We start from the raw sequence: 103,028 nt of genomic DNA, 5'->3' as shown, positions 1-103,028 counted from the left end.
CTGTTTTGCTGTGAGTTTTCCCATGTTTACTCCATAGTTGCTGAAATAATGGAGGGGGCAATAATGGCTGCCCACCACCGATTTGCTTATTGAATCAGCAGCTAACCTGTTGTGGTGGCGAGTTAAATGCGAAAATTGGGTAACTTACTGCCCACCAATTTGCTCACCGCAAAACGCTTATTGAGCCAAAATGAGGGGGCTGCCCACCATTCTGCCCACCACTAAACAGGCAGTTGGTAACGGATATCTGCAAACCGATTTGGACGGGAAAAATAAAAAAGCCCTGTATTTACAAGCAAATAACAGGGCTTCTAAGACATTCTTGGACGGGTAAAAAAACTATTCGATATTTTGGATCTGCTCGCGCATTTGTTCAATCAGCACTTTAAGCTCTACCGCAGATTGGGTAATCTCGGTGTTAATGGATTTTGAGCCCAGCGTGTTCGATTCGCGGTTAAATTCCTGCATCATAAAGTCCAGGCGACGACCGCAGGCACCGCCTTTGTTCAGGATCTTGCGGGTTTCACCTACGTGAGAATTGAGGCGATCGAGCTCTTCAGCCACATCCACTTTTTGCGCTAACAGGATCATCTCCTGTTCAATACGGGAGGCGTCCAAGTCCAGCTTGGCTTCTTCAAAGCGGGTCAGAATCCGTTCCCGTTGCCAGGTAAGGATCTCCGGCATGCGCCCGGCCACTTTCTGCGCTTCTATCTCAATGGCATCAAGGCGCTGCTCAATCAGCGACTTGAGATTTTCGCCCTCATCGCCCCGGGCAGTAATAAAGTCATCCATGGCTTTTTCGAGGCCGGTCAGTAAGTCGGCCTGAATAGTATCTGTATCGGCCTCTTCGGCAGCAATGACACCCGGCCAGCGCAGTACATCGAGTGGGTTGACGCCGGTAGACTGACCGTGCGACTGTACCCAGTCCGCAGCATGTAATACCTGCTTGGCCAGCTCTTCGTTAAGGGTTAACTTAGTGACGGCTGCGTCATTGGCGGTAAAGCGTAAGGCGCACTCTACTTTGCCGCGTTGTAAACGCTTTCTGAAGCGGTCGCGCAGCAGCGGTTCTAAGCTACGAAACTGTTCCGGTAAACGAAAATAGGTTTCCAGGTAGCGTTGGTTAACTGAGCGAATTTCCCATACTGCGGTTCCCCAGTCTTTTTTTACTTCGCTGCGCGCGAAAGCCGTCATGCTGTAAATCATTGTATTGTCCGTCGGCATATTGCTTGTGTTGTAACCTATTGTACTACAGTCCGCACCTTAACCCTATGCCTTTGCTTCGATGCCACAGAGCTGCGTTTCACATGGAACATCGCTCAGCCTGGAATGATTCAACGTTCAACTTATGCCATTAATTACGGTATACTAGCGCCGTTAAATTAGCCGAGCACCCAATTTCAGGAGATTACCATGCGCCCAAGTGGCCGAACTGCCAGCCAAATCCGCCCCGTCACCATTACCCGTAACTTTACCTGCCATGCAGAAGGTTCTGTGCTGGTGGAATTTGGTAACACTAAAGTCTTGTGTAATGCCACGGTTGAAGAGGGCGTACCACGTTTTATGAAAGGTCAGGGAAAAGGCTGGATCACCGCTGAGTACAGCATGCTGCCCCGTTCTACGCATACCCGCTCGCAACGCGAAGCGGCGCGCGGCAAGCAAGGTGGTCGTACTTTAGAAATCCAGCGTTTGATTGCCCGCTCTTTACGTGCTGCGGTGGATCTTAAATTACTCGGTGAAAATACCATTACTTTTGATTGCGATGTAATCCAGGCCGATGGCGGCACCCGCACAGCCTCTATTACCGGTGCCTGTGTGGCGTTAATCGACGCCCTTACTTACATGCGTAATAAAGGCATTATTAAAGCCAACCCGCTTAAGCACATGATTGCTGCGCTGTCGGTAGGCATTTACGAAGGTACACCTATCGCCGATCTGGAGTACATCGAAGATTCTGCTGCTGAAACCGATATGAACGTGGTAATGACCGAAACCGGTAAATTAATTGAAGTGCAGGGCACGGCTGAAGGCGAACCCTTCTCCTTTGAAGAAATGCACGAACTGCTGGAAATCGCCAAGCATGGTTTACGTGAATTGTTTGATATTCAGAAAGCTGCATTAAATTAAGGTTCGGAGATCCCATGAAAGCATTCCAACAGGCGTTTATTGAGTTCGCGATTGCCCGTGGCGTTCTGAAATTTGGTGAGTTTACCTTAAAGTCTGGCCGCAAAAGTCCGTATTTCTTTAACGCGGGCTTGTTTAATCGCGGTGGCGATTTAGCCAAACTTGGTCGTTACTATGCAGATGCATTAACCGATGCGGGCATCGACTTTGATGTATTGTTTGGTCCTGCCTACAAAGGGATCCCAATTGCTACCACTACCGCGGTGGCACTGGCCGACCATCACGATATGGATGTGCCGTATTGCTTTAACCGTAAAGAAGCCAAAGCCCATGGCGAAGGCGGTAACCTGGTGGGCAGCCCGCTGGAAGGTAAAGTGATGCTGGTGGATGACGTGATTACTGCGGGCACCGCGATCCGTGAATCCATGACCCTGATTGAAGCCAATAATGCTTCGCTTGCCGGTGTGCTGATTGCTCTGGACCGCCAGGAGCGTGGTACCGGTGAGCTTTCGGCAATCCAGGAAGTCGAGCGCGACTACAACACCAAAGTGGTGTCTATTGTTTCACTGAATGATGTGGTTACCTACCTCAGGTCTGCCGGTGGATACGATGAGGCGATCCGCGCTATCGAAACCTATCGGGAAAACTATGGCATCTGAGCCTGCGGTTAACTGGCAGGACGCCGATCACCAACTGGATGCGCTGGGCCTTAGGTGCCCGGAGCCGGTAATGATGGTACGTTTGCAAATGCGTAAGCTCGAAGATGGCCAGACGCTGTGCATTACCGCCGACGATCCGGCGACGGTCAGAGACATCCCCAGTTTTTGCCGCTTTATGCAGCACACCCTGGTGGCAGCTGATACCGAACAACTTCCCTATCGCTACTTATTGAAAAAAGGCCTTTAGCCTTCTGATGCTGCCTGTAACACCAGCTGTTGCAGGCAGTGCTTATGTTCCAGCGACGTGCTGTGAATGTCACTTAAATGAATCTTCTGGCCCTGCAGTAACTGCTTTAGCACCGATACCCTCAACTGCACATTAACGAACTCCGGTTGTGGCTGAAATGATTTCATTGGATCCTCCTTCCTGATCAATGCAGATGGGTTGAAAACTGCATCACATCATCGTGACGTAACCATTCTTTTAACTGATGAATAGTGGACAGTAGTTGTGGCTCCGATGCATACAGCGGCATCAGCGCTGAGAGCTGTTGCTGAGTGTCATTGAGCACATCCTGGCTGAATTCAGACTGCGCTTTACTGCAATGATTTACCGCCATGGCGGCCGCCACGAAGCTCACCAGATCCTGATGGTAAATTTGCGATGTGCTGTCAGGCCGGCGCAGTGCAAATAATATGGACTGCGCAATTTCCCATACCTGAGTGTAGAGCTTTCTGGCTCGTGATAGCTCGCCATCGCGCCTGAGTTGCAATGCCTCAAGTTTAAGCTTTTGTCGTTCGAACCGGGCCTGCTCCGGATGCAGTTGTAACCATTTCCGGTAGACCGGGCAAAGTAATGAGCTGCGCATAACCACTATCTCCTTTAATCCAGCAATGCATAAGATTCATTACTAAGTTAATCTAAATGAGAATTATTATCAATAGTGGTTTTTGAGCTGGTTTCTAGCTAAGTATCAGCCACAGTCCGGCGGCAACAATTGTAATGCCGATCATGGCTTTGGTTTTGTAGCGACGAATAAAGCGTTCAGCTTTGTTACCGAATACTTTAACTATCAGTGCCAGGCTAAAGTACCGTAGCGAACGGGCGATAACAGTCGCCAGCAGAAACAGCCAGATAGAGTATTTGGTGGCGCCAGCGGCGAGCATTGCTATCTGAAAGGGGACCGGCACAATGCCCAGCGTTAGCACAAACCAGAAGCCCTGAGCCTCCATTTTTTGCGTAACGCGCTCAAACTGTTGTTCGGAGCCAAACCAGCTAATCAGGTCCTGGCCCACGGCATCAAAAAGAAAATAGCCAATGGCATAGCCAAACAGCGCGCCGATAATACAGCCAACCGTAGCCATTAAGGCAATGAGCCAGAGTTTTTCCCGTTTGGCCTGCATTAACGGAATAAGTACCGCTTCCAGTGGGATGGGTACAATGGTGGATTCCAGAAAGGAGGCAATCGTGATCCCGCGCAGCATGTGCTGGGAGTCCACGAGTGCCTTGGTCTTACGTTTTAGTTTCTCTTTCACCAAGGGAAAACGCCCCTATTGTTTGTAAATTTTTCCGCCTTTCATTACAAACTGCACGTTTTCCAGTGTCGTAATATCTTGTAGCGGATTGCCCTTAACCGCGACGATATCAGCGAATTTACCGGCCTCCAGGGTACCCAGCTTATCTTCAATGCCGAGCATGGTGGCTGCGTTTATCGTAGCGGCTTGTATTGCTTTTGCAGGGGGCATGCCAGCTTCCACCATCAAACCAAATTCCTGACCATTATCACCATGGGCTGAAACGCCACTGTCGGTACCAAAGGCGATATTTACGCCGTTCTTATAAGCCTTGCCAAATGTGGCCTGGATCAGGGGGCCGATCGCCGCAGCTTTAGGGCGAACGATGTCTGGAAAGTAGCCGTCAATTTTCGCTTTTTCGGCAACAAACTCACCGGCCAGAATGGTTGGCACATAATAGGTGCCGTACTCTTTCATCAGCGCCATCACCTCTTCGTCCATGTAGGTGCCATGTTCAATGGAGGTGACGCCGGCTTTGATAGCGCGGATCATGCCTTCCTTACCGTGGGCGTGCACCGCAACCGTCATACCGTAGTCTTTTGCGGTAGCGACCACCGCATCGAGTTCATCGTTCATAAACTGGGGGTTCTGACCGCTTTTGGCCACGCTTAATACACCGCCTGTAGCAGTAATTTTAATCACGTCGGCACCATCCTGATAGCGCTGCCGAACGGCCTGGCGCGCTTCGGCCACACCATTAACAACACCCGCTGCCGGGCCGGTATCCGGACGAATTCGCTTCGCCATGCCGTTGCTGGGATCGGCGTGGCCGCCGGTGGTGGCCAGCGATTTGGCTGCAGTGTAAATACGCGGGCCGGTTGCCATGCCCTGATTAATCGCGTTACGCAGTGATACCGTCTCGTTATAGCTGTCGCCTAAATTGCGCACGGTGGTAAAGCCTGCCATCAGGGTTTTATTGGCGTAATGGGCCGCCGCCAGAGCGTAATCGGCTTCGTTAAGGGTAAAGCGCTTCAGGTACGACGAGGTGCCGCTTTGCTGGGAGCTTAGATGAACATGCATGTCCATTAAGCCTGGCAGAACTACCGACTCAGAAAGATCGATAAGCGTGTCGCCTTTGGCCACCTTAATATGGCCTTTGCGGATCTCGCTGATGGTGTCGTTCTCTATAATCAGTGATACCGGGCCGGTTAGCTTGTCATCGGTGCCGGTAAAGGCGTTGCCCGCATGGATCACCGTGGCGGCCTGTACATAACTCACAGGGAGCAGGATTGCCGCCAGCAGGATGGATTTGATCGTATTCTTCATTACTCTTTGCTCTTGTTGTTGTGAAGTCACTTCACTTTATGTCATGACTGGCGCTTTTACAAAATACCCTGCACACTAACAGCAACTTACAATGCTCCCTGAAGAGCAACAGGAAAATACCAATAAAAAAGGAACTCCCGCTATGCAACAAAGATTAAAGAAAATATCGGCGCATTCACTGGCTATCCACGTGGCACTGGTGTTTGCCATTCTGTCGCTGATTTTTATGCTGCCGTTTACGTTTTTGATGACCTCAATGGTACCGAATATGCCTGAGCAAAATGGAATGCCGTTTATGTTCACTGGCGCTATGACCTTCGTAATGCCGTTTTTCTATTTTGTTCTCACTTATATCTTCACGCTGATTATGGCGTTTATCTATAACCTGCTGGCTAAACTGACCGGCGGCGTAAAGGTTACGCTGGAAGCAAATGACTAAGGGTTAACAAGCAAGCGTCAATAAAAAAGCCACCGTCAGGTGGCTTTTTCAATAACGTTTTTCGTTGCTGGCTTACTGGGCCATCAGGCTGTCTTTCAGCTCGCGTAGTTTCGCTTTAATGCGGCGCATATTATCCGGGCCGGTGCGCAGTAGTTGTTTCTGCGGGTCAGATAAACTTTCCAGGCGCTCGTCGGCGTACTTGTACATAACGGAATCCGTATAAACTTCTACCGGCATTTTAACTTCTGGTGTATCCAGCAGCGTATCAATGGCTTCTATCAGTACCTCGGTGAAAGGCTGGTCCGGGTCACCAATTTCGGCATACTTGGTCTGAATCTCGTCCTGATAAGTTTCATACAGGGCAATCAAATCTTCGTTGCTCATTGACTCAAGTACATCCACATACGGGGTGTAACGCTTGTAACTGGCGGAGTCTATCCACTCGCGGTCTGCCTGGGTATACACCCTGAAGTCCTGGTCCGGTGGCGTTAGTAAGCGGTGATTTGGCGCCATTTCGTCATCGGCCAGATTGGTTGCGGCAACAACAAAGCGTTGTAACAGACCATCGTTAACCAGCAGGCGGCTCAGTGCTGGTGAGGTGGCAATAGTTTCCAGCGCAGCTTTAATTGCCGTATCGCTTACGTCCAGCGGCTCTGGCTCGGGAGCCGGCTCTGGCATGGGCTCTACTTTCTGATCCGGATCGATTTCTACCGGCTCTGGCGGTGGCGTAGCTTCAAAAGTATCGGCTGGCTCAGGCTCAATTGGTTCAGGTTGGGCAACTGCTGGCGTTTCTGGCTCAACAACTGGTTGCGGCTCTGGTTCGCTCGATGGCCACATCAGCACCACCAGCAACACAACAACGATTACGCCAATTACTATGGCATAAGGTAACCAGGATCGTTGCTCAGTATTTTCGCTCATATTTGTCTACCTTGATCATTGGCTGCGGAATTCCATACTATCAGAGTTAATGACAATCCGCTGAAAATCAATGCACTTTTGCAAATCTTTTCGATTATGAAAACTCACTTGCTGCGCTCATATTTATTGAATACAGGACTTGGCAGCAAGAGTAAACCGTTAACAGGTACGATTTTATAGATGCTTTGGGGGGAATTTGGTTCACTTCATCCTTTCTTTACTTTCGTGCGTACTAAAAGACGAATTACTGATTTCGGAGTGTTTATGCACAAGTTTATGAGCAGCGATATTGAGAAAGGCCCGCTGGAAATCGAGAACCTGGAAGTTCAGTCGTACGAAATGAATGTTTATCTGGTCCAGCTAACCATTGATGGCAATACCGGCCTGGTGTTTAGCGATAAAGACCAACCCATGCGGTTTTACAGTGCCGGCCATATTCGTGAATTTTTCGCCCATTGTGAGGTGGCTAATTCATTTATGACCCACGATACCCCTTACGATGAAATGATTGGTAATCCGCCTAAGGCGAAACACTCCATGGCGTTGCCTTTTAGCATGGATTTACCTTATTAAAGCCACTTCGCGGCGGCCTCGCGCAAATCCACCTGCGTATTCAGGCGTTTAGCCAGTAAATACAGGCCGCCAAGTTTGCGATGGATAAATACCGCGTCTATGGGCGGTACATGCCAGAAATCCTGCTCGAAGCTAAGCGCCATGCCCGCCGATTGTAAACGCCCTAGCAGGTCGCTGTTGCCAAAGTCATAGGCCCCGTCACAGTACAATGCCTCACAAGCCAGACGGCCCATGGCCAGCACGCTGGCCTGTTGCTCTTCAGTGTGAGACGCTTGCATTAAGCCAATATCCAAAGCGGCTTCGGCCACACCAGGCATATCCTCTTCGGCCATACTGCGCAGTAGCTGTAAATAGCCGTTAGATATAGCCGCTGGTATTTCCCGGCAGGCGCCAAAATCTAACAAGGCAATTTGCTGCGAGTCTGGCATGTAGCGATAGTTTGCCATGTTCGGATCGCTCTGAATGAGTTGGAAGGCAAATACTTCATCAAAGAACAGCCTGAACAGCTCCGTCATCAGGTGATTACGCACTGTTTGTGGTTGTTCACTGAGTGCTTCAATGGGGCTACTGATAATATGTGTCATCGCCAGTACATTGGGCGTACTGAGTGCGGCATAAACCTCGGGTACTACAAAACTCTCAAAGTCTGCTGCTGCCTGTTGGTAGCGGGTCATCATGTCGGCTTCGCGAACATAATTTGCTTCGTCATGCAGTTGCAGTTTGGCTTCGGCCAGCAGCGGTTTTATATCAAAGGAGCCGGGCAGCAGGCCGGAAAGCCGGATTATACTGGCGACATTGTCTACGTCACTGTCGATGCTGTTACCAATGCCCGGATACTGCACTTTGACCGCCAGCGTTTCACCTTGCAGGGTAATCACTTTGTGCACCTGGCCAATCGACGCCGCGGCAATGGGCGCATAGGAAAAATACAGTAGCGTGTCGAACCAGCCTGTGCCCCAGGCTTCGTCGAGCACTTGTTGTAATTGCTCTTTAGGCATCGGGTCGGCGTCTTCCCGCAGGCGGGCTAAAATGGCGCTGAGCTCCGGTGGTAGCAACTCGCCGCTGTCCATAGAAATGAGCTGGCCCAATTTCATCGCGGCACCCCGCAAAGATGCCAGCTGGTCGGTAATGCGCTGAATATTTTTAGGAGTGAGTACCAGGTCTGATAAGACCGGCCGTTGGCCTGAAAGCAGCTTAGTGGTGCCGTTAGAAATAACGCTACCGGCAATTTTGGTGGCCAGCGAACCGATCCGCGAGAGCCTGGCTATGCGTGAGCTGGGAACGGGTTTATTTTTCGGGGGCTGGCTCATACACCTTTAAACGAATTGCGAGATAAACTGGATCAGCATGCCGGCGGCGCTGCCAAAGCCAAAACCGAACCAGCCGTTTTTGCCCAGATAACGGGCTAGTGAGGCGCCGAAGATACCACACCATAACATGCTGCCGTAAATAGCCATTAAGCCTGTGCCCATACCGCTGTCAGGTAAGAACATCATTACAATAATAGTGAGTGCCATGGCACCAGACAGGAAAACAAAAATTATGTTTTTCTTTTTTGCCTGGGGAGTATGGGTTTGGTTGGTGTCGGTCATTCAGATTGCCCTGTCATTGTTTTGAGCATCATGACCATTTACGCAGGTCAGGTCAAATGCGACCTTGGTCTGAATAAACAGTACCGCAAGCGCTATTGCGGTACCTGGAGTTATTAAAAGTGGACTTCCAGTAATTCAACACTGTCAGTAAAGGTCAGTGTTTTTAAATCGCCATTGCCTTCCACATTGATAGTATTTACTTGCTCCGGCCATAAATCCCGCAAAGCATCGTGGCGAATTTGCAGGCCTTCCAGTGCAGGTGGTTGGGCAGTTTCCTGATATACCCAGAAATGCTTGCCTTCTACCTCAAAACCGACCAGGTTAAGCGGCAGTGAGTCATTCTGAGCATTAAACAGCACAAAGCGATTCGAGACATAACGGGCAAACTGGGTTTGCGTTTCCTTGTCATCCAGAATATCGGCCGTTTTCTTGAACAGCGCTTTAACGGCGTGCTCTGCATCATGCAGGTTAAACCGGTGCATGATTTCGATGTTCTCAGTACGCGGATTAAATAACACCGTCGTGATGGCGGTTTTTTGCTGATGTGCCACAGCCTGACCACAGGCCATAAAGATAAGCAGGGCATAAAGCCCTGCTTGCATGACACTTTTTACTCTATTGAGTTTAGTTGTCATCACCTTCTTTCTTCTCACCGTCTTCGTCGGTTTTCAGCTCAGTTTTGATATCCTGCATGATATCGCGACGAGCACCCGTTGTCGTACGCTTAGACTTGTACGCTTCGATTCGTGAAGGAATGATTTGACGCGGATAGTGATTGTTTTCCACATCCACATCAGCTGTTTCCCAGCGCGGGTCAACAGTTACGCTTACCAGCTCTTTATCTTTGTCGGTCACCACCAGCTTGCTAACAGCCTTGGGGGTACGACGCCAGATTTCAGCCGGAATACGCATCATTTCCTTGGTACCGTCGGCAAAGGTCATTTCCAGAATAATTGGCATAACCAGGCCGCCCACGTTAGAGAACTCCATCACGTAGTAGTTTTTGTCTTCTTCAATGGCACGTTCAAAGGCTTTACGTTCCCAAGGCTCAAGCTTTTTCAGCCAGCTCTGGTGCTTGTTACGCTCTTTGTTAGTTACCGTGTACTGATCGTTTTCGTCGTAGAAGTCGGTGATATCAGGGAAGCGTTCTACCCACAGTTTACGACCTTCTTCTTTATTACGTTCAACGGTCAGCGACATTGGCTTGTCTTTTTCGAACTGACGCTCACGGGCATAATCGATATCCGGATCTTCAGTATCCAGACGCAGCTTGTACACTTTGTCCAGTGAGATATCCACGTGATCAGTAGTGTAGAACCAGCCACGCCAGAACCAGTCCAGATCAACGCCTGACGCTTCTTCCATGGTGCGGAAGAAATCAGATGGCGTAGGACGCTTAAACATCCAGCGCTGGGCGTATTCTTTAAAGGCAAAGTCAAACAGCTCACGACCCAGGATAGTTTCGCGCAGAATGTTCAGGGCAACCGCTGGCTTGGTGTAAGCATTCGGACCTAAACGCAGTACCGAATCAGACTGAGTCATGATGGGTACCTGAGTTTGTGACTTCATATAACCTGTCACGTCGCGCGGCTCAACACCCCATGGAATGTCCGGATCCCATTCGCGACCGGCAACGCCGTCGAGGAAGCTGTTTAAGCCTTCGTCCATCCAGGTCCACTGACGTTCGTCAGAGTTTACGATCATTGGGAAGTAAGTGTGACCCACTTCGTGAATAACCACGCCGATCAGGAAGCGCTTCTCAGCCAGTGAGTAAGTGCGCGAGCCATCGTCCTGTAATTCAGTACGCGGGCCGTTAAAAGTGATCATGGGGTATTCCATGCCGCCCACCGGACCATTGACCGACTGTGCTGTTGGGTACGGGTAGTTAAAGGTAAAGCGGTTGTACACTTCCAGCGTATGCACGATGGACTCAGTAGAATATTTCTTCCACAGATCGCCACCTTCTTTCGGCCAGAACGACATCGCCATTACGTGCTTCTGCGGACCGCCCTGCTTAACGCCTTTGGCATCCCACATAAACTTACGTGAAGAGGCCCAGGCAAAGTCACGTACGTTGTCGGCCTTGAAGTGCCAGGTTTTGGTATCGCTGGTGCCTTCTTTTTCGTTTTCCAGCGCTTCTTCCGGCGTAACGATAAAGACAGGACGATCAGCATCTTCGGCTTCTTCCAGACGATCGCGCTGTTCACTGGTCAGCACATCTCTGGGGTTTTGCAGCACACCGGTAGAAGAGACGATGTGGTCAGCCGGTACGGTCATGGATACTTCGTAATCACCGAATTCCAGGGTAAATTCACCGCGACCGATAAATTCTTTGTTAGTCCAGGCTTCGTAATCGGTGTAAGCCGCCAGACGCGGAAACCATTGAGCCAGCAGGAAAATATCGTTGCCACCTTCACGTTCGTCATCCGGGAAGTGCTCGTAACCAGAACGCGCTGATACCGCATCTTCTTCAACAATGTTGTAGCCAAAGTCGATGTTCAGTTCGGTTTTCTTGCCCGGCTTTAATGGTTCAGCCAGATCAACACGCATCAGGGTGCCAACAATCACGTAGTGCAGAGGCTTACCACGGCCATCGGTGACTTTTTTGATTTGGTAACCCAGTTCGTTGTCGTCAACAAACTGCTGGCGACGAATAGCGCCCATGGATAATTTGGCTGGTGAGCTGCCAGACGCGGCAGAAGTTGCCGGCCCACGGTTACCAATACCACCAAAGGTAGTGGTCAGTGCCGACATAGAGTCGTCACGGAATTTGTTCTGGTCCAGTTGGATCCACAGGTATTTCAGCGTATCCGGCGCATTGTTGTGATAAACAATTTCTTCGCTGGCATCAATGCGACGCTTTTCTTCGTCCAGCGTTACATCAATATCGTAGTCAACTTGCTGTTGCCAGTACTGGTGGCCTGGTTCACCCGCCGCGTTACGATAAACGTTTGGCGTGGGTAACACTTCTTCCAGCTGGCGGAACTTATCCTCAAAATCACCTTTGGTTTGCTTGATTGCACCATCAGCAAAAGCTGGCGTGGCTGACATAATCGACAGCACTGGCATCAACCAAACTAACTTCGGCATACGCTTACTCATAGGTATTCCTTCGTCGTTAAGTGGAAAATGGCTCAGATTGACGAGAAGGAATTCCTTAACGCATCGTCACCTATATTTATTAGAAGACACATAGTTTAATTCTAATACGGTGAAATTTGCCAGCGATTGACCGTAAATAGCCAAAAACTGAACGCAAACAGAGCTTCACAGGGCAAGATATTCATGGTTTTTTGTTTGTTTTGTGGGCGCGTTGTAATATTCTTAACACCCCGTTTATCTATCGATTTCTCCAGATGAGTACATTTTCCTGGCAACGCGCTGTTATCAAGATAGGAAGCGCTCTGATTGCGCCAGACGGACAGCGATGCAGTGGCCGGTACTTACTTCCCATAGCGCGATTTATCAATGCCAGCCGTGAGGCGGGTAAAGAAGTGATTTTGGTGTCTTCAGGCAGTGTTGCCGCCGGAAGAGCCAAAATTCCGGTCAACCACGTGGCATCCATCGCTGAAAAACAGGCCATGGCGGCCATTGGCCAGATTGATATGATGGCTAACTGGCAGCGTTTTTTTGATTTTCCCTGTGCTCAGGTACTGCTGACCTATGACGATCTGCACGACCGTACGCGCTATGTAAACATCAAAAATACCATTCGTGAATTACTCAATCATCAGGCGCTGCCTATCGTTAATGAAAACGACACAGTGGCAGTTAATGAACTGAAAGTGGGTGATAACGACAATCTGGCGGCCTACACCGCACTGGTGGCCGGCGCAGATACGCTGATCATTTGCTCCGACATTGATGGCCTGTACAGCGCAGACCCGCGTAAAAACCCCGACGCGACGCTCATTCCGGAAGTGGAAAACATTACCCCGGATATTTATGCCATTGCCGGCGGCGCCGGTACGTCGGTGGGAACCGGCGGTATGCGCACCAAAATCGAAGCCGCCGATAAATGCACCCGCAGTGGTATTCAGACACTGATCGTTAACGGCCGCAATGGAACGGTTTTTGATGCCTTGCACGAAGGGCAACTACCGGGCACGCTGTTTAAAGCACAGCAGTCGCAGAAAACCGCTCGTCGTTTATGGCTCGAACACACGTTAAAAACCCGTGGACGCATAGAGGTAGATGAAGGCGCCAAGAAAGCCCTGGTTAATAAAGGTGCATCATTACTGCCGTCAGGCGTGATAGAAGTAAGTGGTCACTTTAGTCCTGGCGACGCTATCGAAATTCACTGTGGAAAACAGGTGCTTGCTAAAGGTATTGCGCTGTATGGCGCACAGGAATTGCGACAAATCAAAGGCGCGAAGAGCGCACAGATCAATACTATCCTTGGGTATGACAGTGGCGAAGTGATTGTCCATCGGGATGATCTGGTGCTATTTAAGCCCTGAGACAATGTGCGGCGTACCTGCAATGACTGCGCCGCAGCACTGCTACAATTAACTGATCCGTTAATCAATGGGAGTCGGTATGAGTTTTTCAATTCGCAAAGCCGCCAGTGAGGCGAAAGTGGCCGCCAGACAGGTTGCCCGATTAAGTGGTGAGCAAAAACGCGCGGTTTTAATGGCCATCAGCAAGCACCTGGTGAGCCAGGTGAGTAATATCTTAAGCGCTAACCAACTCGACCTGGAACATGCTAAAACGGTTGGGCTGGATGCTGCCATGGTTGACCGCCTGACCCTTACCGAAGAGCGGGTTATGGGCATTGCCAATGCGGTAGCCTCGATTGCGAATCAAACCGATCCGGTGGGCGAAATCAAAGCACTTAAAACCATGGCCAGTGGTATTCAGGTTGGCAAAATGCGCATTCCGCTGGGCGTAATTGCGATGATTTATGAGTCGCGCCCCAATGTCACCATCGATGCTGCGGCGTTATGCTTCAAAGCGGGCAATGCCGTGATCCTGCGTGGTGGTAAAGAAGCGCTACACTCTAATCTGGCGCTGGCTGCCTGTATTCACCATGTGCTGCGCGAATTTGATATCGATACCGCGGCGGTCACGGTGATCCCCGACCCGAATCGCGAGATCATGAATAAACTCATGACCTTAAAAGAGTATGTCGACCTGATCATTCCCCGTGGTGGTGAAGGCTTAATTGAATATGTTAGCGAGCGCAGCCAGATCCCGGTGATACAGCACTACAAAGGGGTTTGCCATTTGTACGTCGATAAAGACGCCGACCTTGACCAGGCTCTGGGGCTGCTGGAAAACGGTAAAACCCAGCGTACCGGCGTGTGTAACGCGCTGGAAACCTGCTTAGTGCATCGTGCGGTGGCCGATACGTTTTTGCCCCGGGCGGCTGCCATGCTCAAGCAACATAACACCATGATCCACGCCTGCGACTCGTCGATTGGCCATTTTGCCGAGGCGATTTCGGCTACCCACGCCGACTGGCAGGCCGAATACCTGGCCATGGAAATTGCCGTGCGGGTGGTGGATAGTTACGATGATGCCGTTGCCCATATTACCGAGTACGGCTCCGGTCATACCGAAGTGATTGCTACGCAAAACTACACCACGGCCAATGCGTTTATCCGGGATATTAATTCTGCCGTGGTGATGGTTAACGCGTCCTCACGTTTTTCTGATGGCGGTGAACTGGGGCTGGGTGCTGAAATTGGTATCTCGACCAGTAAATTACATGCTTATGGCCCTATGGGGGCTGAATCCCTGACCACCGAAAAGTTTGTGGTACTCGGACAAGGGCAAACCCGCGCGTGAACGTGGTTTAATCTCAAACATAAATGGCGTAGTGTTATATTTTTCGCGGCAGACGTTGTGTCTTCGTTGCCAGTCAGTCAATAAAGGATGAAAGAGTATTATGACGGATATTACCCCGTCCCTCAGCGATTACCCTTACCAGGTTACATTGCCAACCCGTTGGCAGGATAATGATATCTACGGCAATGTGAATAACGTGGTGTTTTACAGCTTTTTTGATACCGCGGTAAACCGCTTTTTATGTGATGAGGCGGGTATGGATTTTCGTACCAGTCCGGTAGTGGCTCACGTGGTGAGTTCACAGTGTCAGTTTATCTCCCATGTTGCCTACCCTGAAGACGTGGATGTGGGCGTTCGGGTCGCTAAAATTGGTCGTAGTTCAGTAACCTACGGTGTGTCTATTTACGCCGGTACCAATGAGCGCCGGGTTGCCCATGGCCAGTTTGTACATGTTTTTGTCGACCGCTCTACCGGTCGTGTAGTGCCTGTTCCGGCCCGCACCAGAACGGCCCTTGAACGTATTATCGAGTCGTTATAATGCGGGCGGTTGTGCTCGATAGCGATTCGCTGGGAACCGATCTTACCCTCAGCGAATTTGAATCATTACCTGTAACAGTTACCCGTTACCCGACCACCACGCCCGAGCAGGTCAACGAACGTATTCGCGATGCCGAAATTGTGCTGGTGAATAAAGTGGTACTCAATGCCGACGCTTTAGGTCAGGCCGAAAAACTGCGTTACGTGGGCGTCCTGGCGACAGGTACCAATAATGTGGATACCGACTACTGCCAGCAACACGGTATTACGGTTAACAATGTTGACGGCTATGGCACCGATTCTGTTGCGCAGCACGCCATGATGCTGCTGTTAAATCTGGCCACTTCGTTTGCGCCTACTACCCAACAGGTAAAACAAGGCGACTGGTCACGCTCTCCGTATTTTTGTTTGCTGGATAACCCGGTAATGGAGCTGGCTGGTAAACATCTGATCATCGTGGGTTACGGCACGCTGGGGCAACGCTTTGCAGAGCTGGCGCGGGCGTTTGGGATGAAAGTCTCGGTAGCAGCCCGGCCAGGAACGACCTCTGCTGAACGCAGAGCGCTGGATGATTTACTCCCTGAAGCGGACGTAGTGAGTTTGCACTGCCAGTTGAGCCCGCAAACCGACAAGCTGATCAACGCCGAACGACTGGCGTTAATGAAGTCCTCTGCTTTGCTTATCAATACGGCCCGTGGCGGTCTTATTGATGAAGCGGCACTGGTAACGGCGCTTAATGAAGGGCAAATTGCTGGCGCCGCACTTGATACCTTATCAGTTGAGCCTCCTCCAGCGGATCACCCCCTGTTACAGCTTGATTTACCCAACCTGCTGATCACGCCACATTCTGCCTGGTCTGCCAAAGAGGCACGCCAGCGTTTGGTACAAATTGCTGCTGAACGCCTACAAGGGTTTATCGAGGGTTGCTAAGCTCCGTTATCCAGGAAGTTTCGAGAAACTATCCGGGATCTCCTAAAAAAGTTTTACTCATTCAATAAGATTGTTTCAGGTAGCCGGGCTGCTAAGGAGATCCCGGCTCGGAGGCCGGGATGACTAAATTAGAGTCGGCCGGGATGACAAGAGAAGAAGGGCCGGTTGATTGAAGTAGAGTCGGACGTGATGACAAATGAAAGCTATTTTTTTCTACCGGCACAACTTACTTAATTCCTGATTAAGCTCATAGGCCGGTTCAGTAACGATTTTCTCCAGCACGGCGATACGCTCTTTTAAGGCCGCAATTTCACCGTCTTTTTGGGCGGTGGTTTGCGCGTTTGCCTGCTGTGCTTTTTTAAACGGATTTACCGGCTTGCCGTAAAACCAGGCGCTTAGCTGCCATTGATATTTGGCATCCAGGTAATGACAAAATAAGCCCAGGCCAAGCATGGCTGTTACTAATAAAATTATCTCTGTATGTGTCATGGTGATTTCCTCTGTAGGGACTAACCAAATGGTGTTGTTACCGGTATAGTCATCAGCCTTTAAAAAAAATTACATATAAGTGTTATTTTTTTTGCTGAAGGCAGACTAAAGGAAGTAAGAAAAGTCATTTAACCTTTCATACCAGGATTTTTGTGCACAAGGACTTTAAGCAAATACTCGCCGAACATCAGGCCCTGTTGAGTCGCGTAGCGTCGAGCTACGAGGCCAATGAATCGGTGCGTCAGGAGCTGTTGCAGGAAATAGCGCTGGCGGTATGGCAAGGGTTAGAGCGCTTTAACGGCGACGCCAGTCTTAAAACCTACATCCTGAAAATTGCCCATAACCGGGCGGTGACTCACGTTAGTAAAGAGGTAAAGAATCGCGATGTGAGTCAGCCGGATGATGACGATATCGTTGGCACGGCAGGGGCAATTGATGATGAACCTGAATATGTGGCGGCCCGCAGCCGGCAGGTGACTTCCCTGCTGGAAGCGATTCGTACCCTGCCGGTTACCATGCGTCAGGTCATGACACTCACCCTGGAAGGACTCAGCTATCAGGAAATTGCCGAAGTGTGTGGCTTAACCAAGAATCACGTTGGTGTATTACTGCAGCGGGCTAAAACCACGCTGCAGCAGAGGATGAACCATGAATAATGAAAAACCAGAGCAGGACTTAACCGCACTCTGGCAACAGCAGCCGGTGAGCGAAATCGATCTGAGCGATGTAACCCGGCGTCTTAAGCATCAGCAACGCCTGCAGCGCTGGTACATTGTTTCTGATTTCACAGGCTTTCTGATTGGCCTGGGGATGCTCATTTACAGCTGGGAAAAACTGCCTTTATATCTGGCCCTGGTGTTGTGCGGTGTGATGGTTTGTGGCGGCGTATTTACTGGTTTTGTTATCTGGTTGCGCCGGCATGCGGTGCTGGCCTCGTTTGAAGATACCAGCCATTACCGCGAAACGTTAAAAAAGCAGTATCTCAGCAATCAGAGAATTGCGCGGATCACCATGCATTCTGCCTGGAGTAGTGAGTTAATCTTGCTGGTTATCTGGGGAATAGCTGCCGTTGTTGGCGATCTCAGCTGGGAATCCTTTGTGGATAAAGGCGGTGTGACCACCTTTATTATCATCAGTGTGCTGATGGCAGGATTTGGCTACTGGGCGTATAAGCGTGAGCAGAAATTCAAACAGGAATATGCGCGGCTGGTCAGTCAGGAGCAAAACGACCTGTTCTCTTAGGCTCAGGAGCAGAACTGTAGGCGCTTAAGAATCGGTTAAATTCACGTTACTCTTGTTTGCTGTCATCTTCACTGGCATTTGCGGGCTTGTTATCCCCCAGCGTGAACTGGTAGTAAAGATCAACGGTGGTATACAGGCTGCGCACTATCTCCAGGTACAGGTTAGACAGGATTTGATAGCGCAAGGCGACTTCCTGGCCACCACTGTCTTCGTCAGAAAACATCCCCACGCCGTAGCGAACGGTAAGGTTTGAGGCAATTTTGCCTGAAATGGCCACTTTAGTATCACTGCCCTGGCCGGTGGTACTGAGCGATAAATCCTCAATGCCCAGCGCGTTCCCCACGTTACTGGTCAGTGACTCAGAGCTGGATAAACCAAAACCAATCAGCATAGCGGCATAGGAGTTTTCATCCATCTGCCCGCCGCCGAGCCCGCCGCTGCCGTTTAACAGGTAGGCGAGGTTTCGGGCCTGATCCATGCCCGGCTCAGAAAATAATGAAACACTAGGTTGATTCGCCGGACCTTCAACCCGCACACCTGCGATCACATCATCTTCAGTCAGATCGGGATCGCGAATGGCTTCTACCAGCAGAATGGGCTGGTCTAACGGGCCATTAAACTGCACCTCGCCGGTACGAATTATCAGATTTTGACCATAGGCCTCGTAGCGCCCGTTAATAATACGCAGATCGCCGTAACCGGTAAGCGCTGGCTGGGTTTGTACATTCACGCCGCCGGTCAGTGTAGCCTTTAAGCCAAAGGCATCGAGGCGCACTTCCTCGCGCTCGTCCTCATCGATGGTCACCATAATGTTGGCATTAATATTATCTACCAGCGCTTCGCTTGGCGGCTCACCCCGCAGGTGAACATCCCGCGACGGAGATACTGCACTGGGGGGGAGCTCGTTAATTTTCACCCGGGCATAGGGAATATCAATGTCACCTGAAATATCTACGCTTTGTGGACTCAGGTTAATCGACAGGTCTGGCGAGACTTTTACCCGGCTGTCATCGTAATTCACGGTAAAGGCATCGCCTTTTACTGCCAGATCGACCAGCAGGCTGTCCTGCCAGTCTACCGAACCGTTCAGGGTACCCGGGCCGTCACCAAGCAGAAACTCCCCTTCAAAATCGGCGCTGGCACCGTTGAGGTTAACGGTTTGCTGCCACTGACTCACCGCTACCGGCAGGTCTTCACTGTTTATCTCACCCTGTTGAAGAGTTAACTTACCATTCACCTGGGGCAGGCTTAAGGGCCCGTCCAGCTTAAGCTCACCGTTAACATTGCCGTTTAGTTCATTCATGCGTGCAATCAGTGGCTTAAATGGCGCGAGCTGCCAGTCAGCAATGTTAATCCGGGCTTCTATGGAAGGTTGGTCGGTGAACGGAAAAACCGTGGCCTGCGATGTAATGGTGCCAATTTGCGGGCTGGTAATCTTGCCGCTCAGGGCTACCTGCTGCTCGTCGAACTGGCCGTCAAAACTCATCTCATCAAGATCAATAGTGACCGGCTCATTGCCGGCCAGCTGCCATTTGTCCGGGCTTACAGATACCTGTAACTGGCCGGCGACTTTTTCACTGGCCGGGTCGAAGTTACCCTGGGTTGTGATGTTAAGCGTTGCATTGTTGCGCTCTACCAGCAATTCAGGCATCAGCTCGTCAATCCACAGCCCGATAGGCAATGCACTGGCCTGAACATCCCAGTTGACCTGCGCCGGGGTATAATCCACCGCATTAATACACAGGTTGCCTTTCTCTCTGGCTTCCCAGCAATGCTGACTCACCGTGAAATGCTGTGGGCTGGCTTCATAACGTAACGTCACATCCGACTGTAATTCCCACACCGTATTAAGCAACGCCAGTTGGGTGTCTGATAACTGCCCCTGCCATTGCTGATTTTGCCACTGGCCGTCGAGATTCAGGGTGGTGGTGTGTTCAGGCAACTGCAGATTGGCATTAAGGGCATGCTCGGCCAGTGAGCCGGTAATGGTGATTTCGCCATTCAGCGGGCCCTGATTGGCGGCGGCCTGACTCAGGCGGGGACTGGCAAGGATATCGGTTAGTAATAGCTTTGAGTCGATCACGGGTGCGTCCCAGGGCCCTTTTATAGCCACCGAGCCAGCCAGCTGGCCCGATACTTCGGGGTACAGAGCCGCCAGTCGCTGCAGGTCTATGGCTACCAGTGCATCCAGGTATTGTTGATTAAATACCTGCCCGACGGCTGAAAAATGGTTCTCAGCCAGATCGCCGTTGAGGTTGGCCACCATAATGTCACTGTTCGCCGAGTACACGGCATCGCCGGTAAGGGTAAACATCTCCTGCAGGTGTTCACCGCTTAAGCGAATATCCGATACCAGTACGTTAGGGCCTTTATCACTCAGGCTCACCTGCGCTTTTACCACCCCGTTAACGTTGGTCGGGGCGAATTCAGATAAGCCTTGCAAATCAACCCGGGTTAAGCGCGATATGCCTTCCCAGCTCAGTGAGTCGCTAAAATAAAGCACGCCGCTGTTGGTCACCTCGCCTTCAAGTAACTCGCTGTTAAGGGCTGAAACAGCCAGCGAACGTTCGCTTAACAGGGCTGCCAGGCTTACTTTTACCGGTGAAACATCGGGGATGGTGGCACCGCCGTCCAGTTGTATGGCGTATTCCCCCATCTTACCCTGTACCGACAAAACGCCACTATCGAGTTCAATATCAGCCAGCGGGTTAAGCGCCTGAGCCGGCCATCGGCTATGTAATGATATCGGCAGGCTGTCGCTAAGCAGATTGGCTTTGCCGGTGACTTCTGCACTAACCAGTCCGCTGCTATTGATATTGAGCGCAAGGTCGCTCAGATCGCCTTCGGCTGAGAGTTCTGCGTGCTGGGCAGTCTGCTCAACAGGAAGATCTGCAATGAGAGTTAAGTTGAGGGGGTACTGACCGCTCAGGGTCACTTCACCGTCGAGACTCGCATTAACCTGCTCCATGTTCACACTGAATGCCTGTAAGGCTATCCGGCTATCCTGTATTTGGGTTTGTTGCAGGGCAACATCCAATGCTGCAACTTCCTGTTTACCCTGCACCACCCGGATGTTTGAAATCTGTACGTCATTGGCCTGCAGCGTGAGCGGAATATGCACTTCCGGCAAGGCCGGCGCCTGATAAGTAATTGCCACTGGCGACGGCGGCTGTGGTTCGCTCTCAGGCAACATCAGGGTGAGGCCGTTGAGTGTCAGGTGATTGATTTGCAGCGAGTCTATCCACTGAGCGGAGCTGGTTAACTGGTCGGCCTGCACCGTAATTGCCGGGCTCTCAAAGCGTGCGTCACTGATTTTTAGCTCATCCAGCGCTATTGCCAGCGGCAGAGTAATTTCGCCGCCTGGTTCAGAGGGCTCTTCATCGGTGTTTTCTGCACTAGCCAGTTGTTGTACATGCGGTGAGCTAACCTGTAGCGAAGTAATACAGGCTTTGCTGTTTAGCAGGCAGGTCCACTCGTGGGCCAGAGTGACTTTGCTTACGTTCACCTGCCACTGTTCGTTCTGCCAGTTAACTTTTTCCAGTGTCAGCTCACTTAACGGGCTTCCCGATACCGAATCTACCGCCAGACCGGGCACATATTTATTAGCCGCGTAATTAATCAGCGGTGCGCCCAGCGGCGACAGTACAACCGCTACAAGAAGCAGCAGAGTGAGCAGCAGTATTAAGAAGCCTTTTGCCAGACGATTAATACTCATAGCTCAGGCCCCAGCGAGAAGTGGAAGCGCCATTGTGTCTCGAAGTCATTTTTGCCCTGGGCAATGTAAAACCGCACCGGGCCAATCAGCGTTAACCAGTGGGCGCCAATACCCAGGCCCCGGGATAAGCCATCAGAGAAGTCATTGGTGGCGGTACCCACATCGGCAAACACGGCTGCCCGCCAGTTGTCGGCTACCGGATAAGCATACTCAACGCTGGCAGTTGCCAGATAGCGTCCGCCGGTAAGTACCGAATTGCCCTCTTCATCGAGAACCTGCGGCGATATTTCCTGATAGCGGAAACCCCGAATACTCTGATCGCCACCGGTAAAGAAACGCAGTGACGAAGGCACCCGGTCAAAGTCATCGGTACGAATGGCTCCGGCGTCGGCGCGCAGATAAATTCGGTGGGTATCGTTAATGGTGGTAATTACCTTGGCGTTGGCAGTAATTTTGAACAGTGAGATATCACTACCAGCGCTTTCATGGCCGCCCTGCACTGCCACAATATATTGCTGCCCCTGGCTAATGGTCAGTTCCTGATCGGATTTGGTGTAACCCACGGAATAACCCGGCATCAGCAGATTAATGGTTTGCGGATCGCTTATCCCCTGAGTAAACATCTCCCGTTCAAAGGTTAACGATACGCTGCGTTGCCAGGGCGAATCCGCTTCTTTCCAGAAACGATGACCAGAGATACTCAGGGTTTCACTCTTAGTATCACTTATCGAGTTGTCTTCAAATTCATAGCTGGTTTGAATACTGGCGTAGTCATTATTAACGTCTTCCAACGGAATGCGGTAGTCGAGGCTCGCCGCCTGTTCCAGCTTGGAGAAAAACACCTGGCCGGTTACCGAATGTCCGCGGGTATTCACCCACGGCCGCTCCCAACGGGCGCGCACCCGGGGGCCTTTATCAGAGTTGGCGCCACCGCCCACATTAAAAATATCCCGCGGCAGGTGAGTCAGTGTCACTTCGATGGGAACCCGGGCTCCCTCGGCCCGACTTACAATGGGGCGGGCAATCGCGCGGGCAAAATAGCCGGTTTCATTTAGGCGGCGGTTAAATTCGGTCAGCTTGGCGGAGCTGTATTTCTCTCCGGCAGTGAAATTCCGTAGCCGGCCAATAATGGCTTCAGCCCGGTCGTCACCCACCAGTTCCACTTCGCCAAATTCGTACTGACGGCCACTTTGTGCAATAAGCAGAATATTGGCTTCGTTCTCTTCGCGTACCAGGTCAAGCCGGGTGGCCTGCCAGTAAAAGTCAAAATAGCCGTTTGATAGTGCATAGTTAAACATCTCTGACTTAAACTTTTCGTAGGTGGGTTGATGTAACACGTCGCCCTGTTTGAGCGGGAAGGCATTATACCGTTGCCGAAAAGCATCATCATTGCGCCCGTCACCAATGATTTCGCGGGTAACGTTACTTACCTTAAGCGGTGTACCAGGAGTAACGTCGATAACAAGCTCTTCGTCCTCAAAATAGAGAGTGACTTCAGCATTGTAAAAACCGAAAGGCTGCAGGGCAGTTTTTACAGAGCGGATAATGCGTTCTTCGGTGGGTTCATCAAGCGTGTTGTTGGCCAGTTTCACCTGCGCCAGGTGCAGTTCTATGTTGTCTTCCAGTTCACTGCGCTCCACGCCTTTTAGTTCATAGTCCAGAGCCCACGTAGGATAGCAGGTTAAGAGCAACAGGGAGGTCAGCGCCAGCAAAGCGCGACGAAAAGAGAAAAACATACCAGCAGACATTAACGGACTGTGTGCTCCTTGCACTGCATACAAACAAAAGGGTCAATTCTTAAAGCAGAATCTACGCCAAAAGTGTAACGCCTTAAGCGGTTTCGCTACAGCGTTTTTAGCTAATTTCCCGTTTGTTGCGACAGGTATCCCGATTCGTTTATATTAAGCACAAAATTTTATTATAAATAAACAAGGAACGTTGTATGTCTTGCCTGATAAAACCACTGGCAGTGCTGCTGTTCAGTTGGGTTGTACTGCTGCCTGCTGCTCAGGCCGCAGAACCGCAACCTGTCGAAGTTTTTAGCCGTCTGCCGCAGTTTTATGGCGTATCGATGTCACCAGACGGACAGCGTTTCGCTATGGAGCGAAATTCTGCCGACGGCGATCTGGCTGTATTGATGACGCTGGACCTTTCAACCGGAGATGCGTTCTACCTGCTTAAAGCTGATAACAAGAAAGTTAAAATTAACTGGTATCGCTGGGCAAATAATGAAGATCTGTTAGTCAGCGCACGTTACGAAGTAAGCCGGGCAGGCAAAAAGTTTTTCCGCACCCGTTTGTATCTGATGAAATATAATCAGCAAGGGGGCGACCCTGAAATGGTTATCGACTGGCGGCATATTCAACGTTATCAGAACGATGTAGGTTATGTGCCGCAGTTTCAGGATGATGTAATTGATTACCTGCCGGACGACCCGGATCATATTCTGATGGCAATTGATATTTCCCGGCCTTTTGAAAAATCGGTTTTTAAGGTCAATCTAAAGAACCGTTCGATCAATCGGTTAATTAAAGGCAAAAAACGTATTCGCGACTGGGTAACCGATCGTCAGGGGAATGTGCGAATTGGTATTTCACTGAATTATGAAACCGGCGACCGCGAGATTTTCCTTCGTGACGAGGATGATAACTACGAAGAGCTGTATGCCTACAACGTATCAAATGATAAACCGGTTTACATTTCGGGCTTTGCCGCCGATCCGAATATTCTGTATGTCAAAAAATACCTGGGTGAATACAAGGCGTTATATAAACTTGATTTAACCACTCGCGAAGAAACGCTGGTATTCTCTGATGAAAACTATGATGTGGATGGCGGCCTCATCTACTCCCCGGCTACGAATGATGCCATTGGTGTTTATCACCCACAGGCGCCAGGCGGCCGCTTTTATTGGAACGATCGTTATGCGCCGCTGCAGAAAGGACTCGATAAATTATTCAAGGATAGTCACAACTCGTTAAGGGCGTTTAGCCAGGACGAACAAATCTACCTGCTTTATTCCGAGAGCGATACGCAACCTGGCCGCTACTACATTGGTAATCGCAAAGAGGTGACGATTGACCTTCTATTTGCTCAATACCCGGATATCAATACCGAAGCGCTGAGTGAACACGAGCGGATTACGTTCACGGCCCGTGATAAAACAGAGATTGAAGGCTACCTAACGTTACCAAAAATCGGCGAAGCGCCCTATCCAACGGTAATCTTTCCTCATGGTGGGCCGGGTGTTCGTGAATACAGCGGTTTTGATTACTGGACAGCTTACTTTACCACTCGTGGTTATGCGGTGTTGCGACCTAACTTCCGCGGTTCTTCCGGCTATGGTTACTCGTTTGGTGAATCACAAATGCAAAACTGGGGCATGGCCATGCAGGATGATGTGGTGGACGGCACCCAATGGATGATTGATCAGGGTTATGCCGATAAAAACAAAATTTGTATTGTAGGCGCGAGTTACGGCGGGTTTGCCGCGTTAGCTGCAACCGTAAAAAGCCCTGAAGTGTATAAGTGTGCGGTGAGCTTTGCCGGGGTGAGTGATTTGGATCGCATCGTTCGGCGCGCACGAGGCTTTTTAGGTTCTAAGTTAGTTAAAAAGCAGATCGGTGAAGACGGTGATGATCGTGACAGACGCTCACCCATTAACTATGTGGAAAATATCAAAACACCTATTTTGCTGGTCCACGGTGAAGAAGACCGGGTGGTCCACGTGGAGCAGAGTCGCCTGATGGCCGATGAGCTTGATGATGAAGACAAGGAATACCGCTATGTTGAGCTGCCTCTGGGTAACCATCACCTGGAGATCCAGTCGAACAGGATTAAGCTCTTCAAAGAAATGGATAAATTCCTCGCCGAATACCTGTAACTAACAGACGGTAATACTATGTCCGGGTGAGCTGCGTTATGAGCGCCCGGACTGGTGCTGAATTCACCGGTTGATCCAGATCAGCCGAGCTTGGATTAAGCGGGGATTAGCCCCCTTGTTGTGGCTAATCGGCGTACAATAACTCCGTAACGAAGGAGAATTGAACGTGACCGATAGCCAAAAACTTACCGCTGTACCTACCCCAGAAGACGCCCACGAGCATCCGCATTCACTGGCAGAAATGCGCCACGACGAGCAGTATATTGCTGAGTCTTTCCGTTCCGGCGAATACCCTTACAAGCGCAAAGTAACGCGTCAGTTTTACGAACAGCATAAGCATCAGCTGCAAGTGGAGCTGCTCAAGGTCCAGAAATGGGTTAAAGAGAGTGGCGAGCGGGTGGTCATGTTGTTTGAAGGACGCGATGCGGCAGGTAAAGGCGGCACCATCAAGCGCTTTATGGAACATCTGAATCCTCGTGGTGCCAGAGTAGTGGCACTGGAAAAACCGTCGGAAGAAGAAAAAGGTCAATGGTATTTTCAGCGCTACATTAAGCACCTGCCCACCGCAGGCGAAATAGTCTTGTTCGACCGCTCCTGGTACAACCGCGCCGGCGTAGAACGGGTGATGGGTTTTTGTGAGCCCAATGAATACCTGGAGTTTATGCGCCAGACCCCGGAGCTGGAGCGCATGCTGGTAAACAGTGGAATTCGCGTTTTCAAATTCTGGTTTTCGGTTACTCAGGAAGAGCAAACCCGCCGTTTCCAGAAACGGGAAACCGATCCGCTCAAGCAATGGAAGTTAAGCCCCATTGATAAGCTGGCGCAGGAAAAGTGGGATGACTACACCGAGGCAAAAGAAGCGATGTTCTTCTACACCGACACCAACGACGCGCCCTGGATGGTGATTAAGTCAGACGATAAAAAGCGCGCCAGACTTAATTGTATGCAGTATTTTCTGCATGCCATGCCTTACCCGAACAAAGACCGCCGTATTGCCAAAGCGCCGGATCCACTGATAGTGGGCAGGGCCTCAACCGTTATCGACAGGGATAACCATATTCTGGGTAAATCTCTGCACCCCGACCAACAAAAGGCCTGATTCTTCAGGCTCTGAAAACTGTGTAAAGGTGTCTGTTTGAGCAGACACTTTTACCAGGCCATCCCTCTCTGCTCTTATCCCTAAAATGCTAACTTATTGTTAAATATAGCCATTTAAAAACTGGCAAGGTATTCGCTATACCATGTTGTTAAGCCGCTGAAGCGGTGCAGTATTTAAAAAGGAATGGCTAATGATTATTGTCATCTTACTGGGACTCACCCTACTGGCAACGGTTATCAAATTTCAGGGCGCATCGCGCCTGATGAATCGTCTGGGTAAATTCATCATGATTGCCGGTATTTATGTGGTATTTTTAAGCAAAGTCGTTAAAGCATTATTGTTCAGACATCATTAAAAAAGGGCGCGCAACATGAAAACAACTAAACATATTCTGACTCTGGTTTTTATTGGCTTATTTTCGCTGGTATTAACCGCTTGTAGTGAAGAAAAGAAAGAACAGGCTGAAGACTCATTAAGCAATTTTAAAAATGCTGCCAGTCAGGCCATGGAAGATGCTAAAGAATCGGCTTCAGAGGCTGCCGACAAAGCCAAAGACATGGCCGAAGATGCCGCCGATAAAGCTGAAGATATGGCTGATGATGCGGGTGACGCGCTGGAAGATGCCTGCGAAGACGCAAAAGAGAAAATGGACCTGGAAGATAAAGACTGTTAATTAACAATCACTGCCCCATTCACCTGCAATGGGGCAGTGCTTTGGTTAATTGCCCTGGCGATTTAACTCCAGCAGGCCTTTCATGATCTCCCGTTCTTCGGCTGACATGCCGTCGAGTACCTTATTCATATTCTGCTTAAACCGCGCAAGGGTCTTTTCATCACCGGCTATAGCGGCATCGAGTGTTTGTTCGTACTTTACTAACATCGCATTGATTTTTTGCGTGTTTTCCATGTTTTTCTCATGTGCTGTGTAAACCACAAACATGGTGTACAGGACCGCTGCAGGTGCGAGTATCTCTTTGAATATATTAATATAGTTAGGCTTTTTAGACTCTTGCATCAGGTTATCCCATGGCCATTGAGGCTTTTAGTTTGAGTAATTCAAATTGGCGTAATACGTCAGTGAGTGCCTGTTGTTGCTCGGTATTCAGGTAATGGGTTAACGCCACTACACCGATCATTAAAATTATCGTCGGCAGCATTTCCAGCACCATTGATTTCGCTTTGATGAGTAGTTTGTTCATTTAAATAGACACCTTACAGTCAGCCAACTCCTGAAAATCAGTAAAACTCGACCGCACCGACTGATAAATCATGTTGGCGTCGATAGCGGGCAACACAAAGCAGCGATAGTGGGACTGCTCGTTAAGTTTAACCAGAATCAAATTGCTAACACCCTGGCCTTTGAGTTGATTTAACAGCTCAACCAGATGCGGCTTCTGGTTAAGGTAAACTGACATCCGCCGTTCCAGGTTGTCGATTAGCGATTCTTTACCCAGTTCACCCTGAGCCAGACTTAACCAGTACTCATGATCATCTGCATTGTTAACAAATTCGTAGGCCATCTTGTGCCATTCTGGCTGATAAAAATATTTTTGCTCGGCGAGTAATCCAAGGTCGGTGTCGTTCATGAAATTGGGCATTTCCACGCCTGTTACCGTGTTTTTGTTCAAATACAAACCAAGGTAAGCCCCTACGTTTAAATCCTGTTTTAACACAGTGATGTTGGCGTCGAATGGCTTAACTACATCCTGATCGAGCTGCAATGAGGCAACCCAGGCCAAAAGCGGATACAGCCGGTTATCCAGATGGCGCAACGGCCCAGGCGTGTGCGTAACGTCTTCGCTGTTTTGCTCTGGTGGCGCAATAAATATCTGATTTCTCACCTGCCTGACCAGTTTCAGGTTCTGATAGCGTTCGTACAGGCCACTCTCAATATCCAGAAAATAGCCGAACAGCGTAGTGAAGGCCTGATCGTGCTGATTTTCCTGACTTACCTGCCGGGCAAAGCGGGTGGTCATTTCATGGTAGGCGTTGTCTTGCATCAGGGCGTTATAAGTCGGGATACCCAGCCCGCCTATCGCTGCTACCAGAACGAGGAGCATATATCCGGGTTTTTTGAACGCCAGGTAGCGGGAGATTTTGATAAACAGCATAATCACCGCGACCAGGCTGGCAAAAATACTCAATGGCGGGATGACTGCCAGTTTTACGGCATCGCGACCCAGCTCAAACATACTGCCACCCGATGAAAAAGCCGTTGTGGCGGCGGTGGAGGTAATCATCCGGATAAACGACAGGTTGTCCTGACTGTCCAGCCACAGGGTTTTATAACGACTTTCAGAGATGCCCGGCGTAAAACTGGCGAGATAATAGCGCCCCAGTTTTTGCTGCGCCAACTGGGTGATTTTTGGATGCGTGGCAAACTGCAGGCGAGTAAGGCCAGGCTCGGCAAAGTCCAGTTCAGAGCTTTCCAGATAGCGTTGCCATTCCCGGGCCGCCAGCCCTTCATATTTGCTGGCGATGGCATCGATAAGCGCCTGCATATCGTCGACCTGCCAGTTGTCAGGTAAAGCCAGTTCTTTGGTATCAACCAGATACTGGCGCAAATGATCCTGGGCGATGCCGGAGGTCAGGTATTCCTCATAGAGCATTTCTTCGGGAATACCATAAGACCTGGCCAGGTAGTTTTTGCGCCCCCGGCTAAACATCATTTCCAGCGTCGTTTTGGATTTAAAAATTTTATTGAGGATAACGTCTTCTTCGGTGAGGTAAATCCCAAATCCCTCGCCATCCTCGAATTTAAGTTCGTTGAGATACTGAGCAAAGGCCTCCCGGTAGCTTTTTTCACAGGCTGAGCGACAGCTACTTTTCATGGCTTTGTCTCTGACTGACCGAAACTGGCCGCGGATAGTCTCGTTAGCCGCGTACTCTTCACGGTAAGAGCTCGCCTTGTTTAATTCTTCAGCGTAACGTTGCCATACACGGTTAACAAAGTCGTTGCCCTCCTTGAGCACCGCTACTCGCTCCTGCTCGCGCGCGTAGTGATCGTTTTCTTTCTGGTAAGCAACTTCGTATGCCGCGGTGGCGGTTTGGTAGCGCTGCCATTCTGTTTCATAGGTGGCATCGAACTCTCGCGTGAGAGGAATGGCGTTCTGAATAAAATCGTCTTCCTGACGATTAAGCATAAAGTTATTGGCGACGTCACTCAGATTGTTGGCAATTAACTGGTCGAACCCATTGGAGAAAAACGCCAGTGACGGGATCAGAGCAACCATGAGATCGCGGCGCTTGGGGTCTGATACAATTTCATCAAATTCCGGGAAATTCTCAATACTCACCGCCTGAGCTAAATACGCTTCCTTGTAGACCACCGCCCTGACGGCACTGAGCTTTTGCTCGTTGGTCGTTTGGTCGACTTTTATATCCACCGCTAAGCGCAGTCCCGGCACGAAAATCAGCCATAGCAGCAGCAGGCTGAGTGGTCGGACACACCATTTCGCGAGCGGGTTAAGATGATGAGGCTGGGGGGCCTCGCCCTCTTTAATCAGCTTGGCAGAAGTCAGCGCCGGAATAGTATGGAAAGGGAAAAATGCTACGCAGGACAGGGCCAGACCGAAACCTGACAGCGTGCGGCCGAATAACTCCAACCGTTCTGCTGAAAGCTTATAGTCACCGAGCACCAGTTCAAAGGAGTTGGCGTACATGTCGATAAGCAATACATTCAGCGCCAATTCCAGACAGACATATAAGGCAAACAGGCCCAGCAGAACTAAAATTTTCACATGTGAAAAAGCCGCCTTCATTTTGAGTCCTTATTCGTGGTAGGTATCGACATTATGACTTTGCGGCGGAGGTGTTTTTTATTGCCATCCTGAATGCGCTGTTTACAGAGCTGTTGTTCCTTTATCGTAAGGTTTTGTTTGGCGCATCCTTGTTGTTGCGGCTCGGCGAAATACTCGTCATAAGCCATAATATCACCGTCGAAGGTCAGATACTGGTTTTTGGGAAGCAAAGTTGCCTGCCGTTCGAGTTGATTAAAGTCGGCGTTAGCGGGTAAGACCGCTACCACAGAAAGCGGCGAATATTGTGCCTTGAGCGGTTGCTTATCTACCTTTTTGACAACAGATGAAGCCTCCTGGCAGGCTGCCAGCGTTTGGCTATCAACTACGGTTGCAACGGTTGCCGGGGTGCCTGATGGCGAACTTTTTACTACCAAGCGGTGGCGAGCCTTAGTAGTCATCAGGGTTTCAGCCAAATAGGGTGACGCGGCCCCGCGAACGGTTGCATAGTAATCGCCAGGGTTAAGGCCCAACTTCCTGGCCTGGCTGTGGGTCAGTATCCATTGCTTTCGATACTCAGGGAAACTGCGTTCCAATGACGCTTTAAGGGCCTGATATCGGGCAAGTGGTAAATCCGGCTGTGGCCGGATAATAAATTTATCCGCTGATGAAAGCTGACTGCCTAAAGTCACGGTAAGCGTGCTCAGGGAAATGCCGGTGGTCTGATACTCTGCAAACTGATTATCCGTTAAGACTACCTGCCAGGTGTCTGTGACCGGCGCCAGTTCAAGATAAAAACCGGTATAAAGATCGCGGTGGCGCCCAATAGCGGTTGCCAGGGGGAGTTGTGAAATCCGGTAATAGAGGTCGGTATCACAGGCGCGGCCATTGATAGGTAAAACTTCGCCGCTATCATCAACTACCAGATTCCGCTTGAGTAACTGGTTTTGTAACGGTTGCTTGTCTGGTAACTCACTCGCATGGGAAGGTAACATTGCGGTGACGTTGACTATGGGTTTATAGTCTTCGGTACGCTTATCGACGGCACAACCCTGAACGAATAAGAGGTATAAAGCAAAGGTAAAAACGGTCTTTTTGCATTGGGCAAAATACATCGACACATCCCTGTCATTATTTTTTTGTAAAACTACCATTAACTTCCGCTAAGTAAAACGGTTTAGGCAGAGTTTTTATCAAAAGTATAAAGTTCTTTAAATCAGCGTGTTAACTATAGATGGCGATATCCTGAGCAAAACTGACCGGCGTAGCAAAGTTACTCATCGATTTTCTCAGCCACATTCAGCGGAGTTTTTACCCACTGAAAAACGCATTCGGGTATACTACTGCCACTTTTACTGGCGTCTTCCGGATGCCCCGGCCCGACCGGCTTTGCAGGTAACCTATAGCTAATGTCACAACAAACAACCAATGTTAAACCCGCATTGGGACTTCCCGAATTTATTGCACTGATGGCGCTGATGACGTCTTTGGTGGCGCTCAGTATTGATGCAATGCTGCCTGCTTTAGACACCATCGGTGCGGCGATGGGCGCGCAGGATATCCATGAAAGCCACCTTATCGTGTCGCTGTTTTTTGCCGGTATGGCGGTGGGGCAATTGTTTTTTGGCCCCTACTGTGACACCCGTGGTCGACGTGAAGCAATCATTCTGGGCTTAACCATATTTGCGGTTGGCACCGTGGTGTGTATGTTGGCTGATAATATGCAAACTATGCTTATTGGCCGGGTCATTCAGGCCTTTGGGGTATCAGGGCCGCGCATAGCCTCCACCGCCGTGATCCGCGACCAGTTTGCCGGTGAGGCTATGGCCCGGGTCATGTCGTTTATTATGATGGTGTTTATTCTGGTCCCAATGCTGGCTCCCATGGTGGGTCAGTGGGTGCTGAATATTGCTTCCTGGTTTCATATTTTTACCCTGTTTCTGCTGGTGGCCGTGTTTACCGGTACCTGGTTCTGGATCCGGCAGCCGGAAACCTTACCGGCCAGTCGTCGTAAACCGTTTTCATGGGCGCAGTTTTTCCGCTCGTCGCTGTTTATCGTTACCCATAAACCAGTGATTGGACCTACGCTGGCCATGGGTTGTGTGTTTGGAGGCTTTCTTGCCTATTTGAGCGCGTCGCAGACCATCTTTCAGGGCTTCTATGGCGTGGGCGAAATGTTCTCCTATATCTTCGCTACCCTGGCATTTTCAATTGGCCTGGCGTCTTTCATCAACAGTAAAATTGTGATGCGGCTGGGGATGTACCGGGTTACTCAGGTGGCGCTGATTGGGTCAGTGGTGTTTGCGGTTATCTTTCTGGGCATCATCGAAGTGTTTGATGGCCTGCCGCCACTGGTGGTGACCATCGGCTCATTGTTTATCGGCTTTTTCTTTGTGGGTTTGTTATTTGGTAATCTCAATGCCATGGCTATGCACCCGTTAGGCGATATGGCAGGGCTGGGCGCAGCCATTATTGGCTCACTATCGAGTATTATTGCCGTGCTGGTTGCCACCACTGTGGATTCTTATCTCACGGTAGACCTGTTCCCTATTGGCGCAGGCTTTCTGGTGTTCTTTACCCTGGCCTTGATTATTATCCGAATGAGTCTGCAAAGGCCGGATAAACCGGCAGAATCGCTTTCTTAGCGAAAGCGATTGCCATTAACCAACTGAACCACTGCCCGCGGGCGTTGGTTTTCAACGATTTCTACATTCCGTGAATGGCGTTCACCATTACGTAATTTGTCGTATTGCAGCTGTTTCATTTCCAGCTGTTTGGCAAATTCGTAAAATGCCATACAGTCTTCCCGACTTAATTCATTGTGCTGGCGGGTGAGCTGCGTATCGATATACATGCTTTCCCCGTTAGCGGTCAGTGTTGCCACTGCATCATAGGGCTCACCGTAATTTTCGACTCGCAGAGCTCTGACCATTTTTACTTCAAAGATCCAGTCGCCAATTTGCGTAAACCTGGAAATGCCTGACTGCATGAAATTCTCCCCTCAGGATGACATTAATTATTATGATTGCTTTTTTCAGATAACCAGTGGTTACTACAATCATTGTGCCAACTATTATGTAATGGATTATCAACAGCTTAGGATCATGATGCTAATTTGTACAAAGCGATCTGTATGCAGTTGGTAACACATTTTCAAAAGCCAGCCCTGAGCAGTAAAACCAGTAAAGCTGAGGGGCTATGGATGACGTATGCTTTCTTACGGGCATAAAAAAGCCCGACCAAATTGGTCGGGCAAAAGGGCTTGGTTAAGCACCTAACGACAGAAACTGTCTACGCTTCGATGATGGCTTTCATGTCCGTCATGTAACCGCGTAATTCTTTACCAATGGCTTCAACGCCAGTGTTGCGAATCGCTTCGTTAACTTCGGTAAGACGCTTGTTGTCTACCTGGTTAGACGCTACGTTCAGACCTTTACCGATAACCGAAGTATCGATGTTAGGCATGAACTTCTCGCGCAGTAATGGTACTGCTGCGTTCGCAAATAAATAGTTACCGTACTCTGCAGTGTCAGAAATAACCACGTTCATTTCGTACAGACGCTTACGCGAAATAGTGTTCGAAATCAGTGGTGTTTCGTGCAGTGATTCGTAGTAAGCCGACTCTGGCAGGATGCCTGCTTCAACCATTACGTCGAAGGCCATCTCTACACCGGCTTTAATCATTGCTACCAGCAGAATACCGTTGTCGAAGAATTCCTGCTCTGAGATTTCGCCGTCGTAAACCGGGGCATTTTCAAAACCAGACTGGCCGGTTTCTTCACGCCATCCTAACAGGTTTGCGTCATTGTTTGCCCAGTCAGCCATCATGGTGCGGGAGAATTCGCCGCTGATGATGTCGTCCTGGTGTTTTTCAAACAGTGGGCGCATCAGAGTCGTCAGTTCTTCTGACAAATCATAAGCTTTTAATTTCGCTGGGTTAGACAGGCGATCCATCATGTTGGTTACGCCGCCGATTTTCAGCGCTTCAGTAATGGCTTCTAAACCATACTGGATTAAGGCTGCCGCATAGCCGGCATCAATGCCGTCAGCAGTCATTTTTTCGTAGGCCAGAATCGCAGCAGTTTGTTGCATACCGCACAGGATAGTTTGCTCACCCATCAGGTCAGACTTAACTTCTGCAACAAAAGACGACTCCAGAACACCTGCACGGTCACCACCAGTGGCGCTTGCCAGTGCTTTGGCGATTGGCCAGCCTTCACCTTTCGGATCGTTCTCCGGGTGAACCGCAATCAGTGTTGGAACACCAAAGCCACGCTTATATTCTTCACGTACTTCTGTACCCGGGCACTTAGGCGCACACATAACAACAGTGATGTCGCTACGAATTTGCTGACCTTCTTCAACAATGTTGAAGCCGTGTGAGTAACCTAAGGTTGCACCTTCTTTCATTAAAGGCATAACCGCTTCTACTACACTGGCGTGCTGCTTATCAGGAGTCAGGTTGTAAACCACATCCGCAGTTGGGATCAGATCCTGATAGGTACCTACTTTAAAACCGTTGTTAGAGGCGCGTTGGAATGAGTCACGTTTCTCATCAATCGCAGCCTGACGCAGCGCATAGGCAACGTCCAGCCCTGAATCACGCATGTTGAGTCCCTGGTTCAGGCCTTGTGCACCGCAGCCAACGATGACAATCTTTTTACCTTTAAGAAACTCACAACCATCAGCAAATTCGTCGCGATTCATAAAGCGACAACGACCTAACTGGTCCAGTTGCTGGCGTAGAGACAGAGTGTTGAAATAATTAGCCATAAAAAAAATAATTCCGAACTTCTTTTGTCGTTATCCCTTTGCTTCACTCAGCTGGGATGACCTCGTCATTGACGACTTGTAGCAAAGATACGCTACCCCTTTCGTTTTGAAAAATGATATATTTGCAAAACAGTGTTGCAAAAAGTGAAATCACCATGGATTTTCGCAGTCTACAGCTATTTAATCATCTCGCAAAAAGCTTACATTTTGGTGACACGGCCGATGCTATGTTTGTGTCGCCGTCCACCTTAAGCCGGGTGATCCAGCGCCTCGAAGAAGAGTGTGGATGCGTGTTATTTAAACGGGATAATCGCTCAGTGGCGCTCACCCATGGTGGTCATAAGTTGTTGAATTTTAGTGAACAAGTGCTTGGTGAATGGCAGCAGGTCAGGCAAGAGCTACGCGATGATGGCAAGGCCCTGCAGGGTGAATTGAGCCTGTATTGTTCTGTAACAGCCAGCCAGAGCCACCTGCCATCTGTACTCTCTCGTTTTCGCCAGCGTTACCCCGGCGTAGATATCCGCTTGGTAACCGGCGATCCGGGGCTGGCAATTGAACATGTAAAGCATAAAAAATCGGATGTGGCTATTGCTATTCACTCTCCGGAGTTTCCAACCGACCTGTGTTTTTCCGGATTAGACTTTGTACCGCTGGTTCTAATTGCTCCCCGTGAAAGGCGTTTAACCCAGTTAGCGCAGGTAGACTGGCGGGTTAATCAGGTGATACTGCCCGAACAGGGGCCAAGCCGCCGAATTGTTTATCATTGGTTTGCCGAACACGGCATCCGGCCTAATGTGTATGCCTCGGTAGGGGGGAATGAAGCCATTGTGTCTATGGTGGCGTTAGGTTGTGGGATCGGCTTTGTGCCGCAGGTGGTGCTCGATCACTCCAGCATGTCATCCAGCGTTACCCGTATCCAGGTAGACGATATCGGCTCTTATGAGTTAGGCCTGGCTTGTTTACAGGAACGCCGTCATGAGCCATTAATTAATGCGCTGTTTCAGCTTGAGTTAAACTGACGAATTAAATTGTCCAGCGCCCGGTAACCTAATGCCTCGCCAATGTGGTCGGTGTTAATCTGCGACTGGCTCTCAAGGTCTGCAATTGTTCGGGCGACCTTAATAGTGCGATGAAATACCCGCATGGACAGCTTTAATTTGGTGGCCGCGCGCTGCAAAAAATCCTCTGTTTCCGCCGGCATGGCGCAATAGGTACTGAGCTCTGCCACACTTAGTGCAGCATTACTCTTGCCCTGACGCTGCTGCTGAATTTGGTGAGCCGCCATAACCCGTTGTCTGGCCGTTACCGCAGAATCCTCTCCCGACACAGGTGGTGCAAACGCGTAGGAGCCCGGCCGACGCACTTCTATTTGAATATCAATACGGTCGAGTAACGGGCCGGAGAGCTTGCTTAAATAGCGCTGAATTTGTTGAGTGGTGCTGCGGCCGTCATCTATATCGCCGGTCGGGCTCGGGTTCATTGCCGCCAATAATTGAAATCGGGCGGGATACTTTGCCTGACCAGAAGCGCGGGACAGGCAAATATCACCGGTCTCCAGTGGTTCGCGCAGTACATCGAGCGCCTGGCGACCAAACTCAGGCAGCTCATCTAAAAACAATACCCCATTATGTGCCAGCGACACTTCGCCCGGCTGCGGATGTGCACCACCGCCCGTCAGGGCAATGGCAGAGGAGGTATGATGAGGAGACCGAAACGGCGGTGTTAACCAGTCTTCGGTGTCACGCTGTTCACCCTTAACCGAATAGAGCGCGGCAGTAGCCAGCGCCTGTTGATGATCAAGTTGCGGTAACAAACTCACCAGGCGGCTGGCGAGCAGGCTTTTTCCGGTCCCTGCGGGCCCTACCATTAATAGATTATGTGACCCCGCTGCGGCAATACACAGGGCTCGTTTCGCCTGCTGCTGACCGATGATGTCATCCCAACGCGGACTCGGCGGTGCCAGAGACACCTCGTTGCGGGTGTGCTTAAGTTGAAGAGGTTGTTGCCGCGTGAAGTGCAGGAAAGTATTCAGCAGTGTGGCTGGCAGCAGATATTCCAGATTATCCACCAATTGAATTTCCGCTTCGTTACCTGCCGGAAGCACCAGGGTATGGTTATCTTCTGCACAGCGCATAGCCACTGGCAGCAAGCCGGGTACCGGCCGGATATCACCGTTTAAACTTAGCTCTCCGGCAACTTCGGTATGATTAACAGGTGACTGCTCTATTAGACCCATGGCTATCAGGATCCCCAGCGCGATGGCTAAGTCGTAGCGTCCACCGCTTTTGGGAATATCAGCCGGGGCCAGGTTTACGGTTATGCGCCGGGCCGGATATTCAAATCCGCTGTTGATTAAAGCACTGCGAACGCGTTCTTTGGCTTCTTGCACGGCGGTTTCGGCCAGGCCGACTAACTTAAAGGAAGGCAGACCGTTGGATAAGTGCACTTCCACCTTTACTTTTGGTGCGCTGATCCCGGCGGCACCGCGGGTATATACAATTCCCATTCCCATGATGTTCTGCACTGTTCCGGCGTTTTACAGAGCAGTGTAGTGAGGATGGGGAGTTAAGAAAACTGAGCCTTGGTGCAGATTCGTCGAAAGAAAGGCGGGTTTGGTCGGCCAAAAGGTTAATTTTTATGCCCTGCCCTTGATCAGGCCCCGGGATCCGTGGTATTTCTACGCCCCTGAAAGGACAACGTTACAGCCAGGCGTTAATTATCCTTTCAAAAGCCAGCCAAAAACTTCCGAATCTGTGTCTGTATCTCGTTATTGTCAGCCAATAAACTATTGGCAATAACGGTATTAATTATTCCGTGCAAATTGCACCGCGAGTGCCACAGCGCTTTGTGCGCACCTTATTGCACGAGTTTACACTGTTTATCTGCGAAAAATGCCGCTGTGCATTGGGTCGCAAGCCCGCGTCATGTATCATTTGACGCGGTATTAATTATGGTGGTCAGTTAGCAACTGACTACTCTTTACGGGTTATCTGAAACCCGCTTGTTCTTAAGGAAACGTCATGGCTAAGCAACTTGCTGATTATATCTGGTTTAACGGTAAAATTATCCCCTGGAAAGAGGCTACCGTTCATGTAATGACTCACGCTATTCACTACGGTTCATCGGTCTTTGAAGGAGTGCGTGCTTACAACACACCGGATCAGGGTACCTGTGTATTCCGTTTACAGGAACACACCCGTCGCTTGTTCGACTCGGCCAAAATCTATCGCATGAACATCCCTTACACTATGGATGAATTGAATCAGGCGCTGATAGATACCATCGTTAAAAACGATCTGAAATCCGCTTACATTCGTCCGATTGCGTTCTTTGGTGATATTGGTATGGGCATTAAGGTGCCTCTGGATGCTGAAGCAGAAGTATCGATTGCGGCCTTTGAATGGGGCGCTTATTTGGGTGAAGAAGCGCTGAGAAACGGCGTAAATGCTGGTATTTCTTCATGGAACCGTCTGGCGGCTAACACTATGCCGACTGGCGCGAAGGCCGGTGGTAACTACCTGTCTTCACAGCTTATCTCAATGGAAGCGCGTCGCCACGGCTACGGCGAAGGTATTGCGCTGGACCGTAACGGTTACATCAGCGAAGGCGCTGGCGAAAACATCTTCGTTATCCGCGATGGCGTTATCAGCACCACACCTAAAACGGCGGCCATCCTGCCGGGTATTACCCGCGACACGGTTATGACGCTGGCCAAAGAGCTGGGCTATGAAATCCGCGAAGAGAACATTCCCCGTGAAGCCATGTATCTGGCCGACGAAATCCTGATGTGCGGTACCGCTGCCGAAGTAACGCCGGTAAACAGCGTTGACGGTATTACCGTTGGTAAGGGCGGTCGCGGCCCAATTACCAAAGAAATTCAAGACATGTTCTTCGGCTTGTTTAACGGCAAAACCGAAGATAAATGGAACTGGTTAACCCCGGTTTATAAATAAGTTATACCCTGACGGGACGAGAGTTTTTTATGCCTAAGTTAAGATCTGCAACCACAACACAGGGACGCAACATGGCCGGAGCGCGCGCTTTATGGCGGGCCACCGGTATGAAAGACGGTGATTTTGGTAAGCCAATTATTGCCATTGCCAACTCCTTTACCCAGTTCGTGCCAGGCCACGTTCACTTAAAAGACATGGGCCAGCTGGTGGCGCGAAGTGTTGAGGCTGCGGGTGGTGTGGCAAAAGAATTCAATACCATCGCCGTAGACGACGGTATTGCTATGGGTCACAGCGGAATGCTGTATAGCCTGCCGTCCCGTGAGATTATCGCCGACTCAGTAGAGTACATGGTTAACGCGCACTGCGCCGACGCCATTGTGTGTATCTCTAACTGTGACAAGATCACCCCGGGAATGCTGATGGCGTCTATGCGCCTGAACATTCCGGTGGTATTTGTTTCCGGTGGCCCGATGGAAGCCGGTAAAACCAAGTTATCCGATCAAATCATTAAACTGGATTTGGTCGATGCCATGGTAGCTGCTGCCGACGATAAAGTGTCGGACGATGACACCAACGAAATTGAGCGCTCTGCCTGCCCCACTTGTGGTTCCTGTTCAGGCATGTTTACTGCCAACTCCATGAACTGCTTAACCGAAGCGTTGGGTTTATCACTGCCGGGTAATGGCTCAATGCTGGCCACTCACGCCGATCGTGAAGGCTTGTTCAAGCGTGCCGGTGAACTGGTGGTTGAACTGTGTGAGCGTTGGTACAAAAACGATGATGCCACGGCGCTGCCGCGTAACATTGCCAATTTTAATGCCTTTGAAAATGCCATGAGTCTGGATATTGCCATGGGCGGTTCTACCAATACCATTCTGCATTTACTGGCTGCGGCAATGGAAGGCGACGTACCCTTTACCATGGCCGATATCGACCGCTTGTCGCGCAAAGTGCCGCACCTGTGTAAGGTGGCGCCTTCTACGCCGCAGTATCACATGGAAGATGTCCATCGCGCCGGCGGCGTATTAGGTATCCTCAACGAATTAAACAAAGGCGGCTTGCTGCATGGTGATTGTGCTCACGTGCTGGGCAAACCCATTGAAGACGTCATTGCTGACTGGGATATAACTAATCCTGACAACGCCGATGCTAACACCTTCTACCGGGCAGGCCCTGCTGGTATTCGCACCACTAAAGCGTTTAGCCAGGACTGTCGTTGGGATGAGGCCGACGCTGACCGCAGTAAGGGTTGTATACGCGATCTGGAACACGCCTACAGTCAGGAAGGTGGTCTGGCCGTACTGTTTGGTAATCTGGCAGAGAACGGTTGTATTGTGAAAACCGCCGGGGTGGATGAATCCATCCTGAAATTTACCGGTCGTGCGCGTATTTATGAGAGCCAGGACGAAGCCGTAGCCGCTATCCTTAACGATCAGGTGGTTGCCGGTGATGCTGTCATTATTCGCTACGAAGGCCCGAAAGGCGGGCCGGGCATGCAGGAAATGTTGTACCCAACTTCCTATCTGAAGTCTAAAGGATTAGGTAAAGATTGCGCGCTGATCACTGATGGCCGCTTCTCAGGGGGTACCTCTGGTCTGTCGATTGGTCACTGTTCGCCGGAAGCCGCCAGTGGCGGTGGTATTGGTCTGGTGCAGGAAGGCGATACCATTGAGATCGATATCCCCAACCGGGCAATTAATATTGCCATTACCGATGCTGAATTACAGGCCCGTCGCGCCGCGATGGAGGCCAGTGAACGTCCATGGCGTCCGGTTAACCGTCAGCGTGAAGTGTCGCTGTCGCTGAAAACCTTCGCCATGCTGGCCACCAGTGCCGATAAAGGCGCAGTAAGAGACCCATCCAAACTGGAAGATCTATGACCGTTACCGATCACGAATACCTGAAAAAAATCCTGCTGGCGCCGGTTTATGATGTGGCGGTTAACAGTGATTTGGTATTGTTATCGCGCTTAACCGCTGAGCTGGGCAACGACGTTTTCTTAAAGCGTGAAGACCAGCAACCGGTTAAGTCTTTTAAACTGCGCGGTGCCTATAATCGCATCGCCAGTCTGTCGCCCGAGCAGTTAGAGGCTGGCGTAATTGCTGCTTCTGCCGGTAACCACGCCCAGGGCGTGGCTTACAGCGCTAATATGAAAGGCATAAAGGCCACTATCGTGATGCCGGAAACCACGCCTGACATTAAAATAGAAGCGGTGCGCCGTTTCGGCGGTCAGCATGCAAACGTAGTGCTGCACGGCACCAACTTCGACACCGCCAGTGCCCATGCGCGAGCGCTGAGTGCGGAGCATGGTTACACGCTGATCCCGCCTTTTGATGAGCCGGACGTGATTGCTGGTCAGGGCACCATCGCCCGCGAATTATTAGAGCAGAATCCCAACCTGGATATTCTGTTTATTGCCGTGGGCGGCGGTGGTTTAGCGGCGGGTATCTCGGTATACCTCAAGCAGTTAAAGCCTGAGATTAAGATTATTGCGGTGGAATCAGAAGAATCTGCCTGTTTTGCGGCAGCGAAACAAGCGGGTGAGCCAACCAGCTTAAGTTCAGTGGGCATTTTTGCCGACGGTGTGGCGGTTAAACTGATGGGCAGTGAGACTTTCCGCCTGTGTGATCAGTACGTCGATGAAATCATGACGGTCACTAATGACGAAATCTGTGGTGCCATTAAAGACATTTTCGACGATACCCGGGTGATTGCCGAGCCTGCCGGTGCGATGTCGGTAGCGGCCATCCGCAAGTACGTAAAACAAAACAACATTCAGGGCAAAAAGCTGGGTGGTATTTTGTGTGGCTCAAACACCAATTTCCATACCCTGCGTTATGTGTCTGAACGTTGTGAGTTAGGTGAGCAAAAAGAAGCGGTATTCGCGGTTAAAATCCCTGAACGCCAGGGCGCGTTCAAGCAATTTTGCGAATGTCTGGGCGGGCGCACCATTACCGAATTTAATTACCGCTACGCATCGGAAAACGAAGCGCACATTTTTGTGGGGATTAAACTGCGTGGTGGCAAGGCCGAATTTGAAGCCCTCACTGCAGAGCTGGGCGACAAAGGTTACGAATGCTTCGATCTGTCTGATAACGAATTAGCTAAACTGCACGTGCGCCATATGGTGGGTGGTCGTCCGCCCACTATCCTTAACGAAGTGGTATTCAGCTTTGAATTTCCTGAGTACCCGGGCGCTTTGCTTAACTTCCTGAACACCCTGGGCGAACGCTGGAACATTACCTTGTTCCATTATCGTAACCATGGGGCGGCTGAAGGTCTGGTACTGGCCGGGTTTGATATTCCGCCAGAAAGCCGCGAAGCCTTCGATGAGCACGTTACTGCGCTCAACTATACCTGTCAGGATGTGACCGACAATCCGGCTTACCGGTTCTTTTTATCAGAACCAAAGTAACTCCGAGACAATCTTAAGTACCCGGTATCAGCCGGGTATTTTTTTGTTCGATGAAATAGTTATGGTTAAAAAATAGTCAGGCTGCGCTAACCACTCTATACTAAGGTCAATTAGTGTTCATAAGGAGTGTGACATGTTTAACCCTTTCGCCCTTCCCCCATTTGCCTGGAATATGCCGTTAAGCGGTGACGTAAAAGATATTTCGCCGGTGACGAGCTGGTTTTCACCCCAATACGAATTCAATATCGCCGGAAATGCGGCGCTGGAAAAGCAAGTGATCACGAAAGTGGCCAGCTACGGTAAGCAGTTGGGTAAGCTCACCAATGCCGTACTGGAAATCGCCGACGGCGTACCCGGAGAAGCGGTGGAATCACTCAGAGCAATGGCTAAGGAAATCGAAGAATTAAAAAGTAAAACGCTGGTCGACAGCATAGAGGCCGATCTGTCTAAACTGAAAAGCCAGGATAAAGAGGCCTATCAGGAATTGTTGAAGCGTCTCTCCTGATAATCACAAAAACAAATCAAACTAATCAGTTTTAATTATTTTATATTTTTATGCGGGCAGCCATACTCTGTTTATCGATAAAACGGAGAGGAAAGTCTGATGCAGCAAATTATTAATCACCTGCTAAACCGCAAAACCACCACTAATGCTGAGCAATCTCAACGGGACTGTAATTTTCGCGATAACTATTACGGCGATCAGCTGTGCAAGAGTGTGACAACAGCACAGAATCCTAAGGCATAACAGGAGGCAGCGATGTTACCGTTATTACTCACTGCCACGCTGTGTTGCATTCCACTGTGCTTATCAGTGTCTATGACCAGTAAAACCCGGTCGCAACTTTATCAGGATGCGGCCCGGCGGGGTGACGTTGCCATGCTCAGATACTTTCGCTATACCGGTAATGATATGGCGCTGCAGGCGCACGAAAGAAAGGTCGCATTATCGGCCGCCAAGCAGCACAACCACCAACAGGTGCTGGCGTTTCTTAATCAGTCTGACTGATAGTTGTTAACGATTTAATTGTGTTATCCCAATCCTTGCTTGCCCTTTAAGCTATGGCGGGAAGTTTCCCCCGCCACTTTTTTCTAGTCACCCGACGATCTCCTTTACATTCATAATCTTATATGGGATAAAAAGTATACAGAATAATATTTAGGGCGTAGTAACTACCGCCATGGCGGCGTTACGGCAGCACAGCCACGGGATCTTCATGCACAAAACGCGATTGCCTTCTCTGACCGAAATTCTCATTCTCACCCTTCTGCTGCTGGCCATTATCTTTGTGGCGGTACACCAACTTAGCCTGCCTATTCAACTGGCCTTTATTGGCTGTTGGTTTGTGGTGATGGGCTTTGGCAAGTATCTCGGCTATCACTATCATCATTTGCAAAAAGGAGTGATTGCAGGCGTTACTCAAGGCATGGATGCGATTATGATTTTGATCGCTGTAGGTGCTCTTATCGGTAGCTGGATGGCGGGCGGAATTGTTCCCAATATAATCTACCTGGGTCTTTCGGTTATGGATCCGGCGCTGTTTCTGCCAGCTGCGTTTATTATTTGTGCCATTACCTCACTGGCAACCGGTACCTCGTTCGGTACGGCTGGCACTGCTGGCATAGCCATGATGGGCATTGGTGCCGGCTTTGATTTACCGCCAGCGCTGGTGGCCGGTGCTGCTATTTCGGGGGCTTACGTTGGCGATAAGCTTTCACCGCTTTCTGATACCACGGTGATGACCGCCTCCATGTGTCAGGTAAACCTTATTGCGCACATTAAATCCATGCTGTACGTCAGTGTGCCTGCCTGCATCATTGCCTGTATTGCATTTTTGCTGGTCGGCCTGGGATTTGATCATGATGGTGGTACTGGTACCGCTCAACAGGTAATGGATGCTATTGCCGTTCATTACACTATTGGCTGGTATATGTTGTTACCGGCGCTGATTGTCATTGGTTTATTGATGATGCGCCTGCCCTCATTTCCGGTTATCTGCCTGGGGGCATTGCTTGGTGTGATTTGGGCAATGCTGTTTGAACAGGCTTCTTTGGTAAACGCTTTCGACAGTCTGTATAACGGCAACTTTATTGATACCGATGTAGAGTTCCTGCAGATCCTGCTCAATCGGGGCGGTATTACATCGATGTTATCGGTGATCCTGCTGGTTATTCTGGCGCTGGGGCTGGGTGGACTGATGGAATCTATTGGTGTACTTACGGCGGTATGTAATGCCCTGCAAAATTGGGCCACCACCACCGGCCGTCTGGGGCTTTCCACTATGCTAAGCGGTATTTTAGGTAATGCGCTCGGCGGAGCGGCCTATGTATCGATAATGACCGCCAGCACCATAACATCCCGTAACTATGAACAGATGGGCATTGATAAACGGGTACTTTCGCGCAACGTTGAATCCGGCGGTACGGTAACTACTCCTATGATCCCCTGGACCGACGGCGGTATCTTTATGGCGACTACGCTAGGGGTAAGCACGCTGAATTACCTGCCGTTTTTGTGGTACCACTGGCTTGTACTCGGCATTACCCTGCTATACAGCTACGCAGGCTGGTATCACTTTGCCCCCGTTGAGTATGATGCAGAGGGCACGCCGCAACCGCAGTCGGCAAGCTAGGTCATACTCATTACAAAATTACAACGGCTTCAGAACGCTATATACTGCCTGACGATTACATTTTGCCTGAGGAATTATTGTGTTCACTGCTAACCTGGTTATTGAGAAAGCGTATCAGTTTTCCCGGTTCGATAGTGCAAACCCACTTTCTACGTGTTCGGCACATCCCATTTTTCTGGATGAGCAGAACTGGCTGACCTGCGAACATTATGTTCAGGCCAAAACCTTACGCAGCGCCCGGCATGCCAGTAAAGTGGTTGCGCTGCCGAGCGGTGAGAAAGCCAATGCCTATGGTCAGGCCTGGTTTCGTGGCAAAATCGCGGACTTTAAAGTCACTGCGCCGATCCTGATGAAACGCGCTTTGTACACCAAAGTACAAATGTATGACGAAGTCCGCGAAGCACTGTTTGCAACCGAAGACAGATTGATTATTGAAACCTCACAATATGATTATTTCTGGGGCATTGGTCGCGATCAGCGCGGCCTGAATCATATTGGTAAAGCGTGGATGGACATTCGTCAGAAACTACTCGGCGATTGATCTAACCAAAGCCAGGCTAACAGCGCACTGGAAGGCTGCCGGGATTTGTAAATATGCCCGTCGGCTGTGATGGCCGCTTGTTAGCACCATTGGGCAATTCCTTCGCTATCACTACGCTAAATTCTTCACTTTCACCGGCGGGTACAATCGCTTCCTTTCAATGAGTTTCACATGTGAAACAAACCTGCGGTATTTGGCGCTTTCGCCATGGATTACTTGCTTCAATTCAGGCCTGCCAACCACACTATAGGCTCATTTGCGAACGTTAGCTGACAGGAGAACGGGTATATGACCTCCCCTGATTTTGGATTAACCAACAAGGTTGCTTTAGTAACCGGTGCCAGTCGTGGCATTGGTCAGGCGCTGGCTACAGGGTTTGCGGGTGCCGGTGCGAAAGTCATTTGTGCCAGTAGTCGTGAAGGCGGTTGTGCAGACACCGTCAGCAAAATTACCGATGCAGGTGGTGAGGCCACAGAACTGTTTGCTGATTTGTCAGACGTTACGGCCGTGCAGGCGCTGGCTGAAAAAGCCAAAGGCGTATACGGCGAGGTGAATGTGCTGGTGAACAATGGCGGCACTATTTATCGCAGTCCGGCGGTAGAGTTTCCACTGGAACAGTGGCAGCACTCGTTGCAGGTAAACCTCGATGCCACTTTTATTTTGTGTCAGCAAATCGGAAAAGACATGGTGGCACGTCAGCAGGGCAAAATTATTAATATTGCGTCTATGCTCAGCTACAGCGGTGGCATCACGGTGCCAGCGTATACCGCCAGTAAGCATGCGGTAGCGGGTTTAACCAAGGCTCTTGCCAACGAGTGTGGGCAGCACAATGTGCAGGTCAATGCTATCGCGCCGGGTTATATCCGCACCGACAACACTCAAGCATTGCAGGACGATCCTGAGCGCAGCAGTGAAATTCTCAAACGTATCCCAGCCGCGCGCTGGGGCGAAACCTCAGACTTACAGGGTGCGGCCGTCTTTTTGGCCAGCGCCGCCAGTAACTACATTAATGGGCTTGTACTCGCCGTCGATGGCGGGTTCCTGGCCCGATAGCAACGAATTGATTTAAGGACTTATATGTCTAACAAAACTGAATATGAAGTCAGGTATGCAGTAGGGCAGCGCGAGGTAAAAGGTTACGACACTACCGAGCTGCGCGACACATTTCTGGTCTACAAACTGATGACACCCGGCAAGGTATACTGGGTATACAGTCATTACGAGCGATATATGCTGGGCAGCGCAGTACCCACTGACTCGCCGTTGGTGCTGGAAACGCTGGATGCCCTGAAGGCTGAGCATTTTCTTGATCGCCGTGAGCTGGGCACATTAACATTGGCGGTGGCGTTGCCATTTTGCTAAACAGTATTGACATGGTGCGAGCATCGATGGCCTGCATATCAATCAGCCGCAACGCTTTTACCATGTGTAACGTGGCCTTTTTATACTTTAAAAAATGGGCGGTTTTAATGTGTGACTCATAAGCCTGCTGACTGGCGTATATCTCCAGGATCCGCACGGCGCTGGGGTTTTGTTCCTGTACCATAGGAAATATAGCGATGACGCCAGGTTCAAGCCGTACCGAAGCCTCGGCTTCCTCGGTCAACAGGGCCAGGTATTCATCCAGGTGCTGCGGGTCAATGTCCAGTTCAGCGATGCGAATGATGCCAGGATAATCGGCCGCGCTGGCCTGAACCGGTGATATGGCTATCATTAGCCCGAGCAGTATTACGCTGATCCAGGATTGCATTGCCTTCTCCTTCAACTGATTAACCTCAGCTCAAGACGTTCCCCGGCCGCAGTATTTTCATACTGGCCAGAAAAGCCGTAACAGCGTCGTCGCCCTCAGCCGGCGCCCAGTCGGCAAAGTCTTTATCGTCAGTCACTTCGTAGGGCCCTTGTTTAACCTCAACAAAAGTAACCGGCTGATGACACACAGTGGCATGCCAGGTGTTAGGAGGAATTTCCACCCCCAGGCAATCACTGCCCGGGCCCAGAGCAAGGCGCTCTGTGAGCACGCCGTGATCATCAAAAAATAACAGCTCCAGGCAACCGTCCACCACCATAAAGAATTCCCATTTATGCGCCTGGCTGTGGCGATGGGGTCTTACATAAGAGTCGGGCAGCATGCTTACAAACAGGCGCTGTACCGGCTGCTGATAGTCGTCATGCACATTGTGGTGTGCGCGGCGGCGCGGGCTGGCTTCAGCCCGTGCTCTTAGTTCACTGAGTAACTCAATATCAAACTTTTTCATCGGCACCTGCTTCCCTATCGGCCTGAAGAATATCCTGCTGTAAATGCTGAACTATCTCCGGCCAGACTAACGCCATGATATCTTTACGCAGGGCCGAAGCTTCCTCGGAATACTTCAGACTGCCGTCTTCGCCCGCATCCAGCCAGTGGTTATCCCGTAACGCACTGATAAAGCTGGACAGCACATTTTTATCGTAAAACTCTGGCGAGTGCATGCCATACAGTTTGGATAAACGCTCGGCCACGGTTTTACTTTCCCGTTCCAGGGCATTACGGCTAATCAATTTGTCGCGTTTAAGAATGGTCAGCACTACCGCGTAACGCTGCAGGGTTTCCTGCATGCAGCGACTCAGCAACCAGCTTGAATGGAATTGTTCGCTGTCGGCTTCCGGCAACGCCAGATAACGTCCTTTTTGCTGCAGCATGCCGGTTTGTTTGAAAGCATCAATCAGCTGCGCGGTATAAGCCAGCGCTTCATCCTGCGACAGGTGCAGGAATAGCTCGCGCTGCAGCAGCGGATAAAGCGCCGCAATTAACTGCAGAATGTTGTTTTTCTCCAGTTTGCCATGGGCAAAAATGGCCGTCATAACAAGGCCCGGCAGGGCGAACAGGTGAATAATATTGTTGCGGTAGTAGGTTAAAAACACCGCGTTATCCGGCATCGGGCTAATCAGCGTGCCGTAGTTGTCTTCGCTTACCTGTAACCGTTTTAACGACAAGGTGTGTTCGAGCAGTGCGTCGGCATCCTCTTCGGGTAGAGTGGCATTAGCACTGTACGGGGCCAGCTCAAACAGGGCGAGATAATCGCGCATCGCCTGGGCCAGCTCCGTTTTACTCATGGTCTGGGTTTTTGACGCCAGCAGGCACAACGCGGTGAGCGCCATGCCATTAATGGCGGCCGCACTATTTACCCGGGTCATTAACTCATTAGCCAGGCCGTTAACCGTGGGGGTTAACCAGGCGGGTTTTTTCTCGGGGTTTAAGGCCTGACTGTCACGCCAGTCGGGGGCTTTATTGTCGAGAAATTGATTAAGCGACAGTGGCTCGCCAAAATTCACAAAGCCATGACCGTAATTTTTGAGTTTTTTAATGGCCGAAAACACCTGCCAGTTGGACTCTTTCTTTTTCGCGCCGCCCTTCAACTCGCTCAGGTAGCTCTTCACTTCCATGACGTTTTCATAGCCAATGTACACAGGTACCAGACTGATTGGACGGTTGACGCCTTTAACCGCGGCCTGAATGGTCATGGCCAGCATGCCGGTTTTCGGCGGGATGAGGCGTCCGGTGCGGCTGCGGCCGCCTTCCGGGTAATACTTAACCGCGTAGCCTTTTTTAAACAGTAATTCCAGATACTCGCGGAATACGGCGGTGTAGAGCTTGTTACCGGCAAAGCTGCGGCGCAGGAAGAACGCTCCACCGCGCCGAAAAATACCGCCTACCGGCCAGAAGTTAAGGTTAATACCTGCCGCGATATGCGGTGTGACCAGGCCTTCATGGTAGATCACGTAGGTCAGTAAGAGGTAGTCCATATGACTGCGATGGCAGGGTACATAGATGATTTCGTGACCATTATTGGCCAGTTCACGAATACGGTTGGCGTGACCAACACTGATACCGTTATAAATTTTGTTCCAGATACGGGTTAACAGGCGATCACCAAAGCGGATTAGCCCTTCCCGATAATCTGCGGCAATTTCAGTCAGGTAGCCTGCCGCAACCTGGCGTGCTTCGTCGGCACTGAGCTTTTTGGCACGCATCTCTTCGCCAATGGCATTGCGGACCATTTCGGAGCCGAGCACCGCATTGTTCAGCTCCTGCCGTTCCAGCAGGGTTGGGCCTGTCATGGCCTGACGCTTACGGTGAAAGTGAGTACTTGCTACGCGGGAAAGCTTGTGAGCCAGCTTTTCATCTGTACTGTGCTGATCGGCCATTGCCCGTGATGACACCGCCTGGCTGTAACTGATAAAGGTGTCGCGACCCAAAAACAATACGATAAAGAATTTGCGTAACCAACTTGGCGCGGCTGACAGGGTGAGTAAATCCGCCAGACCCGGTTTGCCTTTGCCTGGCGTCCTGCCCCAGGTGATAAATACCGGCACCACCTGAACATCGAGGTCGCTGTGATCGCGGTGCAAATGAAACAGGTCGGTAAAAACCGGCTCGATATCCGTGTTTTGATTTCGCTTGCGAAGCAGTGCTTCAGTGCGCCGCAGGAACAGGCTGCCCGGATAGCTTTTATTTGCCAGCGTCACCGGCTCAACAGGATCAGGCAGACCCATCTTTTGCGCGGACATTTGCAGTGCCAGCTGATCGGTGACCGAATCGGATGGCAGCAAATAAATAATGGGGCGTGATTTATCGATGCCGAGTTCACTCTCAACATCAGAAGGAATACTGTTGGTTTTCACCAGCCACTTAACCGGTAGACGAAACACGTTAAGCAAAGCCTGACGCATCCAAGTCATGAATTGGGTGTCCTGTTTAATGAAATACCTGCATAGTGTATCACGATTTCAGGCAGTTATAGCGTGACGGACCCTGCTTGCGGCTAATCCTTAAGTTTTATAGCCAGTGCGCCGCTAGTGCTGACTAAGGCGGTAGCGACAGTGCCCCAGGTCCAGTCTATCAGGGTGATGGGTAACGGCCAGTCGGCGACGATGGAATAATTGGTGAGGTTATAGGCACCATAAGCCGCGGCACCCACTACAGCACCGTTGAGAAACGCTTTGGCCAGGTTTTGTCTGGCCGGGAGCACCGCCAGATATAAACCCGCCGCGCAATAGCCAATATAAAACACCAGCCATGGCCAGGTGATAAAAGGGTCGCGCAACAAGCCGGAAAGACTGCCGAAATACCATTGATTTGCCACCACGCCCAGCCACACACCATCGAGCACGCCAAACACCAGCAGCATCGTGACATAAGCCAGTAACAGCTGAGTAAAACGGGTTTTAGAAGCGTAAGGGGATGTCATAGTATTTCCTTGTATGGTGTTGTTCCGTTACAGATTGATATGACACTAAGCCTGAAACAGATCGCTTTGTGCAGATTGATCTTTTTGTAAATGTAAATTATTCTTATTTGCGTTTTAGGGTCGGGCCTCTGCCTGACAAAATCAAACTGCGTAGAGGCGGTTCATCAGGCGCTAACGTGCTGACCGCTGCACCAGCTCAAAATAATAAGTAAAGTTTATGATTTTAGGAAGTTTTCTGGCTTTGGTTGGATCAACCGTAGCTGCCGGTGGTATATACCTTGGCTGGCGCAACAGTTCAGCGGTGTATGCCTGGTTGGGCTGGTTAGCCGTGGCCGGCAGTGTGTATTGCTGGCATTTAGTCCTTGGCGTGGAATATGGCCTGACCATTGGCTTGTGTTTGCCTGCGCTGACTGTGTGGGCGGCTATCGCAGTTGAGGCCAGCCCCCAACGGCAAACACGTGAGCGCGTAAAACCGGCGCATCAATGGCGGGTTGCCCCGCGCCAGATTGCCCGGCAAACCGGGCATATTCTGTATGTCTTACCCGGGCAGATGTTTATCTGTGCGCTCATTATGATCGCTGTGGTGTATCAGCTGCCTGTATCTGAGCCCAAGCAAATGGCCACTGGCGTACTGGTGATGCCGGTATTGTGGGGCCTTTTGGCTTACTGGTATGTGCTGTCATCGCGTAAGTGGCTGCACATTGTTTTATCTTTAGGCGCAGCTGCTGTGGCTGGCTTGTGGTTATTTGGAGGGGCGCATGGCTAAATCGGTTTCTGCTGGCAGTCTGGCAAAACGTTCGCTGCAGTCTCACACCTGGCTGGGACTGGTTGTTAGCGCGGTGATGTTCCTGATTTGTTTATCGGGCACCATTGCCGTATTGCATAAAGAGTTTGAGCGCTGGGAGCAACCCAATATCCCGGAGACAACTGAATACACCGTCGAACAGGTGGAGCGCGCCTATACCAGCTTTACTGAGCAATACAGTGATGACACCCATCACTATTATTTTGTGTTCCCTGGTACTGGCATTCCGCGGCTGGTGATGGAAGATGATCACCGGGCCCATTTTGTGGATGAGCAGGGCACGTTAATTGAGCAGGAAAATGTCACCTGGTCGCGAATGCTGGTGGATTTGCATTTGTACCTGCACCTGCCCCATTCGTTTGGCATGATCCTGGTGAGTGCCTGCGGCGCCTTGTTGTGTGCACTGATTGTATCGGGCCTGATGGCGCATCCCAGAATCATCAAAGACGCTTTTAAGTTTCGGTATGGCGGCGACGGCCTGAAGGAAAACATTGATATGCATAATCGCCTGAGTGTGTGGGGCACGCCGTTTCATCTGATGATAGCAATCACCGGTGCCTATTTTGGCCTGGCCGGGGTGTTTGTAACCCTAATTGCCCAGGCGTTCTACGATGGCGATACCCAGGCCGTTTACGACCGTGCTTTTACGCCCGAGCCCGAGCTGGTGCAGGAGATTGCCCCGCCCGATATCGGTACCGCCATGCGCGATCTGCAGGGGCGGGTAAATACCGAAGGCAACTTGCTGTTCTTTACGGTACACGAACCACATACACCGCAGCAGTTTCTGGAGTTTTTTGTAAAAACCCCTGAGCGCCTGATTTACTCAGAGAACTACCGCTATGACTCGGCCGGCAATTATCTGGGTAAAGCCGGGTATTCTGATGGTGACGGCGGCATGCAAACCCTGTATTCCGTATTTCGAATCCATTTTGGTGACTTTATCGGCATGCCGGTGAAGATACTCTACATTGTGCTGGGCATGATGCTGACTGTGGTGTCTGCCACCGGCATGAATATCTGGCTCAAGAAGCGCCAGACCCGCGACGCACTTAATCTGCTCTGGCCGGCATTTGTGTGGGGCACGCCAGTGGCATTGGTAGTAAGTGCACTGAGCTATTTTGCGGTGGCTGTCTCACCTACCCTGGTATTCTGGGTGGCGCTGGCGGTGCTTGCCGGTCTGGCCTTACGCCTTAATGACGAAGCGCGAATTGTGCCCCTGTATAAGCAACTGCTGGCATCAGTGATTGCCTTATTCTGGCTGGTTTACCTGGTGCGCTTTGGCACTGCTGCATTTTCTGTGGCAGCATTACAGGTTAATGTGCCGTTGCTCGCCGTTGCCGTGTGGGCTATGTGGTCTGCACGTCGCAATAAGCGAAAGATGATGCAGTTCGCAGCATCAAGCGCGGCCTAAACAGGAGAAGCCATGTTTATCGTTATGTTTGAGTTTGTTCCCAAAACAGGTAAAGAAGCCGATTTTCTGTGTGCCTGGCCGAAAGTAACTCAGGGCATTTACCTGTTGCATGGCAGCCTGGGTTCACGCTTACATAAAGATGAAGAAGGGCGCTGGATTGCTTATGCGCAGTGGCCCGACCGCGCAACCTGGGAACAGGCCGCAACTAACAGCATGAGTGAAGACTACGAACAGCAACGCATGCATATGCATGATGCGCTAAATCTTGAGGCTACCCGTATTCTGTATAAAATGGACGTTGCCTGCGATTATTTGCAGCGCCGCCCTTTTGCGGTGGATAACTAAAAGTCGTTAGTGTCTTGTGCTGTAAGCAGTTTGGTTGTGGTTAATGAGGAGTGGTCATGGAGCATACGTTCTGGCATGACAAGTGGGAAAAAGGTGAGATAGGCTTCCATCAGAGCGATATCCATCCGATGCTGGCAGAATTTGCCGCTGAATTTGGTATTGGCGATGGATGTCGCGTATTTGTACCGCTTTGTGGTAAATCCAACGATATGACGTTCATGCTTGAGCGTGGTTGCGAGGTGGTGGGCGTGGAGCTAAGTCAGCTGGCTGTCAGCCAGTACTTTGAGAGTCTGGGCGTTACGCCAGTGATTGAAGAATGCGGCAAATTAATGCGTTATACGGCGCCGGATATTACTTTGTACTGTGGCGACTTTTTTGCGCTTACTCCCGAACAACTGGGCACTATTGATGTTGTTTACGACCGCGCCGCGCTGGTGGCCCTGCCCCAGGATATGCGTAAGCAATACAGTCAGCGCTTGTGCTCACTCACTCCCGGCGCAAAACAGCTGTTGGTGACGTTCGAGTACGATCAGTCTTTAATCGGCGGCCCGCCCTTTGCTATTCCCAGTGAAGAGATCCAGCAAAACTATAGTAAGTACTGCACAATAACGCTTTTGCACAGTGAAGCGCTGGAAGGTGGCTTAAAAGGTAAAGTCCCCGCCGTTGAAAATCTGTGGTCCCTTACCAGTAAGGGCTAACGGTTTACCGTTAAAAAGGGTCGGCAAAGTGCCAGAAATTTGCACTTTACCGACCTCGCACAAGTAAACGTTGATCGCTATCAGTAAGGCCCGTCAACAGTTGCGCCTGGTTGCCATAGCGCGTGATAGATCTGGTTACCGCGCAGGTAATAGATATGGCCATTGTGCAACACGCTGCGATCCTCATAGCTGCCAATGTAATAGTCGTCCTCGGTTGCCGGTGATATCGAATCGATATGACTCAGTGTCCGGTCTGCTTCATTGACCTCCAGCGTCTGCAAGGCGTTTTGGGTAAACCAGTAACCGGAGTCGTCGAATCCCCAGGATTGTGAGGGCAGCGCAAACTGATAGCCGGAGTCTGTTTTCAGCACCGACAGTGAACGGTGGTCGTATTCCACCGGGGTATAGGCCTCCGGCCAGACAAACTCACCCAGTACCACCGGATTGGCCGGGTCGAGTACGTCAAATAAACTGACCTTCATGCCCTCCTCAATGGGGGTTTCCAGCGGGGTACTGCCGCTGACGGGGATCGCATCATTTCTAACCTGTTGGCCAACGCCAAGTAACAGCCCGTTTTCCATGGGATGCAGGTAGCTGGAAAAGCCGGGTATCTCCAGTTCGCCGGCAACCCTTGGCGCGTACAGGTCCGTTAAGTCAATCACATACAAGGGGTCAACCTGTTCAAAGGTGACGATAAAGGCTCTGTCTTCAAAAAAGCGCACTGCATAAATGGCTTCACCCGGCTTGCCAATGGGCGCGGGTTGGGATTCGTTCGGTAAGGTGGCAATTTCTACCAGTTCACTGCCCTGTTGCTCGAGGATATGCAGCATATGCTCGGGATCCTGGGACCAGGCACCCACCGTGGTGACAGCCAGTAATTTGCCGTCGCGCTCAGCCAGTCTGAACTGCGCTGAACTTTGCCAGCCCAGGGTGCCTACCACACTGGCTGTTGCCTGATAGCGGATTTCATTGCCCAGCGAGATTTTATGAACAATGGTGCTCTCTTCGCCACGGGCATGTAAGTACAAGTGGTCAGCCGAGGCGAACAGGCCATGGGCTTCGGTCAGCAAGCACAGCGAGGAAAAATTCATCGGGTTATCCAAATCAATTTTAACCACGCTGACCATTTGCGTATGACCATTCTGTTCGGTGGCACGCTGGGGTAACAAGCAGTCAGTTAACTGATAAAGATCACTGGTTTGGCCGTTAATGGTGATTTTGGGAACCAGCTCACTACTGTTTTTCGCCAGAATTGCGTTGTATAGATTGACCAGGCTGCGATTGCTGGTGCCGGCATCCGGTAAGTCTTCCAGGTTGGGCACGAACTGCGTGGCAATAAACAAATGGTTGTCGATGCGTCGTGAGTTAATCAGACCACCATCAATACGAATATTACTCACCGTATTGGGGCTGGTCGGTTCGGCGACGCCGTAAATATCAATGTAAGTATCGTTTTCTGGCTGCTGCCAGGGGCTTGAGTCGAGCAGAATATCGGCCATAGCATAATACTGGAAAGAGTGACTGACCACGCCCAGGATATCTTCATACAGGTACATGCCCGCTACGTTGAGATTTTCCTGCAATGAGATTGTCGCGGCTTCGGTTAAAGAATAATCGTTCTCGCGCGCCAGAATGCGCACTTTTTTTACCTCTCCGTGGCTTGGGGTCCATACCGGTAAATCCGCCACAAACAGATAGTCACCGTTGTATTCAATGCGGTCGGCTTCATCTACACCGGCAATCTGGGTATTGGTGGTCGAATAGCTGGCCGGCGCCGCAGTATCATTGGCAACGCCCTCCGCCGCCGTTGCCTGCGATTTTTTCATCAGATAAATGCCATTTTTAACATAGCGTTCGGCACTGACCTGTTGCGCGGTAGATAAGGCTGAATCCGTCGCTGTCATGTAACTGAGCGCTGGCGGGCTCTCGTTACCGTCGTTGCTGCAGGCGGTAATCGTACAGGTTGAAAATATCGCTACGGCCAGGCACTTCCACATCAGGTCGGTTTTTTGCTTCAGGTTCATATCCATGTCCTATTAAGCGGTGAGGTTGACTACTACCCTAGTGCTTGTTTAAGCAATAATCCGATCCAAACTATTTATAAATGTGACAATTTGTAATCGGGTACTGTGCAGGCTCTCAGGGTTTGATAATCTTAAAAATCTGAATAACCTGCCGGAGCTATGGTGTGCGGATCCCTTTGCTGTGCTGTTTATTACTGTGGCTGTCTGGCCAGGGCATTGCGTGGGCCTGTGAGAGTGACGATGCCTGTATAGCACCTAACTCCTGGAAATTAGGCATCGCGGTGGGTATTGGCGCCAGAACCAATCCACTGGTCGATGGCGATCCTATCCCGCTGGTGGTCTTACCCGATGTGGCCTGGTATGGCGAAAATGCTTATTTCGACAACGGTGAAGCTGGCTATCAGTGGCAGTTGCGTGATGATGTAACCACCGAATTGTTTGTGAGGGCAAACCGCGAGCGCGCCTATTTTGCGTTTTGGCACCCCGCCAATATTGTTTTGTCTGTAAATACCAGCTCCGCAGATGTCATTGGCAGCCCGTTACAACCCGGCGACAGTAACGGTGAATCTCCCGCCCCCCGGGATTCCATTTCTATCAACGATATCAGCCGCCGCAAGTGGACGGCTGATGCCGGTTTAAGAGTCAACTGGAACGGCTCCGACAGCTTTTTTTCCGCAACGGTCGCAGGCGACCTGCTGGGTGTACATCAGGGGTATTATGCGCAACTAAAATACCAGTACCGCTGGCAGTGGGATGATTGGCAGTTTGCCGCGAATGCTTCAGTGACCTATAAGAGCGAGAAGCTGATAGATTACTATTATGGTATCGATAGTGAGGATACGGCTAATAGTAGCCTGTGGTACGCTGCCGACCATGCCCTGCAAACCAGTGTCGGGCTACTACTCAATAAACCCTTAAACAAGCACTGGCGCTGGGTGGGCCGGGTGCAGTTATCCACCCTGGGCAGCGGTATGACAGATAGCCCGCTGGTGTCTAAAGACTACGTTGCCAGCGGTTTCATTGGCTTCGGCTATCAGTTTTAAGGGGCGTCGGTGCGTTTATTCTGCTTACTTCTGCTGCTCTCAGGTGCATTGTTAATGCCGGCAGAAGCCGAGGACGACGCCTTTTCAGCCACGCCCAGTGAGTGTATCGCTGCGGAAAAAGGCGATGAATGTGTTATGTCAGTCACGCTGCACTATCCACCGCTTCCTGACGACAAATATTGCCTGACGCTGAACCGCGAGCCGCTGGGGTGCTGGCCTTATAGTGCTATGCCGGGGGCGGTGAAGGTTACGTTAAAAGAGGAGTCAGAACTGAGCCTGGTGAGAGAAAGCAATACCTACCAGGCTTCGGTAATACTCACACTGCGTTATCGCAGCGCCTCGATGCTCAGACGCCGCGTTAAAAATCCCTGGAGTTTATTCTGATGAAGTCGCTTATCCTGGTTGAAGACGATGAAAGACTGGCTGAACTGGTTAGTCAGTACCTGACGGCGAACGGCTTCAGCGTGACCCGGTTTGCCGATGGTGAAGGGCTCATCGAACGGGTGAAAGCCTCACCACCGGATGCCATTATTCTGGACGTCATGCTACCTGGGGATGATGGCTTTATCTTATGCAATCGCTTGCGCCAGTTTTATTCCGGGCCGCTGCTGTTTATGACGGCGAAAAGTGAAAGTTTTGATCAGGTGCTGGGCCTGGAAATTGGCGCTGATGATTACGTGGTTAAGCCGGTGGAACCCCGGGTGTTGTTAGCCAGGGTGAATGCCCTGATGCGTCGAGCCACCTCAACTGAAGCACCGGTGCATAGCGGCTCGGTGGTGACCTTTGGCAAGCTGAGTATTGATAAACTGTCGCGCAGGGTGAATCTGGGCGGCGAGGATATCACCTTAACCAGCCACGAATTCGACCTGCTGTGTTTACTGGCCGATAACGCCTCACAGCTGGTAGAACGAACCACCCTGTATAAGGAGCTGATTGGCCGTGAATACGACGGTCTCGACCGTTCGGCCGACGTCAGGGTGTCCCGCTTGCGTAAAAAGCTCAAAGACAATCCGCAAAACCCTTACCGGATCAAAACTATCTGGGGCAAGGGCTTCTTTTTTGTGGCGGATGCGTGGAGTGACGAATGACCCGCCTGTTTGTGAGCTTTTACCTGTTTATGGCGGTTTCTCTGGTGCTAATCAGCAGCACGCTTGAGCTGATTTGGCCGGGTGAGGATTACCGCGAGTCGGCCGATATGGTGCTGGCAAAAGCCTTATTGCCGCTGGCATTGGAGGACCAAAACCAGCTGCTGGAAAAACTCCGCCAGGCGGGTATCGATTACGAACTAAAAGATAGCGCGGCGATTAACTGGTCTGCCGCCGAGAAAGCCGACCTGGCAGCCGGGCAGCCTGTTACTCTGTACACCGAAACAGCCAGGTTCATTTATATGCCAGCCAGCGAAAACCGCCTGATTGTGCTTTCGCTGCCTTTTACCGAAGTGTCCAGGCCCTATTTGTTGATCTATCTTTCGGCATTCCTGTTGCTATTAGGCGTTATGCTGGCAATCTGGTTGTGGCCCCTGTGGCGGGATCTGGCTTATCTTACCCGCAAGGTCAATCACCTTGGCCAGGAGAGTGAAAATGTCGCTATCGCGCTTAAAAAGCGCTCTGTTATCCAGCCTATCGCTAACAAGCTCAATATGCTCAGCGAGCGGGTGCACGGTTTACTACGTGACCAACGCGAACTGACCGGTGCTGTGGCTCATGAATTCAGAACGCCCATTGCCAGATTAAAGTTTGCCCTGGAAATGAAACCTGAGCCGGATAGTCAGGTATGGCGTGGCATTCAGGCCGATCTGGATGAGCTTGAGGGGCTGGTGCAGGAGATGCTCGATTACACCCAGTACGATGCCATGACGCCGGAGCTCAACATCGCCGATATTCCGCTAAATACGCTATGCAGTGAAGTGGTGGCCAGATTAGCGCCTACCACTAACAAAACCCTGCTGGTTTGCGGTGATGAACTGACCGTGCGCGGCGATGGTCATTTCATCGAACGAGCCGTAATCAATCTGCTCAATAATGCCATCCGGCATGCTAAGTCACAGGTGATCGTTGAGGTCTATCAAACCGATAATGCGGTTAATATTGCCGTTAATGATGACGGCAGTGGCGTTGAGCCCGCGCTGGCATCACGCATTTTTGACCCCTTTTTCCGGCCTGATAACAGCCGGGTGCGCTATGCTGGCGGCGCGGGCCTGGGGCTGGCAATTGTGCAACGTATCCAGATCTGGCACCAAGGCTCGGCCTCGGTAACGTCCAGCCGCTCGCTGGGCGGGGCCTGTTTTATCCTTTCTTATCCGCTTTAGCAACTGGCTGTTTAATCAGCCGAAACCGTGATCTGCTTCAACTTCGCTTAAGGTTTGCTTAAGCTTTAACTGCTATACTACCAGTACGTTAATTATCCCGATATCAATCACATGCGTATTCTTTTAGTTGAGGACGATGAGCCGTTGTCGGCAGCCCTGAGCAGTTCGTTGCGGGGGGCAAACTATGTTGTGGACTGTGTTTACCGTGGTAAGGAAGCGCTGGCCATGCTGACGGCTGAGCAAACCGATATAGTGATCCTCGACCTCGGCCTACCGGACATGGACGGTCTTGAGGTGCTGCGGCAAATCCGCCAAAAGGTAAAAGACATGCCGGTGATCATTCTGACCGCCCGGGATAAGGTGACCGATAAAATACTTGGCCTCGACGCCGGCGCCGATGACTACCTGCCCAAACCCTTTGATATGGACGAACTGTTTGCCCGGCTGCGGGTGCTCGAACGTCGCCTGGGCACGGCCAGCACGGCCATGGTAAAAATTGGCAAGGTGGCCTTAAATACGCAAACGCTGGAACTCACAGTAGCCGGTGAAGCGGTTTCCCTGCCCCGCCGGGAGCTGATGTTATTAAAGGTACTGATGGAAAACGGCGGCCGTATTCAGCCCAAACAAAAGCTGGAATCAAGGCTATACGAATGGGGCGACGAGGTATCGAGCAATACTATTGAAGTGCACATTCATCATTTGCGCAAAAAGCTGCCGGAGAACTTTATTAAAACTATCCGTGGCGTTGGCTACAGTATTCCGGTGAACGGAGCCTGACGATTGCATTCAATACGGCGCACTATCACGCTGGTGCTTATCAGCTCTCTGATCCTGGTGATTTTCAGTGCTGCGATCCATGGTTATCGCGCGGCGCTGTCGATGTCGTCACGGTTTATGGATCAGGAGTTAACTACTCTGCTTTACTCGGTAGCCCTGAGCAATGGCCAGCAGGTTGAGGATTTGGGCAGCAGTGAGCTGGTGTACCAGATATGGCGCAACGACAAATTGATCACTGACTCGCCCAATCAACCGGATAAACCCCTTACTCTCGGGGCCGACGGCTTCTCTGAGCAAAACTTTGATGGCCGACGCTGGCGAGTGTATAAACAAACCCTGACCGACGGCACCACAGTGATAGTTGGCCAGCCACTGCAGAGCCGGGTAGGACTTACCGATGCGCTCACGGTATCGGTGATTATGCCGTTTATTTATGCCGTGCCGATCCTAGCGCTGATCGTCTTTATGTCGGTAAGCCTCGGCTTAAAACCCCTTAAGTTGCTGTCATCGAAGCTCTCTAACCGTCAGGGCAAGGATTTGTCGCCGGTGTCTTTACCCCAGGTGCCTACCGAAATGCAGCCGGTGATGGACACCCTGAACACCATGCTCCTGCGCCTTAATGAAGCCTTTGAGCGCGAACAGCAGTTTGCCTCCAATGCCGCCCACGAGCTGCGCACGCCGCTGAGTGTGATGAAAATTAACCTGCACAATCTGGCTAAAGAACGTCGGGATGAAGCGGGCAAACTGCAGGCTATCCAGCAGGATACGGACCGAATGATCCACGTGGTCAATCAGATCTTACTGCTGAGTCGTACCAGCCCGGAAATGTTCCATAACCAGCTTAGTCAGGTGGATGCTTTTGTGGTGGCGCAAAACGTGATTGCCGACCTGTACAGTAAAATAGAAAGTAAACGACAGGAAATCAGCCTTGAGGGCGATAGTGCCTTGCTGATGAGTACCGAATTTACCCTCTACACCCTGCTGCAAAACCTGCTCGCCAATGCCAGTGCCTATTCGCCCCAGGGCGCAGCTATTCAGGTATCGGTGCTGGTTAAGGACCAGCAGGTTTGCCTGGTGGTAGAGGACTCAGGGCCCGGTATTGCACCACACGAGCGTTCGCAGGTACTTAAACGCTTCTACCGCGATCAGAAAGATGAAAAATACAAATCTACCGGCAGCGGCCTGGGCCTGGCCATTGTTGGTCAGATTGTCACGTTGCATCATGGCAGTATTGCACTGGGTGACACTTCACTGGGCGGCTTAAGCGTGACAGTGAGTTTACCTCTTGAGGTAACGGAGTCATGAGGTTGATGAAGCAAGCCGCGGTGCTGGCACTATTAACTCTTTCGCCTTTGGGCGCTTTGGCGGCGCTGCCGGAGGTGGTTATCGAAATTCGTGACCATCTGTTTATACCGCAAACTGTCCGGATCCCCGAAGGCCGAAAAGTACGCCTGGTGTTTATTAATCACGACCCGTCGCCAGAGGAAATTGACAGCTTCGATCTGAACCGGGAAAAAGTGATTTTCGGCAACAGCAAAGGCACCATTTTTGTAGGGCCGCTACCCAGTGGCAGCTATAAATTTTTTGGTGAGCTGCACCCTAACTCGGCCGTGGGTTACGTTATCGTGACTAACGAGGAGGCAACGGATGCTAATTAATACCGTGATCCTGTTTATTCGCGACACCCTGCCAGTATTCTTATTATTTAGCTTTTTACTGGCTCAGCAGGGCGGCAGTGTTCGCTATCTACTCGGCGGCACGGTGGCGGGATTTCTGTTTGCTGTGGCATTGTATTTCAACCTGTCGGTGGTCTCAGAGTGGTTTGAGGGCGGCGGCCTGGAGCTGATTAAAACCCTGGTGCTGATGTTGATGTTATTAGGACTGGGCGAGTATATCCGCCGCCAGTATCAGGGCGAGGCTGATGCCAGCCAGCGCTTAAGTGCCTTGCTGATGGTGGGGATCACGTTTATTAACGTGATTCACTTTATTATTTACTTGCTTGCCTACTGGTCTGCCCCGGATGCCGATACGTCGCTTTTTCTGGGTAACGTGATTGGTCTGGGCATTAGCCTCAGCGTGGGCGTATTGGTGTATGTGGCAGTGGCTGCCGTACGCATTCGGTTAATTAAGCTGACTGTCCTGACGGTATTTTTTGCCGGTCAGATAGCGGGTATCGCCATGTTACTGGAGCAAATTAATTTGCTGCCAAATCAAAATCGCCTGTGGGATACGTCTGGCTGGGTGGCAGATGACAGCGAGTATGGCCACTTTTTAAATGTATTAATTGGCTACGAAGCCACGCCTACCGGTGCTTACATGCTGGTTTATCTGGCTGCAGTGCTGTTTCCTGTGATGTATTGCTATCTGTATTCGTTACTGGTTGGCAAGCGTCAGCTAACCGGGGAGTTGAAATGAGATTATATCTGGCTATCGCCCTCTTACTGCTTTTGCCGGGCAAAGTACTGGCCGACAATTTTACCGTGGATCGGGTGTATCACCCTTACGTTTTGCCCTTCGAACGGGAAGTGGAATGGCGCCTGACCTCAAGGCAAAGTGAGGAAGATGGCAATATCCTCATGCAACGGATTTCTTTTGGGCATGCTTTATCGGAGTACACCATCCTGGAAGCCTACATTGTTGGCTCCCGCGATGAGTCGGGCGACTTTGGCGTGGCCGGTTACGAGCTGGAACTGCGCTCAATGCTTACTGAGCAGGGCCAGTACTGGGCCGACTGGGGGCTGCTATTTGAACTGGAAAAGCAAAATGCCAGTAACGACTGGGAGTTCAAAGGCGGCGTGCTTACCGAAAAGGAACTGGGGCGCTTCAGTTTAACCACTAACGTAATGTTGGTGTACGAATGGGGCGATACCGTACCTTCAGAATTTGAAAGCGAGTTTAAAATGAAATTTCGCTACCGCTGGATCCCGGAAATTCAGCCTGCGGTTGAGTTTTACGCGGCCGAGGATTTTATTGGCGTGGGCCCGGCCTTTATGGGGATCAAACGCTTTGATAAACAAAAGCAGCTTAAATGGGAGCTGGCTTTTATTGCCGGACTCAACGGTGACAGTAAAGACCATACACTGCGTATGGCCATGGAGTATGAGTTTTAATCTATCTCAACATCTTTAAGGTACTTCGCCGGTACACCGCCCACAATGGTGTTTGGCTGAACGTCTTTGGTGACGACAGCACCCGCAGCAATAATGGCACCATCACCAATGGTGACCCCCGCCAGAATGGTTGCGTTGGCGCCAATCCAGACATTTTCCCCTACCGTAATTTTACCCGGTAACAGATTTCCGCGAGCCTGCGGATCCTGCTCATGATTGAGTGATGCGAACACCACGTTATGACCAACCAACGTGCCTGAGCCAATGTAGATACCGCCCTGATCCTGAAATTTACAGCCGGAGTTAATAAAGATATTCTCGGCGAAGTGCAGGTTTTTACCACAGTCGGTAAATACCGGCGGAAACACGGTTACGGTGGGGCTTACTTCCTGGCCGGTCAGTTCGCAGAGCAAAGCGGTCATTTGTTCAGGCGTGTTGTACTGATTATTGATTTTGGCGGTAACCTTAAACGCATCCTGACTCAGTTTATGCATGTACATATGCACATCGGAGCCGGCCAGAACTTTCTCGCCGCTGTTAAGGGTGGCTAAAAACGTGGGTAAATTCATGTCTGTCCAATTCGTTAAGCGTAACAATCTGGCGCTATAAATACCTAAATAAGCATCAATATGCAATGTGTCGCAGCGCCTCGCCTGCAACAGGTAATGCCGGGTTAGCGTGTAACAAGCCCTTGAGTTATACTGCGGCGTTGTTTTATGCGGCATCAGCTGTTTTGGTAGAGAAGGCACACAGGTTGAGCACAATGCGGTTAATTTCATATTGCATACTCTTACTTCTAAGCAGTGTATTCTCTGCTGGTCGTGCAGTGGCTTTACCGCCCGCGCAAGAGATTATCTTTGCGATTAATTCGCCCGGCTCACCGCCCTATCTGTATTTTGATACGCAAAGCCAGTCCTATCAGGGCGTGGTGGTAGATTTTTTTGCCAGCTTCGCCGAGGAAGCAAACCTGAATGTCACCTACCTCGACTCCAGCCGCGCCCGTAACGAGCTGCTGTTGCGCCAGGGAAAGGCCGATATGTTCCTCTCGGGTGAGGAGTGGCTGGACGACCCCAGTGGCTTTATATTCAGTAAACCTCTTATCCAGCACGACAGTTATCTTTATGCCACCACTGAGTTTGACGGTCCATTTGTCCCTGCTGAGAGTAATGGTGAGGCGGTATGTACCCGTTTCGGCTTTAAATATCCGGTGTTACAGACGGCTTTTGAAGATCAGGAGCATCCGCTATTACGGGTAGATTCGGCAAGTCAGACGCTGATGGCGCTTATGCTCACCAAAGGTCGTTGTGACTATGCCATTATGAGTGAGCAAAACGCGTTGTCGGTGCTTAATAAACGGCAGTTTTGCTACAGCGAGTTTTACCAGTCCCCTAATGTCATCAGCAGCGTCGATTTGGTACTGGTGAGCAGGCCCGCAAAACAAACCATGCTACCGCTCATTAATCGCTATATGGACAGATTTATCAACAGTGGCCAACTCTCCCGCTCCATTAAGCGCCACTCTGGCGATCATAAATTCCCCAAGCTCACTTGTGACTGAACTGTTGTTTTATCAGCGAAATTAAGCTGTTAAGGGGGCCCGGTCTTTACGATGTAAAACCGGGATGCCAAAAAATTCAGCGTTATGCTTTAGTTGTTTTATAAGAAAAGTCAGCCTGTTCTGGAGGTCCCGGATAACGTAAACGTTTCCGGGATGCCAAAAAAAGTGGGAAGGGATAATTCTAAGGTTTTTATCGGGTAGTCAGTTTGTTAAGGAAGTCCCGGTCTTTACGTTGTAAAACCGGGACACAAAAAAATAATTAGCGTCATATTCTGATTATTTTATCCGAGAAGTCAGCCTGTTATGAAGATCCCGGATAACGTAAACGTTTCCGGGACACAAAAAAATCTGGGGATTTTTTTGTGCTTAAGTTTTCCTTAATGTTGACACTTCATACTTACGCTCAACAGTCACCAATGAGACGAAGTTATGTTGAGTTCCATCCAACCTGTTTCAGAACAATTATCAGCCTTGCGTATCCCGCGCACAGGCTCGACTGTGGTGCCTGTTTGTGGTCAGTTGACCAGCCATTTGGCAGTTCATGTCGCAAACAAGCAGAGCACAAAGAGAAAAACCATTGAAAACCATATTGCCAGGGGCTTTAACCAGGCCTATCAGGCACAGATTACCGAGTTTATGCCGTTGCTGGTGGCTCTGGGGCGCAGCAAAATAGAAGCTGCCCTTGGTGTTCGCACCGGTGAACATAAGCTGTTTGTTGAAACCTATTTTGAGCAGCCTCTGGAACAGGCTATGGCAGAAAAAGGCATTCACTGCCCTCGTCATCGACTGGCTGAAATTGGCAATCTTTACAGCCGGTCCTCCCGCTTCACCATGCCCTTATTACTGCTCACCGCTATGGGCTTATTTCAGCAGCACATTTCGCTACTGGTATTTACCGCCACCAGCCAGCTGCAACGCATGATGGAGCACGGCGGCCTTACTTTACATCATCTTACAGACGCCGATGAAGCCCGTTTGGGTGAGCCTAAACAAAACTGGGGCTCTTATTATCAGACGGCGCCAAAAGTAGTGGCCGCCAGGGTGGCAGATATTATTCAGTTAACCCTGGATAACCCGAAACTGCGAGCTGGTTATGAGCAGTTTGCTCCCCTGGTGCCTGCATTTTCTGCTGAGTTAGGAGCGCAATTATGATGTTACAACACTGGCAGCAATGGCCGCATCGAGTTGCTCTGGAATCTCGTAGCGGTAACCTGACTTACGCTGAGCTGAATGAAAGGGTTAACCAAGTGGCTGATTGGCTAACAACGCAACCAGCCCAGCGGCTGGCTCTGCTAGCCGAAAACAGTGCCGAATGGATTATTTGCGATCTGGCGTGTCAGCGCGCAAACAAATTACTGGTGCCTGTTCCGCCCTATTTTTCGACATCGCAGCGGCAGCACCTGCTGGCCGAAGCCGGTATCGAACTCATCATCACCGATCAACCTGCACTGATTGATGATAGCCATATAACCACTTCGCCGTTTAATCTGCTGTATGCATTATTACGCGATAACTCAGAGATACCGGAGATCCCCACCGGTACAGGAAAAGTCACCTTTACCTCCGGCTCTACCGGTAACCCCAAAGGGGTTTGCCTGAGTAACGCATCGCAGGCCAGGGTTGCCGCAAGCCTCGATGCTGCGCTGGCTATGCCTTATGTGCGCCATCAGTGTTTATTGCCGCTCGCGACCCTGCTTGAGAATATCGCAGGTGTGTACGCGCCTCTGAACTGTGGTGGCACTGTGGTCGTTTGTGGCAGTGAAGAGCTCGGTTTTTCCGGCGCCCGGCTAACCGACCCGGCGGCCATGTTAAGCGCCATCAGTAAAGCGCAGCCTGAGTCGTTGATTTTGGTGCCTGAGCTGTTATTCATGCTGGTTACCGCTTGCAGTAATGGTTGGCAGCCGCCAAAGTCATTGCAGTTTATCGCGGTGGGCGGCGCTCATGTGCCGGCTGGTTTGATAGCCAAAGCACGTGAAGCCGGCTTGCCGGTTTATCAGGGCTATGGCCTGTCTGAATGTGTCTCGGTTAATACCCTGAACCTGCCAGGCGCGGAGAATCCAGACAGCGTAGGGCGTTCGCTTGGTCACAACACCCTTACCATTGAAAACGGCGAACTGGTGGCCAGTGGCACCATTTTCCTCGGCTATCTGAACCAGCCGCAATCCTTTTATCCCACAGTAGTAAAAACCGGCGATTTAGTGAGTGAAGAAGACGGCTATTACTACGTGGCTGGCCGCAGGAAAAACCTCATTATCACCTCATTAGGCCGCAATATTTCCCCAGAGTGGATTGAAAGTCTGTTGCTCGCCGGGGGGCTGTTCAGCCAGGTGCTGGTGGTGGGTGAAGCGCGTCCGCATTGCGCTGCGCTGTTAGTGCCGCGTCATAGGGGCGTAACCGCACAAATGATTGAGCAACACCTTGCGGCAGTTAATCAACAACTGCCCGACTATGCCCGCTTGCAGGCGTGGCAAACCCTGCCTGAAATTGCGGCCGATGCTGGCTTATTTACCGCCAATGGCAAATTAAAACGGCAACAAGCCGTTACGCATTTTCAGACCGTTATCGACACTATGTATACGCCGGCAGTGGCTTAGGCGAGGAGTAATTAGCATGAATTTATATACCCGTTTAGAGCAGGAAACCCAGGCAGAGCGAGCTTACTTAACTGGTTCGCCGATTATTCAACAGGTGTTCAGGGGCGATATTACCCTGGATAATTACACGGCCTTTCTGCGCGAAGCCTACCACCACGTAAAACATACCGTACCCTTACTTATGGCCACCGGTGCAGCGTTACCAGAAAGCAAAGAGTGGTTGCGAGAAGCGGTAGGTGAATATATTGAGGAAGAAATGGGCCATCAGGAATGGATCCTCAATGATTTAGCTACCTGCGGGGTGGATAAAGAAGCCGTGCGACATAGTCAGCCATCGGCGGCCACCGAATTAATGGTAGCTTATGCTTATGACGCTATTCGTCGTAAAAATCCCTTGTGCTTCTTTGGTATGGTGTTTGTGCTGGAAGGTACCAGCATTGCGCTGGCGGATAACGCGGCCGCCATGATTAGAAAAACCCTGGATTTACCCGGTGGCGCGTTCAGTTATCTGCGCTCCCATGGTTCGCTGGATCAGGAGCATATCGTGTTCTTTCGAGACCTGATGAACAAAATTGACGATAAAGCTGAGCAGGATCTGATTATCCATTCAGCCAAAATGTTCTTTCAGCTGTACGCCAATATCTTTCGCACGCTGGCATGCAAGGATACGCTTGGGGAGGCAGCCTGATGAGTATTGACTGGCAACAGCAGGTTTGCCTGATTACCGGCGCTTCAGGCGGAATCGGGGAAGCCATTGCCCGCAAGCTGGCTGGCCTTGGTGCCTCGCTTATCCTTACGGGCCGCAATGGGGCTAAACTTAGCGAACTGCTTGAATCATTGCCCGGGCGTCACACGGTTGCCTGCGCTGATATCACCACGGCCGAAGGTCTGGATAAGGTTGTGGCGGTGTGTCATGAGCACCCGCCCACGATGCTGATAAACAGTGCCGGTATTAATGAAATTGGCAATTTCAGTGCTATTCCAATGGCCCGGATTGAAGCGCTGTTAGCCACTAACTTAACGGCGCCCATCGCCCTGATCCAGCGCTTGTTGCCTGTATTGCAACGTGCAGGCAAAAGTTACGTGGTTAATGTTGGCTCTACCTTTGGCAGCATTGGATTTCCCTGCCATGCGGCCTACTGCGCCTCTAAATTCGGTTTACGGGGATTTACTGAATCCCTGATTCGTGAGTATGCGCACAGTTCGGTTAACTTTTATTACCTGGCTCCCAGGGCCACTCAGACTGCGATTAACTCCGACGCCGTGGTATCGATGAATCAGGCGTTGGGCAATCAGATGGACCCGCCAGAACGCGTCGCTGATGCCTTAGTTGCACAACTTGAAGGCAATAAATCCCGCTGGTTTATTGGTTTTCCGGAGCGACTTTTTGCCCGCATCAATGGGGTGTTTCCCGCCATTGTTGACCGTGCGCTTATTAAAAAACTACCCGTTATTCAACGCTTTTTGACATCCGTCACAAAGGAGAAACTGTCATGAAAACTGTTCGCTATTTGCTAACTTTGCTGGTGGCTGTGTGCCTGCCTCTGACTGCCGCTGAGAGTACCCCGGGACTGGCTGATATTCAGTCTGCCTGGGCCAGAATTAACTACGCTGACATCGACAATAATAAAAAAGCCGATGAATTTAAATCACTGATAAAACAAGCCGAGGCGCTGGTGGCAGCCGAGCCAAAGCAGCCGGAATATTTAATCTGGCTGGGGATTGTACAGTCGAGCACTGCCGGTGCAGAAGGCGGTATAGGCGCGCTGAAATACGCCAAGTCTGCTAAGAAGAGCTTTGAGGATGCGTTGGCTATCGATTCTCATGCGCTGCAGGGATCGGCAATGACCAGCCTTGGTGTGTTGTACCACAAAGTGCCAGGCTGGCCGATTGGCTTTGGCAGCGACAAAAAAGCTGAGCAGCTGTTAAAAAGTGCGCTGCAGGTAAATCCGGATGGCATAGACAGCAACTATTTTTACGCTGAATACCTGTACGACGGTGGCGAATATGAACAGGCGCTGGCTTATCTGGATAAAGCGCTAAATGCCGCGCCACGACCGGCACGACCATTAGCTGACGAAGGTCGTCACAAAGATATCGCGGCCCTGCGCGCCAAAGTAGAGAAAAAGATCCACTAAAAGTTATAGCTGTTTGTTCGAAACGCCTTGGTGGCAGGTTACGTCAATACCATAGTTTGCTTACTAATGGCGATGACCTACCACCGTTTTGTATGACGTCAGCGCTGAAGGTAGGTTTGCATACCTGCCGTTTTCTCCAGCTTGCGTAACACCAGTATGGCCAGCAGAATACCTACTGCATCGGCGCTTAGATCGGCAACGTCAAAGGTACGAGAAGGGATAAAGGCCTGACTGATCTCCTCACCAATCACAAACAGCGTAACCGCGATGGCAGCAAAATACAGCCTGGTGTTATTTAGCGTCCAGCCGGCAAACTGTGATGCCAGCACTGTTAAAAAGGTTAAGGTGCCGAATAAACCTACGTGGCCAAGTTTGTCGCCGTAGGGAATGGCTGCAACAAAGTCAAAAAATACACTGTTGTGCCCGGCGTTGGCCATATAAATAACCCACACAATAAACAGTAAAAAAGCAAGGGCTGCTAAGCGGGTTAAATTAGTCATTGAATGTGTACCAAGCGCTGATTGACTTCGTCCTGCAGACCGCCGTCAGTAACTTCCCGGGTAGCCGCAAATAATCCCGGCTTGTAGGCGAGGGTTTTGGTAAAAATTCTGACTTCCATGTGTTGCCTTTCAAAATAGCCAGTACAGTGTGACTATAATCCACCGGATGCGTCGATAAAGCTACCTGTTACAAAGGATGATTTATTAGTTGCCAGCCAGACGATGGCTTCAGCAACTTCTTGTACAGTGCCCGGTCGCTGTAGAGGGATCTTTGTCTGTAAGCGTTTGACTCTATCCGGCTCGCCACCTGAGGCATGCATCTCAGTATCTATCAGGGCCGGTCGCACAGCATTTACCCGAATCCCTTCGTCAGCCAGTTCCAGTGCTGCGCCGCGGGTAAAGCTATCCATAGCACCCTTTGATGCGGCGTAATCTGTGTATTCATTGGGGGCTCCGGATTTGGCCGCCGTGGAGGAAACATTTACGATAGTGCCGCCGCAGCCGCCCTCTTTTGTCGACATTCTTGTTGCCGCTGCCTTGGTACACAAGAAGCAGGACAGTACGTTTACATTCAGGATATGACGAAACCGCTCCGCCGAAATGCCGCGCAGGCCGGTTTGTTGCGCCAGGATGCCGGCGTTGTTAACCAGCACTGCAAGGGGGCCCAAAGCGTCGGCCTGTGAAAACAAGGCTTCAACCTGATCTTCCTCAGACACATCGGCCTGTACCGCGATGCACGGCACACCCATAGCGCTAATTTCTTGCTTTAATGCTTCAGCCGGTCCGGCAGAGTTCTGATAATTAAGCACTATCGAATAGCCTTTTGCTGCCATCAGCCGCGCTGTTGCTGCGCCTATTCCTCTGCTGCTGCCGGTAATGACTGCGACCTGATTTAGCATGGGATGTGCCTCTTATTGTTCAGTTTACGAAAGCGTTTAGCGACGAACGAAAGTAATGCATTTCTTTGTTATTGTCGACATTAATATTCATAAAAACCGTAATAAATATGTATTTCTAATGTTGTACATTAATATTGTCGACAATATATGTGTGGAAAGGATAAGATTTTGACTTTATATAATTTACTCGGGGCCCTTAATACCCTATTCATTATGGTAAGCGTACTGGGTGTTTACTCACAACTGGGCACCATCTGGCGCCGCAAGCAAATGGTGAGTAAAACCGAGCGCCCGACTGCTTTATTGTCACTGAATCAGTTCACCGTGAGCTTTTTTGCTTACCTGTCTTTTTTTATTTATGGCTACTCCATTGAGCCATTCAATCATTATATTGTGTGGCCCCGGTTACTCGCGGCGATGCTGGTGATGGGTATTTTGTTTGAAATCTGGCAGGACCGCAAATCAAGAGCGGCCCGGGTGAGCGTTGTGCTGGCAGGAGCGTGCCTGATACTGGCGGGGGCAGGGCTGGTGTTGGGCAAAACCATCGCCGATCAGAGCCGGTATATTGCGACCCTGCTTATTGTGCTGGTATCGGTGTTTATTGCTCAGGGCTACTATCATCAAATCCGCTTGATCCTGAAAGCAGGGCAAACCGGTGCGGTGGATCTTAAAATGAGTCAGTTTATTTTGCTGATGGATATTTCCACTATTGCCTTTGCGCTGAGTATGGGGGTAAAGGAAGGCTGGCCACTGCTTACTTTAGCGATAACCAGTGCGATAACAAAGTTGATAATTATGTATTTATTCCGCTGGGTGAATGTGAGCAATGTGGCGGCCCGGCGTCGGCAACAATATACCTCAGCCTGAGTGGGGGATAGTACCCCCGCAAGCGCGGCATGTACTGACGCAAACGGGAGTACCAGGGAGCTGTGTTTTATTTGGCTTTGGCTACGTTGATTTTTTCAATATCTGGATTGTTTGCCGCATTTTCATCGTCGTCGGTTGCCAGTTTAAAGTCCAGTTGCACTAAAATGCCGGTTTGTCTTTGTGCCTTACCGCTTTGAACTCGTGGCTTATACTGCCACTGCTCCATTGCTTTCACTGCACTTGAGTCAAATACCCCAGCCGGTGACGACTTCACTACTTTAATGTTGTCGGTAGCGCCGGTTTCAGTGATATCAAACTGGAGAGTGACAAATCCCTCCTGATTTGCCAGGGCTGCGCTGTCTGGATAAACCGGCGGCACACGTTTTACCGGCGTAGCCAGATTGACTTTGTCGGCCTGAATATCATTGGCAGGCAGGTTTGCCAGTGCTGTGTGAGTGGTAAGAATAGCGGCGATAGCCAGTGCCGTTACGCCAGCCACTGTACTTGCCGAATTTGGCTTATTGATCAGATTGAGTCGTTTTAACATGGTGCTTTTTTCTCCAAAGGTCGGGTAGGTTGTAAGGTAGGAGGAGTTTTGTTCTGCGCAGGCCACGAGGGCTTTTGCATAGAGCAATTTTTCCTGTGGGCTTTTCTGGCGCAATACCTGGTTATCGCACGCCAGCTCCTGATTAATTCTGAATGAGCGCAGGGCCAGCCAGACCAGAGGGTTAAACCAGAAGGCGGTCACTATTATCAGCGCCAGCGCATTCCATAAGTGATCGCCGTGCCTACGGTGTGTGTTCTCGTGTTCGAGCACTAATTGCTGCTGCACGGGGCAAAACAGCCGGGTAAAGCTCGCCGGGAGCAATATTCTGGGCGCAAACAGGCCAAACAGCATTGGCGTGGTGGCCCGCCGGGCAAACCAGGTGTTCTTAATGCCAGTCATAGGTTTATCTATGGAGCGGGCAAGCTGTGAATACTGCGTTATCAGGTAAAGCGCGATGCAAGAGGCACCCGCTGCCCATAAGCCCAGCCATACTGTGTTTTGTGAAACGTTTACCGCTACCGAGCCGCTTACTACATAGCGGGTAAAACTATTGGCAGGCAATGAAATGCCTGGGATGGGCAGATTAGCCATCAACAGCACAACCGGTACCATCCACCACAGTTTATACATCAGCCGGATGCCAATTCTGGCGGTGAAAAAGTGCTCCATAACCATCAGGGTGACAAGCACTAAACATAATGGGCCTTGTTGTTGAATAAGCTGCTGAATGAGCCACTCAGTCATTGTTTTGCTCCCACTGTTTAATCAGCGCCTTAAGCTCATCCACGTCCTGTTGAGACAGGGAATTCTGGTTGGCAAACCCGGCTACCAGAGGCGCTACCTTGCCTTTAAATATTCGGCTCACAAAGCTGGTGGCTTCTTTTTTGGTGTAGTCTTCTCTGGCAATCAGCGGGCGGTATAGGTACTGACGCTGGGCCTTGTCAAAGTCCACTACGCCCTTCTTAACTAATCGGCTGAGCAGGGTTTTCACGGTTTTATCGTGCCACGGCTTTTTTTGATTTAAGCGCTTTACAATATCGCTGGATGTGGCGGGATAGTCATCCCACAGTACATCAAGCACTTCAAATTCGGCGTTGGAGATATCCGCTTTTGGATTGTCGTTACTCATCGATCACCTCCTCTCAATTTCAATGAAATGATTACATTTGTAGTCGATCTATTTTTAAGATTACACGTGTAATCTGATCTGGCAAGTGATTTTTTGAAAAAGATAAAATTGCGGAAAGGCAGAGTTGGCAGAAAACTAGTTAGCAGGCTATTCCTGATAGCGTTTTACGATACAGGAATAGCCGGTTTTCTTATGAGTAGGGTTTGCGGCTATCGGTTTAGTTGCGAAAGGCAGTCAATTACTTTGTCTTCAGTGGCCTTGAAGCGCTCTTCATAAGGAGGCAGTGCGTCATCACCCTTTGCCTCCTCATTCATGATTTTATTACGAATATATTCGAATCAGTGCTGTGATGGTGTATTGAGAGCTTCGCCGTTATCCCTTTGCGATTTATCTGCTGGTGTTCTTAGCATCAGATTTATGGGCTTCAGATATCTCTTTATATTCTCCTTTGACCCTGATTTTTCTATTCTCACTAAGGGCAACCAGGAAAACTAATCCAGCACGTACTTGTGCCTTCTCTATACTCAGATAGGTAAGTGTATTTTGACTCATCAGGTAGATTTCAGTCAGCGTTTTCTTTTCGTCATTGATAATTAACTTATACGGATAATTAAACGTGCGCCAAAGCTCGAAAATACAATACATGACAATTATCGGCGTGCCATAAAGGCCAAGTTCATACTTAGCTAGCGTTTCTGGGTCGATGCTTGCTGGATCCCTAACAACATATTGGTATAACCAGAGTCCTATAAGAAATATGACAATATAAATTCGAGCTAAAACATTATTTCTCTTAAAAATACTTTCACGATGGCTGGACACAATCGCAATATCCTTTTTGATTATTTCATCCTGTTATCGGCTGAATAAATCGTACTATGGATTAGTTGAGCCTTAAATTGGATCCAGCAAAAATCGTTGTGTTTTAAGTTTTAGTCGTTATACTGCTAACAACTGTATGGAATAACAGGCTGTTTATGCGTCCACTAACCCCCCGACAACAAGAAGTACTCGATCTGATCAAATCCACTATGCTGGATACTGGTATGCCGCCCACGCGTGCTGAGATTGCCCGTCAGTTAGGCTTTCGCTCTGCTAATGCTGCAGAAGAGCATTTAAAGGCGTTGGCGAAAAAAGGCGTGATTGAAATACTTCCGGGTACTTCGCGGGGGATTAAGCTTAATATTCCGCTGGATGACGAAGTGGAAGAAGAAGGCTTACCGCTGATTGGCCGGGTTGCGGCTGGCGAGCCGATTCTGGCTCAGGAACATGTGGAAATGCACTATAAAGTGGATCCGGCGTTATTCCATCCAAAAGCCGATTTCCTGCTGCGTGTAAACGGTATGAGTATGAAAGACATAGGCATACTGGACGGCGATTTGTTAGCAGTGCACCGCACCAGCGATGTCCACAATGGACAGGTAGTGGTGGCCCGTGTAGATGAAGACGTTACCGTAAAGCGCTTGGAAAAGCGCGGGCGTGAAGTACTGCTGCATGCAGAAAATGAAGAATTCTCACCCATTAAGGTCGACCTGGCTAATCAGCCGTTTAATATCGAAGGTATCGCTGTAGGCGTTATCCGTAATGCCGACTGGATGTAAGCACCCCAGGCATTATTTTTTAAATCTATGAATTTGAAAACCGGCATTCGCCGGTTTTCTTGCGTTTAGGGTTTTATTTTCTTTAAGCCACGCTTTCCCGGTACTTTTTGCCTGTTCAGGTCTACTTATTAAGTTAGTAAAAGCTCACTAACAAAATTCACGCCGATTACCCTCCTCGCACAAAAAATAACCATTTATCCGAATTTTAGACAAAAATAGCTGGACGTTATAGTCACAATGAGTAATTCTTATACAGTGCTTAACAATAAAATAACAAAGTAAGCACAAAATATTAAAAAGGCAGTTCAAATAACAACCAATACAGACCAGTCAGGCTTTTTCGCATTGGGGCGTTTCGCGAGTGGCTACCGGTCTAACGGAGGTGTCGAGTGAAACAACTCGGGATATGTGTACTGAAAGCCTGGACAGCACTCGTTCTGTTGGTAGCTGGCGCGACAGCGGTAGCAGCAGGAAGCGGCGAAGTGTCGGCACTAAATCTGCGGCGTGGCGCGACAGAGATCAGTGGCCAGGTTTACGATCTACACATGCTGATGTTCTCCATTTGTGTGGGGATCGCAGTAGTAGTGTTTGGGATCATGTTTGTTTCTATGTATTTGCATCGCAAATCACGGGGTGCAAAACCAGCTAACTTTCACGAGAGTGTGAAAGTCGAAATAGCCTGGACCGTTTTACCCTTCTTAATTCTTATCTTTATGGCTGTACCAGCCGCCAAAACACTGCTTGCAATGGAAGATACTACCGAACCGGATATGACCGTTCTGGTAACCGGTTCGCAGTGGAAATGGCATTACAAGTATATGGATCGCGACGTGGAGTTTTATTCACTGCTGGCGACTCAGCGTGAACAAATCGATAACCGTTACGCCAAGGGCGAAAACTATCTGCTGGAAGTCGACCGCCCGTTGGTGATCCCAACCGGCCAGAAAGTACGCTTCCTGATCACCTCTGACGATGTGATCCACTCATGGTGGGTGCCTGATTTCGCAGTGAAGAAAGATGCTAACCCGGGTTTCATCAATGAAGCCTGGACACGGGTCGATGAGCCCGGGATTTATCGTGGTCAGTGCGCTGAACTGTGCGGTAAAGACCATGGGTTTATGCCGGTAGTGGTGATTGCCAAAGAGCCGGCTGCTTATGAAGCCTGGGTCAGTGAGCAGGAGTCCATTCGTCAGCAAGCCCGCGAGGAAGAACAGCGCTTACTGGCGATGAATATGTCGATGGAAGAGCTGATGACCGAGGGCGAGCGCGTGTACAACGCTACCTGCGCAGCCTGCCACATGCCTAACGGCGAAGGTTTACCGGGCGTATTCCCAGCCCTGAAAGGCAGCCCCATGGCACTTAACGACATGCAAGGGCATATCGACATTGTATTAAACGGTAAAACCGGCACCGCCATGCAGGCGTTTGGCAAAATGCTGAGCCTTAAAGAACTGGCTGCGGTGATTACCTATGAGCGTAACGCCTGGGGCAATAACACCGGTGATATGGTGCAGGCCAAAGATGTTAACGCTGTGGCCAGCGGGGAATAGGAGCAGAACATGAGCAAAGCAACTGAGATTATCAGCCCCGCCCACGGGGACGCAGGTGCCCACGATGACCATCATGAGCATCATATTCCCAAAGGCTTAATGCGCTGGGTACTGACTACCAACCATAAAGACATCGGCACACTGTACCTGTGGTTTGCCTTCATTATGTTTTTAGTGGGCGGCGCCATGGCTATGGTGATCCGGGCCGAACTGTTTCAGCCCGGGTTACAAATTGTAGAACCTAATTTCTTTAACCAGATGACCACCGTGCATGGTCTTATCATGGTGTTCGGGGCAGTTATGCCGGCCTTTACCGGTTTGGCTAACTGGCTGATCCCCATGATGATCGGTGCGCCGGATATGGCGTTGCCGCGGATGAACAACTGGAGTTTCTGGATCCTGCCGTTCGCCTTTACTATTTTACTGGCCTCACTGTTTGTTGAGGGCGGTGGCCCGGCTTTTGGCTGGACGTTCTACGCACCGCTGTCTACTACCTATAGTGGCGACAGTACGGCATTGTTCGTGTTCTCGGTGCACATCATGGGTATCTCATCCATTATGGGCGCGATAAACGTGATTGTGACCATCTTTAACATGCGGGCGCCGGGCATGACCTGGATGAAAATGCCGCTGTTTGTGTGGACCTGGCTGATCACTGCATTCCTGCTGATTGCCGTTATGCCGGTACTGGCTGGCGCGGTGACCATGGTGCTTACCGATAAGTTCTTTGGTACCAGCTTCTTTGATGCTGCCGGTGGTGGCGATCCGGTGATGTTCCAGCATATCTTCTGGTTCTTCGGTCACCCCGAAGTGTACATCATGATTTTACCGGCCTTCGGTATTATCTCGCAGATTATTCCTACCTTTGCCCGTAAACGTTTATTTGGTTACGCCTCCATGGTTTATGCCACGGCCTCCATTGCGCTGTTGAGCTTTATTGTGTGGGCTCACCATATGTTTACCACGGGGATGCCGGTGGCGGCAGAGATGTTCTTTATGTTTGCCACCATGCTGATATCGGTACCAACCGGGGTGAAAGTATTTAACTGGGTGGCCACCATGTGGCGTGGGTCCATGACCTTCGAAATCCCTATGATGTTTGCTATTGCCTTTATTGTGCTGTTTACCATTGGCGGTTTATCCGGCCTGATGCTGGCGATTACGCCAGTGGACTTCCAATACCATGATACCTACTTTGTGGTGGCGCACTTCCACTATGTGCTGGTCACCGGCGCGGTGTTCTCGATTATGGCGGCGGTGTATTACTGGATCCCGAAATGGACCGGCCGCATGTTCGATATCACCCTGGCTAAATGGCATTTCTGGTGCTCACTGATTTCCGTCAACGTGCTGTTTTTCCCTATGCACTTTGTAGGGCTGGCGGGTATGCCGCGACGGATCCCGGACTACGCCCTGCAGTTTGCAGACTTCAACAAATGGATTAGCCTGGGCGGTTTTGCCTTTGGTCTCTCGCAGCTCATCTTCCTGGCGGTGATGATTAAAGCCTGTCGTAAACAGGGTGAGCCGGTGTCTGATCAGGTTTGGGACGGTGCGGAAGGTCTGGAGTGGGAAATCCCCTCACCAGCGCCTTATCACACTTTTGAAACGCCACCGGTTGTGAAGTAAGGGCACAACCATGGCCAATTCCAATTCGGCACTGGTAACCAAATTACTGCTGATTGTAGTGGGTATGTTCGGCTTTGGTTTTGCTCTGGTCCCGTTGTATGACGTGTTTTGCGACATCACCGGTATCAACGGCAAAACCAACGAAACAGCCGCGGTTTACTACGATGGGCAGGTGGATGAGTCGCGCACCATTACGGTGGAGTTTATTACCCGCACTCATACCGGCATGCCGTGGGAATTCAGAGCACAAACCAAGAAGGTAAAAGTGCATCCTGGTGAAATGAACATGGTGGAATTTTATGTGCGCAACCCGGCTAACAAGTCGATGGTTGCGCAGGCCATTCCATCGGTTACACCGGGTCAGGCGGCGTTGTACCTGAACAAAACCGAATGCTTTTGTTTTAACAGTCAGCCACTGGCAGCCGGCGGCGAGTCGCTTATGCCCATGCGGTTTTATGTGGATCCGCAGCTGCCCGAAGACATTCACTTTTTTACCGTGCAATACACCCTTTTTGACGTCACCGGTAATGGTACCGATGACAAACAACTTAATAACCCTTTCCTGACTTCATTTAGCGATAACTGAGTCTAAGGAGAAAGTAATGCAACAAGAGTATCAGAAATACTATGTTCCGGCACAGAGCTACTGGCCTATTGCGGGTGCCATTGCACTGTTTTTAATTGCGGTAGGGGCCGGTAACTTTGTTATAGAAGCCACTCGTGGCGAGAGCGGCTGGGGCGATAACGTACTGGGCGCAGGCATCGTTATGCTACTGGTGATGCTGTTTGGCTGGTTTAAGGATCAAATTAACGAGTCCATGAGCGGCTTGTACAGCGACCAGTTAGGTCGTTCTTACCGACAGGGAATGAGCTGGTTTATTTTCTCTGAGGTGATGTTTTTTGCGGCTTTCTTTGGCGCGCTGTTTTATGCACGCATGATTGCGGTGCCATGGCTTGGCGGTTCGTCGAATAACGCCATGACTAACGAAGTGTTGTGGCCGGGGTTCCAGGCGATGTGGCCGCTGGTGGAAACTCCGGGAGGCATTAATACCACGCCAATGAGCTGGGCGGGCCTGCCCACCATCAACACCATTATTCTATTGATATCGTCGGTTACCCTGCACTTTGCTCACGTGGGCCTGGAACAGGGTAAACGCAAACAACTCACCACTATGCTGGGTGCCACCATTTTGCTGGGTTGCGTGTTCCTGTTTCTGCAGGTGGAAGAATACATCCATGCCTATCAGGAGCTGGGTCTTACCCTGCAGTCCGGCGTGTATGGCAATACCTTCTTTCTGTTAACCGGCTTCCACGGCATGCACGTTACGCTGGGTACCATCATTTTAATGGTGTTATTCCTGCGCGTAATCAAAGGTCATTTCACACCCGACAATCATTTTGCCTTCCAGGCAGGCAGTTGGTACTGGCACTTTGTAGACGTAGTGTGGGTAATGCTGTTTGTGTTTGTTTACGTGTTGTAAGGCTAATAAGGACTCGGATTGGGCGTGATCAGCCCGGTGGCCATGGCAACCAGGATGATCACCACAATCAGGGCCGACGACATAACCCGCCGGCCAATATATTTACTCATCGGGGCTTTACCTGAGTTGTTACCCAGCATCGCTTTCATCGCTAAAAACAGGTTAATGATCATAAAAATCAGTAAACCAACAATAATCACTTTGATGACCATGAGTAAAACTCCTCAGTACTCCGTGGCGAATGGCTCCGGCCCTAATAAATGGCCGGTACTGGCAAGCTGCTTAACGCTGATGGCGGTTGTAGTTATGGTGTTTTTGGGTGTCTGGCAGCTTGATCGCATGGAGCAAAAACAACAGCGTCTCGACAGCATAGCGCAAAAATACACCACTGCGCCAATGCATCCCTTCGACGTTGCCGATCAATGGCAGGATGTCCGTGATGTACCGGTGCAGTTTCGTGGTGAGTTGCAGACAACACAGCTTATTTTCCTGGATAACCAGATCACCAATGGTACCAGCGGTTATGACGTGCTCGTGCCGGTAATTACCCGCGGCCGGCCGGTACTGGTTAACCTTGGTTGGGTAGCAGCCTCTGCTTCCCGGGCTGAGCTGCCAACAGTTGAGCTGCCCACCGGGCAGGTGGTTATCGAAGGCGTAATAACCCAGCCCGGGCTTAATCCGCTAATCAAGGAAACCCAGCAACAATTCAATGATTTTCCGCTGCGGGTGCAGCAAATAGATATTCCTCTGTTTAATCAGCAATGGGCATCGCGACTGCCAGACATGGTAGTTGAGCTGTTATCGTCGCAACCTCAGATGAGCCGGTTTGTTACTAACTGGCAGCCAGTTGTGATGTCACCGCAAAAACACCTCGGCTACGCCATTCAGTGGTTTGGCCTGGCCATTGCTGCAGTAGTTATTTTCATTATCGTGCTCATCAGGAGAACCAAATAATATGGCGACCGCAATTAATCCTCAGGCTAAACCCAAACGTTCGCTGCTGATTTTAATGGCGGCATTTATTATTCCGGTGGTGCTGGCCAAGCTGGCCCTCGACTTTAACTGGTTTGAGCAAGGTGCAACCAACAAGGGTGAACTGCTGCAACCGGTAGAGAACCTGCAGCCATTACTTAGCGAGCAGTCGCCGAAGTGGCGGGTTATGTATATCGTTCCGGCGCAGTGCGGTAACGAATGTGAAAATGCGATTTACGCCATCCAGCAAGTCTGGCTGGCACTGGGTAAAGAGTCCGACCGGGCCCAGCCTGCGGTATTTTTAACCGCGACCAGCGACAGCAAAGCCATGAATATCCTGCATGATTACGAACATATCAATGCGGTTACGCTCAATCAGTCGCAAATGCAGCAGCTGGAAGCCAGCCAGGTTAATGAGCACATTTTTCTGGTCGATACCCAGGGCAATGCGATGTTGCGTTACCCCCTTTATCAGCTTCGTCAGGATGCCGTAATGGGCAGCCGCGACGTACTGTCTGATCTACGTAAATTACTTAAACTGTCACGTATTGGTTGAGGCGACACTATGCGGAAGTTGGTTGGTTTTAGTATTCTCCTGGCCGTCGTAGTGATTGTGCTGGGTGCTTACACCCGTTTAACCGATGCCGGGCTGGGCTGTCCGGACTGGCCAGGCTGCTATGGACACCTTACGGTGCCGGAATCTGACATGCATATTGAGGCGGCTAATGCTGCTTATCCTGAACGGCCGGTAGAAACCCAAAAAGCCTGGAACGAGATGATTCACCGCTATTTTGCCGGCACCCTGGGCCTGTGTATTTTAGCTATCGCCGTTTGGGCAGTGAGCAAACGATCTGCTGAGGTCCCCATAAAACTGCCGCTTATTTTGCTGGCGCTGGTGTCTTTTCAGGCCCTGCTCGGTATGTGGACAGTCACGCTTAACCTGCTTCCGGTAGTGGTGATGGGCCATCTGCTGGGTGGTTTTAGTGTACTGACCTGCCTGTTCTTACTGTATTTACGCTTATCCCGTTACCGGATTGGTTTTGTGGATATGCGGATTAAACGCTATGCCACGTATGCTGCGTTGGGCATTGTGGTGCTGGTTGGCCAAATCGCCCTGGGCGGCTGGACCTCAGCTAACTATGCTGCGCTGGCCTGTACCGAATTTCCGGTTTGCGAAGGCGACTGGCTAAACCGCATTGATATGGCCGGCGCGTACAGTGTGCCCGAGGCCGCTAATTACGAATATGGTGCTCATGATTACGCCGAACGTATGACTATGCATATCGTTCATCGTTTGGGCGCGGTGATTACTTTTCTGTATCTGGGGTGGCTGGCTATCAGCCTGTATCGTCGCTCCGCTTCTCAGCATCTGCGCAACGCGTCGGTGGTATTAGCTCTGGTATTGCTGGCTCAGGTTGGTCTGGGTATCAGCAATGTAGTATTCAGCTTACCTCTGCAGGTTGCCGTTTTACACAATGCCGTAGCGGCATGTTTATTACTGGTGCTCGTTCTTATTACTTACACACTGTATCGAAAAGTGTAGGAGATCCTCATGGCAAAATCGCAACCGATTAATGCACCGCTGTCAGCCTCTAAAAGCCGCCCGTTAAGCGGCTGGCGGGCAAACTGGCGCTACTACTACGAAATGACCAAGCCCCGGGTGGTGATGCTATTACTGCTCACTGCCCTGGTGGGTATGTGTCTGGCCACGCCGGGCTGGGTACCCGCCGATCGCTTAATTGCCGGGTTACTGGGCATTGGCTTGCTGGCCAGTGCGGCAGCCGTACTTAACCATATTGTGGATCATAAGATAGACAGCCAGATGGCTCGAACCTTTAACCGCCCGGTGGTGAAAGGCAAGGTGAGTATTCAACAGGCGCTGATATTTTCCTTTGTGCTGGCGGTAGTCGGTTATGCGTTGCTTGAAATCTGGGTGAACCGCTTAACTGCCATGCTCACGTTAGCCAGCCTGGTGGGCTATGCAGTGGTTTACACCATGTTTCTCAAACGTGCCACACCACAAAATATAGTGATCGGCGGTTTAGCCGGCGCTGCGCCGCCATTACTGGGCTGGACGGCTGTCACCGGAGAAGTACACGCCTACGCACTGCTGTTGGTGCTGATTGTATTTACCTGGACTCCACCGCATTTTTGGGCGCTGGCCATCCATCGCCAGAAAGACTACGCCAAAGCCAAGGTACCTATGCTGCCGGTGACTCACGGCATTGCTTTTACCAAAACCTGCGTTCTGCTATACACCATTTTACTGTGCCTGGTGTGCCTGTTGCCTTACCTGATTGGTAAAGCGCACCTTATTTATCTGGTGGGTTCGTCACTACTCAATGCCGGCTTTTTATACTATGCGTTAAAACTTAAATATGCGGCCGATGAGCAAACCGCCATGACCACCTTTAAATACTCTATTGTCCATCTGATGGTATTATTTGTTGTATTGTTGGTTGATCACTATGTTCCGATGGCTTTATGAATCAAAAATTGTTGTTAACCCTGGTGGCAGCGCTGGCCCTGGTGGCCGGCGTGGGTATGGCGTGGTGGTTCACCACGCAAAGCACCGAAAACGACACGCCTCAGTATCTGCAAACCTTTCCTGAGCCTCGCCAGCTGGCCGAGGTAACGCTGGTCAATCAACAGGGTGAAACGGTCACTAACGAACTGTTTAAAGGGCATTGGAGCCTGTTATTTTTAGGCTATACCTTCTGCCCGGATGTGTGCCCTACCACCATGGCGGCATTAGGAAAAATTTATCCTGAACTAAAAAATATTTCCACCAACTCGCCGATTCAGGTAGTGTTTGTCTCCGTAGATCCAAAGCGGGATACACCTGAAAGGCTCGCCTCTTACGTTGAATACTTCAACCCGGAGTTTGTTGCTTTAACGGGTGAGCATAAGATGTTGTTCCCGTTTGCCAGATCGCTGGGGCTGATGTATGCCATTGCTGAAAGTACCGATAACCCCAATTATCTTGTTGATCACAGTGCTTCTGTGGTTGTGGTCGATCCGAATGGTTTAGCCATCGGAAGGTTTAAGCCTAAGTATAATCCTGGTGAACTTGCAGTAAGTGACAGTGTTCAGATACTTACTGATATGCCTGTTATTATCAAAGAACAATAAATGCCATGTTGTAGTATTATCCGAAATGCCAAAAAGGATGATGGTAGTATAGCTGTTCCCCTGCTGTTTAACGCTGGTAAGCACTTGCTTAGCGAGGTCTTTGGCCAAGGTGACCAACAAGTCGCCCTGGACTACCTGTTATCAGCCTGGAAGAAAGGTGGTGGACAGTACGGTTTTGAAAATCATTGGGTTGCCGAGTATAACGGCGAAGTGACCGGCCTGGTTAGTTGCTGGCATGATCGCTTGCCTGAAAACTTCGACAGAGAAACCCTGTCTTCTATCGTCGAGCACTATGGTATCGATGACGCGCTTGAGATCGTCATGCGCTCTCAGCAATACCTGGCCGTGTTAGAGGCGCCTTTATTTACCGAATTCGGTATTGGCCACCTGGCCGTATCGCCTGACGCTCGTCGACAGGGTACGGGCTCTGCTCTTATCGAGTTTATGGAAGTAAAAGCCCGTGCGATGAAAAAAAATGCGCTTGTTTTAAACTGTGAAATTGCTAATGAAGGCGCGATTGCTTTTTATCAGCGATTAGGGTTTGGCGAGCACCGGACCAACGACCAGTTTGTCCAAATGATCAAAGCGCTGCATATCGAAACGCCATAACCAGTGGGCTATTGCCAGCCGCGGTGTACTCGCGTCAGCAATAGCCGCTGTTTCGCTTAGTCAGGATACTGCCCCTTCTCGTTGGCCACAAAAAACGGCATCGAATACCAGTAAAAACGACCGCCAGCCGACTCTGATGGCGCAGTACAATTCACCCGTGAACGCCCAATTGGTAACTTTGCATCCAGGGTAAAATTAAACTCACTGGCTGTGTTTGCTACGTCAAGCGTACCGCCCTGATAGTAACAGGCCAGCTGCGATAATCTCACGTCTTTAGCGGCAGTCTCGTTCAGAGTAATGGTAACGGTGTCATCAAGCTGACGGCTGGCCATTTGCGGATCGGCCAGCGAAGCACTTTCCACCGGCATCGCCAGGCTCGCCATTTTGGTCTTAAGAGTACTCAGCTTGGCATAGGGCCCGGCAGCAGGAAAGCGCGGGATCGCCGTCATATCGGTAAATTTACCGAAGGCGCCGGAGTGTTGTCCAAACCCGGTATAACCATGCTCGGCCAGACGCTTAGCCAGCGTGTGATTGTATTCGCCGAAGGGGTAGGCAAGGTACTTGAGCGAGTCGCCGGTATGTTGCTGAATGATTTTTTCGGCACTGGTGATGTTCTGCCAAACACGCTTAAGCCAGGCCTGTTCACTCTCCCCGGGCTGTTTTTCCAGCAGGTGCAAATGGTCCATGGTGTGATTGGCGAAGGTCACTCCCTGTTTTTGCATTTGCTTTACCTGTTCCCAGCTAAGCTGATTACCCTGCTTGCCAATCACTTCAGGGTTAATAAAAATGGTGTAAGGGAAGTCATGCTTGCGCAGTAACGGATGCCCATTGGTGAGTATATTTTCGTAGCCATCATCAAAGGTAATGGCCAGCGCGTTATCCGGTACGCTGCCCTTGCCTTTCGCGGCTTCAACCAGCTGCTTTAAGGGCACTACCGTATAGTTTTCTGCAATGTAGTCGAGGTGTTGGGCAAACTCTTCGGGGGTTACTGAGGTGCTGCGCGGGGTATCTTCCGCCACGTGGTGATACAGTAAGATCACGCCGCTGGAATGGGCTGGACCGGCCTCGGCCTGACTTGCCGTGCTGTGCAAAAATAACAGGCTCAGTAACAGCGGGATAAATCGGCGTGTCATGATAAACTGCATGCATTCTCCTTGATATTAATACAAAACTCGCAAAGGTTCCGGTGACAACCCTATCCTATCAGTTACGCGGCAGTGCTGCCCACATTCAGTTATTAAAGCTGGCCCTGCCGATGATCCTGGCGAATATCACCACTCCCTTACTTGGACTAGTTGATACGGCGGTAATGGGGCATATGGATTCATCGGCGCAACTCGCCGGCGCATCCATTGGCGCGTTAATTCTTACCCAAATTTACTGGGTGTGCGGTTTTATTCGAATGTCGGCCACCGGTATGAGTGCACAGGCCAGGGGCGAGGGCGACCTCACCGTGATGGCCAGGTCATTTTATCAAACCGCGGTTATTGCCATCACTATTGGCCTGCTTATCTGGCTAACCCAACAGGCTATTCTGCAAGCCGGCTTATGGCTGGCGGCCCCGGCTGCCGATGTGGCGGTTTACAGCCGTGAATACTTTAATATCCGGGTGTGGGGAGCACCGGCTGCTCTGCTAAATCTGGCTTTGATTGGCTGGCTGGTGGGACAGCAAAAAACCACCAGTGTGTTACTGGTGCAGATTGTCGGTAACCTGCTTAATGCCGGCCTCGATATCCTGCTGGTCTGGTGGTGGGACTGGGGCGTAAGCGGCGTGGCGCTGGCCAGTGTGGTCGCCGAATACACTATGATGATCATGGCGATGCTGATTGCCCTAAAACATATTCAATGGCAGCCGCCGGCGCTGGAATGGTTTAATAAAACGGCGCGTAAATTTTTAATGAAGCTAAACGGTGACATGCTGCTGCGTAATCTGGCGTTGCAGGCTTGTCTGGCTTTTTTAACCATTCAGGGCGCTCGGTATGGCCAGACTGCTACGGCCGTAAATGCCATCCTGATGCAGTTCTTTGTGTTGATTGCGCTGGGGCTCGATGGCATTGCCTATGCTGTGGAGGCCACCGTTGGTGAGGCAGCAGGCGCTAGAAGTAGCAAAGGGGTTATGCGCCAGACGCAGCGAGGATTACTGTGGTCAGGGCTGTTTGCCGTTGGCTATGCGGTGATATTCTGGTTTTTCGGGCCGCAAATTATTCGCTTACTCACGGATATCGAGTCTTTGCAGCAGGCAGCATATGCCTACCTCGGCATGATGACCGTGTTGCCATTAGTGGCTCACTGGTGCTTTTTATATGATGGGGTGTTTGTTGGTCTTACTCAGGCCAAAGCCATGCGAGATACCATGATCATCAGCGCATTACTGGTGTATTTTCCGGTGTGGTATGTGACTCAATCTGAGGGTAACCCGGCCCTATGGTGGGCGTTGCTGGCCTTTTTACTCGCCCGTGGAGTAACGCTGGGTGCGGTGTTTTACTGGCGCAGGGATAAACTCATTGTTAGCACCTGAGTTTACTTGTGCCGGTTTGGATTAATCGACTTTGTGAGGCGATGCCAGAGCAGGCCGAGATAACCAGACATTGCCCAGCCAAAGCCGCTGAGCAACACTACTAACCCCATATAATAAAGCGGTTCTAACCACCAGGCGCCCGCCACCATAACGCAAAGGCCTACGGCAAAAACGCTGAGGCCCTGAATAAAGCGTTGCCAGTGGCTAAAAGGCAGCATAGCGCCATGTTCCGGCTGTGAGCTTAGTAGTAAGAGTGCTCACCCGACTGATGCTCTGTGGCATCGCGAACGCCTTTGATTTCGCCGGCGAATTCTTCGAGCATTTGCTTTTCGATACCTTCTTTAAGCGTCACATCGACCATAGAGCAACCGTTACAACCACCGCCAAACTGCAGCACGGCGTAACCGTCATCAGTAATTTCCAGCAGTACAACCTGGCCGCCGTGGTTGGCCAGTTGCGGGTTAATTTCAGACTCAATCATATAGTTCAGACGTTCTACTATTGGCGCATCGTCTGCCACTTTACGAGCCTTGGCATTTGGCGCTTTCAGCGTTAGCTGTGAACCCATCTGATCGGTGACATAATCGATTTCGGCTTCTTCGAGATAAGGCGCGCTCTCTTCGTCAACCACGGCATCAAAGCCGTCGAAGGGTAAACGGGTGTCGGAAGGCTCCACCGCATCGGGTGGACAATAAGAAACACCGCATTCAGCACTTGAGGTTCCCGGATTCACCACGAAAACACGAATGTTTGTGCCTTCTTCCTGTTTAGCCAGTAACTTAACAAAGTGTCCCTGGGCCTCTTTTGATATTGAGATCATTGTAGAGTCCTGCATAATCAATAACTATCGCATATGATAACAAATTAACCTGAGTAAAACAGTCAGGTATTGAAAATATATTATGCCGAAGTCACAGGTTTCAAGACCATCAAATAAAACTAATTATGGTGTCCGTAAAATGCTATCAGCGCCAATAACGACAAATTCCACCCCTTTACGCTCATGTCTTGCCAAGCTATATACTGTTCTGATTGTTGCGTTATCGCTTTGCTTCAGCGCTATGGCTACTGCCGGGGGCAAGCCGGCCAGAGCCTACTTACCTGACAATGTTGAGCTTGATCCCGCTATACCCACTCCCGAATCGGTGCTTGGATATAATGTTGGCGACTGGCACGTACGCCATGATTTGCTGGTCACTTATATGCGCAGCCTCGCGGCGGCTTCTGATCGGATAACCCTGGAAGTTACCGGCTATACCCATGAGCAACGCCCGCTGCTGCTGTTAACTATCACGGCACCTCAAAATCGCAGTAAGCTGGAAGACTGGCGTACCGCGCATATGGCTCAGGTTCAACAAGGTAAGAAAACACCGGCGGATGCGCCACTGTTATTTTACATGGGCTACAGCGTGCACGGTAATGAGCCTTCCGGTGCTAATGCATCGCTGCTAGTGGCTTATTATCTTGCCGCGGCCCAGGACGAAAGGGTAACTCGTTTGCTGCAGGATAACGTGGTTCTGCTGGACCCCTCCTACAACCCGGATGGGCTATCGCGGTTTGCGCACTGGGCGAATATGCACAAGGGCAAGGTACTCAATGCCGACCCGGCGCATCGGGAGCACCAGGAAGGCTGGCCCAACGGGCGCACCAACCATTACTGGTTTGATCTTAACCGGGACTGGTTAATGATGGTGCACCCTGAGTCTCAGGCGCGTATCAGCAAGTTTCAGCACTGGCGCCCCCACGTGTTAACAGACTTCCACGAAATGGGTACCAATAGTTCTTACTTTTTCCAGCCGGGTGTGCCGAGTCGCAAAAACCCATTTACGCCGGAAGGTAACGTACGCCTGACCAACGCGCTGGCAGAATATTATGTCAGCGCCTTCGACAGTCAGAAACAACTGTATTTCAGTCAGGAAGGCTTTGATGACTTTTACTATGGTAAAGGCTCGTCCTATCCGGATGCCCAGGGCAGTATTGGTGTGTTGTTCGAGCAGGCCAGTAGTCGTGGCCACCTGCAGGATTCTATTAATGGCCCGCTGGCGTTCCCACAAACTATCCAGAACCAGTTCACCATGTCAGTGGCGGTATTTGATGGCGCCATGGCAAACAAAGCGGCGCTGCTCGACTATCAGCATAACTTTTATAAAGAAACCGCAGAGCTTGCCAGTCAGGATGACAATGCAGCCTATTTAATTCATGAGCCGCAGGACAGCTGGCGCCTGGAAAAAGCGCGCTGGGTGCTCACCCAGCACAATATCCGTTATCAGCAACCGCGCGAAGATATTGAAGTTAACGACACCGTGTATAAAGCAAACAGCACGCTGGTAGTGCCGCTGGCGCAACCACAGTACCGCTTAATCAAGTCGTTATTCTCCACTCAGCAGGATTTTGCGGATAACACCTTTTACGACGTATCTAACTTTAACCTGCCACTGGCATTTGATTTAACCTTTGCTCCCATGAGCAGCCGTGAGTTGCGCCGTGCCAAATTCACCGACAACAGCCCGTCACCCGCTCCGATAGTGCCGGTTGACAGCGACGCTTATGCCTATGCGTTTGAGTGGCATCACTACAAAGCACCGGCATTGTTACAGGAACTGCTAGATAAAGGCGTGGCAGCGCGTATTGCCACCCAGCCTTTTACCGCAGCCACTACCCAGGGCAACCTGTCGCTGGCGGCTGGTACCATCGTGATCCCGCGGGGCGTGCCTCAGCCACAGGCGCTTATTGAGTTGGTTAATGCGGCGGCGGTTGATGCCGGGGTGCAGGTGTTATCCCTCAGCAGCGGCTTTACCCGTACCGGTATCGACATTGGTAGCCGCAGTATGGTGCCGGTAAAAGCGCCCAAAGCTTTGCTGGTAGGTGGCGAGGGCGTCAGTCCGTATCAGGCCGGTGAAGTGTGGCATTACCTGGATACACAGGTAGGCATGCCGGTCACTCTGGTGGAACAACGTCATCTCGATAACGTTTCTCTGCATGATTACACTCACGTTGTATTTGTTGGTGGCCGCTATGACTTACCTGAAGGCGTTGATGAAACGCTAACCGACTGGGTTCGTGCCGGCGGGACCCTGGTAGGCCAGACCTCGGCATTGCGATTATTTGCCCGGCACAACTGGCTGGATATCAAACTGAGCTCAAGGCAGGACGTCGCCGACCTGTTTAGCGACAAGACGCTGACCTTTGCCGATCGTTCCGCGCATAATGCGCAGCAACTGGTGGCCGGGGCGGTTTATCAGGCCGACATCGATATTTCTCACCCGCTGTTTTACGGCTATGACGCGCCGCAGTTAAACCTGTTTAAAACCAGTAATATGATGGTGTTCAGTAATGCCTCGCCAACAGTGGTTCCGGCCCGCTACACCGACTCACCCCTGGTCGCTGGGTTCAGTGCCGACCCGGTGGCAAACGAAATAGCCGGTTCGGTAGCGGTAGTAGCCGAAGCCATGGGACGCGGCCGGGTGATTGGCTTTACCGACGATCCGCAATTTCGCGGGTTCTGGTATGGCACCAATAAGCTGATGAGCAATGCACTGTTTATGGCTGAAGCGATCAATTAAGCCTGGCGGTTGCTAAGGATTTGACGACCAGGCAGCAGTAACGCCTGGTCGGCCTTATTGGGTGTAACAGCCAGCGCCCAAACCATGATTTCCGTGTGCGGCGCTACCTGATGGATGAGCCTGCTCAGAGTGGCTATAGTGGCACCGGTAGTCACCACGTCGTCAATCAGGGCTACCCGGGCGGGAAAGTCGCCGCTTCCCAACTCATAAGCCTGTTTAAGGTTGCGCAGTCGCTCGCGCCTGCCTAGGGATTGCTGACTGCGTTGCCAGCCTCGTCGGTGAGCCCATTTTGACATTACCGGGATATCCAGGTGCTTTCCAAGATAGTCGGCCAACAGCAGGGTCTGATGATACTGTCGTTTGGCGAAACGCCAGGGACTAATCGGTACCGGCAGCAGGCAGTCGGGTAACGGGAAAGATGAGACCGCAGAGTATCGCAAGAACCATTCTGCCAGTGGCTCTGCCAGCAGCGGATGGCCGTATTTAAAGCGGCGAATCAAATGATCCAGCGGCCACTGAAAGTAACTTAGCGCACACATTTTCTGGTAGGGGCCGGGTGTTAGCCCCTGCTTAATGTTGGGCCAGTTTAACAGGTTGCCGGCTACCTTCTGATTATTAAAGAACAGACAGTCTTGTTCGCAAACCTCGCACACAGCGGCCTTGCAGTGTTGCTGACACAAATAACATAATCCTGCAGGACGGAATTTCATCGCGCCTTTGAGACGTTCCACGCATTTGGCTATTGGGGTTTTTAAAATGCTCATGTAAACTTTTGTTACGTTCTGTCAGGAAGTGATTACGTGGGTGACAATAACACTAATACAGCATTAAAAAGCCTGTCTCAGGGATCGGGAAGGACGTTGGTTTTGCTCCATGGCTGGGGCATGAACAGCGCCGTTTTTAGTGAGTTTTTGCCGTTTCTGACCGCCGATCTTGAAGTGATCCGCATTTGTCTGCCCGGCTTTGGCCTGAATAGCGACAAACTGCCGGAAGACTATTCACTCGATACCATTACGGCACTGGTTAATGAATCCATCCCCGAGGGCTCTGTGGTAGCAGGTTGGTCGCTGGGTGGTTTGGTGGCACAACAACTGGCGCTGTCTTACCCGGATAAGATTGCCGGTTTAATTACCCTGGCCTCCAGTCCCTGCTTTGTCTCCAACGGTTGCTGGAAAGGCATTGAGCCAGTAGTGCTGAACGGTTTTCAACGCCAGCTGGCCCGAAATTACGAGAAAACCCTGGATCGTTTTTTAGCTATTCAGGCTATGGGTAGCGCATCTGCCAGGCAGGATGTAAAAACTATACGCCAGCAACTGGGCGCTTTGCCCTCACCTGCCGAAGTCGCACTGGCTGCCGGCCTTTCCTTGCTGGAAACAGTGGATTTGCGAAGTATGATTGGGCGGATAAATCAACCTACGCTGCGTTTGTATGGTCGCCTGGATAGCCTGGTTCCTACCAGTAGCATCGACCGTATTCACGAGCTGCATCCAGGTGCGGATACTGTGGTAATGCCCCATGCTGCCCATGCGCCGTTTATTTCTCATCCGCAACAGACCGCCGATATCCTGTTGAATTTCATCAGTAACCTGACCCGCATTGACCGTTATTACAGCTAGCCTGTGATGAAGTACCGCAAAGTACCGCACCTGAGTGCGGTTGCTTTGCGGTAAATAGATTGCTGACTTGCTCGATGCCTCATACGCATAATCGCCCGCCATGACTGGCTTGTGTAACGATTTAACACCACGCCTGTGACTAACTCAGACTTTATTTTTTAACCGTTTTGGTTAATAATTGAACATGAGAGTGTAGAGGTAGTGTATGGTGATAAGCAACAACGTAAATTCTGCGATAGTTGCTGGTCAGTTCGGTTTGCAACAGTCGTTTGAGGGGATGACCCAGTCAGCGATGAACATTGCACAGCGGACGGCCCAGCAGGACGTGGCGCAAAATGGTACCGGCAATTTTCTGGCCGATGCTTCGTTGCGCAGTTTGTCTACCACATCTGATTTGCTGCCATCCGGCGGTGACAGCATGACATCTGATTTACTGTCGATGCAGATGTATACCAATAACGCCCTGGCGTCGGCCAAGGTTATAGATGTTGCTAACGATACGGTTGGCCGCATCATCGACACGATTGCCTGATCGCAGGTAACCCGTTATGAATATTGTCACGCCCATCCCAACGTCCTTTGCCATTCCAACTGCTAATCTCAGCGTGGAAGCGGCCCGGCGTGATAATCTTGCCCGTGAGTCCATTCCCCAGCCATCAGATGCCAAACAAGGCAGTGCAGAACAGGGCCTGGGCTCCGAATCAGACAAATTAAAATCTTCGGTTAAAGGTAATCAGCCGCTCACCTATGAACGACCACAGTCGAATCAGGGCAGCGCGGCGCAGGTAACCGGCGACAGTCAACAACAGTTCAACGATGCCAGCGAAGAAAGTGCCGGCAAAGAAGACGCTCGGGAGCGCCAGCAGGAGCAGGCCGAACAGCGTCAGATTGAATCAATGAAAGAGCGCGACCAGGAAGTGCGCACCCACGAACAGGCTCACGCCACTATTGGTGGTCAGTACGCCGGTTCGCCTCAGTATGATTTTCAACGCGGTCCGGACGGCCAGCGTTACGCTATTGACGGAGAGGTGTCTATTGATGTCTCTACCGAAAATACACCGCAACAAACTATTCGCAAAATGCAGCAGGTTCGCGCTGCTGCGCTGGCGCCTGCTGAGCCATCACCGCAGGATTTACAGGTTGCCGCAGAAGCTTCCCGCATAGCATTTGAAGCCCGCAGTAAACTGGCCGAAGAGCGCAAAGAAGCGTCGGCAGTGAGCCCGGAAGAAGGCGATTCTCCCTCGCGAGTAGCATCTGAAGTCCCTACGCTGGAAGAAATTGTTGAGAACAATCAGCCACAGATTCCAACCCGTAAACTCGACGAGCTGGCCGCCGACGAAGACAGGTACAGTCAGCAAAGCAGTGGCCGTCGCTCGCTGCAAATAGACAGCGAGCAAATGCAGCAGCGAAATACCGTGATTGCCTCATTTTATAAAAATGTCGCAGTGCCTGTTGAAGGGGGGTTCAGCGCCTCAGCGTAAACGAGCAGATATACAAAAAAGCCCCGTCTCTTGCGAGCGGGGCTTTTTTAGTTTGCTGAGCTGTTTAATCAGTTTTTCTTTGCTTTGGCAAAAGCATCGGCGAACGCATTACCCATTGCTGCATTAGCAGGTGCACTCTGGCGTCCTTGCTGGCCTTTCTGATTGCGGTTACTGCCGCCTTTGTTTTGCGGCTTGCCACTCCCCTTCGGCCCTTTACTTTGCGGAGCCGGGGTGTCATCCAAACGCATGGTAAACGAGATGCGTTTGCGATCTACATCGACTTCCAGCACTTTAACCTTAACGATATCACCGGCTTTCACCACCTCACGCGGATCGGAGATAAACTTATTGGTCAGTGCCGAAATGTGCACCAGACCGTCCTGATGAACTCCTACATCCACAAAGGCACCAAAGTTGGCTACGTTACTGACAACGCCTTCGAGGATCATACCTGGCTTAAGATCTGCCATGGTTTCCACGCCTTCTTTAAAAGCGGCGGTTTTAAACTCAGGGCGCGGATCCCGGCCAGGTTTATCCAGTTCTTTAAGAATGTCTTTAACGGTTGGAATACCAAAGTTGTCACTGACAAAATCTTCCGGATTAAGCTTACGCAGTAAGTCGGTATTACCAATCAGGTCATTTACCGCCACATCGGTGCGACTCACAATGCTATCTATTACCGGGTAGGCTTCGGGGTGCACTGCTGAGCTGTCCAGCGGGTTAGTACCGTTTACGATGCGCAGGAATCCGGCGGCCTGTTCGAAGGCTTTGGGCCCCAAACGTTCTACAGATTTTAAATCCTGACGACGGGCAAAGGCACCATGGGTATCACGGTAGCTAACAATGTTGTGCGCAAGGGTTTTGTTTAATCCGGATACATAGCTGAGCAAGGCCGGTGAAGCGGTATTTAAATCAACGCCAACGGCGTTAACACAGTCTTCAATAACCTGATCCAGCGACTTGCCCAGTAAACTCTGGCTGACATCATGCTGATACTGACCCACACCAATGGCTTTAGGCTCAATTTTTACCAGCTCTGCCAGCGGATCCTGCAAACGACGGGCAATAGACACTGCGCCGCGTAATGATACATCCAGACCCGGCAGCTCTTTTGAGGCAAGCTCGGAAGCAGAATATACCGAAGCGCCGGCTTCGCTGACCATAATTTTCTGGGCGTGCAGCTCGCTGTTGGCTTTGAGCATTTCACCTACCAGCTTGTCGGTTTCCCGTGAGCCGGTACCGTTACCAATGCTGATCAGTTCTACTTTATGCTGTTTGCACAGATTCGCCAGGGTGCGCTGCGATTTATCCCACTGATTTTGTGGCGCGTGAGGGAAGATGGTAGTGGTGCCTACCACCTTACCGGTTGTATCTACAATGGCTACCTTAACCCCGGTACGTAGACCCGGATCCAGACCCATGGTGACTTTGGCCCCGGCAGGCGCAGCCATCAGCAGATCGTTGAGGTTTTTAGCAAATACATTAATGGCTTCTTCTTCGGCTTTTTCGCGAAGCTGGCCAAACAGTTCGGTTTCCATATGCAGGGCAATTTTGATTTTCCACGTCCAGGTGACTACCTGAGCCAGCCATGCATCGGCAGGTCGACCCTGATTGCGCAGCTCAAAATGCCCGGCAATAATTTGCTCGCAATAAGAGGCCTGGGCTGGCGAGTCTTCCTGACCAGGATCGGCGATCATCTGAATATGCAGCATATTTTCATTACGGCCACGGAACATTGCCAAAGCACGGTGGGAAGGCACTGAGGCGAGTTTTTCTGAGTGGTCGAAGTAGTCACTGTACTTCACAGCTGCTTTTTCCTGGCCTTCCACAACGCGGCTGCGAATGTGGGCATTCTCGTTAAGATAACGACGAATCTTCGCCAGTAAGCCGGCGTCTTCGGCAAACCGTTCCATCAAAATATAGCGCGCACCTTCCAGTGCTGCTTTGGTATCTGCTACGCCGTTTTCCGCACTGACATAGTCAGTAGCTACGGTTTCCGGAGTCAGGGTTGGATCGGTAAACAGCGCATCAGCCAGCGGTTCGAGGCCAGCTTCAATAGCAATTTGCCCCTTGGTGCGGCGACGCGGTTTATACGGCAGATATAAGTCTTCCAGCGTGGTCTTATTATCGGCAGCAAGAATTTGTTGCTGTAGTTCAGGCGTGAGTTTTTCCTGCTCACTGATAGATTTTAAAATCACCTGGCGGCGGTCTTCTAATTCACGTAAATAACCTAACCGCTGTTCCAGGTTACGTAACTGGGTATCATCCAGTCCCTGGGTGACTTCTTTACGGTAACGGGCGATAAAAGGTACGGTTGAACCTTCGTCGAGCAGTTTTACAGCCGCTTCGACCTGAGCAGGTTTAACGGCGAGTTCGTTGGCAATGGTGTTAATTATCATCATGTATGAGATTCAGGCGGTAGTGAATTTAATGATTGGAAGTGTCCCTTCCTACCTACTATTGATTTGCAATCGGTAAGCGTTACCCACGCTTTTATTGGGTCCAGAGTATAGCACCTCTACCTGCCGTGTCATATGGGTTTGCTAACCTCATTTTGGGCAGCAAACCGGTGACAGATATAATCCCTGGCTGGCATTGTAAATTGCCGATACAATTTACTTTTAGCATCAATTTTAAAGGGTCTGGCAAATTGCGTACAAACCTGGTGACCCGGGAAGGGTATGACAAACTGCGTAACGAACTGAATTATCTGTGGCGTGAGTACCGGCCGGAAATTACGGCCAAGGTTACCTGGGCTGCCAGCCTGGGCGATCGGTCAGAAAACGCCGATTATAAGGAAAACAAGCGTTTGTTGCGTAAAATCGATTCCCGGATCCGGTTTTTAAGAAAGCGCCTGGAAATTCTCAAAGTGGTGGATTTTGCGCCGGAGCAGGCCGGCCGGGTGTTCTTTGGTGCCTGGGTAGAGATTGAAAATGACGACGGTGACACCAAGACCTTCCGCATTGTCGGGCCGGATGAAATTTACGACCGTAAAGACTATATCTCCATCGATTCACCGATGGCACGAGCGCTGCTAAAAAAAGAAGAAGATGATCAGGTAGATGTAAAAACACCCGAAGGCATCAGAGTCTGGTACATCAACAGGATTAGCTACGCCGAAGATAACCAGGAAGGATGAGATGATGTTACGATTCATGTGGTGTGTTGCTTTTTTAGTGTTTAGTCTGAGTGCGAGCGCTTATGACTTTGGCTCGGGGGATATTAAGGTTCCCGAAGGTTTTGAGGGGCCGGTAATGAAAGCGCCCAGTGAGGCCTTCTTGGCCGTTGGGTTTACCCGCCGTCACGACGATAGTGACAAGAGCACGCTGCTACAACTGACGTTGTTTACGCCGCCAAATGGTATACCTGAACTCAATCAGGCCAGGCAAATCGCTTTTTCCAAACAATACCTGATGCAGTTTTTAGAGGGTGTGAAGCGTCGCCGGGATAATTTTTCTACCTCTGCCATAGAAACAGTATCGATTGATGGAATTCCTGCCGTGCGGATCCGCTGGACCGGGCGCAGTACCGAGAACAATGTTGAGCTGTATGGCGAGATGTACTGCATGATATATCAGCAGCAACTACTCAGTTTTCATGTTCAGGATTTTACCGATTTAGACGCTGGCGGATATGAAGCTGCGCGTAGTGCTGTTATGGCGATTGCCTTTGATTAGCGCGTTGCCGAATATATTGAATAGACTCAGCTTATAGCCAGCAGCAATAAATAAAATCATATTTTTATACAAAATGCCGATAAACTGTGTAGCAGATTAGCGACAAACCTTGTGTTTATGCCTATAATCTATGCGATTAATGATTGATATCTATACTAAAGATCCCTATCCGTAGCCTCGGTCCTCAGGTATTGTAATCAAAATGTAAATATATTGAACGAATTCGTCATACAAGTGACTAAACTTTGCAGTCACTTTTTTAAATGACATCGTTTACATTAAATGAATTGAGATTATGAATCGATACTCACCAACAGAACGAACTGAGCAATACCAAGAGCGAGCTGACAAGCCGGCAACCGCCAGCGCCCTCGGCTTATGTTTAATGGGCTTCCTGCTGTTGTTAAGCGGCGTTTTAATGTTTATCCTCACCACTGTGAATGCTTTTAGTAGTAATGAAGGCACAAAAACCATGGTGTCGGTACTGATCTGCCTTGCTATGTACCGGGCCGGAAAGTTTTTGCTACAACAGGTTAGCAAATTCAAAATGCCGCCTAATCGCCGCCGCAGCGTTATCTCTTAATTTTCCAAATCAGTAGTTATCAAATCAACACTGGGCACACAGTAACAAGTGTGCCCTCTGATCTGTTAAGTTCAGATTGGAATAAAACCCACGCCTTCTAGCTCGAAATATTTTTTAAAAAGTAGCGGTTCGCCGTGCAAACTGGTAAATCTAAACTAAGCTTACAGAGCAAACAAAACTTTACCCGAATGAGTATTTGGGCGCATGCGTTGCTATCGTTTTGATTGGCATGAGTATGCAGACAGTATGGACTTACTGATGAGCAAGGACAGGTGCTGAATAAAAAGCCGACAATAAATGTCGGCTTTTTCTTTTGATTCTATGGAATATCAGGGCGGTGCATGAGACACCGCGCGCAGAGATTATTCTGCGGCTTCTTCTTCTGCCGGTTTAACCACTTCCAGTAACTCAACTTCAAAGATCAGCGTTGAGTTGGGTGTGATATTACCTGTAGCACGTTCGCCATAGGCTAACTCAGAAGGAATGAAGAAACGGGTTTTACCGCCTTCTTTCATGGTTTGAACGCCTTCAGTCCAGCCTGGGATAACGCGGTTCAGTGGGAATACCGCTGGTTCGCCACGAGAGTAAGAAGAGTCAAACTCGGTGCCATCCAGTAAGGTTCCTTTGTAGTGAACCTTAACTGTGTCGGTGGCTACCGGGCTGGCGCCTTCACCTTCTGCCATTACTTCGTACTGCAGACCTGACTCAGTAGTAATTACACCTTCTTTCTGACCGTTTTCAGCCAGGAAAGCTTCGCCTTTGGCGATATTTTCTTCCGCCATTTTGCTGGCCAGTTCCTGTTGCTTGGCTTGCATTGCCTGCTCGCCAGCTTGCGCCAGTTGCTGAATTTCAGCTGTTTCAAACATCAGGGTGTTACCCATGCCGTCTTTAATACCCTGCATCAGGGCGTCTTTATCGATGCTTTCACCAAACTGTTGCATTTGCTTGTCGCGGGTAAACACGAACATGCCCATGCTGGCACCCATGGCATACGCTTGCTTTTGCGCGTCGGTCATTTCTTCTTTTGTCAGCTTTGGGTCCTGAGCGGGTTCGGTAGTGGTGCCCTGTTGAGGCTGACATGCTGCCAGACCCAGTGTAGCCATAATAGTTAGGGCAACGAGCGACTTTTGCATAAACTTCTCCGTTAGTTGGTATCTTGTAGCAGCGCTAATAGTGCTGCTACAAATCAAATTCTATAAATGTAAACCAGGTTATTAACGCTTTACTGTAACACGCCTGATACGATAATCACGAATATCGGCTTCACATTGCGCCCAATCCCCAGGATAAGCGACGCATATTACGGTTTCGTGCTATGTTAATGCGAGCATTCGCAATAAGAAAGGCCTATGACAACACCATCACTGAAAACGTTCACTTCTCGACTGATTGTTACGCTTCTGGCCGGATTTGGTTTAGCCGGGTGTATTGTTCCGGATACCACGCCGGACAATCAATGGCGCATTGTTGAAGATGGCGCTTACGCGGCAGACGTATCGGTGGATGGCCAGTTAAGCGTGGTGTCTGGTATCAATAATGGCATCCATGTGTGGCGCTTTGGTGAAGCTCAACCGTTATTTCAGTGGAGCCACCAAAGCGAAGACGGCGATCAGAGCAATAATTTAGTGGCCAATGTGCATATCAGTGCTGACAGCCAGTTTGCGGTAACATCAGACCGTGAGGCTTTTGCTATCTGGAGCTTATCTTCCGGTGAGCCGGTGGGCTTCTGGCGTATTGACGAGTCAACCATCCGCGATGTGGCGCTGGCTAACGGCGGTCGCGGCGTGTTGGTGGGACGTTCCAGTGGCAAGGTGATGTTTTTTGAACCGGAAAGTGGCCGTCGAATTGAGTTTCTTGGTCATCAGGAGCGTATCAATAGTGTGGATATTACGCCGAATGGCCGTTACGCCCTGACCGGTGGAAACGACTACGTGGCTTACCTCTGGAGTACCGATAGCGGGCAGGTAATTCATACGTTTACCCATCCCAGCCGCGTTACCCTGGTGGCACTGGATGATGAGGGGCGCTATGCCTTTACCGCCGACAGTCAGCAAAAATCGCAGATCTGGAATGTACAAACAGGTGAACCGATTAGCCAATTGCAGTATATTGCGCGCCAGAAGATATTTACCGATGCCGTGTTTTCTAAAGATGGTAAGTACTTGCTTACCGGAGCCCCTTCACGAAGGTTGTATTTGTGGGAAGTTGCAACGGGTGAACAGGTGGGAGAATGGAAAGTTGCCCCACGGGAAAACATGTCACCGCCCTCTGCCGTAGTTTACGGTGTGGGCTTTCTCGATGACGAACACGTGTTATCGGTAAGTAGTAGCGGATTAGCTGAGCTGTGGAGTATGCCCTGAATGACAACGAACAACGACAAGCTGGCTAACGAGTTAGCCAAAGCCGAAGAAGCTATTGCCGAGCTGGAAACCAAGGTGGCTTTTCAGGAGCACACTATTGATGCACTCAATGAAGCTTTGGCCCATCAGCAAATACAAATCGATAAGATGCAGTTTCAGTTACGTCATGTTATCGATAAGGTCAAAGGCATGGAGCCTTCCAATATTGCCAAAATGTCAGAAGAGACCCCGCCGCCCCATTATTAAGTGTTGCGCTAGAGCCTACCGGCCAGTACCGGTAGCTTACCTACCTGTTCCCTGATAAGCGTGGCAGTGTTATCGAGCTCTGATTTCAGACTGTCGAGCTCTTCGCTAAGTCGGTTAAGGAATGACTTCATCAACGCAAGCCCATAATACCGGTTAACAATGCCTGACCACTGGGGGTTAACAGGTAACCCAGTGCGGTAAGGTTGATTACCACAGTAAACCAGAACATGGCTTTAAAGTCCCGCTTTGCGGATTTATGCCGCAGCCACTGCTGAGCTAAATAAGCGCCGGGCCAGCCGCCAACCAGTGCTATCAGGTGTAAATGGACCAGCGGGGGCATTTGAACGAAAACCTACGGTTTTGAATCCTGTGGCACCCTCGTAACCGTAGGTTTTCGTTTGATAGCCGTTAATCCCTGTATTTGAGGTTCGGCTGCATTCGGCCGGTAAAAGCGTTGAATTTAGCCACAAAACCTATAACACATTGATAATATGTAGGAATATCAATATTCTTTTTCCACCTGACGTTGGTCGAATCGATGCTTCTCCTTGGCCTGCAGGGTCTTGTGGAAGAACCGACAAATTTGCCAAGTTTGCTCGTTTAGGGGCTGGCAACGATTTCTGCATTTGCAGCCAGACGATCAAAACACATCCATTAAATCGTTATAGCGAACTTTGAAGCTGTTTAAACTGCCCTTGGATCACTGCTTTTTCCTGAAGAATCACCTTATTCTCATCGGTCAGAAATGCCACTTTATCCTGGGCGGTTTTCAGTTCGGCTTTGGTGGTCTCCAGTGCGTGGGATAACACGGCCACTTGCTTATCGACATCTGCTTTCTGAGTGGTGAGCGCGGCCATGTTTTCCGACAATTGCTCATTTTTATGCTGGTATTCCCGGCACCTTGTCACGGCTTCTTCATACTCGTGTTCCAGGTTCTGGATATCTTCCATCTTTGCGTTCAAGTCGCTATTTAGCGCCGCATTGGCCCGTTTTAATTCATCGGCATTTCGTTGTAACTGCGCGTTGATGTCGAATAGCTCGGACGCTCTCGACTCAGTCTGTGCGAGCCGGTGTTGCAGATCCTGAATCTGATCATTTAACCCCTGGTTAACTATACGGAACTGTTCGCGCTCCTGCTGGCGGTCTTCGGCAGTGCGCTGCTGGTAATGTTCGAAATGATCGCGAATATCCCGGTTTTCTTGCCTGAGTTCACTGACACTCTCCTTCAAGTCGTTGGCTCGCGTAAGAGCTTCGTCCCGCTGAGACTCGGCCTTTGCCAGCCTGACGCGTGCGTCTTCCAGGGACTTGTCTTGCAGGCTTTTTTCCTCGGTAATTCGTGCTATCTGGTTCTCAAGGTCCCGTTGTCGGGCAGTAAGTTGCGCGATGGTGTTGTTGGCATAGGTCAACTCTGTGCGGAGTTCTTCCTTTAAAGTCTCGAATTCCTGGCGACCTTGTTCGATACGGTGGTCGGCCATCTGCTGTACCCGCTCATGCAGGGACTTTACCACCTCGATGAGGTCGTTCGGCAGTCCACTGACATCGGCCGCCTCCCCATTGTCTGACCGCCAACGCTTGAGCAATGGCGCGATGGTGCTTTTGCTGCCGGTGCCCAGATGCTCGCGCACCCTATCCACCGTGGGTTCCTGGCCATGTGTTTTAATGACTTCAGCTGCTTTAGCGATATCGTGATAAGTGACTCCGGCACGGGCCATGGTGATTCCTCTCGGATTATTTAGTAACATATTACATAACACGTAATATAACATTATATATGTGTTTTTCAAGATCGCTTGAATTCAAGATACTAACCACCGATAATCTACCTTATCGTAGGTTAATGGATCTTGACGTAAATTTTCGACTTGTAACGCCGGTACATAGCCGCCTTTTGAGCGACATCGAAGGAAATCCTATTCATGAACAACAAACCGCCAAAACCGGCTAGCAACTTGCCATTACGTAATGAGGAATCGACCCTGATTGAACGTCAGGAAGCCGAATCATTGCGGCACTACCTCCAGGCAGCGACGTCCGACAACACGCGCAAAGCCTACCGCTCGGCCATTCGCCAATTTGAAAAATGGGGTGGTCGCCTGCCCTCGGATCGGGATACTGTCGTGCGTTACCTGCTGGCCAGAGCCGAATCGCT

General features: G+C 50.5%; 109 protein-coding genes and 1 pseudogene. 68 read left to right on the top strand and 42 right to left on the bottom strand.

What is annotated here, in order from left to right:
- Positions 1–339: 339 nt before the first annotated feature.
- Positions 340–1,203, bottom strand: a complete 864-nt coding sequence (locus tag D9T21_RS17395; RefSeq protein WP_123326396.1) for a YicC/YloC family endoribonuclease — start codon at positions 1,201–1,203, stop codon at positions 340–342.
- Between the two features lie 207 nt (positions 1,204–1,410).
- Between D9T21_RS17395 and rph the strand changes: the two genes are divergently transcribed.
- Genes rph through tusA form a run of 3 tightly spaced genes read left to right on the top strand, consistent with a single transcriptional unit; the run spans position 1,411 to position 3,027 of the window.
- Positions 1,411–2,124 carry a ribonuclease PH gene (rph, locus tag D9T21_RS17390; protein ID WP_123326395.1) on the top strand — a complete coding sequence of 238 codons (714 nt, stop codon included), beginning with the start codon at positions 1,411–1,413 and terminating at the stop codon, positions 2,122–2,124.
- Positions 2,125–2,138: 14 nt separating this feature from the next.
- On the top strand, positions 2,139–2,780 hold the full coding sequence (gene pyrE, locus D9T21_RS17385; RefSeq protein ID WP_123326393.1) for an orotate phosphoribosyltransferase: 642 nt from the start codon (positions 2,139–2,141) through the stop codon (positions 2,778–2,780).
- Positions 2,770–3,027 carry a sulfurtransferase TusA gene (tusA, locus tag D9T21_RS17380; protein WP_123326391.1) on the top strand — a complete coding sequence of 86 codons (258 nt, stop codon included), beginning with the start codon at positions 2,770–2,772 and terminating at the stop codon, positions 3,025–3,027. The genes pyrE and tusA overlap by 11 nt, the downstream gene beginning before the upstream one ends.
- Here tusA and D9T21_RS22795 read toward each other — a convergent pair.
- From D9T21_RS22795 to D9T21_RS17365, 4 genes are all read right to left on the bottom strand, one after another.
- Positions 3,024–3,194, bottom strand: a complete 171-nt coding sequence (locus D9T21_RS22795) for a hypothetical protein (RefSeq protein ID WP_164464742.1) — start codon at positions 3,192–3,194, stop codon at positions 3,024–3,026. The genes tusA and D9T21_RS22795 overlap by 4 nt on opposite strands.
- A 17-nt stretch (positions 3,195–3,211) precedes the next feature.
- Positions 3,212–3,649, bottom strand: coding sequence for a hypothetical protein (locus D9T21_RS17375; protein ID WP_123326389.1), 438 nt, complete (start codon positions 3,647–3,649; stop codon positions 3,212–3,214).
- Between the two features lie 94 nt (positions 3,650–3,743).
- The gene (locus tag D9T21_RS17370) at positions 3,744–4,265 is read right to left on the bottom strand and encodes a YqaA family protein (protein WP_123326387.1); all 522 of its coding nucleotides are present in this window, start codon (positions 4,263–4,265) and stop codon (positions 3,744–3,746) included.
- A 66-nt stretch (positions 4,266–4,331) separates the two neighbouring features.
- A complete protein-coding gene (locus tag D9T21_RS17365) occupies positions 4,332–5,621 on the bottom strand; it encodes a metal-dependent hydrolase family protein (protein ID WP_123326385.1) in 1,290 nt (429 codons plus the stop codon).
- A gap of 142 nt (positions 5,622–5,763) precedes the next feature.
- Between D9T21_RS17365 and D9T21_RS17360 the strand changes: the two genes are divergently transcribed.
- Entirely contained in the window at positions 5,764–6,060 is a 297-nt protein-coding gene (locus D9T21_RS17360) for a DUF3566 domain-containing protein (protein ID WP_164464741.1), read from the top strand.
- Between the two features lie 72 nt (positions 6,061–6,132).
- Here D9T21_RS17360 and D9T21_RS17355 read toward each other — a convergent pair whose 3' ends face one another.
- The gene (locus D9T21_RS17355; protein WP_123326381.1) at positions 6,133–6,981 is read right to left on the bottom strand and encodes a DUF3014 domain-containing protein; all 849 of its coding nucleotides are present in this window, start codon (positions 6,979–6,981) and stop codon (positions 6,133–6,135) included.
- A 264-nt stretch (positions 6,982–7,245) separates the two neighbouring features.
- On the opposite strand from D9T21_RS17355, the gene D9T21_RS17350 reads away from it, so the two are divergent.
- On the top strand, positions 7,246–7,554 hold the full coding sequence (locus D9T21_RS17350) for a DUF6482 family protein (RefSeq protein ID WP_123326379.1): 309 nt from the start codon (positions 7,246–7,248) through the stop codon (positions 7,552–7,554).
- Here the strand turns inward: D9T21_RS17350 and D9T21_RS17345 are convergent.
- The 4 genes from D9T21_RS17345 to D9T21_RS17330 form a co-directional block, all read right to left on the bottom strand.
- Entirely contained in the window at positions 7,551–8,864 is a 1,314-nt protein-coding gene (locus D9T21_RS17345; RefSeq protein ID WP_123326377.1) for an ABC1 kinase family protein, read from the bottom strand. The genes D9T21_RS17350 and D9T21_RS17345 overlap by 4 nt on opposite strands.
- A 6-nt stretch (positions 8,865–8,870) precedes the next feature.
- Positions 8,871–9,146, bottom strand: a complete 276-nt coding sequence (locus tag D9T21_RS17340; RefSeq protein ID WP_105934898.1) for a hypothetical protein — start codon at positions 9,144–9,146, stop codon at positions 8,871–8,873.
- 113 nt (positions 9,147–9,259) lie between these two features.
- Positions 9,260–9,748: a DUF6702 family protein gene (locus D9T21_RS17335; RefSeq protein ID WP_164464743.1), complete on the bottom strand. Its 489-nt coding sequence runs from the start codon at positions 9,746–9,748 to the stop codon at positions 9,260–9,262.
- Positions 9,749–9,770: 22 nt separating this feature from the next.
- Positions 9,771–12,215, bottom strand: a complete 2,445-nt coding sequence (locus D9T21_RS17330; protein WP_377908727.1) for a M1 family metallopeptidase — start codon at positions 12,213–12,215, stop codon at positions 9,771–9,773.
- A 287-nt stretch (positions 12,216–12,502) separates the two neighbouring features.
- Here D9T21_RS17330 and proB point away from each other — a divergent pair, with 287 nt between their 5' ends.
- From proB to D9T21_RS17310, 4 genes are all read left to right on the top strand, one after another.
- Positions 12,503–13,606, top strand: a complete 1,104-nt coding sequence (proB, locus tag D9T21_RS17325) for a glutamate 5-kinase (RefSeq protein ID WP_123326373.1) — start codon at positions 12,503–12,505, stop codon at positions 13,604–13,606.
- Positions 13,607–13,685: 79 nt separating this feature from the next.
- Positions 13,686–14,936, top strand: a complete 1,251-nt coding sequence (locus tag D9T21_RS17320; RefSeq protein ID WP_123326371.1) for a glutamate-5-semialdehyde dehydrogenase — start codon at positions 13,686–13,688, stop codon at positions 14,934–14,936.
- A 100-nt stretch (positions 14,937–15,036) separates the two neighbouring features.
- Positions 15,037–15,474 carry an acyl-CoA thioesterase gene (locus tag D9T21_RS17315; protein WP_123326370.1) on the top strand — a complete coding sequence of 146 codons (438 nt, stop codon included), beginning with the start codon at positions 15,037–15,039 and terminating at the stop codon, positions 15,472–15,474.
- Entirely contained in the window at positions 15,474–16,403 is a 930-nt protein-coding gene (locus tag D9T21_RS17310; protein ID WP_123326367.1) for a D-2-hydroxyacid dehydrogenase, read from the top strand. Before D9T21_RS17315 ends, D9T21_RS17310 begins: the two co-directional genes overlap by 1 nt.
- A gap of 213 nt (positions 16,404–16,616) precedes the next feature.
- On the opposite strand, the gene D9T21_RS17305 is transcribed toward D9T21_RS17310, so the two are convergent.
- Complete coding sequence (locus D9T21_RS17305; RefSeq protein ID WP_123326365.1) at positions 16,617–16,892, bottom strand: hypothetical protein; 276 nt, start codon at positions 16,890–16,892, stop codon at positions 16,617–16,619.
- Positions 16,893–17,044: 152 nt separating this feature from the next.
- Here D9T21_RS17305 and D9T21_RS17300 point away from each other — a divergent pair, with 152 nt between their 5' ends.
- Both D9T21_RS17300 and D9T21_RS17295 read left to right on the top strand, forming a co-directional pair.
- Positions 17,045–17,548: an RNA polymerase sigma factor gene (locus D9T21_RS17300; protein ID WP_123326363.1), complete on the top strand. Its 504-nt coding sequence runs from the start codon at positions 17,045–17,047 to the stop codon at positions 17,546–17,548.
- Positions 17,541–18,134, top strand: coding sequence for a hypothetical protein (locus D9T21_RS17295; protein ID WP_123326361.1), 594 nt, complete (start codon positions 17,541–17,543; stop codon positions 18,132–18,134). Before D9T21_RS17300 ends, D9T21_RS17295 begins: the two co-directional genes overlap by 8 nt.
- A gap of 46 nt (positions 18,135–18,180) precedes the next feature.
- Here D9T21_RS17295 and D9T21_RS17290 read toward each other — a convergent pair whose 3' ends face one another.
- The gene (locus tag D9T21_RS17290) at positions 18,181–21,849 is read right to left on the bottom strand and encodes a translocation/assembly module TamB domain-containing protein (RefSeq protein WP_123326359.1); all 3,669 of its coding nucleotides are present in this window, start codon (positions 21,847–21,849) and stop codon (positions 18,181–18,183) included.
- On the bottom strand, positions 21,846–23,597 hold the full coding sequence (locus D9T21_RS17285; RefSeq protein WP_123326357.1) for an autotransporter assembly complex protein TamA: 1,752 nt from the start codon (positions 23,595–23,597) through the stop codon (positions 21,846–21,848). Before D9T21_RS17285 ends, D9T21_RS17290 begins: the two co-directional genes overlap by 4 nt.
- A gap of 194 nt (positions 23,598–23,791) precedes the next feature.
- On the opposite strand from D9T21_RS17285, the gene D9T21_RS17280 reads away from it, so the two are divergent.
- From D9T21_RS17280 to D9T21_RS17270, 4 genes are all read left to right on the top strand, one after another.
- On the top strand, positions 23,792–25,732 hold the full coding sequence (locus D9T21_RS17280) for an alpha/beta hydrolase family protein (protein WP_123326356.1): 1,941 nt from the start codon (positions 23,792–23,794) through the stop codon (positions 25,730–25,732).
- 166 nt (positions 25,733–25,898) lie between these two features.
- The gene (ppk2, locus tag D9T21_RS17275) at positions 25,899–26,831 is read left to right on the top strand and encodes a polyphosphate kinase 2 (RefSeq protein WP_241155750.1); all 933 of its coding nucleotides are present in this window, start codon (positions 25,899–25,901) and stop codon (positions 26,829–26,831) included.
- A gap of 190 nt (positions 26,832–27,021) precedes the next feature.
- Complete coding sequence (locus tag D9T21_RS22790) at positions 27,022–27,186, top strand: hypothetical protein (protein WP_164464740.1); 165 nt, start codon at positions 27,022–27,024, stop codon at positions 27,184–27,186.
- 15 nt (positions 27,187–27,201) lie between these two features.
- Complete coding sequence (locus D9T21_RS17270) at positions 27,202–27,504, top strand: hypothetical protein (protein WP_123326354.1); 303 nt, start codon at positions 27,202–27,204, stop codon at positions 27,502–27,504.
- 45 nt (positions 27,505–27,549) lie between these two features.
- Here D9T21_RS17270 and D9T21_RS17265 read toward each other — a convergent pair whose 3' ends face one another.
- The 4 genes from D9T21_RS17265 to D9T21_RS17250 are packed head-to-tail and all read right to left on the bottom strand — an operon-like array spanning position 27,550 to position 31,722.
- Entirely contained in the window at positions 27,550–27,846 is a 297-nt protein-coding gene (locus tag D9T21_RS17265) for a hypothetical protein (RefSeq protein WP_123326352.1), read from the bottom strand.
- 4 nt (positions 27,847–27,850) lie between these two features.
- Positions 27,851–28,030, bottom strand: coding sequence for a hypothetical protein (locus D9T21_RS17260; protein ID WP_123326350.1), 180 nt, complete (start codon positions 28,028–28,030; stop codon positions 27,851–27,853).
- Positions 28,031–30,571, bottom strand: coding sequence for a hypothetical protein (locus D9T21_RS17255; RefSeq protein WP_164464739.1), 2,541 nt, complete (start codon positions 30,569–30,571; stop codon positions 28,031–28,033).
- Between the two features lie 17 nt (positions 30,572–30,588).
- Complete coding sequence (locus tag D9T21_RS17250) at positions 30,589–31,722, bottom strand: hypothetical protein (protein WP_164464738.1); 1,134 nt, start codon at positions 31,720–31,722, stop codon at positions 30,589–30,591.
- Positions 31,723–31,977: 255 nt separating this feature from the next.
- Between D9T21_RS17250 and D9T21_RS17245 the strand changes: the two genes are divergently transcribed.
- On the top strand, positions 31,978–33,213 hold the full coding sequence (locus D9T21_RS17245) for a multidrug effflux MFS transporter (RefSeq protein WP_123326344.1): 1,236 nt from the start codon (positions 31,978–31,980) through the stop codon (positions 33,211–33,213).
- On the opposite strand, the gene D9T21_RS17240 is transcribed toward D9T21_RS17245, so the two are convergent.
- Both D9T21_RS17240 and ilvC read right to left on the bottom strand, forming a co-directional pair.
- Entirely contained in the window at positions 33,210–33,557 is a 348-nt protein-coding gene (locus D9T21_RS17240; protein WP_105934993.1) for a hypothetical protein, read from the bottom strand. The two genes, D9T21_RS17245 and D9T21_RS17240, sit on opposite strands and share 4 nt — an antisense overlap.
- A gap of 302 nt (positions 33,558–33,859) precedes the next feature.
- Positions 33,860–35,341 (bottom strand): ketol-acid reductoisomerase, encoded by a 1,482-nt coding sequence (gene ilvC, locus D9T21_RS17235; RefSeq protein ID WP_123326342.1) that lies wholly within the window; start codon positions 35,339–35,341, stop codon positions 33,860–33,862.
- Positions 35,342–35,496: 155 nt separating this feature from the next.
- Between ilvC and ilvY the strand changes: the two genes are divergently transcribed.
- Positions 35,497–36,360, top strand: coding sequence for an HTH-type transcriptional activator IlvY (gene ilvY, locus D9T21_RS17230; RefSeq protein ID WP_105935034.1), 864 nt, complete (start codon positions 35,497–35,499; stop codon positions 36,358–36,360).
- On the opposite strand, the gene D9T21_RS17225 is transcribed toward ilvY, so the two are convergent.
- The gene (locus tag D9T21_RS17225) at positions 36,342–37,853 is read right to left on the bottom strand and encodes a YifB family Mg chelatase-like AAA ATPase (RefSeq protein WP_123326340.1); all 1,512 of its coding nucleotides are present in this window, start codon (positions 37,851–37,853) and stop codon (positions 36,342–36,344) included. The two genes, ilvY and D9T21_RS17225, sit on opposite strands and share 19 nt — an antisense overlap.
- Before the next feature lie 508 nt (positions 37,854–38,361).
- Here D9T21_RS17225 and D9T21_RS17220 point away from each other — a divergent pair.
- The 9 genes from D9T21_RS17220 to D9T21_RS17185 all read left to right on the top strand — a co-directional run bounded on the left by D9T21_RS17220 (position 38,362) and on the right by D9T21_RS17185 (position 46,936).
- Positions 38,362–39,294 carry a branched-chain amino acid transaminase gene (locus D9T21_RS17220; protein WP_123326338.1) on the top strand — a complete coding sequence of 311 codons (933 nt, stop codon included), beginning with the start codon at positions 38,362–38,364 and terminating at the stop codon, positions 39,292–39,294.
- 29 nt (positions 39,295–39,323) lie between these two features.
- Entirely contained in the window at positions 39,324–41,174 is a 1,851-nt protein-coding gene (gene ilvD, locus D9T21_RS17215; protein ID WP_123326336.1) for a dihydroxy-acid dehydratase, read from the top strand.
- The gene (ilvA, locus tag D9T21_RS17210) at positions 41,171–42,709 is read left to right on the top strand and encodes a threonine ammonia-lyase, biosynthetic (RefSeq protein ID WP_123326334.1); all 1,539 of its coding nucleotides are present in this window, start codon (positions 41,171–41,173) and stop codon (positions 42,707–42,709) included. Before ilvD ends, ilvA begins: the two co-directional genes overlap by 4 nt.
- Before the next feature lie 133 nt (positions 42,710–42,842).
- Entirely contained in the window at positions 42,843–43,214 is a 372-nt protein-coding gene (locus D9T21_RS17205; RefSeq protein ID WP_123326332.1) for a hypothetical protein, read from the top strand.
- A gap of 99 nt (positions 43,215–43,313) precedes the next feature.
- Positions 43,314–43,457: a hypothetical protein gene (locus D9T21_RS22785; RefSeq protein ID WP_164464737.1), complete on the top strand. Its 144-nt coding sequence runs from the start codon at positions 43,314–43,316 to the stop codon at positions 43,455–43,457.
- Positions 43,458–43,469: 12 nt separating this feature from the next.
- On the top strand, positions 43,470–43,718 hold the full coding sequence (locus D9T21_RS17200; RefSeq protein WP_123326331.1) for a hypothetical protein: 249 nt from the start codon (positions 43,470–43,472) through the stop codon (positions 43,716–43,718).
- Positions 43,719–43,926: 208 nt separating this feature from the next.
- On the top strand, positions 43,927–45,342 hold the full coding sequence (nhaC, locus tag D9T21_RS17195; protein WP_123326329.1) for a Na+/H+ antiporter NhaC: 1,416 nt from the start codon (positions 43,927–43,929) through the stop codon (positions 45,340–45,342).
- A gap of 79 nt (positions 45,343–45,421) precedes the next feature.
- Complete coding sequence (locus D9T21_RS17190) at positions 45,422–45,883, top strand: NADAR family protein (RefSeq protein ID WP_105935002.1); 462 nt, start codon at positions 45,422–45,424, stop codon at positions 45,881–45,883.
- A gap of 288 nt (positions 45,884–46,171) precedes the next feature.
- The gene (locus D9T21_RS17185; RefSeq protein ID WP_105935003.1) at positions 46,172–46,936 is read left to right on the top strand and encodes an SDR family NAD(P)-dependent oxidoreductase; all 765 of its coding nucleotides are present in this window, start codon (positions 46,172–46,174) and stop codon (positions 46,934–46,936) included.
- A 91-nt stretch (positions 46,937–47,027) separates the two neighbouring features.
- Here the strand turns inward: D9T21_RS17185 and D9T21_RS23225 are convergent, their stop codons facing one another.
- From D9T21_RS23225 to D9T21_RS17165, 4 genes are all read right to left on the bottom strand, one after another.
- Positions 47,028–47,633, bottom strand: coding sequence for an antibiotic biosynthesis monooxygenase (locus tag D9T21_RS23225; RefSeq protein WP_123326327.1), 606 nt, complete (start codon positions 47,631–47,633; stop codon positions 47,028–47,030).
- Positions 47,634–47,658: 25 nt separating this feature from the next.
- Positions 47,659–48,138, bottom strand: coding sequence for a WbuC family cupin fold metalloprotein (locus D9T21_RS17175; protein ID WP_123326325.1), 480 nt, complete (start codon positions 48,136–48,138; stop codon positions 47,659–47,661).
- Positions 48,125–50,602 carry a glycerol-3-phosphate 1-O-acyltransferase PlsB gene (plsB, locus tag D9T21_RS17170; protein WP_123326323.1) on the bottom strand — a complete coding sequence of 826 codons (2,478 nt, stop codon included), beginning with the start codon at positions 50,600–50,602 and terminating at the stop codon, positions 48,125–48,127. Before plsB ends, D9T21_RS17175 begins: the two co-directional genes overlap by 14 nt.
- An 83-nt stretch (positions 50,603–50,685) precedes the next feature.
- Positions 50,686–51,111, bottom strand: a complete 426-nt coding sequence (locus D9T21_RS17165) for a DUF2177 family protein (protein WP_123326321.1) — start codon at positions 51,109–51,111, stop codon at positions 50,686–50,688.
- A gap of 217 nt (positions 51,112–51,328) precedes the next feature.
- Between D9T21_RS17165 and D9T21_RS17160 the strand changes: the two genes are divergently transcribed.
- Genes D9T21_RS17160 through tmpT form a run of 4 tightly spaced genes read left to right on the top strand, consistent with a single transcriptional unit; the run spans position 51,329 to position 54,370 of the window.
- Positions 51,329–51,877, top strand: a complete 549-nt coding sequence (locus D9T21_RS17160; protein ID WP_123326319.1) for a hypothetical protein — start codon at positions 51,329–51,331, stop codon at positions 51,875–51,877.
- Positions 51,870–53,327 carry a PepSY-associated TM helix domain-containing protein gene (locus D9T21_RS17155; protein WP_123326317.1) on the top strand — a complete coding sequence of 486 codons (1,458 nt, stop codon included), beginning with the start codon at positions 51,870–51,872 and terminating at the stop codon, positions 53,325–53,327. The genes D9T21_RS17160 and D9T21_RS17155 overlap by 8 nt, the downstream gene beginning before the upstream one ends.
- A gap of 12 nt (positions 53,328–53,339) precedes the next feature.
- Complete coding sequence (locus tag D9T21_RS17150) at positions 53,340–53,672, top strand: antibiotic biosynthesis monooxygenase family protein (RefSeq protein WP_123326315.1); 333 nt, start codon at positions 53,340–53,342, stop codon at positions 53,670–53,672.
- 56 nt (positions 53,673–53,728) lie between these two features.
- Complete coding sequence (tmpT, locus tag D9T21_RS17145; protein ID WP_123326313.1) at positions 53,729–54,370, top strand: thiopurine S-methyltransferase; 642 nt, start codon at positions 53,729–53,731, stop codon at positions 54,368–54,370.
- An 80-nt stretch (positions 54,371–54,450) separates the two neighbouring features.
- Here tmpT and D9T21_RS17140 read toward each other — a convergent pair whose 3' ends face one another.
- Entirely contained in the window at positions 54,451–56,394 is a 1,944-nt protein-coding gene (locus tag D9T21_RS17140; RefSeq protein WP_164464736.1) for a beta-propeller domain-containing protein, read from the bottom strand.
- Positions 56,395–56,558: 164 nt separating this feature from the next.
- On the opposite strand from D9T21_RS17140, the gene D9T21_RS17135 reads away from it, so the two are divergent.
- The 9 genes from D9T21_RS17135 to D9T21_RS17095 all read left to right on the top strand — a co-directional run bounded on the left by D9T21_RS17135 (position 56,559) and on the right by D9T21_RS17095 (position 63,632).
- Positions 56,559–57,437, top strand: coding sequence for a MipA/OmpV family protein (locus tag D9T21_RS17135; RefSeq protein ID WP_164464735.1), 879 nt, complete (start codon positions 56,559–56,561; stop codon positions 57,435–57,437).
- A 9-nt stretch (positions 57,438–57,446) separates the two neighbouring features.
- Positions 57,447–57,821, top strand: coding sequence for a DUF3019 domain-containing protein (locus D9T21_RS17130; protein ID WP_164464734.1), 375 nt, complete (start codon positions 57,447–57,449; stop codon positions 57,819–57,821).
- Positions 57,821–58,525: a response regulator gene (locus tag D9T21_RS17125; protein ID WP_123326305.1), complete on the top strand. Its 705-nt coding sequence runs from the start codon at positions 57,821–57,823 to the stop codon at positions 58,523–58,525. The genes D9T21_RS17130 and D9T21_RS17125 overlap by 1 nt, the downstream gene beginning before the upstream one ends.
- On the top strand, positions 58,522–59,745 hold the full coding sequence (locus tag D9T21_RS17120) for an ATP-binding protein (RefSeq protein WP_241155749.1): 1,224 nt from the start codon (positions 58,522–58,524) through the stop codon (positions 59,743–59,745). The genes D9T21_RS17125 and D9T21_RS17120 overlap by 4 nt, the downstream gene beginning before the upstream one ends.
- Before the next feature lie 111 nt (positions 59,746–59,856).
- The gene (locus tag D9T21_RS17115) at positions 59,857–60,522 is read left to right on the top strand and encodes a response regulator (RefSeq protein WP_123326303.1); all 666 of its coding nucleotides are present in this window, start codon (positions 59,857–59,859) and stop codon (positions 60,520–60,522) included.
- Between the two features lie 3 nt (positions 60,523–60,525).
- Positions 60,526–61,827: an ATP-binding protein gene (locus tag D9T21_RS17110; RefSeq protein WP_123326301.1), complete on the top strand. Its 1,302-nt coding sequence runs from the start codon at positions 60,526–60,528 to the stop codon at positions 61,825–61,827.
- 5 nt (positions 61,828–61,832) lie between these two features.
- Entirely contained in the window at positions 61,833–62,180 is a 348-nt protein-coding gene (locus tag D9T21_RS17105; RefSeq protein ID WP_206427294.1) for a cupredoxin domain-containing protein, read from the top strand.
- Positions 62,170–62,937 carry an FTR1 family protein gene (locus D9T21_RS17100; RefSeq protein ID WP_123326298.1) on the top strand — a complete coding sequence of 256 codons (768 nt, stop codon included), beginning with the start codon at positions 62,170–62,172 and terminating at the stop codon, positions 62,935–62,937. Before D9T21_RS17105 ends, D9T21_RS17100 begins: the two co-directional genes overlap by 11 nt.
- Positions 62,934–63,632: a hypothetical protein gene (locus D9T21_RS17095; protein WP_123326296.1), complete on the top strand. Its 699-nt coding sequence runs from the start codon at positions 62,934–62,936 to the stop codon at positions 63,630–63,632. The genes D9T21_RS17100 and D9T21_RS17095 overlap by 4 nt, the downstream gene beginning before the upstream one ends.
- Here D9T21_RS17095 and D9T21_RS23165 read toward each other — a convergent pair.
- A complete protein-coding gene (locus D9T21_RS23165; protein ID WP_277423866.1) occupies positions 63,629–64,411 on the bottom strand; it encodes a DapH/DapD/GlmU-related protein in 783 nt (260 codons plus the stop codon). The two genes, D9T21_RS17095 and D9T21_RS23165, sit on opposite strands and share 4 nt — an antisense overlap.
- A 47-nt stretch (positions 64,412–64,458) precedes the next feature.
- Here D9T21_RS23165 and D9T21_RS17085 point away from each other — a divergent pair, with 47 nt between their 5' ends.
- The 6 genes from D9T21_RS17085 (at position 64,459) to D9T21_RS17060 (ending at position 69,922) form a co-directional block, all read left to right on the top strand.
- Entirely contained in the window at positions 64,459–65,190 is a 732-nt protein-coding gene (locus D9T21_RS17085) for a substrate-binding periplasmic protein (RefSeq protein WP_164464733.1), read from the top strand.
- Between the two features lie 429 nt (positions 65,191–65,619).
- Positions 65,620–66,342: a thermostable hemolysin gene (locus tag D9T21_RS17080; RefSeq protein WP_123326292.1), complete on the top strand. Its 723-nt coding sequence runs from the start codon at positions 65,620–65,622 to the stop codon at positions 66,340–66,342.
- Positions 66,339–67,784: an AMP-binding protein gene (locus D9T21_RS17075; RefSeq protein WP_123326290.1), complete on the top strand. Its 1,446-nt coding sequence runs from the start codon at positions 66,339–66,341 to the stop codon at positions 67,782–67,784. The genes D9T21_RS17080 and D9T21_RS17075 overlap by 4 nt, the downstream gene beginning before the upstream one ends.
- A 16-nt stretch (positions 67,785–67,800) precedes the next feature.
- Entirely contained in the window at positions 67,801–68,472 is a 672-nt protein-coding gene (locus D9T21_RS17070; protein ID WP_123326288.1) for an iron-containing redox enzyme family protein, read from the top strand.
- The gene (locus D9T21_RS17065) at positions 68,472–69,281 is read left to right on the top strand and encodes an SDR family oxidoreductase (RefSeq protein WP_123326287.1); all 810 of its coding nucleotides are present in this window, start codon (positions 68,472–68,474) and stop codon (positions 69,279–69,281) included. The genes D9T21_RS17070 and D9T21_RS17065 overlap by 1 nt, the downstream gene beginning before the upstream one ends.
- A complete protein-coding gene (locus D9T21_RS17060; RefSeq protein WP_123326285.1) occupies positions 69,278–69,922 on the top strand; it encodes a tetratricopeptide repeat protein in 645 nt (214 codons plus the stop codon). The genes D9T21_RS17065 and D9T21_RS17060 overlap by 4 nt, the downstream gene beginning before the upstream one ends.
- Positions 69,923–70,020: 98 nt before the next feature.
- On the opposite strand, the gene D9T21_RS17055 is transcribed toward D9T21_RS17060, so the two are convergent.
- The 3 genes from D9T21_RS17055 to D9T21_RS17050 are packed head-to-tail and all read right to left on the bottom strand — an operon-like array spanning position 70,021 to position 71,321.
- Entirely contained in the window at positions 70,021–70,422 is a 402-nt protein-coding gene (locus tag D9T21_RS17055) for a VanZ family protein (RefSeq protein ID WP_123326283.1), read from the bottom strand.
- Positions 70,419–70,541 (bottom strand): hypothetical protein, encoded by a 123-nt coding sequence (locus tag D9T21_RS23160; protein ID WP_276309521.1) that lies wholly within the window; start codon positions 70,539–70,541, stop codon positions 70,419–70,421. The genes D9T21_RS17055 and D9T21_RS23160 overlap by 4 nt, the downstream gene beginning before the upstream one ends.
- Positions 70,542–70,574: 33 nt before the next feature.
- Positions 70,575–71,321, bottom strand: coding sequence for an SDR family oxidoreductase (locus D9T21_RS17050; protein ID WP_105935030.1), 747 nt, complete (start codon positions 71,319–71,321; stop codon positions 70,575–70,577).
- Positions 71,322–71,489: 168 nt separating this feature from the next.
- Between D9T21_RS17050 and D9T21_RS17045 the strand changes: the two genes are divergently transcribed.
- Positions 71,490–72,188 (top strand): hypothetical protein, encoded by a 699-nt coding sequence (locus D9T21_RS17045; RefSeq protein ID WP_241155748.1) that lies wholly within the window; start codon positions 71,490–71,492, stop codon positions 72,186–72,188.
- Between the two features lie 67 nt (positions 72,189–72,255).
- Here the strand turns inward: D9T21_RS17045 and D9T21_RS17040 are convergent, their stop codons facing one another.
- The 3 genes from D9T21_RS17040 to D9T21_RS17030 form a co-directional block, all read right to left on the bottom strand.
- Positions 72,256–73,479 carry a M56 family metallopeptidase gene (locus D9T21_RS17040; RefSeq protein ID WP_123326279.1) on the bottom strand — a complete coding sequence of 408 codons (1,224 nt, stop codon included), beginning with the start codon at positions 73,477–73,479 and terminating at the stop codon, positions 72,256–72,258.
- Positions 73,472–73,864, bottom strand: a complete 393-nt coding sequence (locus D9T21_RS17035; RefSeq protein ID WP_105935032.1) for a BlaI/MecI/CopY family transcriptional regulator — start codon at positions 73,862–73,864, stop codon at positions 73,472–73,474. The genes D9T21_RS17040 and D9T21_RS17035 overlap by 8 nt, the downstream gene beginning before the upstream one ends.
- Before the next feature lie 387 nt (positions 73,865–74,251).
- Positions 74,252–74,686, bottom strand: coding sequence for a hypothetical protein (locus tag D9T21_RS17030; RefSeq protein WP_105933004.1), 435 nt, complete (start codon positions 74,684–74,686; stop codon positions 74,252–74,254).
- A 155-nt stretch (positions 74,687–74,841) separates the two neighbouring features.
- On the opposite strand from D9T21_RS17030, the gene lexA reads away from it, so the two are divergent.
- From lexA to D9T21_RS17005, 5 genes are all read left to right on the top strand, one after another.
- Positions 74,842–75,465 carry a transcriptional repressor LexA gene (lexA, locus tag D9T21_RS17025; RefSeq protein WP_105933005.1) on the top strand — a complete coding sequence of 208 codons (624 nt, stop codon included), beginning with the start codon at positions 74,842–74,844 and terminating at the stop codon, positions 75,463–75,465.
- 437 nt (positions 75,466–75,902) lie between these two features.
- The gene (coxB, locus tag D9T21_RS17020) at positions 75,903–77,015 is read left to right on the top strand and encodes a cytochrome c oxidase subunit II (RefSeq protein WP_240621823.1); all 1,113 of its coding nucleotides are present in this window, start codon (positions 75,903–75,905) and stop codon (positions 77,013–77,015) included.
- A 9-nt stretch (positions 77,016–77,024) separates the two neighbouring features.
- A complete protein-coding gene (gene ctaD / locus D9T21_RS17015) occupies positions 77,025–78,641 on the top strand; it encodes a cytochrome c oxidase subunit I (RefSeq protein ID WP_105933006.1) in 1,617 nt (538 codons plus the stop codon).
- A 10-nt stretch (positions 78,642–78,651) separates the two neighbouring features.
- A complete protein-coding gene (locus D9T21_RS17010; protein ID WP_105933007.1) occupies positions 78,652–79,227 on the top strand; it encodes a cytochrome c oxidase assembly protein in 576 nt (191 codons plus the stop codon).
- Positions 79,228–79,243: 16 nt separating this feature from the next.
- Positions 79,244–80,122, top strand: coding sequence for a cytochrome c oxidase subunit 3 (locus tag D9T21_RS17005; protein ID WP_123326277.1), 879 nt, complete (start codon positions 79,244–79,246; stop codon positions 80,120–80,122).
- 2 nt (positions 80,123–80,124) lie between these two features.
- Here D9T21_RS17005 and D9T21_RS17000 read toward each other — a convergent pair whose 3' ends face one another.
- The gene (locus D9T21_RS17000; RefSeq protein ID WP_123326275.1) at positions 80,125–80,334 is read right to left on the bottom strand and encodes a DUF2909 domain-containing protein; all 210 of its coding nucleotides are present in this window, start codon (positions 80,332–80,334) and stop codon (positions 80,125–80,127) included.
- On the opposite strand from D9T21_RS17000, the gene D9T21_RS16995 reads away from it, so the two are divergent.
- Genes D9T21_RS16995 through D9T21_RS16970 form a run of 6 tightly spaced genes read left to right on the top strand, consistent with a single transcriptional unit; the run spans position 80,333 to position 84,835 of the window.
- A complete protein-coding gene (locus D9T21_RS16995; RefSeq protein WP_164464732.1) occupies positions 80,333–81,076 on the top strand; it encodes an SURF1 family protein in 744 nt (247 codons plus the stop codon). The genes D9T21_RS17000 and D9T21_RS16995 overlap by 2 nt on opposite strands.
- Position 81,077: 1 nt before the next feature.
- Entirely contained in the window at positions 81,078–81,650 is a 573-nt protein-coding gene (locus D9T21_RS16990; RefSeq protein WP_123326271.1) for a hypothetical protein, read from the top strand.
- A 9-nt stretch (positions 81,651–81,659) separates the two neighbouring features.
- A complete protein-coding gene (locus D9T21_RS16985) occupies positions 81,660–82,637 on the top strand; it encodes a COX15/CtaA family protein (protein ID WP_123326269.1) in 978 nt (325 codons plus the stop codon).
- A gap of 9 nt (positions 82,638–82,646) precedes the next feature.
- Positions 82,647–83,582: a heme o synthase gene (cyoE, locus tag D9T21_RS16980; protein WP_123326268.1), complete on the top strand. Its 936-nt coding sequence runs from the start codon at positions 82,647–82,649 to the stop codon at positions 83,580–83,582.
- The gene (locus D9T21_RS16975) at positions 83,579–84,226 is read left to right on the top strand and encodes an SCO family protein (protein WP_123326266.1); all 648 of its coding nucleotides are present in this window, start codon (positions 83,579–83,581) and stop codon (positions 84,224–84,226) included. Before cyoE ends, D9T21_RS16975 begins: the two co-directional genes overlap by 4 nt.
- Positions 84,227–84,835: a GNAT family N-acetyltransferase gene (locus D9T21_RS16970; protein WP_123326264.1), complete on the top strand. Its 609-nt coding sequence runs from the start codon at positions 84,227–84,229 to the stop codon at positions 84,833–84,835.
- Between the two features lie 56 nt (positions 84,836–84,891).
- Here the strand turns inward: D9T21_RS16970 and D9T21_RS16965 are convergent, their stop codons facing one another.
- Positions 84,892–85,980: a polysaccharide deacetylase family protein gene (locus D9T21_RS16965; RefSeq protein ID WP_123326262.1), complete on the bottom strand. Its 1,089-nt coding sequence runs from the start codon at positions 85,978–85,980 to the stop codon at positions 84,892–84,894.
- A 110-nt stretch (positions 85,981–86,090) separates the two neighbouring features.
- Here D9T21_RS16965 and D9T21_RS16960 point away from each other — a divergent pair, with 110 nt between their 5' ends.
- Positions 86,091–87,353 carry an MATE family efflux transporter gene (locus D9T21_RS16960; RefSeq protein ID WP_123326404.1) on the top strand — a complete coding sequence of 421 codons (1,263 nt, stop codon included), beginning with the start codon at positions 86,091–86,093 and terminating at the stop codon, positions 87,351–87,353.
- A gap of 2 nt (positions 87,354–87,355) precedes the next feature.
- Here D9T21_RS16960 and D9T21_RS16955 read toward each other — a convergent pair whose 3' ends face one another.
- Together D9T21_RS16955 and nfuA are read right to left on the bottom strand one after the other, a co-directional pair.
- Positions 87,356–87,571, bottom strand: a complete 216-nt coding sequence (locus D9T21_RS16955; protein ID WP_123326261.1) for a hypothetical protein — start codon at positions 87,569–87,571, stop codon at positions 87,356–87,358.
- Between the two features lie 23 nt (positions 87,572–87,594).
- Positions 87,595–88,173 (bottom strand): Fe-S biogenesis protein NfuA, encoded by a 579-nt coding sequence (gene nfuA, locus D9T21_RS16950; RefSeq protein ID WP_105933018.1) that lies wholly within the window; start codon positions 88,171–88,173, stop codon positions 87,595–87,597.
- Between the two features lie 241 nt (positions 88,174–88,414).
- Here nfuA and D9T21_RS16945 point away from each other — a divergent pair, with 241 nt between their 5' ends.
- Positions 88,415–90,916 (top strand): M14 family metallopeptidase, encoded by a 2,502-nt coding sequence (locus tag D9T21_RS16945; protein WP_241155747.1) that lies wholly within the window; start codon positions 88,415–88,417, stop codon positions 90,914–90,916.
- Here D9T21_RS16945 and D9T21_RS16940 read toward each other — a convergent pair.
- Positions 90,913–91,680, bottom strand: a complete 768-nt coding sequence (locus D9T21_RS16940; RefSeq protein ID WP_164464731.1) for a ComF family protein — start codon at positions 91,678–91,680, stop codon at positions 90,913–90,915. The genes D9T21_RS16945 and D9T21_RS16940 overlap by 4 nt on opposite strands.
- Before the next feature lie 36 nt (positions 91,681–91,716).
- Between D9T21_RS16940 and bioH the strand changes: the two genes are divergently transcribed.
- The 3 genes from bioH (at position 91,717) to D9T21_RS16925 (ending at position 94,013) form a co-directional block, all read left to right on the top strand.
- A complete protein-coding gene (gene bioH / locus D9T21_RS16935; protein ID WP_123326259.1) occupies positions 91,717–92,532 on the top strand; it encodes a pimeloyl-ACP methyl ester esterase BioH in 816 nt (271 codons plus the stop codon).
- Between the two features lie 205 nt (positions 92,533–92,737).
- Positions 92,738–93,064, top strand: coding sequence for a hypothetical protein (locus D9T21_RS16930; protein WP_105933022.1), 327 nt, complete (start codon positions 92,738–92,740; stop codon positions 93,062–93,064).
- A gap of 16 nt (positions 93,065–93,080) precedes the next feature.
- The gene (locus D9T21_RS16925; RefSeq protein ID WP_123326258.1) at positions 93,081–94,013 is read left to right on the top strand and encodes a putative metalloprotease CJM1_0395 family protein; all 933 of its coding nucleotides are present in this window, start codon (positions 93,081–93,083) and stop codon (positions 94,011–94,013) included.
- Positions 94,014–94,081: 68 nt separating this feature from the next.
- Here the strand turns inward: D9T21_RS16925 and D9T21_RS16920 are convergent, their stop codons facing one another.
- Positions 94,082–96,412 carry a Tex family protein gene (locus tag D9T21_RS16920; protein WP_123326400.1) on the bottom strand — a complete coding sequence of 777 codons (2,331 nt, stop codon included), beginning with the start codon at positions 96,410–96,412 and terminating at the stop codon, positions 94,082–94,084.
- A 251-nt stretch (positions 96,413–96,663) separates the two neighbouring features.
- Between D9T21_RS16920 and greB the strand changes: the two genes are divergently transcribed.
- The 3 genes from greB to D9T21_RS16905 all read left to right on the top strand — a co-directional run bounded on the left by greB (position 96,664) and on the right by D9T21_RS16905 (position 98,273).
- Positions 96,664–97,152: a transcription elongation factor GreB gene (greB, locus tag D9T21_RS16915; protein ID WP_123326398.1), complete on the top strand. Its 489-nt coding sequence runs from the start codon at positions 96,664–96,666 to the stop codon at positions 97,150–97,152.
- A gap of 1 nt (position 97,153) precedes the next feature.
- Positions 97,154–97,690, top strand: a complete 537-nt coding sequence (locus D9T21_RS16910) for a hypothetical protein (protein ID WP_123326256.1) — start codon at positions 97,154–97,156, stop codon at positions 97,688–97,690.
- Positions 97,691–97,985: 295 nt separating this feature from the next.
- On the top strand, positions 97,986–98,273 hold the full coding sequence (locus tag D9T21_RS16905; RefSeq protein ID WP_164464730.1) for a hypothetical protein: 288 nt from the start codon (positions 97,986–97,988) through the stop codon (positions 98,271–98,273).
- 362 nt (positions 98,274–98,635) lie between these two features.
- Here the strand turns inward: D9T21_RS16905 and fkpA are convergent, their stop codons facing one another.
- Positions 98,636–99,406: an FKBP-type peptidyl-prolyl cis-trans isomerase gene (gene fkpA, locus D9T21_RS16900; protein WP_105933027.1), complete on the bottom strand. Its 771-nt coding sequence runs from the start codon at positions 99,404–99,406 to the stop codon at positions 98,636–98,638.
- A gap of 216 nt (positions 99,407–99,622) precedes the next feature.
- On the opposite strand from fkpA, the gene D9T21_RS16895 reads away from it, so the two are divergent.
- Positions 99,623–100,633 carry a WD40 repeat domain-containing protein gene (locus tag D9T21_RS16895; protein ID WP_123326254.1) on the top strand — a complete coding sequence of 337 codons (1,011 nt, stop codon included), beginning with the start codon at positions 99,623–99,625 and terminating at the stop codon, positions 100,631–100,633.
- Positions 100,634–100,879, top strand: a complete 246-nt coding sequence (locus D9T21_RS16890) for a SlyX family protein (RefSeq protein WP_105933028.1) — start codon at positions 100,634–100,636, stop codon at positions 100,877–100,879.
- Positions 100,880–100,887: 8 nt separating this feature from the next.
- Here the strand turns inward: D9T21_RS16890 and D9T21_RS23155 are convergent, their stop codons facing one another.
- The 3 genes from D9T21_RS23155 to D9T21_RS16880 form a co-directional block, all read right to left on the bottom strand.
- Positions 100,888–101,010, bottom strand: coding sequence for a hypothetical protein (locus tag D9T21_RS23155; protein ID WP_277423865.1), 123 nt, complete (start codon positions 101,008–101,010; stop codon positions 100,888–100,890).
- Positions 101,010–101,219, bottom strand: a complete 210-nt coding sequence (locus tag D9T21_RS16885) for a DUF1294 domain-containing protein (protein WP_123326252.1) — start codon at positions 101,217–101,219, stop codon at positions 101,010–101,012. The genes D9T21_RS23155 and D9T21_RS16885 overlap by 1 nt, the downstream gene beginning before the upstream one ends.
- A gap of 322 nt (positions 101,220–101,541) precedes the next feature.
- Positions 101,542–102,591: a DNA-binding protein gene (locus D9T21_RS16880; RefSeq protein WP_105934539.1), complete on the bottom strand. Its 1,050-nt coding sequence runs from the start codon at positions 102,589–102,591 to the stop codon at positions 101,542–101,544.
- 204 nt (positions 102,592–102,795) lie between these two features.
- Here D9T21_RS16880 and D9T21_RS16875 point away from each other — a divergent pair.
- Positions 102,796–103,028: pseudogene (locus D9T21_RS16875) on the top strand (integrase); the annotation flags it as partial.

Source organism: Marisediminitalea oceani (assembly GCF_003731635.1).
Lineage (GTDB): Bacteria > Pseudomonadota > Gammaproteobacteria > Enterobacterales > Alteromonadaceae > Alteromonas > Alteromonas oceani.
The sequence above is the reverse complement of the archived record's forward strand: the minus strand, read 5'-3'. Positions and strand labels throughout refer to the sequence as shown.

What these genes read in the sequence shown, in the direction of transcription:
- D9T21_RS17055 (WP_123326283.1), bottom strand. Translation starts at nt 70,422, where the DNA reads ATGACTAATTTAACCCGCTTAGCAGCCCTTGCTTTTTTACTGTTTATT.
- D9T21_RS17345 (WP_123326377.1), bottom strand. Translation starts at nt 8,864, where the DNA reads ATGAGCCAGCCCCCGAAAAATAAACCCGTTCCCAGCTCACGCATAGCC.
- D9T21_RS16975 (WP_123326266.1), top strand. Translation starts at nt 83,579, where the DNA reads ATGAATCAAAAATTGTTGTTAACCCTGGTGGCAGCGCTGGCCCTGGTG.
- D9T21_RS17350 (WP_123326379.1), top strand. Translation starts at nt 7,246, where the DNA reads ATGCACAAGTTTATGAGCAGCGATATTGAGAAAGGCCCGCTGGAAATC.
- D9T21_RS16990 (WP_123326271.1), top strand. Translation starts at nt 81,078, where the DNA reads ATGGCGACCGCAATTAATCCTCAGGCTAAACCCAAACGTTCGCTGCTG.
- D9T21_RS16885 (WP_123326252.1), bottom strand. Translation starts at nt 101,219, where the DNA reads ATGCCCCCGCTGGTCCATTTACACCTGATAGCACTGGTTGGCGGCTGG.
- D9T21_RS17100 (WP_123326298.1), top strand. Translation starts at nt 62,170, where the DNA reads ATGCTAATTAATACCGTGATCCTGTTTATTCGCGACACCCTGCCAGTA.
- ilvD (WP_123326336.1), top strand. Translation starts at nt 39,324, where the DNA reads ATGCCTAAGTTAAGATCTGCAACCACAACACAGGGACGCAACATGGCC.
- D9T21_RS17360 (WP_164464741.1), top strand. Translation starts at nt 5,764, where the DNA reads ATGCAACAAAGATTAAAGAAAATATCGGCGCATTCACTGGCTATCCAC.
- nhaC (WP_123326329.1), top strand. Translation starts at nt 43,927, where the DNA reads ATGCACAAAACGCGATTGCCTTCTCTGACCGAAATTCTCATTCTCACC.
- D9T21_RS16910 (WP_123326256.1), top strand. Translation starts at nt 97,154, where the DNA reads ATGATGTTACGATTCATGTGGTGTGTTGCTTTTTTAGTGTTTAGTCTG.
- D9T21_RS17095 (WP_123326296.1), top strand. Translation starts at nt 62,934, where the DNA reads ATGAGATTATATCTGGCTATCGCCCTCTTACTGCTTTTGCCGGGCAAA.
- D9T21_RS16945 (WP_241155747.1), top strand. Translation starts at nt 88,415, where the DNA reads ATGGCTACTGCCGGGGGCAAGCCGGCCAGAGCCTACTTACCTGACAAT.
- D9T21_RS17295 (WP_123326361.1), top strand. Translation starts at nt 17,541, where the DNA reads ATGAATAATGAAAAACCAGAGCAGGACTTAACCGCACTCTGGCAACAG.
- D9T21_RS17065 (WP_123326287.1), top strand. Translation starts at nt 68,472, where the DNA reads ATGAGTATTGACTGGCAACAGCAGGTTTGCCTGATTACCGGCGCTTCA.
- plsB (WP_123326323.1), bottom strand. Translation starts at nt 50,602, where the DNA reads ATGACTTGGATGCGTCAGGCTTTGCTTAACGTGTTTCGTCTACCGGTT.
- ilvC (WP_123326342.1), bottom strand. Translation starts at nt 35,341, where the DNA reads ATGGCTAATTATTTCAACACTCTGTCTCTACGCCAGCAACTGGACCAG.
- D9T21_RS17365 (WP_123326385.1), bottom strand. Translation starts at nt 5,621, where the DNA reads ATGAAGAATACGATCAAATCCATCCTGCTGGCGGCAATCCTGCTCCCT.
- D9T21_RS17205 (WP_123326332.1), top strand. Translation starts at nt 42,843, where the DNA reads ATGTTTAACCCTTTCGCCCTTCCCCCATTTGCCTGGAATATGCCGTTA.
- D9T21_RS17225 (WP_123326340.1), bottom strand. Translation starts at nt 37,853, where the DNA reads ATGGGAATGGGAATTGTATATACCCGCGGTGCCGCCGGGATCAGCGCA.
- lexA (WP_105933005.1), top strand. Translation starts at nt 74,842, where the DNA reads ATGCGTCCACTAACCCCCCGACAACAAGAAGTACTCGATCTGATCAAA.
- D9T21_RS16890 (WP_105933028.1), top strand. Translation starts at nt 100,634, where the DNA reads ATGACAACGAACAACGACAAGCTGGCTAACGAGTTAGCCAAAGCCGAA.
- D9T21_RS17105 (WP_206427294.1), top strand. Translation starts at nt 61,833, where the DNA reads ATGAAGCAAGCCGCGGTGCTGGCACTATTAACTCTTTCGCCTTTGGGC.
- D9T21_RS17305 (WP_123326365.1), bottom strand. Translation starts at nt 16,892, where the DNA reads ATGACACATACAGAGATAATTTTATTAGTAACAGCCATGCTTGGCCTG.
- D9T21_RS17250 (WP_164464738.1), bottom strand. Translation starts at nt 31,722, where the DNA reads ATGGTAGTTTTACAAAAAAATAATGACAGGGATGTGTCGATGTATTTT.
- D9T21_RS17075 (WP_123326290.1), top strand. Translation starts at nt 66,339, where the DNA reads ATGATGTTACAACACTGGCAGCAATGGCCGCATCGAGTTGCTCTGGAA.
- D9T21_RS22795 (WP_164464742.1), bottom strand. Translation starts at nt 3,194, where the DNA reads ATGAAATCATTTCAGCCACAACCGGAGTTCGTTAATGTGCAGTTGAGG.
- D9T21_RS17080 (WP_123326292.1), top strand. Translation starts at nt 65,620, where the DNA reads ATGTTGAGTTCCATCCAACCTGTTTCAGAACAATTATCAGCCTTGCGT.
- D9T21_RS17120 (WP_241155749.1), top strand. Translation starts at nt 58,522, where the DNA reads ATGACCCGCCTGTTTGTGAGCTTTTACCTGTTTATGGCGGTTTCTCTG.
- tusA (WP_123326391.1), top strand. Translation starts at nt 2,770, where the DNA reads ATGGCATCTGAGCCTGCGGTTAACTGGCAGGACGCCGATCACCAACTG.
- ilvA (WP_123326334.1), top strand. Translation starts at nt 41,171, where the DNA reads ATGACCGTTACCGATCACGAATACCTGAAAAAAATCCTGCTGGCGCCG.
- D9T21_RS17070 (WP_123326288.1), top strand. Translation starts at nt 67,801, where the DNA reads ATGAATTTATATACCCGTTTAGAGCAGGAAACCCAGGCAGAGCGAGCT.
- D9T21_RS23160 (WP_276309521.1), bottom strand. Translation starts at nt 70,541, where the DNA reads ATGGAAGTCAGAATTTTTACCAAAACCCTCGCCTACAAGCCGGGATTA.
- D9T21_RS17040 (WP_123326279.1), bottom strand. Translation starts at nt 73,479, where the DNA reads ATGACTGAGTGGCTCATTCAGCAGCTTATTCAACAACAAGGCCCATTA.
- D9T21_RS17060 (WP_123326285.1), top strand. Translation starts at nt 69,278, where the DNA reads ATGAAAACTGTTCGCTATTTGCTAACTTTGCTGGTGGCTGTGTGCCTG.
- fkpA (WP_105933027.1), bottom strand. Translation starts at nt 99,406, where the DNA reads ATGCAAAAGTCGCTCGTTGCCCTAACTATTATGGCTACACTGGGTCTG.
- D9T21_RS17185 (WP_105935003.1), top strand. Translation starts at nt 46,172, where the DNA reads ATGACCTCCCCTGATTTTGGATTAACCAACAAGGTTGCTTTAGTAACC.
- D9T21_RS17270 (WP_123326354.1), top strand. Translation starts at nt 27,202, where the DNA reads ATGAAAACAACTAAACATATTCTGACTCTGGTTTTTATTGGCTTATTT.
- D9T21_RS17140 (WP_164464736.1), bottom strand. Translation starts at nt 56,394, where the DNA reads ATGAACCTGAAGCAAAAAACCGACCTGATGTGGAAGTGCCTGGCCGTA.
- D9T21_RS16960 (WP_123326404.1), top strand. Translation starts at nt 86,091, where the DNA reads ATGATCCTGGCGAATATCACCACTCCCTTACTTGGACTAGTTGATACG.
- D9T21_RS16920 (WP_123326400.1), bottom strand. Translation starts at nt 96,412, where the DNA reads ATGATAATTAACACCATTGCCAACGAACTCGCCGTTAAACCTGCTCAG.
- pyrE (WP_123326393.1), top strand. Translation starts at nt 2,139, where the DNA reads ATGAAAGCATTCCAACAGGCGTTTATTGAGTTCGCGATTGCCCGTGGC.
- D9T21_RS17005 (WP_123326277.1), top strand. Translation starts at nt 79,244, where the DNA reads ATGCAACAAGAGTATCAGAAATACTATGTTCCGGCACAGAGCTACTGG.
- D9T21_RS17035 (WP_105935032.1), bottom strand. Translation starts at nt 73,864, where the DNA reads ATGAGTAACGACAATCCAAAAGCGGATATCTCCAACGCCGAATTTGAA.
- D9T21_RS16955 (WP_123326261.1), bottom strand. Translation starts at nt 87,571, where the DNA reads ATGCTGCCTTTTAGCCACTGGCAACGCTTTATTCAGGGCCTCAGCGTT.
- nfuA (WP_105933018.1), bottom strand. Translation starts at nt 88,173, where the DNA reads ATGATCTCAATATCAAAAGAGGCCCAGGGACACTTTGTTAAGTTACTG.
- D9T21_RS23225 (WP_123326327.1), bottom strand. Translation starts at nt 47,633, where the DNA reads ATGCAATCCTGGATCAGCGTAATACTGCTCGGGCTAATGATAGCCATA.
- D9T21_RS17160 (WP_123326319.1), top strand. Translation starts at nt 51,329, where the DNA reads ATGATTTTAGGAAGTTTTCTGGCTTTGGTTGGATCAACCGTAGCTGCC.
- D9T21_RS17155 (WP_123326317.1), top strand. Translation starts at nt 51,870, where the DNA reads ATGGCTAAATCGGTTTCTGCTGGCAGTCTGGCAAAACGTTCGCTGCAG.
- D9T21_RS16905 (WP_164464730.1), top strand. Translation starts at nt 97,986, where the DNA reads ATGAATCGATACTCACCAACAGAACGAACTGAGCAATACCAAGAGCGA.
- ctaD (WP_105933006.1), top strand. Translation starts at nt 77,025, where the DNA reads ATGAGCAAAGCAACTGAGATTATCAGCCCCGCCCACGGGGACGCAGGT.
- D9T21_RS17335 (WP_164464743.1), bottom strand. Translation starts at nt 9,748, where the DNA reads ATGCAAGCAGGGCTTTATGCCCTGCTTATCTTTATGGCCTGTGGTCAG.
- proB (WP_123326373.1), top strand. Translation starts at nt 12,503, where the DNA reads ATGAGTACATTTTCCTGGCAACGCGCTGTTATCAAGATAGGAAGCGCT.
- D9T21_RS17115 (WP_123326303.1), top strand. Translation starts at nt 59,857, where the DNA reads ATGCGTATTCTTTTAGTTGAGGACGATGAGCCGTTGTCGGCAGCCCTG.
- D9T21_RS16940 (WP_164464731.1), bottom strand. Translation starts at nt 91,680, where the DNA reads ATGAGCATTTTAAAAACCCCAATAGCCAAATGCGTGGAACGTCTCAAA.
- D9T21_RS17200 (WP_123326331.1), top strand. Translation starts at nt 43,470, where the DNA reads ATGTTACCGTTATTACTCACTGCCACGCTGTGTTGCATTCCACTGTGC.
- D9T21_RS17000 (WP_123326275.1), bottom strand. Translation starts at nt 80,334, where the DNA reads ATGGTCATCAAAGTGATTATTGTTGGTTTACTGATTTTTATGATCATT.
- D9T21_RS17290 (WP_123326359.1), bottom strand. Translation starts at nt 21,849, where the DNA reads ATGAGTATTAATCGTCTGGCAAAAGGCTTCTTAATACTGCTGCTCACT.
- D9T21_RS17010 (WP_105933007.1), top strand. Translation starts at nt 78,652, where the DNA reads ATGGCCAATTCCAATTCGGCACTGGTAACCAAATTACTGCTGATTGTA.
- D9T21_RS16985 (WP_123326269.1), top strand. Translation starts at nt 81,660, where the DNA reads ATGCGGAAGTTGGTTGGTTTTAGTATTCTCCTGGCCGTCGTAGTGATT.
- D9T21_RS23165 (WP_277423866.1), bottom strand. Translation starts at nt 64,411, where the DNA reads ATGAAATTAACCGCATTGTGCTCAACCTGTGTGCCTTCTCTACCAAAA.
- D9T21_RS17245 (WP_123326344.1), top strand. Translation starts at nt 31,978, where the DNA reads ATGTCACAACAAACAACCAATGTTAAACCCGCATTGGGACTTCCCGAA.
- D9T21_RS16970 (WP_123326264.1), top strand. Translation starts at nt 84,227, where the DNA reads ATGCCATGTTGTAGTATTATCCGAAATGCCAAAAAGGATGATGGTAGT.
- D9T21_RS17285 (WP_123326357.1), bottom strand. Translation starts at nt 23,597, where the DNA reads ATGTCTGCTGGTATGTTTTTCTCTTTTCGTCGCGCTTTGCTGGCGCTG.
- D9T21_RS16965 (WP_123326262.1), bottom strand. Translation starts at nt 85,980, where the DNA reads ATGCAGTTTATCATGACACGCCGATTTATCCCGCTGTTACTGAGCCTG.
- ilvY (WP_105935034.1), top strand. Translation starts at nt 35,497, where the DNA reads ATGGATTTTCGCAGTCTACAGCTATTTAATCATCTCGCAAAAAGCTTA.
- D9T21_RS16880 (WP_105934539.1), bottom strand. Translation starts at nt 102,591, where the DNA reads ATGGCCCGTGCCGGAGTCACTTATCACGATATCGCTAAAGCAGCTGAA.
- D9T21_RS16930 (WP_105933022.1), top strand. Translation starts at nt 92,738, where the DNA reads ATGGTGATAAGCAACAACGTAAATTCTGCGATAGTTGCTGGTCAGTTC.
- D9T21_RS16895 (WP_123326254.1), top strand. Translation starts at nt 99,623, where the DNA reads ATGACAACACCATCACTGAAAACGTTCACTTCTCGACTGATTGTTACG.
- cyoE (WP_123326268.1), top strand. Translation starts at nt 82,647, where the DNA reads ATGGCAAAATCGCAACCGATTAATGCACCGCTGTCAGCCTCTAAAAGC.
- D9T21_RS17315 (WP_123326370.1), top strand. Translation starts at nt 15,037, where the DNA reads ATGACGGATATTACCCCGTCCCTCAGCGATTACCCTTACCAGGTTACA.
- D9T21_RS22785 (WP_164464737.1), top strand. Translation starts at nt 43,314, where the DNA reads ATGCAGCAAATTATTAATCACCTGCTAAACCGCAAAACCACCACTAAT.
- D9T21_RS17395 (WP_123326396.1), bottom strand. Translation starts at nt 1,203, where the DNA reads ATGATTTACAGCATGACGGCTTTCGCGCGCAGCGAAGTAAAAAAAGAC.
- D9T21_RS17240 (WP_105934993.1), bottom strand. Translation starts at nt 33,557, where the DNA reads ATGCAGTCAGGCATTTCCAGGTTTACGCAAATTGGCGACTGGATCTTT.
- D9T21_RS17150 (WP_123326315.1), top strand. Translation starts at nt 53,340, where the DNA reads ATGTTTATCGTTATGTTTGAGTTTGTTCCCAAAACAGGTAAAGAAGCC.
- D9T21_RS17220 (WP_123326338.1), top strand. Translation starts at nt 38,362, where the DNA reads ATGGCTAAGCAACTTGCTGATTATATCTGGTTTAACGGTAAAATTATC.
- D9T21_RS17265 (WP_123326352.1), bottom strand. Translation starts at nt 27,846, where the DNA reads ATGCAAGAGTCTAAAAAGCCTAACTATATTAATATATTCAAAGAGATA.
- D9T21_RS17330 (WP_377908727.1), bottom strand. Translation starts at nt 12,215, where the DNA reads ATGCCAGTGCTGTCGATTATGTCAGCCACGCCAGCTTTTGCTGATGGT.
- D9T21_RS17340 (WP_105934898.1), bottom strand. Translation starts at nt 9,146, where the DNA reads ATGACCGACACCAACCAAACCCATACTCCCCAGGCAAAAAAGAAAAAC.
- D9T21_RS17260 (WP_123326350.1), bottom strand. Translation starts at nt 28,030, where the DNA reads ATGAACAAACTACTCATCAAAGCGAAATCAATGGTGCTGGAAATGCTG.
- D9T21_RS17125 (WP_123326305.1), top strand. Translation starts at nt 57,821, where the DNA reads ATGAAGTCGCTTATCCTGGTTGAAGACGATGAAAGACTGGCTGAACTG.
- D9T21_RS22790 (WP_164464740.1), top strand. Translation starts at nt 27,022, where the DNA reads ATGATTATTGTCATCTTACTGGGACTCACCCTACTGGCAACGGTTATC.
- D9T21_RS17310 (WP_123326367.1), top strand. Translation starts at nt 15,474, where the DNA reads ATGCGGGCGGTTGTGCTCGATAGCGATTCGCTGGGAACCGATCTTACC.
- D9T21_RS17320 (WP_123326371.1), top strand. Translation starts at nt 13,686, where the DNA reads ATGAGTTTTTCAATTCGCAAAGCCGCCAGTGAGGCGAAAGTGGCCGCC.
- D9T21_RS17050 (WP_105935030.1), bottom strand. Translation starts at nt 71,321, where the DNA reads ATGCTAAATCAGGTCGCAGTCATTACCGGCAGCAGCAGAGGAATAGGC.
- rph (WP_123326395.1), top strand. Translation starts at nt 1,411, where the DNA reads ATGCGCCCAAGTGGCCGAACTGCCAGCCAAATCCGCCCCGTCACCATT.
- D9T21_RS16995 (WP_164464732.1), top strand. Translation starts at nt 80,333, where the DNA reads ATGAGTAAAACTCCTCAGTACTCCGTGGCGAATGGCTCCGGCCCTAAT.
- D9T21_RS23155 (WP_277423865.1), bottom strand. Translation starts at nt 101,010, where the DNA reads ATGAAGTCATTCCTTAACCGACTTAGCGAAGAGCTCGACAGTCTGAAA.
- tmpT (WP_123326313.1), top strand. Translation starts at nt 53,729, where the DNA reads ATGGAGCATACGTTCTGGCATGACAAGTGGGAAAAAGGTGAGATAGGC.
- D9T21_RS17165 (WP_123326321.1), bottom strand. Translation starts at nt 51,111, where the DNA reads ATGACATCCCCTTACGCTTCTAAAACCCGTTTTACTCAGCTGTTACTG.
- D9T21_RS17175 (WP_123326325.1), bottom strand. Translation starts at nt 48,138, where the DNA reads ATGAAAAAGTTTGATATTGAGTTACTCAGTGAACTAAGAGCACGGGCT.
- D9T21_RS17280 (WP_123326356.1), top strand. Translation starts at nt 23,792, where the DNA reads ATGTCTTGCCTGATAAAACCACTGGCAGTGCTGCTGTTCAGTTGGGTT.
- D9T21_RS17375 (WP_123326389.1), bottom strand. Translation starts at nt 3,649, where the DNA reads ATGCGCAGCTCATTACTTTGCCCGGTCTACCGGAAATGGTTACAACTG.
- D9T21_RS17355 (WP_123326381.1), bottom strand. Translation starts at nt 6,981, where the DNA reads ATGAGCGAAAATACTGAGCAACGATCCTGGTTACCTTATGCCATAGTA.
- D9T21_RS17370 (WP_123326387.1), bottom strand. Translation starts at nt 4,265, where the DNA reads ATGCTGCGCGGGATCACGATTGCCTCCTTTCTGGAATCCACCATTGTA.
- D9T21_RS16925 (WP_123326258.1), top strand. Translation starts at nt 93,081, where the DNA reads ATGAATATTGTCACGCCCATCCCAACGTCCTTTGCCATTCCAACTGCT.